Annotated in this window: 101 protein-coding genes, 1 tRNA gene and 4 pseudogenes (1 of these 106 only partly in view); 47 read left to right on the top strand and 59 right to left on the bottom strand. The window is 69.7% G+C overall.

The window, feature by feature from the left end; translation table 11 throughout:
* The 4 genes from ACFVT2_RS12295 to ACFVT2_RS12280 form a co-directional block, all read right to left on the bottom strand.
* A protein-coding gene (locus tag ACFVT2_RS12295) for a hypothetical protein (RefSeq protein ID WP_390015708.1) crosses the window boundary here: on the bottom strand, positions 1-276 show its 5' portion. 261 nt of this gene lie to the left of the window's left edge; the window shows 276 of its 537 coding nt (coding positions 1-276); it begins with the start codon at positions 274-276; its stop codon lies off the left edge, out of view.
* 88 nt (positions 277-364) lie between these two features.
* Complete coding sequence (locus ACFVT2_RS12290; protein ID WP_390015705.1) at positions 365-1,582, bottom strand: RCC1 domain-containing protein; 1,218 nt, start codon at positions 1,580-1,582, stop codon at positions 365-367.
* A gap of 110 nt (positions 1,583-1,692) precedes the next feature.
* Positions 1,693-2,907, bottom strand: a complete 1,215-nt coding sequence (locus ACFVT2_RS12285) for an RCC1 domain-containing protein (RefSeq protein ID WP_390015702.1) — start codon at positions 2,905-2,907, stop codon at positions 1,693-1,695.
* Positions 2,908-3,602: 695 nt separating this feature from the next.
* Positions 3,603-4,643 (bottom strand): ornithine cyclodeaminase family protein, encoded by a 1,041-nt coding sequence (locus ACFVT2_RS12280; RefSeq protein WP_390015699.1) that lies wholly within the window; start codon positions 4,641-4,643, stop codon positions 3,603-3,605.
* Between the two features lie 227 nt (positions 4,644-4,870).
* On the opposite strand from ACFVT2_RS12280, the gene ACFVT2_RS12275 reads away from it, so the two are divergent.
* Complete coding sequence (locus ACFVT2_RS12275; protein ID WP_390015696.1) at positions 4,871-5,446, top strand: TetR/AcrR family transcriptional regulator; 576 nt, start codon at positions 4,871-4,873, stop codon at positions 5,444-5,446.
* A gap of 556 nt (positions 5,447-6,002) precedes the next feature.
* Positions 6,003-7,643: a SulP family inorganic anion transporter gene (locus tag ACFVT2_RS12270; RefSeq protein WP_390015693.1), complete on the top strand. Its 1,641-nt coding sequence runs from the start codon at positions 6,003-6,005 to the stop codon at positions 7,641-7,643.
* A gap of 20 nt (positions 7,644-7,663) precedes the next feature.
* Here ACFVT2_RS12270 and ACFVT2_RS12265 read toward each other — a convergent pair whose 3' ends face one another.
* The 5 genes from ACFVT2_RS12265 to ACFVT2_RS12245 form a co-directional block, all read right to left on the bottom strand.
* The gene (locus ACFVT2_RS12265) at positions 7,664-8,308 is read right to left on the bottom strand and encodes a hypothetical protein (protein WP_390015691.1); all 645 of its coding nucleotides are present in this window, start codon (positions 8,306-8,308) and stop codon (positions 7,664-7,666) included.
* Between the two features lie 123 nt (positions 8,309-8,431).
* On the bottom strand, positions 8,432-9,346 hold the full coding sequence (gene bla, locus ACFVT2_RS12260; protein WP_390015688.1) for a class A beta-lactamase: 915 nt from the start codon (positions 9,344-9,346) through the stop codon (positions 8,432-8,434).
* Positions 9,347-9,529: 183 nt separating this feature from the next.
* Positions 9,530-9,670: a hypothetical protein gene (locus ACFVT2_RS12255; protein WP_390015685.1), complete on the bottom strand. Its 141-nt coding sequence runs from the start codon at positions 9,668-9,670 to the stop codon at positions 9,530-9,532.
* A 175-nt stretch (positions 9,671-9,845) separates the two neighbouring features.
* Complete coding sequence (locus ACFVT2_RS12250; RefSeq protein WP_390015683.1) at positions 9,846-10,067, bottom strand: hypothetical protein; 222 nt, start codon at positions 10,065-10,067, stop codon at positions 9,846-9,848.
* 144 nt (positions 10,068-10,211) lie between these two features.
* Complete coding sequence (locus tag ACFVT2_RS12245; protein ID WP_390016028.1) at positions 10,212-10,430, bottom strand: hypothetical protein; 219 nt, start codon at positions 10,428-10,430, stop codon at positions 10,212-10,214.
* A 233-nt stretch (positions 10,431-10,663) separates the two neighbouring features.
* Here ACFVT2_RS12245 and ACFVT2_RS12240 point away from each other — a divergent pair, with 233 nt between their 5' ends.
* A complete protein-coding gene (locus tag ACFVT2_RS12240) occupies positions 10,664-11,065 on the top strand; it encodes a DUF3592 domain-containing protein (protein WP_390015681.1) in 402 nt (133 codons plus the stop codon).
* Between the two features lie 170 nt (positions 11,066-11,235).
* Here the strand turns inward: ACFVT2_RS12240 and ACFVT2_RS12235 are convergent, their stop codons facing one another.
* The 4 genes and pseudogenes from ACFVT2_RS12235 to ACFVT2_RS12220 form a co-directional block, all read right to left on the bottom strand.
* The gene (locus ACFVT2_RS12235; RefSeq protein WP_390015678.1) at positions 11,236-11,901 is read right to left on the bottom strand and encodes a nitroreductase; all 666 of its coding nucleotides are present in this window, start codon (positions 11,899-11,901) and stop codon (positions 11,236-11,238) included.
* Positions 11,902-11,968: 67 nt separating this feature from the next.
* On the bottom strand, positions 11,969-12,697 hold the full coding sequence (locus ACFVT2_RS12230; protein ID WP_390015675.1) for an SDR family oxidoreductase: 729 nt from the start codon (positions 12,695-12,697) through the stop codon (positions 11,969-11,971).
* 142 nt (positions 12,698-12,839) lie between these two features.
* A pseudogene (locus ACFVT2_RS12225) lies at positions 12,840-13,064 on the bottom strand (nitroreductase family protein); the annotation flags it as partial.
* 587 nt (positions 13,065-13,651) lie between these two features.
* Positions 13,652-15,076 (bottom strand): serine hydrolase domain-containing protein, encoded by a 1,425-nt coding sequence (locus ACFVT2_RS12220; RefSeq protein WP_390015673.1) that lies wholly within the window; start codon positions 15,074-15,076, stop codon positions 13,652-13,654.
* 59 nt (positions 15,077-15,135) lie between these two features.
* Between ACFVT2_RS12220 and ACFVT2_RS12215 the strand changes: the two genes are divergently transcribed.
* From ACFVT2_RS12215 to ACFVT2_RS12200, 4 genes and pseudogenes are all read left to right on the top strand, one after another.
* Entirely contained in the window at positions 15,136-15,879 is a 744-nt protein-coding gene (locus tag ACFVT2_RS12215; protein ID WP_390015671.1) for a TetR/AcrR family transcriptional regulator, read from the top strand.
* Between the two features lie 165 nt (positions 15,880-16,044).
* A complete protein-coding gene (locus ACFVT2_RS12210) occupies positions 16,045-16,416 on the top strand; it encodes a VOC family protein (RefSeq protein WP_390015668.1) in 372 nt (123 codons plus the stop codon).
* 16 nt (positions 16,417-16,432) lie between these two features.
* A pseudogene (locus ACFVT2_RS12205) lies at positions 16,433-17,563 on the top strand (IS630 family transposase).
* Between the two features lie 45 nt (positions 17,564-17,608).
* Entirely contained in the window at positions 17,609-18,733 is a 1,125-nt protein-coding gene (locus tag ACFVT2_RS12200; protein WP_390015666.1) for an IS630 family transposase, read from the top strand.
* Between the two features lie 436 nt (positions 18,734-19,169).
* Here ACFVT2_RS12200 and ACFVT2_RS12195 read toward each other — a convergent pair whose 3' ends face one another.
* The 3 genes from ACFVT2_RS12195 to ACFVT2_RS12185 form a co-directional block, all read right to left on the bottom strand.
* Positions 19,170-19,955 (bottom strand): hypothetical protein, encoded by a 786-nt coding sequence (locus tag ACFVT2_RS12195; protein WP_390015663.1) that lies wholly within the window; start codon positions 19,953-19,955, stop codon positions 19,170-19,172.
* A 1,214-nt stretch (positions 19,956-21,169) separates the two neighbouring features.
* Entirely contained in the window at positions 21,170-21,760 is a 591-nt protein-coding gene (locus ACFVT2_RS12190; RefSeq protein ID WP_390015661.1) for an isochorismatase family protein, read from the bottom strand.
* Positions 21,761-21,879: 119 nt separating this feature from the next.
* Entirely contained in the window at positions 21,880-22,005 is a 126-nt protein-coding gene (locus ACFVT2_RS12185; RefSeq protein WP_390015658.1) for a hypothetical protein, read from the bottom strand.
* Between the two features lie 222 nt (positions 22,006-22,227).
* Here ACFVT2_RS12185 and ACFVT2_RS12180 point away from each other — a divergent pair, with 222 nt between their 5' ends.
* Complete coding sequence (locus ACFVT2_RS12180) at positions 22,228-22,785, top strand: alpha/beta hydrolase (protein WP_390015656.1); 558 nt, start codon at positions 22,228-22,230, stop codon at positions 22,783-22,785.
* Positions 22,786-24,668: 1,883 nt separating this feature from the next.
* The gene (locus ACFVT2_RS12175) at positions 24,669-25,592 is read left to right on the top strand and encodes a C1 family peptidase (protein WP_390015653.1); all 924 of its coding nucleotides are present in this window, start codon (positions 24,669-24,671) and stop codon (positions 25,590-25,592) included.
* A 742-nt stretch (positions 25,593-26,334) separates the two neighbouring features.
* Here the strand turns inward: ACFVT2_RS12175 and ACFVT2_RS12170 are convergent.
* The 4 genes from ACFVT2_RS12170 to ACFVT2_RS12155 all read right to left on the bottom strand — a co-directional run bounded on the left by ACFVT2_RS12170 (position 26,335) and on the right by ACFVT2_RS12155 (position 29,218).
* Positions 26,335-26,706 carry an SH3 domain-containing protein gene (locus tag ACFVT2_RS12170; RefSeq protein WP_390015651.1) on the bottom strand — a complete coding sequence of 124 codons (372 nt, stop codon included), beginning with the start codon at positions 26,704-26,706 and terminating at the stop codon, positions 26,335-26,337.
* Between the two features lie 527 nt (positions 26,707-27,233).
* Positions 27,234-27,632 carry a hypothetical protein gene (locus tag ACFVT2_RS12165; protein ID WP_390015649.1) on the bottom strand — a complete coding sequence of 133 codons (399 nt, stop codon included), beginning with the start codon at positions 27,630-27,632 and terminating at the stop codon, positions 27,234-27,236.
* A complete protein-coding gene (locus ACFVT2_RS12160; RefSeq protein ID WP_390015647.1) occupies positions 27,571-28,053 on the bottom strand; it encodes an LAETG motif-containing sortase-dependent surface protein in 483 nt (160 codons plus the stop codon). Before ACFVT2_RS12160 ends, ACFVT2_RS12165 begins: the two co-directional genes overlap by 62 nt.
* Before the next feature lie 127 nt (positions 28,054-28,180).
* Entirely contained in the window at positions 28,181-29,218 is a 1,038-nt protein-coding gene (locus tag ACFVT2_RS12155) for an SMP-30/gluconolactonase/LRE family protein (RefSeq protein ID WP_390015644.1), read from the bottom strand.
* Positions 29,219-29,383: 165 nt separating this feature from the next.
* Between ACFVT2_RS12155 and ACFVT2_RS12150 the strand changes: the two genes are divergently transcribed.
* Together ACFVT2_RS12150 and ACFVT2_RS12145 are read left to right on the top strand one after the other, a co-directional pair.
* A complete protein-coding gene (locus tag ACFVT2_RS12150) occupies positions 29,384-29,827 on the top strand; it encodes a MarR family winged helix-turn-helix transcriptional regulator (RefSeq protein WP_390015641.1) in 444 nt (147 codons plus the stop codon).
* Between the two features lie 286 nt (positions 29,828-30,113).
* Entirely contained in the window at positions 30,114-30,839 is a 726-nt protein-coding gene (locus tag ACFVT2_RS12145) for a DUF6333 family protein (protein ID WP_390015639.1), read from the top strand.
* A 169-nt stretch (positions 30,840-31,008) separates the two neighbouring features.
* Here ACFVT2_RS12145 and katG read toward each other — a convergent pair whose 3' ends face one another.
* On the bottom strand, positions 31,009-33,225 hold the full coding sequence (gene katG, locus ACFVT2_RS12140; protein WP_390015637.1) for a catalase/peroxidase HPI: 2,217 nt from the start codon (positions 33,223-33,225) through the stop codon (positions 31,009-31,011).
* Positions 33,226-33,840: 615 nt separating this feature from the next.
* Here katG and ACFVT2_RS12135 point away from each other — a divergent pair.
* A complete protein-coding gene (locus ACFVT2_RS12135; protein WP_390015634.1) occupies positions 33,841-34,251 on the top strand; it encodes a Fur family transcriptional regulator in 411 nt (136 codons plus the stop codon).
* Between the two features lie 150 nt (positions 34,252-34,401).
* Here ACFVT2_RS12135 and ACFVT2_RS12130 read toward each other — a convergent pair whose 3' ends face one another.
* Positions 34,402-35,349: a DUF2218 domain-containing protein gene (locus ACFVT2_RS12130; RefSeq protein WP_390015632.1), complete on the bottom strand. Its 948-nt coding sequence runs from the start codon at positions 35,347-35,349 to the stop codon at positions 34,402-34,404.
* Positions 35,350-35,463: 114 nt separating this feature from the next.
* Between ACFVT2_RS12130 and ACFVT2_RS12125 the strand changes: the two genes are divergently transcribed.
* The 3 genes from ACFVT2_RS12125 to ACFVT2_RS12115 all read left to right on the top strand — a co-directional run bounded on the left by ACFVT2_RS12125 (position 35,464) and on the right by ACFVT2_RS12115 (position 38,475).
* Positions 35,464-36,021, top strand: coding sequence for an ArsR/SmtB family transcription factor (locus ACFVT2_RS12125; protein ID WP_390015629.1), 558 nt, complete (start codon positions 35,464-35,466; stop codon positions 36,019-36,021).
* Positions 36,022-36,313: 292 nt separating this feature from the next.
* Positions 36,314-36,946 (top strand): TetR/AcrR family transcriptional regulator, encoded by a 633-nt coding sequence (locus tag ACFVT2_RS12120; RefSeq protein WP_390015626.1) that lies wholly within the window; start codon positions 36,314-36,316, stop codon positions 36,944-36,946.
* The gene (locus ACFVT2_RS12115; protein ID WP_390015624.1) at positions 36,943-38,475 is read left to right on the top strand and encodes an MFS transporter; all 1,533 of its coding nucleotides are present in this window, start codon (positions 36,943-36,945) and stop codon (positions 38,473-38,475) included. Before ACFVT2_RS12120 ends, ACFVT2_RS12115 begins: the two co-directional genes overlap by 4 nt.
* A gap of 45 nt (positions 38,476-38,520) precedes the next feature.
* On the opposite strand, the gene ACFVT2_RS12110 is transcribed toward ACFVT2_RS12115, so the two are convergent.
* From ACFVT2_RS12110 to ACFVT2_RS12100, 3 genes are all read right to left on the bottom strand, one after another.
* Positions 38,521-38,955: a hypothetical protein gene (locus tag ACFVT2_RS12110; protein WP_390015621.1), complete on the bottom strand. Its 435-nt coding sequence runs from the start codon at positions 38,953-38,955 to the stop codon at positions 38,521-38,523.
* Positions 38,956-39,014: 59 nt separating this feature from the next.
* Positions 39,015-39,848 (bottom strand): heavy metal-binding domain-containing protein, encoded by an 834-nt coding sequence (locus ACFVT2_RS12105; protein WP_390015618.1) that lies wholly within the window; start codon positions 39,846-39,848, stop codon positions 39,015-39,017.
* A 69-nt stretch (positions 39,849-39,917) separates the two neighbouring features.
* The gene (locus ACFVT2_RS12100; protein WP_390015616.1) at positions 39,918-40,856 is read right to left on the bottom strand and encodes a heavy metal-binding domain-containing protein; all 939 of its coding nucleotides are present in this window, start codon (positions 40,854-40,856) and stop codon (positions 39,918-39,920) included.
* Between the two features lie 283 nt (positions 40,857-41,139).
* Between ACFVT2_RS12100 and ACFVT2_RS12095 the strand changes: the two genes are divergently transcribed.
* Entirely contained in the window at positions 41,140-41,880 is a 741-nt protein-coding gene (locus ACFVT2_RS12095) for an SOS response-associated peptidase (RefSeq protein ID WP_390015613.1), read from the top strand.
* An 85-nt stretch (positions 41,881-41,965) separates the two neighbouring features.
* On the opposite strand, the gene ACFVT2_RS12090 is transcribed toward ACFVT2_RS12095, so the two are convergent.
* Entirely contained in the window at positions 41,966-43,138 is a 1,173-nt protein-coding gene (locus ACFVT2_RS12090) for an FAD-dependent oxidoreductase (protein ID WP_390015610.1), read from the bottom strand.
* A gap of 220 nt (positions 43,139-43,358) precedes the next feature.
* Complete coding sequence (locus ACFVT2_RS12085) at positions 43,359-44,246, bottom strand: LysR family transcriptional regulator (protein ID WP_390015608.1); 888 nt, start codon at positions 44,244-44,246, stop codon at positions 43,359-43,361.
* 132 nt (positions 44,247-44,378) lie between these two features.
* Here ACFVT2_RS12085 and ACFVT2_RS12080 point away from each other — a divergent pair, with 132 nt between their 5' ends.
* Entirely contained in the window at positions 44,379-44,780 is a 402-nt protein-coding gene (locus ACFVT2_RS12080) for a carboxymuconolactone decarboxylase family protein (RefSeq protein WP_390015605.1), read from the top strand.
* A 174-nt stretch (positions 44,781-44,954) separates the two neighbouring features.
* On the opposite strand, the gene ACFVT2_RS12075 is transcribed toward ACFVT2_RS12080, so the two are convergent.
* A complete protein-coding gene (locus ACFVT2_RS12075) occupies positions 44,955-45,725 on the bottom strand; it encodes a hypothetical protein (RefSeq protein WP_390015603.1) in 771 nt (256 codons plus the stop codon).
* A 1,080-nt stretch (positions 45,726-46,805) separates the two neighbouring features.
* On the opposite strand from ACFVT2_RS12075, the gene ACFVT2_RS12070 reads away from it, so the two are divergent.
* Both ACFVT2_RS12070 and ACFVT2_RS12065 read left to right on the top strand, forming a co-directional pair.
* Positions 46,806-47,795, top strand: coding sequence for a phosphatidylserine/phosphatidylglycerophosphate/cardiolipin synthase family protein (locus ACFVT2_RS12070; RefSeq protein WP_390015600.1), 990 nt, complete (start codon positions 46,806-46,808; stop codon positions 47,793-47,795).
* Positions 47,796-48,285: 490 nt separating this feature from the next.
* On the top strand, positions 48,286-49,428 hold the full coding sequence (locus ACFVT2_RS12065; protein WP_390015597.1) for a PP2C family protein-serine/threonine phosphatase: 1,143 nt from the start codon (positions 48,286-48,288) through the stop codon (positions 49,426-49,428).
* A gap of 23 nt (positions 49,429-49,451) precedes the next feature.
* Here ACFVT2_RS12065 and ACFVT2_RS12060 read toward each other — a convergent pair whose 3' ends face one another.
* On the bottom strand, positions 49,452-50,477 hold the full coding sequence (locus tag ACFVT2_RS12060) for a phosphotransferase (RefSeq protein WP_390015594.1): 1,026 nt from the start codon (positions 50,475-50,477) through the stop codon (positions 49,452-49,454).
* Positions 50,478-50,817: 340 nt separating this feature from the next.
* Here ACFVT2_RS12060 and ACFVT2_RS12055 point away from each other — a divergent pair, with 340 nt between their 5' ends.
* Positions 50,818-52,203, top strand: coding sequence for a M14 family zinc carboxypeptidase (locus tag ACFVT2_RS12055; RefSeq protein WP_390015591.1), 1,386 nt, complete (start codon positions 50,818-50,820; stop codon positions 52,201-52,203).
* Positions 52,204-52,666: 463 nt separating this feature from the next.
* Complete coding sequence (locus ACFVT2_RS12050; protein ID WP_390015588.1) at positions 52,667-53,536, top strand: serine protease; 870 nt, start codon at positions 52,667-52,669, stop codon at positions 53,534-53,536.
* Positions 53,537-53,716: 180 nt separating this feature from the next.
* Here ACFVT2_RS12050 and ACFVT2_RS12045 read toward each other — a convergent pair whose 3' ends face one another.
* Positions 53,717-54,355 carry a TetR/AcrR family transcriptional regulator gene (locus tag ACFVT2_RS12045; RefSeq protein WP_390015585.1) on the bottom strand — a complete coding sequence of 213 codons (639 nt, stop codon included), beginning with the start codon at positions 54,353-54,355 and terminating at the stop codon, positions 53,717-53,719.
* Positions 54,352-55,155, bottom strand: a complete 804-nt coding sequence (locus tag ACFVT2_RS12040; protein ID WP_390015582.1) for a HipA family kinase — start codon at positions 55,153-55,155, stop codon at positions 54,352-54,354. The genes ACFVT2_RS12045 and ACFVT2_RS12040 overlap by 4 nt, the downstream gene beginning before the upstream one ends.
* A 108-nt stretch (positions 55,156-55,263) precedes the next feature.
* Here ACFVT2_RS12040 and ACFVT2_RS12035 point away from each other — a divergent pair, with 108 nt between their 5' ends.
* Complete coding sequence (locus tag ACFVT2_RS12035) at positions 55,264-55,488, top strand: hypothetical protein (RefSeq protein WP_390015579.1); 225 nt, start codon at positions 55,264-55,266, stop codon at positions 55,486-55,488.
* 219 nt (positions 55,489-55,707) lie between these two features.
* Here the strand turns inward: ACFVT2_RS12035 and ACFVT2_RS12030 are convergent, their stop codons facing one another.
* Positions 55,708-56,331 (bottom strand): hypothetical protein, encoded by a 624-nt coding sequence (locus tag ACFVT2_RS12030; protein ID WP_390015576.1) that lies wholly within the window; start codon positions 56,329-56,331, stop codon positions 55,708-55,710.
* A 243-nt stretch (positions 56,332-56,574) separates the two neighbouring features.
* Between ACFVT2_RS12030 and ACFVT2_RS12025 the strand changes: the two are divergent.
* The 4 genes and pseudogenes from ACFVT2_RS12025 to ACFVT2_RS12010 form a co-directional block, all read left to right on the top strand.
* Positions 56,575-57,537, top strand: a pseudogene (locus tag ACFVT2_RS12025) (PLP-dependent cysteine synthase family protein); the annotation flags it as partial.
* A 71-nt stretch (positions 57,538-57,608) separates the two neighbouring features.
* Positions 57,609-58,148 (top strand): 2'-5' RNA ligase family protein, encoded by a 540-nt coding sequence (locus ACFVT2_RS12020; protein WP_390015573.1) that lies wholly within the window; start codon positions 57,609-57,611, stop codon positions 58,146-58,148.
* A gap of 358 nt (positions 58,149-58,506) precedes the next feature.
* Entirely contained in the window at positions 58,507-59,247 is a 741-nt protein-coding gene (locus ACFVT2_RS12015; RefSeq protein WP_390015570.1) for a class I SAM-dependent methyltransferase, read from the top strand.
* Positions 59,248-59,356: 109 nt separating this feature from the next.
* Positions 59,357-59,767 carry a hypothetical protein gene (locus tag ACFVT2_RS12010; RefSeq protein ID WP_390015567.1) on the top strand — a complete coding sequence of 137 codons (411 nt, stop codon included), beginning with the start codon at positions 59,357-59,359 and terminating at the stop codon, positions 59,765-59,767.
* 241 nt (positions 59,768-60,008) lie between these two features.
* Here ACFVT2_RS12010 and ACFVT2_RS12005 read toward each other — a convergent pair whose 3' ends face one another.
* Positions 60,009-60,185: a hypothetical protein gene (locus tag ACFVT2_RS12005; protein WP_390015564.1), complete on the bottom strand. Its 177-nt coding sequence runs from the start codon at positions 60,183-60,185 to the stop codon at positions 60,009-60,011.
* A gap of 31 nt (positions 60,186-60,216) precedes the next feature.
* Positions 60,217-60,462 carry a hypothetical protein gene (locus tag ACFVT2_RS12000; protein ID WP_390015561.1) on the bottom strand — a complete coding sequence of 82 codons (246 nt, stop codon included), beginning with the start codon at positions 60,460-60,462 and terminating at the stop codon, positions 60,217-60,219.
* 686 nt (positions 60,463-61,148) lie between these two features.
* Between ACFVT2_RS12000 and ACFVT2_RS11995 the strand changes: the two genes are divergently transcribed.
* From ACFVT2_RS11995 to ACFVT2_RS11985, 3 genes are all read left to right on the top strand, one after another.
* Complete coding sequence (locus ACFVT2_RS11995) at positions 61,149-63,731, top strand: ATP-dependent Clp protease ATP-binding subunit (RefSeq protein ID WP_390015558.1); 2,583 nt, start codon at positions 61,149-61,151, stop codon at positions 63,729-63,731.
* Between the two features lie 33 nt (positions 63,732-63,764).
* Positions 63,765-64,280: a DUF6328 family protein gene (locus tag ACFVT2_RS11990; protein WP_390016006.1), complete on the top strand. Its 516-nt coding sequence runs from the start codon at positions 63,765-63,767 to the stop codon at positions 64,278-64,280.
* A 123-nt stretch (positions 64,281-64,403) separates the two neighbouring features.
* Positions 64,404-64,640, top strand: coding sequence for a hypothetical protein (locus ACFVT2_RS11985; RefSeq protein WP_100601615.1), 237 nt, complete (start codon positions 64,404-64,406; stop codon positions 64,638-64,640).
* A 55-nt stretch (positions 64,641-64,695) separates the two neighbouring features.
* Here the strand turns inward: ACFVT2_RS11985 and ACFVT2_RS11980 are convergent, their stop codons facing one another.
* Positions 64,696-66,153, bottom strand: a complete 1,458-nt coding sequence (locus ACFVT2_RS11980; RefSeq protein WP_390015555.1) for a serine hydrolase domain-containing protein — start codon at positions 66,151-66,153, stop codon at positions 64,696-64,698.
* A gap of 170 nt (positions 66,154-66,323) precedes the next feature.
* Between ACFVT2_RS11980 and ACFVT2_RS11975 the strand changes: the two genes are divergently transcribed.
* On the top strand, positions 66,324-67,076 hold the full coding sequence (locus tag ACFVT2_RS11975) for a TetR/AcrR family transcriptional regulator (RefSeq protein ID WP_390015552.1): 753 nt from the start codon (positions 66,324-66,326) through the stop codon (positions 67,074-67,076).
* A gap of 69 nt (positions 67,077-67,145) precedes the next feature.
* Here ACFVT2_RS11975 and ACFVT2_RS11970 read toward each other — a convergent pair whose 3' ends face one another.
* From ACFVT2_RS11970 to ACFVT2_RS11960, 3 genes are all read right to left on the bottom strand, one after another.
* Positions 67,146-68,246: a hypothetical protein gene (locus tag ACFVT2_RS11970; protein WP_390015550.1), complete on the bottom strand. Its 1,101-nt coding sequence runs from the start codon at positions 68,244-68,246 to the stop codon at positions 67,146-67,148.
* A gap of 194 nt (positions 68,247-68,440) precedes the next feature.
* The gene (locus ACFVT2_RS11965) at positions 68,441-69,250 is read right to left on the bottom strand and encodes a VOC family protein (RefSeq protein WP_390015547.1); all 810 of its coding nucleotides are present in this window, start codon (positions 69,248-69,250) and stop codon (positions 68,441-68,443) included.
* Between the two features lie 10 nt (positions 69,251-69,260).
* On the bottom strand, positions 69,261-69,431 hold the full coding sequence (locus ACFVT2_RS11960) for a hydrophobic protein (protein ID WP_390015545.1): 171 nt from the start codon (positions 69,429-69,431) through the stop codon (positions 69,261-69,263).
* A gap of 281 nt (positions 69,432-69,712) precedes the next feature.
* On the opposite strand from ACFVT2_RS11960, the gene ACFVT2_RS11955 reads away from it, so the two are divergent.
* From ACFVT2_RS11955 to ACFVT2_RS11925, 7 genes are all read left to right on the top strand, one after another.
* A complete protein-coding gene (locus ACFVT2_RS11955; protein ID WP_390015542.1) occupies positions 69,713-69,889 on the top strand; it encodes a DUF6381 family protein in 177 nt (58 codons plus the stop codon).
* 237 nt (positions 69,890-70,126) lie between these two features.
* Complete coding sequence (locus tag ACFVT2_RS11950; RefSeq protein ID WP_390015539.1) at positions 70,127-71,104, top strand: hypothetical protein; 978 nt, start codon at positions 70,127-70,129, stop codon at positions 71,102-71,104.
* 139 nt (positions 71,105-71,243) lie between these two features.
* Positions 71,244-72,359 carry a hypothetical protein gene (locus ACFVT2_RS11945; protein WP_390015536.1) on the top strand — a complete coding sequence of 372 codons (1,116 nt, stop codon included), beginning with the start codon at positions 71,244-71,246 and terminating at the stop codon, positions 72,357-72,359.
* On the top strand, positions 72,340-75,624 hold the full coding sequence (locus tag ACFVT2_RS11940) for an ATP-binding protein (protein ID WP_390015533.1): 3,285 nt from the start codon (positions 72,340-72,342) through the stop codon (positions 75,622-75,624). The genes ACFVT2_RS11945 and ACFVT2_RS11940 overlap by 20 nt, the downstream gene beginning before the upstream one ends.
* Positions 75,621-76,769 carry a trypsin-like peptidase domain-containing protein gene (locus ACFVT2_RS11935; protein ID WP_390015531.1) on the top strand — a complete coding sequence of 383 codons (1,149 nt, stop codon included), beginning with the start codon at positions 75,621-75,623 and terminating at the stop codon, positions 76,767-76,769. The genes ACFVT2_RS11940 and ACFVT2_RS11935 overlap by 4 nt, the downstream gene beginning before the upstream one ends.
* Positions 76,770-76,821: 52 nt before the next feature.
* Positions 76,822-77,892 carry a trypsin-like serine peptidase gene (locus tag ACFVT2_RS11930; protein ID WP_390015528.1) on the top strand — a complete coding sequence of 357 codons (1,071 nt, stop codon included), beginning with the start codon at positions 76,822-76,824 and terminating at the stop codon, positions 77,890-77,892.
* A gap of 56 nt (positions 77,893-77,948) precedes the next feature.
* Complete coding sequence (locus tag ACFVT2_RS11925) at positions 77,949-78,914, top strand: hypothetical protein (protein WP_390015525.1); 966 nt, start codon at positions 77,949-77,951, stop codon at positions 78,912-78,914.
* Between the two features lie 41 nt (positions 78,915-78,955).
* Here the strand turns inward: ACFVT2_RS11925 and ACFVT2_RS11920 are convergent, their stop codons facing one another.
* From ACFVT2_RS11920 to ACFVT2_RS11910, 3 genes are read right to left on the bottom strand one after another with little or no spacing between them, the layout of a single operon-like run.
* Positions 78,956-79,990, bottom strand: coding sequence for an ABC transporter substrate-binding protein (locus ACFVT2_RS11920; protein ID WP_390015519.1), 1,035 nt, complete (start codon positions 79,988-79,990; stop codon positions 78,956-78,958).
* 52 nt (positions 79,991-80,042) lie between these two features.
* A complete protein-coding gene (locus ACFVT2_RS11915; RefSeq protein WP_390015516.1) occupies positions 80,043-80,918 on the bottom strand; it encodes an ABC transporter permease in 876 nt (291 codons plus the stop codon).
* Positions 80,908-81,723: an ABC transporter ATP-binding protein gene (locus ACFVT2_RS11910; RefSeq protein ID WP_390015513.1), complete on the bottom strand. Its 816-nt coding sequence runs from the start codon at positions 81,721-81,723 to the stop codon at positions 80,908-80,910. The genes ACFVT2_RS11915 and ACFVT2_RS11910 overlap by 11 nt, the downstream gene beginning before the upstream one ends.
* A gap of 242 nt (positions 81,724-81,965) precedes the next feature.
* On the opposite strand from ACFVT2_RS11910, the gene ACFVT2_RS11905 reads away from it, so the two are divergent.
* The gene (locus ACFVT2_RS11905; RefSeq protein WP_390015510.1) at positions 81,966-83,663 is read left to right on the top strand and encodes an ATP-binding protein; all 1,698 of its coding nucleotides are present in this window, start codon (positions 81,966-81,968) and stop codon (positions 83,661-83,663) included.
* Entirely contained in the window at positions 83,660-84,352 is a 693-nt protein-coding gene (locus ACFVT2_RS11900; RefSeq protein WP_390015507.1) for a response regulator, read from the top strand. Before ACFVT2_RS11905 ends, ACFVT2_RS11900 begins: the two co-directional genes overlap by 4 nt.
* A gap of 51 nt (positions 84,353-84,403) precedes the next feature.
* On the opposite strand, the gene ACFVT2_RS11895 is transcribed toward ACFVT2_RS11900, so the two are convergent.
* Positions 84,404-85,315, bottom strand: coding sequence for a LysR substrate-binding domain-containing protein (locus ACFVT2_RS11895; protein WP_390015504.1), 912 nt, complete (start codon positions 85,313-85,315; stop codon positions 84,404-84,406).
* Positions 85,316-85,472: 157 nt separating this feature from the next.
* Here ACFVT2_RS11895 and ACFVT2_RS11890 point away from each other — a divergent pair, with 157 nt between their 5' ends.
* The 3 genes from ACFVT2_RS11890 (at position 85,473) to ACFVT2_RS11880 (ending at position 88,765) form a co-directional block, all read left to right on the top strand.
* Positions 85,473-86,264 (top strand): alpha/beta fold hydrolase, encoded by a 792-nt coding sequence (locus ACFVT2_RS11890; RefSeq protein ID WP_390015501.1) that lies wholly within the window; start codon positions 85,473-85,475, stop codon positions 86,262-86,264.
* 89 nt (positions 86,265-86,353) lie between these two features.
* Entirely contained in the window at positions 86,354-87,223 is an 870-nt protein-coding gene (locus ACFVT2_RS11885) for an alpha/beta fold hydrolase (protein ID WP_390015498.1), read from the top strand.
* Between the two features lie 150 nt (positions 87,224-87,373).
* Complete coding sequence (locus ACFVT2_RS11880) at positions 87,374-88,765, top strand: pyridoxal phosphate-dependent decarboxylase family protein (RefSeq protein WP_390015495.1); 1,392 nt, start codon at positions 87,374-87,376, stop codon at positions 88,763-88,765.
* A 136-nt stretch (positions 88,766-88,901) separates the two neighbouring features.
* Here the strand turns inward: ACFVT2_RS11880 and ACFVT2_RS11875 are convergent, their stop codons facing one another.
* From ACFVT2_RS11875 to ACFVT2_RS11825, 11 genes and pseudogenes are all read right to left on the bottom strand, one after another.
* Positions 88,902-89,336 (bottom strand): MerR family transcriptional regulator, encoded by a 435-nt coding sequence (locus ACFVT2_RS11875; protein WP_390015492.1) that lies wholly within the window; start codon positions 89,334-89,336, stop codon positions 88,902-88,904.
* A gap of 24 nt (positions 89,337-89,360) precedes the next feature.
* On the bottom strand, positions 89,361-90,374 hold the full coding sequence (locus ACFVT2_RS11870; protein WP_390015490.1) for an MDR family NADP-dependent oxidoreductase: 1,014 nt from the start codon (positions 90,372-90,374) through the stop codon (positions 89,361-89,363).
* A gap of 249 nt (positions 90,375-90,623) precedes the next feature.
* Positions 90,624-90,902 carry a hypothetical protein gene (locus tag ACFVT2_RS11865; protein ID WP_390015487.1) on the bottom strand — a complete coding sequence of 93 codons (279 nt, stop codon included), beginning with the start codon at positions 90,900-90,902 and terminating at the stop codon, positions 90,624-90,626.
* 401 nt (positions 90,903-91,303) lie between these two features.
* A complete protein-coding gene (locus ACFVT2_RS11860) occupies positions 91,304-92,245 on the bottom strand; it encodes a serine hydrolase (protein WP_390016003.1) in 942 nt (313 codons plus the stop codon).
* Positions 92,246-92,808: 563 nt separating this feature from the next.
* Positions 92,809-93,258 carry a hypothetical protein gene (locus ACFVT2_RS11855; RefSeq protein WP_390015484.1) on the bottom strand — a complete coding sequence of 150 codons (450 nt, stop codon included), beginning with the start codon at positions 93,256-93,258 and terminating at the stop codon, positions 92,809-92,811.
* A 590-nt stretch (positions 93,259-93,848) separates the two neighbouring features.
* Positions 93,849-95,063, bottom strand: a complete 1,215-nt coding sequence (locus ACFVT2_RS11850; RefSeq protein ID WP_390015481.1) for an erythromycin esterase family protein — start codon at positions 95,061-95,063, stop codon at positions 93,849-93,851.
* 293 nt (positions 95,064-95,356) lie between these two features.
* Positions 95,357-96,427, bottom strand: coding sequence for a hypothetical protein (locus ACFVT2_RS11845; protein WP_390016025.1), 1,071 nt, complete (start codon positions 96,425-96,427; stop codon positions 95,357-95,359).
* 65 nt (positions 96,428-96,492) lie between these two features.
* Positions 96,493-96,888 (bottom strand): annotated as a pseudogene (locus tag ACFVT2_RS11840) (serine/threonine-protein kinase); the annotation flags it as partial.
* A gap of 452 nt (positions 96,889-97,340) precedes the next feature.
* Positions 97,341-97,577 carry a hypothetical protein gene (locus tag ACFVT2_RS11835; protein WP_390015478.1) on the bottom strand — a complete coding sequence of 79 codons (237 nt, stop codon included), beginning with the start codon at positions 97,575-97,577 and terminating at the stop codon, positions 97,341-97,343.
* 1,580 nt (positions 97,578-99,157) lie between these two features.
* Entirely contained in the window at positions 99,158-99,448 is a 291-nt protein-coding gene (locus ACFVT2_RS11830; RefSeq protein ID WP_390015475.1) for a transcriptional regulator, read from the bottom strand.
* Positions 99,445-99,915: a hypothetical protein gene (locus ACFVT2_RS11825; protein WP_390015472.1), complete on the bottom strand. Its 471-nt coding sequence runs from the start codon at positions 99,913-99,915 to the stop codon at positions 99,445-99,447. Before ACFVT2_RS11825 ends, ACFVT2_RS11830 begins: the two co-directional genes overlap by 4 nt.
* Before the next feature lie 715 nt (positions 99,916-100,630).
* Here ACFVT2_RS11825 and ACFVT2_RS11820 point away from each other — a divergent pair.
* Together ACFVT2_RS11820 and ACFVT2_RS11815 are read left to right on the top strand one after the other, a co-directional pair.
* Positions 100,631-101,530 carry a hypothetical protein gene (locus ACFVT2_RS11820; RefSeq protein WP_390015469.1) on the top strand — a complete coding sequence of 300 codons (900 nt, stop codon included), beginning with the start codon at positions 100,631-100,633 and terminating at the stop codon, positions 101,528-101,530.
* 357 nt (positions 101,531-101,887) lie between these two features.
* Positions 101,888-101,961, top strand: a tRNA-Met gene (locus ACFVT2_RS11815).
* 24 nt (positions 101,962-101,985) lie between these two features.
* Here the strand turns inward: ACFVT2_RS11815 and ACFVT2_RS11810 are convergent.
* The 3 genes from ACFVT2_RS11810 to ACFVT2_RS11800 form a co-directional block, all read right to left on the bottom strand.
* Positions 101,986-102,273 (bottom strand): class I tRNA ligase family protein, encoded by a 288-nt coding sequence (locus ACFVT2_RS11810; RefSeq protein ID WP_390015467.1) that lies wholly within the window; start codon positions 102,271-102,273, stop codon positions 101,986-101,988.
* Between the two features lie 257 nt (positions 102,274-102,530).
* Positions 102,531-102,968 (bottom strand): hypothetical protein, encoded by a 438-nt coding sequence (locus tag ACFVT2_RS11805; RefSeq protein WP_390015464.1) that lies wholly within the window; start codon positions 102,966-102,968, stop codon positions 102,531-102,533.
* Entirely contained in the window at positions 102,965-103,795 is an 831-nt protein-coding gene (locus ACFVT2_RS11800; protein WP_390015461.1) for an IS5 family transposase, read from the bottom strand. The genes ACFVT2_RS11805 and ACFVT2_RS11800 overlap by 4 nt, the downstream gene beginning before the upstream one ends.
* Positions 103,796-104,207: 412 nt before the next feature.
* Here ACFVT2_RS11800 and ACFVT2_RS11795 point away from each other — a divergent pair, with 412 nt between their 5' ends.
* Together ACFVT2_RS11795 and ACFVT2_RS11790 are read left to right on the top strand one after the other, a co-directional pair.
* Positions 104,208-105,638, top strand: a complete 1,431-nt coding sequence (locus tag ACFVT2_RS11795) for a family 2B encapsulin nanocompartment shell protein (protein WP_390015458.1) — start codon at positions 104,208-104,210, stop codon at positions 105,636-105,638.
* Positions 105,639-105,725: 87 nt separating this feature from the next.
* On the top strand, positions 105,726-106,907 hold the full coding sequence (locus tag ACFVT2_RS11790) for a family 2 encapsulin nanocompartment cargo protein terpene cyclase (RefSeq protein ID WP_390015455.1): 1,182 nt from the start codon (positions 105,726-105,728) through the stop codon (positions 106,905-106,907).
* A gap of 911 nt (positions 106,908-107,818) precedes the next feature.
* Here ACFVT2_RS11790 and ACFVT2_RS11785 read toward each other — a convergent pair.
* From ACFVT2_RS11785 to ACFVT2_RS11775, 3 genes are all read right to left on the bottom strand, one after another.
* Positions 107,819-108,655, bottom strand: a complete 837-nt coding sequence (locus tag ACFVT2_RS11785) for a hypothetical protein (RefSeq protein ID WP_390015452.1) — start codon at positions 108,653-108,655, stop codon at positions 107,819-107,821.
* A gap of 7 nt (positions 108,656-108,662) precedes the next feature.
* Positions 108,663-109,835 (bottom strand): cupin domain-containing protein, encoded by a 1,173-nt coding sequence (locus tag ACFVT2_RS11780; RefSeq protein WP_390015449.1) that lies wholly within the window; start codon positions 109,833-109,835, stop codon positions 108,663-108,665.
* A 350-nt stretch (positions 109,836-110,185) separates the two neighbouring features.
* Positions 110,186-110,551 carry a DUF6415 family natural product biosynthesis protein gene (locus ACFVT2_RS11775; protein WP_390015446.1) on the bottom strand — a complete coding sequence of 122 codons (366 nt, stop codon included), beginning with the start codon at positions 110,549-110,551 and terminating at the stop codon, positions 110,186-110,188.
* 373 nt (positions 110,552-110,924) lie between these two features.
* On the opposite strand from ACFVT2_RS11775, the gene ACFVT2_RS11770 reads away from it, so the two are divergent.
* Positions 110,925-111,299: a hypothetical protein gene (locus tag ACFVT2_RS11770; RefSeq protein WP_390015443.1), complete on the top strand. Its 375-nt coding sequence runs from the start codon at positions 110,925-110,927 to the stop codon at positions 111,297-111,299.
* Positions 111,300-111,726 lie beyond the last annotated feature (427 nt).

Here is a 111,726-nt window from a genome sequence, read left to right as displayed (position 1 = left end):
CTTGGAGATGTCCTCCTTTGCCGCCGCGGAGTCCTTCGACACCTGCTCCCGCCCGGAGTCGACCTGCTGCTCCTCCTGATCGCGCTTGTTCTCCTCCTGGCACTGCTTGTCGTTCTCGTCGCACGGAGGCTGGGGGGCGACCACGGCCGGCGCCGAGACGGTACGCGGCGCCGGGAGGGTGGCCGCGGTGGCGCCCGTCGCGCCGTAGAGGGTGGCGGCGCAGACGGCGGCGGTGAGGGCGAGGGCGGCGCGGGTTCGGGTGGTACGGAGGTTCATTGGCTGTCCCTTTCGAAGGGGGATCGGTGGAGAGGTGATGGGCACGACGGCGCGGGGAGCGGCAAGCGGCGCCGCCGTGCCCGGTTGCTCAGTACGCGAAGCTGAAGGAGGAGTTGCGGCCCACGGCCAGGTGGTTCACGCCGCTGTGCGCGGGCAGGACGGTGACCGGCTTGTCCGCTCGGTCCGTGGGCACGGTGTTGCCGTCGCCCAATTCGCCGCTGGCGTTCGAGCCCCAGCCGATGACGGATTGGTCGTCGCGGAGGGCGAGGGTGTGGTCGCGTCCGGGGGCCAGTTCTCGAACGCCGGTCAGCCCCTCGATGGCGACGGGGGTGGTGCGGTTGGTCTTGGTGCCGTCACCGAGCTGGCCGAGGTTGTTGCGGCCCCATGCTTTGACGCTGCCGTCCTCAAGGACCGCGAAGTTGCCATGGGCGCCGGCGTAGAGTTTCGCCACGCCTTCGAGGTGCTGCACGTCGACCGGCGAACTGCTGTTGGTAGTACTGTCATTGCCCAGTTCGCCGTGGACGTTGTAGCCCCAGGTCTTGACCTTGTGGTCGCCGGTGACAACGCTCGCGTGGAGCCCTCCCGCGGAGAGTGCGGTCACTCCCTGCACTCCGGCCACCTGCTGTGGGGTGTTGCGGTCGGTGGTGGTGCCGTTGCCCAGCTGACCGTGACTGTTGTTGCCCCACGTCCAGACAGTACCGTCCTGACGGAGCGCCAGACTGTAGTGGCAGCCGGCTGCGATGGCCTTGACCTTGTCCAGGCCCTGCACCGCGACCGGCCTGGCAACCCCGGTGCTCTTCGCGCTGTTCGTACCGTCGCCCAACTGTCCGAACTCGTTGTAACCCCAGGCCATCACCCGCCCGTTCTTCAGGGCCAGGGCATGGTTGCAGCCCACGGCGATCGACCGAATGCCGTCCAGTCCCGCGACGGCGGCGGGGAAGGAGCGGGCCGTGGTCGTTCCATTGCCGAGTTGGCCGTAGGTGTTGTTGCCCCAGGACTTGACCGTCCCGTTCTTCAGCAACGCCACGGCGAACGGGCCCGTGGTCGTGACTCCACCTGCCTCCAGCGACTTGACGTCCTCGCGCGCCAGTCCCTGGACGGATCCGGGTGTCTGTTGCGGCACGACGGAACCGTTGCCGAGTTCACCCGAGGCGTTCTGGCCCCAGCTGTAGACCCAGGGGTCGGGTGACGCGGTACCGGCCGCGGCCGGTACGGCCGTCCCGGCGATCGCGGCCAGCGCCGCGGCGGCGGTGACCACACCGCACACACCGCGCAGCCGGCGCCGGGTACGTCGGGCTTTCTGCATTCCCAGCATTCCCTGCATTCAGGCACGCCTTTCACAGGTGGTGGCGCAGAGACAGGCTCCAACGCCGTACGAGAGGGGGTGAGGTCCTGCGCACGTGGCAGGAGGAGAAGTCAGTACGCGTAGCTCGAATTGCCGGCCAGGGACGCGGCGACGTGGTGGAAGTCCCCATGGGTGGCGGTCACCGGCGCGTAGCGGGCGTGGGCGGTGCCGTCGCCGAGTTGGCCTTCACCGTTGGCGCCCCAGGCGACCACCCTGTCGTCCAGGATGGCGAGGTCGTGGCCACGCCCCGCGGCCAGGTCACGGGCCCCTTCGAGCGCATCGATCACGACGGGCGTGTTGCGGTTGGTGTGGCTCACACCGGTACTGTCGGACGGGTCCGACTCCAACAGCTGCCCGTCCTTGTTCTCCCCCCACCCGTAGACCGTGTCGTCGTTGCGGATCGCGAAACTGTGGTCCCCACCCGCGGTGATCTTGCGGATGTCCCGCAGCCACCGCGCCTTGACCGGTGCGTCGCTGCTTGCCTTGCCGGTCCCGTCGCCCAACTGCCCCTTGAGGTTGTCCCCCCAGGTCCAGACAGCACCGTCCTCCGTGCGCGCAAGCCCGTGGTGGCACCCGGCCGCGACCTCCGCGATGTGGTCCAGTCCCTTGACCTCCTGCGGAACGGACTCGGACTTCCGGTCACCGGTACCGAGTTGGCCGCGGGCGCCGTTGCCCCACGACCACACCGTGCCGTCCTCCATCAGCGCCAGGCTGAAGTCGCACCCCGCAGCCACCTGCCGCGCCATCGAGATGCTCGGCACCCGCACCGGGACCGTACTGTCGTCACCGGAACGGTTGTTGCCCAGCTGACCGACGCCGTTGTCACCCCAGGCCCAGACCCGGCCCTTGCTGATCGCCAGCGCGTGCGCACCGCCCGCCGCGACGTCGCTGACGTCCCGCAGCCCGGTCACCACGTCCGGGGTAGCCCGATCACTGCGGCTGCCGGTGCCCAACTGGCCTTCCGTACCGTGCCCCCAGGCACGGACGGTGCCGTTCTCCAACTGCGCCACGGCGAACGATTCACCACTCCCCGTTCCCCCCGCGGAGATCTTGCGCAGCTCACCGCGGTGCAGTCCCGTCACCGGGCCCGGCGACCAGCGGTCCCCGGTCCCCCCACTGCCCAACTGGCCCGCATCGCCCGCGCCCCAACTGAACACCTCCGGCCCGGGGGCAGCCTGCGCCACCCCGGCGGCCGCCGGCCCGGCCAGCGCCGCCAGCACCGCGGCGACCACCGGCGCCGCCTGCCTGGCACCCCACCGCCTGCGCGCCCCACTCGTCCCACTCATCGTCCTTCTCAACACCCGCTCCTCTCAAGAGAGTTAACTGCCACGGCAGGCCGTTGATCTACGCTGCCGGGCACGAACGGATCTTGCGATCAGACGACTCCAACTATGCGCACCCGCCCCTCCGACCACCCCATACGGTGGATCCGACACTCCAATGGGCTAACGCGCATATGAGTGAAGCCGGTCGAGCTGCTATGACGCGCTCACCGCAACGACATCCCTCCGAGGCGACACCTCGACCGTGAGGGACCGGAACGCCTCCGCTCATATCCCCTCTTCGGTAGGCGAGTTGGAGCACGCGAACGGTGGCACGGCTGGTCGGCCCGCCCTGCCGCCCGCGCCCTTTCACCGCGCCTGGGCGGCCCACGGCGTCCACAGGCGCGCGGCGCGCGCTGCGCGGCCATCGAGAGATCCGGCGCATCGGACAGCGGCACCCGCCCCAAGAACCCCGCTCCCACCCGCAACGGTGAACGCCACTCGATCCCACGGGAGTTGACGTCTCGGATGCGAGTCCAAGGCGGGCCGAGACCAGTCCGGCAAGACGGCCAAGACGATCAAGACGGCCAATGCTGTCCTGGACAACGAACCGCCAGCCCCGCCAGGCACGAAATAAACCAGCGGGATCTCACGAGCGGGCAGGCGCCAGCCAGGAACCAGCCAGCCTTGAAGTGGGTCGCCCCGCCGGGCGCGGACCCTCAGAACGTCTTGAGGTCCGCGATGCTGCGGACCGACGTCCCGATCTTGAGGGCCCGGGCCCGCTCGCATACGGCGACGGCAGCCGCGAGGTCCTGTGTGGCGGCCCCGATCGACTTGAACACGGTGACGTCATCGGCCCGCCGACGGCCCGGAACCTCCGCCCGCAACAGTTCGGTCAGGGTGGGGACGGCCGAGACCGCCTGCCCGTCGAGTTCGCGCCAGGCAAGGACGTCGCCCGATTCCGCGGCGACGGTGTCGGCCTGGACGTCGAAGACAACGGCGTCGGCCCGGGTGAAGATGGGGACGTCGAGCTCCCGGCGGGACGGCATCGTCGAACCGATCGACACGATGTGTTGCCCCGGTTCGATCCACTCACCGCGCAGCGCGACCGGGCCGCCGGCACCCGTGTTGGTCGCCGCGACCACCACGTCCGTCGCGGCGACCGCTGCCTGGGCGGTGTCGACCGGCACCACCTCGATGCCGAGCGCGGCACCCATCCGCTCGGCGAACGCCGCCCGCCGGGACGGCCGGGGACTGAACACCTTCGCCCGTTCGATCCTGCGCACGGCAGCCACGGCCGCCAGGTTGGTTTCGGCCTCGACGCCGGCCCCGATGACGCCGACGGTGGTGGCGTCCTCCCGGGCCAGGTGCCTGGTCGCCACCCCCGAGGTGGCTCCGGTACGCGCGGCCGTCAGGTAGGCGGCGTCGAGCATGCTCGCGACCACGCCGGTCTCGATGTCGCAGAGGACCACGAGATAGCGAACGCCCCGCTCGAACGAGCCGTGGAACATCTTGAGGCCGAGCACCCCGGCCCGGCTCATGATGGCCGGCATCACCCGGAAGAACGTGCCCTCGACCGCCAAGTTGGACCGCGGTGGTAGCGCCAACTGCGGCCCGGGAGCGTCGCCGAGCGCGGCCTCGATGGCGTCGACGATCGCTGCCATGTCGCAGGACCGGCGCACCTCGTCATCGCTCAGCAGCAGGGTTGTGCCTTCCGACGCCGCGCCACCACCGACGGTGGGGACTTGTTGCAGTTCCATGCTTCTCCTCAAAGGGCCCCAAGACCGGGGCGGAGAGGGCGACTTGCGTGCCGGCTCGCGCTCCGTCGTCGGATGGCCCCGGTAAAAGTACGGGTCTGGCTCTGGACACGTCGCGAGCGTAACAGAATTTGTGACCACTGGTCACAAATGCGAGCGCAACCGCTCCTCCCCCTCCGGGAAGCCCTCGCCGCCGGTCCTCGTATCGGTGGTCTCGTACAGTCCTGACCATGGATGATGCCGCGACAGGCCGAAACCGCCCGGGACGCCCCGCACAGCTCAGCCGCGACCGGATCGTCGACGCCGCACTCTCGACCGGGAACCTCGACACGCTGACGATGCGGGAGTTGGCCGCCCGCCTGGCGGTGTCCCACTCGGCCCTCTACCGCTGGGTCAAGAACCGCGAGCAACTCTTCGACCTGGTCAGCGAAGTCATGATCGAGCGCATCCTCCCCGCCGACGGCCCGCCCGGGGATCGCTGGCGGCCCTGGCTCGCGAACGTCGCCCGGGCCATGCACGATCAGTTCCTCGCCGTGCCCGGCTACGCCACCCGCACCTCACGACCGCACCGCCACAACTCCCACTCCTTCGGACGGCTACGGAACGAGGTCATCGCCGCCTTCACCAACGCCGGGGTCCACCCCGACCTGGCCGAACAGAGCTGGTACATCTTCATCACCTCGGTCGTCAGCTGGCTCGCCGCCCAGGAGAATCCACTCGACCTCGGCCACAGCGCGCCTCGCTTCGAGCTCTTCCTCGACGTTCTCCTCCGCGGCCTGCCCGCGCGGGAACCAGGCACCGCATGACGACCAGAATTCTCCATTCCCCGTTTCGCGCGTCACATGATATCGATGTGCTATTGAAAGGGCTTTCAGCGGGGCGACCGGACGACCGACAGTTCCCGCCCCGGGGTTAATTCCCGAACCCCATTTCCCACTTGTCCCGCCGTAACGCATATGCCAGCTTGAAGAACAGTCAGCCGCATGGAGACGAAGGCAACCATGCCGTACGGCCTGGACAGTTGACCCCACCGGTTGAGCGTTTTCACGCCACTTCCGCTTCGGGTGTTTCGCGTTTCGGCCAACCATGTCGGGGATTCCCTTTCCCGATATGAACGACCAGCGGCATCTTTCGGGAAAGGGTGGGAACCGCGGTGGAGCGTCGAAGAAACAGGGACGGAAAGGCGCCGGTGGACCGGTCGCGTTCGGGCGCCGGAGGCGGGGCGGCCCGGGGCGGCCGAGTCCGGTCGATCACCGCGGCAGGCATCCGATGAACCCCGGACGGGGTCGGCCGCCGCACCCGGTCCGGGTGGGCCGGCGACGGATCTCCCCGCTCCTGCCGACCAGGGCCGATGGTGCGGCGATGCGCCGGGCACCGCGCAAGGACATCTTCGCCGGGCTGACCGTCGCGGTGGCCGCCCTGCCGCTGTCCATCGGGTTCGGGATGGCGTCCGGGCTGGGTGCCCGCGCGGGACTGGTCACCGCCGCGGTGGCCGGGTGCCTGGCCGCCGTGTTCGGCGGCGCGCGCCTACAGATCACCGGACCGAGCGGTGTGCTGGCCGTGGTGCTCGCGCCGATCGCGCAGGCACACGGAGCGTCCGGTGTGCTCACCACCGGGCTGCTCACCGGGACGATGCTCCTCGGTCTCTCGCTGGTACGGGCCGGCCGGTACATGCGTTGTGTGCCCGCGCCGGTCGTGAAGGGCTTCATCCTCGGTGCGGCCGTCGTGATCATCGCGCAGCAGATTCCGCCGGCGTTGGGACGGCACGTTCCGCACGGGGAAGCCGTCGCGGCCAGCGCGGTGGGGGCGGTCAGCGGTTTCTGCGCCGATCCGGACTGGCCGGCCCTCTGCATCACCCTGGGGACCCTGGCGGTCAGTCTGCTCGGAGCCCGACTTCGGCCGGCCCTCCCCTACCCGCTCCTGGCCGTCACCGCGGCCACCGCCGTCGCCGCGGCGGCACACCTTCCGCTGGCCCGGATCGGCCACCTGCCCACCGGTCTGCCGACCCCGTCCCCGGGCTTCCTCGCTCCGGGCGAGATCCTCGCGCTGCTGCCCACAGCAGTCACGCTCACGGCTCTGATCGCGTTGGAATCCCTGATGACCGCGGCCGCGGCGGACGCACTGAGTGGCGGCGAACGCCACGACGGCCAGCGGGTGTTGTTCGGTCAGGGCCTGGCCAATCTGGCGGTTCCGTTCTTCGGCGGGGTGGCCGCCACCGGCACCGTGTGCCGCACCGCCATCAACGTACGGTCCGGGGCGGTGTCCCAACTGGCCGCACTGACGAACGCCGCCGTCGTGGCACTCGTCGTCCTGGTTGCTGCTCCGCTGGTGGCCGCGGTGCCACTGGCGGCGCTGGCCGGTGTCCTGATCGCCACGGCGACGCGCATGATCGACATCGCCGCGCTGCGTGCCCTCGGGCGGGTCGGGCGCGGCCAGGCCGCGATCGCCGCGCTCACCGGGGCGCTCACCCTGACCGTCGACCTGGTGACGGCGGTGCTCACCGGAACCGCCCTGGCGGCGGTCCTGGCGTTGCGTACGGTGACCGCGACCGCTCGCGTCGAGCAGGTGTGGGTGCCGGTCCAGGGAACCCCGGCCACCGGGACGGGACCGGTGCCGGTGGCCTCCCCGGAGAACCAGATCGTGGTGCACCGCTTCGCCGGCCCCCTGCTGTTCACCACCGCGGACCGGATGCTGCGGCCGGTGTTCCCGTCGCCGGGCCGGGCGGTGGTTCTCGACCTCGAACGGGTCACCGGTCTGGACACCACGGCGATCCTGACCCTGGCAGAGGTCATCGACCAGCATCTCCGGCGGGGCACCGTGGTCCACCTGTCCGGTGTCTCCGATCCGCACCGCGCCCACCTCGACGCCCTCGGTGTCCTGACCGCACTACCGCCGGGCGCCCTCTTCGCGACCGCCGCCGAGGCCGTCGCACACGCCCGGGCCCGCCTGCTTCCGGTCACGCCCACGCCCCAGGAGGAGCCCTCCTCCCCTCCGCAGATCTGAGGAACGTCCGGCCGACGCCCTCAGTGTCCGAAGGGCGGTTCGAAGCAACCGCTTTCCAGGTAGGGCCCATTGGTCCGCACCTGGTAGTTGGTCTTCTGCACGAATGCGGTGACACAGGCGTCCGGGTGGACGCGGAGGCCGATCCGGGTGCCTTCCGGTGTCACGTAGTGGTCGCCCTCGAAGCGGGATTCCATGCCCTGTACGGTGAGTTGCCCGCCGGTCCGCTCGCCCTTCGGCCCGGTCCGCTCTTCCTCGTAGCCGAGCCCGATGAGCGCGGCACGCACGCTCTTGGGGTCCCATTTCTTCTGTTGCCAGAGCCTCTTGAGGACCGGTTCGATGCGGGCGGCCTCGTGCTGTGCGTCCTTCTCGCTGGCGGGGGACATCTCTCCGGGGCGGCGGAAGGCGTTGTTGTCGCCGTAGTGCGGGGCGCCGTCGTGGGATCCCGGTTCTGCGTACGGGCTGGCGCCGGGCGGTGTGGGAGTGGTGGTGGGGCTGGCGGTGGAAGGGTGACCGTGGCTGGCGCCGGGGCCCGCCGTCGGGGTCGGCGCGCCGGCGGCAACGCGCTGCTGGCCGCAGGCTGTCAGGGCCAGGGCGGCGCTGAGGAGGAGGGCGCCGGTGGCCGCGCGTCTGTGTCTTCGTGCGCGAGGGACTGGGGAGTTGGGCATGTGCGTCACTCTCTCACGGTGCGGTTGCGCGGGTGCCGGGCACGGGCGGGCGGTGGCGGTTGCCTGGCCACCGGTGCTGCGCAGCAGCCGGCGGTGCACCGTCCGGCGAAGGGTGGGAGGAGGTCATTCGCCGGGGGCGAGGGTGCGCGCGAGGATGCGTGCCGCGTCCGCAATCAGTGCGTTGTCCACCGGGGCGTCCTTGGTGGTCTTCGACGACAGTACGGCCAGCACGATCGGCGTCTGCCTGGTGGTCCAGGCGACGCCGATGTCGTTGGCGGCGGCGTAGTCACCGGTGCCGGTCTTGTCGCCGATGATCCAGTTGTGCGGCAGTCCGGTGCGGAATCGTTCTCCGCTGGTGGTGTTGCCCCTGAGCCAGGTGACGAGTTGCTCGCGATCGGCGTCGGCCAGCGCCCGGCCCACCGTCAACCGCCCGTAGCTGGTGCCGATCGCCTCCGGTGTGGTGGTGTCGCGCAGGTCGCCGGGGACGGCGGAGTTGAGGTCGGTTTCCCAGCGGTCGAGTCGGCTGACCGGGTCGCCGATCGACCGGAAGAAGCGCGTGAGGCCGTCGGGGCCGCCGATCTGGCGCAGCAGGAGGTTGCCGGCCGCGTTGTCGCTGTACTGGATCGCGGCCGCGCAGAGGTCCCGCACCGCCATGCCGGTGTCCACGTGCTCCTTGGTCTTCGGGGAGTTCGGGAGGATGTCCGCCGGCGGATAGTGGATCACCTTGTCCAGCGGCGCGCAGCGTGCGTGGTCACGGAGGACCGCGGCGGCCGCGACCGTCTTGAAGGTCGAGCACATCGCGAACCGCTCCTGCGCGCGGTAGGCGACGACCTGCCCGGTGCGGACGTTGCGGGCGTAGACGCCCAGGCGTGCCGCGTACCGCTGCTCAAGATCATGCAACTCACGTGCCGTGCCACGTAGTTGACGCGTAGCGGTTGCCGATGCGGACGACGACGCGGCGGTGGCGAGTACGGCGGTGGATGCGGCGAGGCCGGCCTTGAGCAGGCCGCGTCGGGGCAGAGGGGTGGCACTGGTCATGCGCAGGGGTCTCCCGGTTCGTCCGTGGTGAGGTCCTCGAAACCTCGACCGCGCGAAGCTTCGACATGGGACAGCGAAGCAGCAGAGCTCCACCCATGTCCAAGAGTGAACATTGAATCCGCCATAACTTATTGATATAGGAAGTCGCCTCTCCGGCCTGCGAAAACACCGGATCATGCCGCCTTACGTCAGCACCAAATCAGCACGGTGCTGGGTCAGCGCCAGATCCATCACCTTCACGGCCCGACCCGTCGAGTCCGGAGTGAGGTGTCCGTACGTGTCCGCCGTCTCCTTGATGCTCTTGCGTCCGAGCCACCTGGACACGTCCAAAAGTGGCAGACCGTTGCTGAGTGCGGTCGTGGCGAACCAATGTCTTGTGTCCGCAGAGGCCGTGTGCAGATGAGACCGTGTGGTCATTGAGCAGCCATGCCGAGGACGCCGCATTCGTCACGTTGACCGACGTGCGTGTTGCATTCCAGCGACGTCTTTATGATGCAGATCACTGCTGTTGGTGGGTTGTTGAAGCGTCCTCGATCACGCGACGTTTCTTCCACGGTGATCCGCAGAGCCTGTTCAGCGCGGCCAGGCGACTTGGTCGATGCTTGCCGGGTGCGGCGACTTGGGAAGCCGGTTTGGACTTCATGGCCTCGTGAGCGAGACGGTGGTGGTCAGCCTGCCGCATCAGCTCCCGGTGACGCAGCTGGTGGATCTCGATGCCCATCCTCGTTCCTCCTCCTGCCGGGTGCTTCAGCCGGCCCGCTGATGCTGTGGCTTGCCCCAGGGACAAGGTCAACGAGCGGCTTTGGCTGCGAAGAGAGCGAGTCTCCGATGCCCGCAGGGCCACGATCCCGAGGATGTGCGGGTCTCAACTGCACGATCCAATGACCGTCGCCGACGAACGGCCGGAGGGGAGCCGGGTGACGAGGCTCGCGTCAGCGGCCGTCTGCCGAAGATGGACGATCTCCTCGTGTTGAGCGGCGAGCCGGGCCAGGGCCTGAGTGCGGAAGTCGGTGGGCTCGTCGATCGTCTGCTCCGACTGGGCAAGCCGTTCCTTGAGCTTGGCCGTGGCGATGCGCTTCGACAAGCGGGCTTACGTCTTTCACGGGACGGTCACTCTCGCCGCGATCAGACTGTGGCTCCGGTGATGACCTCGGCTTCAGGGAGCGGGGCGGCCCTTCGTGGCCCCCCGCCACGACCACGGAAGCCCGAGGGGCGGGTGTGCCCGCGCACCTTCGTGAACCATCGGGCTGCGTGCCGCGTCCTCCTGATGCGCGGCCCGTGCCGGGCGGGCGCTGTGCGAGGGAGAGCAGCGGACGGATGACGGGTGAAGCGATCGGTATCGGCCTGGCTGTATTGGTGGGCCTGGTCAGTCTGTGGGCCGGTGCGCGCGAGGCACGGCTGCAGATGCGGCTGAGCCGCTACGGGTTGCACGCCGAGGGGGTGGTGGTGGACCAGGAGCATGCGCCCGGGGACGATTGTTCGACGCCCGTCATCGAGTTCACCGACCGGCAAGGCCGGCCCGTCAGGTTCCGGCCCGTCGCGACGGGGCTGGGGCTGGGGGTGCCCCTCGGAGCCCATGTTCCGGTCGTCTATCTACCTGAAAGGCCGGAAAGCGCAAGGGTATTCACCCGGAAGCACCGTCTCTCTCTGATCGTCGGCCTGTCCGCCGGAGGCATGATCTTCCTCGGCGTCGCGGCTGGGGTCGTGCTCACGCGCTGAGCCTGTTCTCCCTCCTCGTTCTCGCTGACGGATCCACCGCCGGACCCGTCACGGGACCCGTCGGACACGCCCTAGCCAGCCGGCCTGCCCCGAGCAGGTGGGACATCCGCGGCGAAGCTCTTCTGTCCAGGCCGGCCGTGATCGTCACGCAGCCGCGGATCTACCCGGATCTATCCCCCGACGAACGTGACGGTCTCGTCGAGCGGCGCCCGGCCCGTACGGACGTAGCCCACCGCGCGGTCCTCGAAGCCGATCGACATGCCGCAGAAGAGGATGAGCTCGCCCGGGGGTGACAGGATCTCCGCGACAGTCCTGCGGTACACCGACCACGCCATCTGCGGGCAACTGTGCAGCCCTTCGGCGCGCAGCAGCAGCATGACCGTCTGCAGATACATGCCGACATCGGACCACTGAGGCCGGCCCATGTCACGGTCGATGTAGCAGAACAGGGCGGCGGGCGCACCGAAACAGTCCCAGTTCGCCGCAGCGGCCCGCTGGCGCGCCTCCCAGTCTTCGCGCTCGATACCGAGTGCGCTGTAGCGCTCATGGCCGAAGGCGGATCGGCGCTCGTGGTACGGAGACTTCAGTGCGGGCGGGTACATCTCGTACTCCCGCTCGTCCCAGGGGTCGCATGCGGCCACCCGCTCGCCGGCGCGCTTCTTGAGCTCGGCCAGCGGCCCACCGGTCACCACGTAGGAGCGCCACGGCTGGATGTTCGATCCGGACGGCGCCCAGGCCGCAGCCGACAGCGCCCGCTCCAGCACCCGTCGCGGGACGGGCCGGTCGGTGAACCCGCGCACCGCCCGTCGGCTCGTGACAGCCTCATAGACATCCACGATCAGCTACCTCCGTCGATCATCTACCGCTCTCAACTGCTCCATGGACACGCAGGAGGCGGGGATGTCAGGAGAGCCAGTCGGCGTAGTGGGTGGGGGAGAGGCGGGCGTTCTTGTCGGTGAGGACGTCGCCCTTGACGACGGCGAACATGCCGGCGGTGGGGTCGGTGACGACGGTACGGCTGTCGCCCTTGTGGGACAGGGTGATCCGGCCCAGCTCGTCCAGGGGGAAGACCTCGGGTCCCGCGATGTTGCGGATGCCGTTCAGCGGAGCCCCGGCGGCGACCTCCGCCACCGCGGCAGCCACGTCCTTGGAAGCGATGGGCTGGATGGGCGTGGCGGGCAGCCGGACGGTGTCGGCGTCGGCGGTCCAGGACAGGACTGCGTCCATGAAGTCCATGAACTGCGTGGCCCGCACGATCGAGTAGGGGATCGGCCCGGCCGCGAGGATCTTCTCCTGGAGCGCCTTGGCGCGGTAGTAGTCCAGCTCCGGCACCTGGTCCGTGCCGACGATCGAGAGGATGACGAAGTGGCCGACGCCGCCCTTGTGGGCCGCGGCCAGGAGGTTGTCCATCGAGGTCTGGAAGAAGGCGAGCGAGGCTTCGTCGAAGGTCGGGGAGTTGGTCAGGTTGACGACGGCGTCGGCTCCCGCCACCGCCTCGTCCAGCCCCTGGCCGCTGATGATGTCGACTCCGGTGGACTTCGAGTGCGGTACGGCCTCGTGTCCGGCGGTGTTCAGGTTCTTGACGACCTGCGAACCGATCAGTCCGGTACCGCCGATGACTGCGATCTTCATAACGCGCCTTTCATCGGGATTACTGCGCAATATGGCATATACAACGCTATGTGGGCGGGGCATGAAACGGCTCGCTGATCGGCCAAGTTCGTCGGTCGACCAATGAAGGGCGGCGTCAGAGTCCATCGACGAACGTGACCGTCTCGTCGAGCGGCGCCCTGCGCTCGTGGTACGGGGACTTCAGGTCGGGCGGGTACCGCCGGTACTCCGGCTCGTCCCAGGGGACGCCCGAGGCCAGGCGCTCGCCGGCGCGTTTCTTGAGTTCGGCCAGCGGGGCGCCGGTCAGCACGTAGGTGTGCCACGGCTGGATGTTCGATGCGGACGGCGCCCAGCCCGCGGCGGACAACACTCGTTCCAGCGTCCGCCGGTGACCGCATCGACCACCGTCACCGCGTCTGCTCGGGCACCGTCCGAGCGGCTCAGCCGCCGCGGGCGGCGGGTTGTCCGCGGGGCCAGCCGTGATCCGTAGCATCAGGCCATGAGCACCACCCGCCGTCGGCCTCTTGGCCACGGCCTCAGCAGCACGACGCCGCCGTCTCTCCCGTACCTGTGACGCGGCAGGTCCAGCGCCACGTGCGCGCCGCCGAGGCCGATGTCGAGGGGGGGCACCCCTGCGGCTTACCGCTGGCCTGTCCGTGTTCCGCGAACTCGGCGTCCCCGGGCCCCGCGCCATCAGTGAGCCGCCACCACAGCCGCACGGAACCGTGCTGGGCTGATCTGTTCAACCCGGCGTGGGGCCGTCATTCTGCGTGTCCTCCTACGTAATCGCCAATCGGAAGGGCGCGGCGGGACCTGGTCCCGCCGGGCTCCTCCGCGCCCTGCTCGTGCTGACCGACACCGAGGTTCAACGTTGACGGACGATCACCAGCAAAGGGTCACGCTTCCGGCTGGTACGAGCATCCCCGTCGCGACCCACGCCAGCCCCATGACCTGCGCATTCAGGATGGAACGATCTCATTCGCCGATGCTCTGGCCCGAGCAGTCGTTGATCGCCTGGTAAGCCAATGTCTGGAAGTCGTTCACCAGGTGCGGTGAATCCGGGGTGTCCATCGCCGTCTGGGTCAGCAGGATCAAGGTGAGGTCCTCGGCCGGGTCCATCTGCACCGACACGCCCAATCCGCCGTCCCAGCCGAACTGGCCGACACCGGCGAAGCCCAGTCGGCGGGTGCGTACGCCCATTCCGAAGCCGAAACCGCCGTGGTTCCCGAAAAGCTCGGGGAACTGGTCCTTCTCGATCTTCTGTTCCGGCGTCAGCTGGTCGGCGGTCATCAGCTCAACCGACTGCCGGGACAGGACACGCACTCCGTCCCCCATGCCCTTGTTGAGGAGCATCCGACAGAACGCACGGTAGTCGTCGGCGGTCGAGGCGAGGCCGCTGCCGCCGACTTCGAACGCTTGCGGCTTGCTGAACCGGCCGCCGGCCGCCTCGTCGTACACCGCGAGGTCAGCGGTCTCCGGGTCGTGGGCGTAACTGGTCGGCAGTCGGTGGATCTTCTCCTGCGGTACCCAGAATCCGGAGTCCGTCATCCCGAGCGGCGCGAAGACGCGCTCCTGCAGATACGACCCGAACGACTGTCCTGTAACCCTGGCGATGAGTATGCCGAGCACATCGGCCCCCGTGTTGTACAGCCACCGCTCTCCGGGCTGGTACATCAGGGGAAGCGCGCCGAGACGGCGCATCCATTCATCGGGCTCGCCGGACGGGAAGGCGCCGTCGCTATAGAGCCCCGACTCGCGCATCGCGACCTGGATGGGGTAAGTGTCCGGCGCTGCCACGACCGCTCCGAACCCGAACGTGAAGGTCAGCAGGTCCCGCACAGTGATCGCGCGGCGGGCCGGCACGGTATCGTCCAGCGGGCTGTCGATCCGCTTGAGCACCTGTCGGTCGGCGAGCTCGGGCAGCCAGGGGACGACCGGGTCGTCCAGGCGCAGTCGGCAGTCGTCCACGAGGGTCATGACGGCCGCCGCGGTGACCGGCTTGGTCGACGAGGCCATCCGGAAGATCGTGTCCCGGCGCATCAGCTCGGCGCCGCCCGTGTGCAGCGTTCCCATCGTCTCGACATGGGTCTGCCCGTGCCGGTCGACCAGGGCGACAAAGCCGGGGATCGCGCCGGAGTCCACAGGCCCGGCCAGGGTGTCGCGCAACCTGCGCAGACCGTCTCGAGTGAACGCCGAGCCCTCCAGGCTCAGTTCGCGGCGCACCGTCCTCGCGACCGCCCGGTCGGCCCGGCCGACGGCCCGTGTCACTTCCCGGTTCACGAGCTCGGATACCTCGCGGCTCAGGTTTTTCGACATGACGTCTCCCTCGTTGTGACGAACGGTGATGAACGATCCACAGCTTCTTCGAACATCGTACGGCGATCCGAACAGTGTTCGCAAGTACGTACGGCGTGCGGAGCGAGAGATATCCTGAGCCGCAGAAAGAGGAGGCCGCACGCATGCCGGTCGACAAGAAGCAGCCGATTCCGTCGGTGTGGACCCGCCCCCAACGCCGCAAGCGGGAACAGCCCGCGCTGAGCCCGGAGCAGATCGTCTCCGCGGCCGTCCGGCTGCTGGACGAGGAGGGGATCGACGCCCTGAGCATGCGCAACCTGGGCACCCGTCTGAACGCAGGCGCGGCCTCCCTGTACTCGCACGTGGCCAACAAGGACGAGCTCATCGAGATGGTCGTCGACGAGATCTACGGCGAGATCGAGGTCCCGGACGCCGGGGCACGGGCAGACTGGCGCAGCGCCGTCGGCGACTGCGCCCACAGCCTGCGGACAGCGATTCTGCGGCACCCCTGGATGGCCTCCGTCCTCGGCGGGGTGGGGATGTCGCACCTCGGGCCGAACATGATGCGGATCTCCGAGACGATGCTCGACGTGCTCCAGAAGGCGGGCTTCCCCGCGGACGAGGCCGATCACGCCGTGACCACCCTCACCGCGTACGTCATCGGCATGACCACCAGCGAGGCCGCCTGGCTGACGATGCTCGCCCGCAGCGGAAAGGACGAGCGGGAGTGGATGGAGCGCCTGTGGCCGGCTGCCGAGGAAGCCGCGCAGGACCACCCCCAACTTCGGGAGCAATACGCCTCGCTACGGGGAAAGGACCCGCGCGAGATGCGCGACGACAAGTTCGCGTACGGGCTTCAAAGGGTTCTCGACGGCCTGGCAGGCCGCATCGTCAGAATTAGCGAGTAACTGTCGCCCCGAGCCGGTCGCCGCATGAACGAGATCAACCAGACACCCGCATCCAGCCGCCGCGCGAGCCAGCCCGCTGTCCAGTACCGCACCAGGCAACGTTTGCCCCGTAGTTGGGGACATCGTTCATATCGTGGGTCTGTCGGCGTCTGCCAGAATCGGCGGATGCTGAGCATCGGAACGATCGTGATGGGGGCCGCGGATGTGCGGCGGGCTGCGGACTTCTGGGGTCGGGCACTGGGCTACGTCCCTCGGGATGGTGAGGTGAAGGACGACTGGGCGGTATTGGTGCCGGCCGACGGCTCCGGTGCTGCATTGGCACTCGACCTCAGTACGACGCCCGTGCAGGAAATCCCGAGAGTCCACCTGGATCTCTATGCCAGTGATGCCGCCGATCAAGAAGCCGAGGTAGCACGACTGATCTCCCTGGGCGCTGAACGCGTCGACTGGGACTTTTATCCGGACGGCGCCGACTTCGTCGTGCTCGCCGATCCCGAGGGCAACCGCTTCTGCGTCATCGACGCCAGTCACAGCTGACGGACACGGGGCTCGGATGGCGGAACGCGTGCAGGTGCGGGAGATCGACAGCGATGAAGGCCGGCGGCTGCTGCAGATCATCCGGCGGGGTACTGGGTCGGTGGTGACCTGGCGGCGGTCCCAGATGGTGCTGTCGTCCGCACAGGGCATGCCCGTGGCAAAGATCGCCGAAGTCACCTTCACCAGCGCCGACCAGGTCCGGGACGTGATCCACAACTTCAACGCCGACGGCTTCGAATCCCTCTGTCCGAAGTACAAGGGCGGAAGGCCGAAGACCTTCACGCTGCCCGAGCGTCGCGAGATCAAGAAGATCGCCAAGTCCAGGCCGGCTGAGCGCGGCCTGCCGTTTCGACCTGGAGCCTGACCAAGCTGGCGGACTTCCTGGTCGCCGAGGGGGTGGTCGACGACATCAGCCACGAGGGCCTGCGAATCCTGCTCCATGAGGAAGGCGTCTCGTTTCAGCGGCTGAAGACCTGGAAAGCCTCCCGCGATCCGGACTACGCAGCCAAGAAAGCACGCGTGGAACACCTGTACGCGATCGCCGATGACGAGGTCATCCCCGAGGGAGGCGAGCCGGAAGTGGTCTTCTGCCTGGACGAGTTCGGGCCGTTGAACCTCCAGCCGCATCCGGGCCGGCAGCGGGCCGAACGCGGCGGCAAGCACAAGAACCTCGACCGCGAGCCCAGACCCCGGAGACGGGCGACGTACACCCGCCCACACAGGGTGCGGCACCTGTTCGCCGCCTACGACCTGGCCCGGGACAAGCTCTACGGCCATATCAAGAAGACCAAGAACCGGTCGAAGTTCCTGGAGTCCTGCCGCTGCCTTCGCACCCTCTATCCACCGACAGTCCGCCTGGCGATCGTGTGCGACATACTCTCCGCACCTGACCACCAAGCGGTGCCGCCGTGTGGCGGACTGGGCTCAGGCCAACAACGTCGAGATCGCCTACACCCCGACCAACTCCTCGTGGCTGAACCACATCGAGGCCCAGTTCATGGCCCTGCGCTACTTCACCCTCGACGGCACCGACCATGCCAGCCACAAGGAGCAGGGCAGCATGATCCGCCGCTACATCATCTGGCGAAACCGTCACGCTGACGATCAGCGGCTACGAGCCGTGGTCGACAAGGCGAACGTCTCCTGATGCGGCACTAGTGTCCTGCGCCAGTAGTTGATCGTTAGTTGTTGTGTGACTTCTTCTTCTGCTGGTGCGTCAGTTCCTCGTCGGGGCCCGAAGCTGGAGCCGTTGCTGCTCTGTGATGAGGAGCGGGCGGTGTTGGAGCGGTGGACGCGCCGGGCGACGTCGGCTCAGGCGTTGGCTTTGCGGGCACGGATTGTGCTGGCGTGTGCGGGGCCGGAGGTGCCACCGATCGTCGCAGTCGCTCGGGATCTGCGGGTGACTGCGGACACGGTCCGTAAGTGGCGGCGGCGGTTCCTGGCCGACCGACTGGACGGCTTGACCGACGAGCCTCGGCCGGGGAGGCCGCCGACGGTCGATGTCGATCAGGTAGAGGCAGTCGTGGTCGCGACGTTGGAGGAAATCCCGAAGAACGCGACTCACTGGTCTCGGAAGTCGATGGCGGACCACAGTGGCCTGTCGAAGTCCACCATCGGCCGGATCTGGCGGAAGTTCCAGCTCAAGCCTCATCTCGCAGACACGTTCAAGCTGTCGACGGACCCGTTGTTCGTGGAGAAGATCTACGACGTCGTCGGCCTGTACTTCAATCCGCCCGAAGGCGCGGTCGTGCTCTCGGTGGACGAGAAGTCCCAGATCCAGGCGCTGGACCGGTCCCAGCCGGTTTTGCCGATGATGCCGGGCATGCCCGAGCGCCGGACCCACGACTACGTCCGCAACGGCCTGACCACCTTGTTTGCGGCCTTCGATGTTGCCACCGGCGAGGTCATCAGTGCCCTGCACCGCAGGCATCGGGCAGCGGAGTTCAAGAAGTTCCTGATCAGGATCGACAAGGAAGTGCCCGCGCACCTCCAGGTCCATCTGATCGTGGACAACTACGGCACCCACAAGACTCCCGCGATCAAGGCGTGGCTGGGTAAGCACCCGCGGTTTCAGCTGCACTTCACCCCGACCGGCTCCTCGTGGATCAACCAAGTGGAGCGGTGGTTCGGCTTCCTGGCCGACCAGATGATCCGCCGCGGCGCACACAAGAACGTGCAGGCCCTCGAAGCCGACATCCGCACATGGGTCAAGAACTGGAACGAGGACCCCAAGCCATTCATCTGGACCAAGACGGCCGAGGAGATCCTCGACTCCCTCGCCCGTTTCTGCCGACGAATCTCCGGCGCAGGACACTAGCAGCCCACGGCCATGTGCGGCTCAGTGTGCCGAGCCGAGACAGCTGTCACCTCGTCACGCTGACTGTGACCAAGATCGAGACCGGCGAAATCGCGGCACGAGTTGACCCGCACACAGTGAGAAGACATGGCAAGGGGAACACCGGCTGCGAGGAGGAGGCGCCCATGCCCGTTCCTTCCACGGCTTGTTGAGGAGGTCGTGGGGGAAGGGACCGCCGTGGCTTGTGTCGGACGACCTGTGGGGTTGGGTTAAGCCGTTGCTGCCAGTGCGGCAGCAACGGCTCCACAAGCTCCGTCACACATCGCTCAACGACCAGGCGTCACCATCGCCCTTCCCCTCCCAGGCATCGAGGAGTGACAACGGCCGCTCCCGATGCCGGGATCGGTGTGGTCGAGCAGGCGTGCCTCGGACCCCGTTCCCGGTTCCGCGGCGTCGGTCAGGAGCCGACGCAGACGATTCCCAGCAGGCATACGTTCGTCGGGGACGTCGGCTGGGCGGTCGGCGGTGTCGAAGCGGCCGGTGCGGGGCGCGTCGGAGAGGTACTGCCCGCGCCGGAGGACGCGGTGGCCGCGGGGGCGGTGGCCGCGGGCGCGGTGGGTGCCGGTGCTGCCGCGGCGGCATGGTCGACGTGCGGTCGCTCGGCTGGCGTGGGCGTGCTGTGCGACGTCGTGAGCGGCGCCGCGGCCGGGTGGGTCATGGCGTGGGAATCCGGATGCCGGAACGTCGTGGCAGAGGGAGGCGTCGCGGCGGTGTTCTGATCGCGGCCGGCCGTCGCAGGCGGGCGGGTGCCGGGGTGCTGTGCGGCCGGCGTGCCCGGATCCGCCCCCGGTGCGGAGGCGAGCGTCGTGGTTCCGGAAGCGGACCCGCGCTCCGGCTCCGGCGTCGTGGCCGCCTGGGTGTGGCCGGCGGAAGGCTTGTTCTGTAGCAGAGAGACGGTCAGGCCGCCGCCGACCAGGGCAACGGCGGTCGCGGCCGCGGCCCGGCGCCGGTGCTTCTTCCAACGTGCGAGCTGGCGCCGCCGGGCCGCTCGTCCCTGCCCGGTCGAGGCCGTGACGTCGGGGCCGCCGGACGAACCGGCCTCCGACGCGTCCGGCAGCTCGGCGCGCGATGCGCCGTCGGCGATGGGGGCGGCATTGGAGTAGTGAGCCCCCGAGCCCTGGTCGCGTCCAGGGGCCTCGGAGCCCGCTGCATGCCATGCGTCCCACGCTGCGGGGGCGGCCACCGCTGCGTGTCGGCGGTGGGTAGGCGGGGCTATGTCCGGGGCGTAATCGCCGCACCCGGGGCACACCAGTGCCCCGTTGAGAGTCCGACTGCACGACGAGCAGTAGTCCATCAGGGATCTTTCTGTGCTGACTGCGTCGCCAGGGGTGCCGACGACCTGACCAAAATTCGCACGCGGGATCGGGCGGCGAGTAACGCTAACGGCACACCACGGTCTCGACGCGTAGACCATCTGACACTCCCGTGATGCTTATGTGTTGATTCCATGGTGATGGGCGCCGCAGTCCGGACATGTCATGGCGAATGCCCGATGAACCACTGGAGACGCTGGACTCGGCAACGCGCCCGACGGCCCTGCCAACCACTCCCCAAGCGACCCTGGTCCCGCCCGCGAGCGGATCGCCGCTTCCCCGGAACGCGCCATCGACCGCGGCAAGACGATCCGAGACCGATCGCCTTGCCGCCGCTGATGCCCTCACCCGGTGCGCCTTCACCGGAAGCCTCGACTAGCGACCCCGCACGTGATCGCGTGCCCGATCTCACCGTCCGGCATACGGAAGGCGCGCTCCAGTCCCCAGTCGCCAGTCGCCGACCGAGCGCTTCAGCTGGCCGGTGCAGCTGGCTCGCCCCGCCCGCCAGGCAGCCGCGTTGCAAGAGGGAACCCCAAGCTCAGAGCGCAGGATCGATTCCCGTTCACCCGCTCCATGACGAAGGCCCTGGTCAGAGACCAGGGCCTTGTCTGTTGTCTGGACCTCTCGCGGGTCGGCGTGCCCTCCACGTGCCCTAACTTGCGGAAGTGACCTGACTGGGCGGGGGCGCTGACGGGCCACGCAGGACGCCCGGACATGGATGCGACTCGAATGGCGAGACCGCCGCAGCGAAGAAAGCCGGAAAGATCGCCCTCGCCCGCATCGCCGCAGCATTCGCCTGACACCCCGTCACAGCTGCCGTTCAGGCACCACAGGCAGAGCAGCACAGGAGCCAACCTGGCCGACGTCTCTCAGGAGGTGCCACAAGACCCGACCCGGGGCTGCCCGGCAGCTCAGCCTGACAACACTGGATAGCGAGCGAGAACGTGGGGCCGGAGTCCAGTCATGGTCGAGCAGCAGCCGACAGCGCTGACGACGAGCCACCAGGCGACTGTCAGCCACCTTCGGCAATGGCTCACACACCCACCAGGGGTCTGCCGGCCCCACCGCGAAAGTGGCAGTCGCTTCAGGCGAGGACGACCGGCTCGCCGCTCAGCGCCACACCCGCCTGGCGCAGCTCGCCGATCGCAGCGCTGGTGGTGTCGGCGGCGACCCCAGCGGTGTAGTCGAGCAAGACGCGTACCGCGAAGCCCGCTCGTGCGCCGTCCAGCGCGGTGGCCTTCACGCAGTGATCGGTGGCGATGCCGACGACATCGAGATCGCTGACGTCGCGGGCACGCAGCCAGTCGGCCAGTGACGTGCCGTCCTCGGTCGAGCCCTCGAAACCACTCTTCGAGGCGGAGTACGTCCCCTTGTAGAAGACCTCGTCGACGGCCCCGGAGGTGGCGGCCGACGCGAAGTTCCGGTGGAACTCGCTTCCCGCGCTGCCAACGACGCAGTGCTCGGGAAAGGAGTCCCGGAAGTCCGGGTGCTCGGAGAAATGGCCTCCCGGGTCGATATGGTGGTCGCGGGTGGCGACGATATACGCGTAACTACCGTCGGCGCGTCCAACCAGGTCGGCGATGGCGGCGGCCCTGTCCGCGCCGCCCTTCACCGGAACACTGCCGCCCTCGCAGAAGTCCTTCTGCACATCGACGACGATCAACGCACGGCGCACGGCGAATCCTTTCCAGTAGGCGAATCCCTTGCCCGTATGGTCGCCCTCTCCGGCAGTGGGCAGACACAGCACTCGCCAGTCGCTCACCCAACTGGCGCCGAGACGACACCTGATACTCGTCAGCCGAGCACACGCTGCGCGGCCGTCTCCATCAGCGAGGGGCGCTCACCGGTGCCATTGAGCTGCGAGGCATTGACGAACCACACACGCACGACCAGAACAACGCGACGCACGACGCTCAGCACAGCCCTATGCACATCCGCGCGACCTGGGGCGGAACAAGGGAAGGTGGAGATCGCGTCCAGGGCTTTCGGGTTCTCCAGGGCGAAGGGCCACGACTTGGTTCGCCACGGAGAGTTCCCATGCCGTGTGCTATCAAGCCGCGATTGCTTGTGTGCAACCGCAGCGGCTCGTGGGGCCCGGCGGGGATCTGCTTCTCACCTCGCGCTGGTGGGTAGGGCCTGGTCATGGTCCTTGACATCCGTCATAGCGGCGATCCGGAGCGGGTGGTCCTGATACTGCCGGGGCTCACCTACACGCCGGCGAGGCCGTTACTGCACTACCTCGCCCGTGCGTTGCACGCGCGTGGCTGGACAGTCCAGGAGCTGTGGTGGGATCCGCCGGACCAGGACGAGCAGCGTCAGGCATACGTCGAACACCGGGCCACGGCAGCGCTGGAGAAAGAGGGCGCACGACACGTCGTGGTTCTCGCCAAGTGCCTGGGAACCCGGTTTCTTCCCACGGCCGTCCGATTGGGCATCCCGGGCATCTGGCTGACGCCGATGCTTGACGTTCCCGAGGTTGCCCAAGCGGTCAAGGTGTCAACCACACCCGCCCTCATGGTCGGTGGGACCCGCGATCCGCACTGGGACGCGGCAGCGGCCCGCGGAGGCAAGGCCCGGGTGCTGGAGCTGCCCGGCGCTGATCACGGCCTCGAAACACCAGGCGACGTCCAAGGCTCCCTGCTCGCCTTGGCCACCATCATCCGCGCCGCCGAAGACTTCACCGCCGGCCTGGCACCCTGACGCGCCACGTGGACGTTGCGGTTGCACCTCTCAGCGCTCCGGCAGTGTCCCCTGCGCCGAACGCGGTCTTGCACGGGATGCGGCGTCGCCAGCGTGTTGTCCGCGGCGGTTCCGCAACCGCGTTCAGTTGGCAGCCGGCACGTTGGAGGGACGTATATGGGTGAAGCCTCATCTGACATGGCAGTCGCACGGCAGCCGGAAGGCACGGCGCTGACAGACGGCGAGGCGGCGCTGGCCGCGGAGCTGGACGAGACCAGGACCGATGCAACTACCCAGTAAACATAGGGGTGTTATTTGGTGGGGAAGGTGCGGAGGACCAAACACGGGGGCGTGGACGATCAGTTCGGCGCGGCAGTTGCCCGGGCCGGCGGCCAGGGCAACTGCCACGTATGCGGCGGCGTCCTGGGCGTCGGGCAGCCCGCGCTCGGGAACGCGGGCGCCGGTGCGGTGCAGGGCGTCGATCCGGTCCACAGCAACCGTGCCTGGCAGCCGCGTCCCACTCCGCCGCAGCCTCGCGTTGTGGCCAACGAGGCCACGCCCATGCATCGTCCTCCGCGCCACTGAACTCGTCGGCTGCTGCCACATGAGGCGCCCCCCTTGTGCCTCGTCGTCCGCGCGTGGACCGGCGCACTGCCGAGCACCGGCACTCGGCGCTGGTGCATGCGTCCACGACTGGCCGCCGGGACTGCCCGGGGGGGGCGGTTCCGCGATGAGAATCGTGTCCTGTTCGAGGGCGTACCGGACGTCGTGGCCGTCCGCGTCCGGGCTGGCCGATGGCGTCGACGTCGCTCGCGCCCAGCAGGCGGTACATCCCGGCGCGTTCGCTCCTGGTGTAAGTCAAGCGCCTGGAGCGGAACTTGGTGTCGAGCGCCCCATCGGCATCCTTCCTGCACCTTCCCAACCCCATGAATGAGAAAAGGGAAGGAAAAAGAAGGCAGCGCAGTCAGCTCCGGGCGCGCTGTCCAGCGGGCCGGTTCCGCCCCCCGATCCCGCCCGCTTCCGACGGCGGCGTCCCCCCTGCCCAACCGCACACCCCCAACCGCGTCTCCCCTGGTCACGGAAGCGAACCCACGGCCGGCACCACCCCGCACGCCGCCAGCACCACCCTGCCGACGGGCAGCGAACACCCCCTACCTCACCACCTCACACCAACACACTTGAAATCTTTGGGACATTCACGCCGTCCGTGCACCAACTGCCCGCCGCCGGAAGGCTTTCGACCATTGACACCCGATGCGTGAGCCGCATAACTTCCTGCCCCAATCGGCCTGCCGAACAGAAGTTCCACCGGCATCACCGCCGGACTCTCCAACATCGGCCGTCCGTCATTTCAGGCTCCTTCCCCCCACACCCATGGGAGCCGCCCAAGCACCACGACCGCCCCCGGCGGCCGTCGAGCACGGGCTGCTGCCATACGCAAGGAGACTCCGTTGCGGACCTCGCCTGGATCCCCACCGCGCAGCCCCGGCGCACCCACCGCCGCACACCGGCCCCTGGCCACGGTCACCCCTGGTGCCGTCCCGGGAACCTGCCGACCCGCGCGATAGCCACGCACCCCGGTCCACTACGCCGCAGCCGTGCTGCGTACCACCGACCGGATCACCTGCTGAACTGCCGCTCCCGACAAGGCCGTTGAGAAACTTCTCGATACCGCAGGTCAGCAGTTCCGGCGGGTCCGCCTCAGCCACCGCGGTGCGACACGCATCGCAACGGTTTCGTACGAACCCCGGCCTCCCCGGCTGCACACTCTGGCGCCCGGCACCACCGGATCCCAAGCGCGTCCAGCCTCCCCGCCCAGTCAAGCTCCGCCGGCCGGCCCCGGCCGGCGGCCCGTGACCCGCACCGGGTCACAGAAAGTCCGTCCCTGAGGAGACACCCCCCACATGACCCCCTCGCACAAGAAGAAGACGAACACGAAAACCCGCGCCGCCATCGCCATGGCCGCCGCCGGCGCCGTCGCCGCCCTGTCCGCCGGCATCGCCTCGGCCTCAGGCACGTTCGACCCCCATGCCGACGCACACCACCACTTCGCGCTCGGCGCCAAGCTGCCGTCCGGCGGCAAGGCGAGCGCACTCTCGACGCACACCTCGGTCGTCTCCCGTCTCGCGGCCCTCTCACCGCACGAGGGCGGCGCGCCCGAGGGCGTGCCGGACAGCGTGGACCTGAGCCAGTACGCGATCGCCCCGGGCAATCAAGGCAGAGTCGGCTCCTGCGTGTCATGGGCCATCGACTACTCCGGCTACAGCATCCAGGAGAAGCAGCAGGGCATCTCCGACGGCCCGCAGGCCCCCATGTACACCTACGCCCAGATAGCCAAGGGCAACGACCAGGGCAGCACCCCGGACGATACGTTCAGCATCGCGGAGTCGCAGGGAGTCGACTCGAAGTCGGACTACACCCAGGGCGACTTCGACTTCACCACCCAGCCGACCGACGCCGAGCGCCAGAATGCCGCGCACTGGAAGCTGTCGGGCCACACCCAACTGCACACCGGCAACCAGATCCAGGCCGACGTGAAGCAGGCCCTCGCCGACGGCGAACCGGTCGCCATCTCCCTCCCGGTTCACCAGAGCTTCCAGGACATCACCCAGCAGACGGCGGCCGACTACTCGTACCAGCCCGGCGGCGCCGAGGACCCGGTCCTGGGCGGCCACGAGATCACCATCGTCGGCTACACCAGCCAGGGCGTCCGCGTCGAGAACTCCTGGGGCGGCAACTGGGGCGACGGGGGCTACATCAACCTGTCGTGGGACTTCCTGTCCAGCCAGGTCCAGGAGGCCAACGCCATCGGCAAACTCGTCAAGTAGTCCAGGCAGTTCCAGGCCGACGCCCGTGTGGGCGTGACCGATCCCTCCCCTGCCTTTCCCAGGCATACGGGGCCCGCGGCGGTGTCGCGGGCCCCGTACTGCTTCCGCTGCCCCAGAAACCGTCACATCCGCCCCGCCACCGGCCTCACGGCCCGCACGGGCAGAAGCCCCACCGGAGCACTCCGGCGGGGCGCGCCTCCGACGGCAGCCCCGTCCGTCGTTTCAGCAGGTCAGCACTACGCGAGCGCTGCACCACCGGCAGACGAAGAAGGCGATGGGATGGGGCACTTGATCCATCGACACTGACGTCGCCCGATCCACCAACGGTCATCGGGACGGACTGGCCAGGCAACGACCGCTTCCTCCGCTACGGCTTCCAATGCGTCTGGGGACTCAGTCAGCACGCGTGACCGCCATTGCGGCAGGTCACCGGCCCGCCCGGTTTATCTCCTCCGGTACAACCGGCCATGGAGTCGGCCGAGTCAAGGCCCACCGCAGCGGCAGTCACTTGGTGTGCCTGCCACTGCGGTGGCTTCCGTCTCACCACTGCTCCGAGAGCACCGCACTCTCCAGGGGGACTCTGGGGAGTGACTGGGCTGTTGGGGAGCGTGTGGGGTGGATCGGCTGCCTAGCGCGGCAAGTACCCGAAAGACGCTGAGAGGCACGTCTGCGCAGGTCAGCTGCGTTCCGAGTCGGATCGTCGCAGGTCCAGGCCACTGCCTGGGTCACTACGTCACGAAGTTCAGCGGTGATGCCTGTGGCACCACCGGGGAATCGGCCCGATGTTGGCGATGTTGCGCGACCACGTATAGCGGCCATCGCGGAGCTTGTACCAGCGCGGATTGCCCCGGACGTTCCGGCCGTTCACCTTGCAGACAATGGTGACGACCCTGCCGTGACGAAGTTCGCCCACCACCTTGTAGTGGGTCGATGGACCAGTGCGCACCGGCGCACCGGTCCTGGCGACAACGCGGCCCTTGTAGGGACCATGGCTGGCCACGGTGGCCGAAGTCGGTCCTGCGGCGGCGGCCGTCCCGCTGCCGAGGACGCCACAGAGGAGCCCTGCGCTGGCCAGAACGGCGGCGCTCCGGCGGATCTGAGACAGGTACTTCATGACCTTCCTCCCGATCACAGATATGGCTGTTCGGTGCGAAATTCAGACTTCCCGAAACAGACCACCCAGACCAGAATCATTCGCCGAATTCATCATCACGACGGATGTAGCGAACAAATGACCTGCGCCGATCACGCCATACGGCACACCACGGTCATCCGGCAGGGCCAGCCGCCCTCCGGAGTCGCAACGGGCTTCCGGCTTCCTCTACTCCAGTACGTCGGGGGCGGGACGCGATGGTGCAGTTCAGCTCTGATCAACCTGAGCGATCGAGGCGTAGTACGCCGCGCATGTCGCGTCCAACGCGGTGGAGCCGGGCACGCCGGCGAGGTGGTGAACACGGGCCATGAGGATGAAGGCTAGCCATCCCTAAGTGCTAGGGCGGGTGCTTCGACGTGTCCTCCATGGTCTGTTGACGCCCGGTCGGCCAGGAGAGTGTGCCGCGGTGCCGCACGGGGCCGGCGGCTACTGTCCGCCGACCCCTCTTACCGTCTCCTACCGTCGACCCGTGCCGTCATGTCCCGCCGTCAGAAGACGAACGGTCCCGGGGACTGCGGCGACGTGGCGTTGCAGGTCGCGGTGATGCCCAGCACCACCACCTGAAGCGACGAGCCTGCCAGCTGGTCGCCCGATGCGACGGTGCCGGTGAGCGGCCCGGTGGAGACCGCGCTACCGGCCGGGATCGCCGGGTTGGAGCTGCCGCTGAACACTGTCGTGTCCGAGCCGTTCTTGGTCAGCGTGAGCTTCGACGTGACCGAGTTCGCCCCGAGGTCTATGGGCGACGTGATCGCCGACGTGGACACGCTGATGGTCGCGTCCGTGCCGTTCTGGGCGGCGGTGAGCGTGGCCGTACCGGAGCCGTAGCTACCGCAGTCGAACGAGAGGGTCGCGGTATCCGGTGTCACCGCGGCCGACGCCGGGGCCATCGCGAGGGTGCCCGCGAGGGCGATGCCGACGCCGAGTAACGAGCCGATGCCGAGCTTGCTGTGTCTCATGGGAGTCCGCCTTTGTGAGGGGATGCCAATTGAGGCACGCACCCCTGAAGAGAACAAGGCAGACACTCATGATTTTTGGCGTGTCTATGCCAAATGGCCGAAGGGGCCTGACCCCGGATCGGCGCCGGGCCAGGCACACAGGGCCTTGACTTGCGGCTCCCGTGCCACCGCCTGCGCCGGCAGTGGCCTTGCGTCGGCGCACGCTGATGATCGCGCCCGCGCCCGCCGCCATCGCCACGCCGCCCACCAGGGCGATCGTCGGCAGCGCGGACGACGAGCCGGTCTCGGCCAGATTGCCCTTTGCCGAGGTCTCCTTGACGCCACCCTGCGGCGCGGAACCGCGCAGCGGCATCGACTGACGGAGGTGCGGTCTGAGCGAGCCAGAGGGCCGCGCGGCAGGCAAGCGCCCTGGTCAGGACCCTGGCCGGGGCGCTTGTGGCTCATCGGCCCGCTTGCGCGAGTGGCGCGTCAGCCCTGCTTCAGATGCCGTCCACCTCGGCCACCGTGAACGGCTGCGGCGTCCCCTGGCCCATCGGGCCGCCCTTGTCGAACTGGGAGCGGACGACGAGCGTTCGGCCGCCGCTGTGGACCATCGTGGTGGGGATCTGGAGCGTCGGGTCGGTGATGCTGCGCTCCCTACGGGCGGACCCGCCGTCGTCGCCGACCTTCCACCGGCTGATGGTGTTGGTCATGTTGTGGACGACCCAGAGGGTGTTGCCCCGCATTTCGAGACCGTCACCGTGCAATACGTCTCCGCCGTGCAGGGTGACTCGGCGGACCGCGCCGGACGTCAGGTCGACGCGGTAGAGGGTGCCTGCGGTCATGTCGACGGTGAGCAGGTAGCGGCCGGAGGGGTCGGCCACGATTCCGTTGAGCGTGACGGTGCCGGCCGGGACCGAGGGGAGTACACGGGTCAGGTCGTAGGCCGCGGTCAGCTCGGCACGTCCGCCGTGCGCTGCGGCCCGTACCAGCTGCCCCGGCGTGACGCGGTACAAGACGCCCCGATAGCTGTCGGTCAGATACGCGCTGCCGTCCGGGGCGATCGCCAGGTCGTTGACGAACGACTTGGCGCCCCCCGTCACGTCGAAGCGGGCGATGAGCTTCCGGTCGTGCAGGTCGTAGACGGCGACGCCGGCGGTCGAGTCGATGACCCACAGCCGGCCGGCCCGGTCGACCTTCAAGCCGTTCGCGGTGGTACGCCCGTCGGTGCCGGACGGCAGGAAGATCCGGGCGGCGTGGTGCCCGGGCGTCGCCTGGTAGACGGCGCCGGTCGCGTACGAGCCGACGTAGATGTCGCCGGTGCGCGGGTCGGCGGCGATTCCTTCCGGGTAGACGCGATCGCCGGGCAGGTCGTACGCGGTAGAGACGCGGGCGCGGGGCTCGTGCCTGGTGGCGGTGCCCGTGGACGGTGGAGTGTCTGTGGGCCGGGCGCTCGCGGTGGCGGCCAGCGGCACGACGACGGCCGTCAGGGCCAGGGCGGCCGAAGCGAGAGCGCGGCGGGTGGTCGTTCGGGACATGGGTGGGTGCCTCCCCGTTCACGGCGCCTGCGGGTGTGCCCCTCAGGCGATCGAATGAGTACGAACTTAAGTTAGGACTCTAACGATCGTCAAGACACTAATCTTCGCGTGGATACTAATTGCCGGGTGAGGTCTTCCCTGCTATATGGCCGTTACGATGCGGGGATGACGTCCATGCCCGTGTCCGAGCGCCTCGGCTCCTCCATCAAGCGCGCCGAGCAGGCCCTGAACGGCGCCAAGCACGCGGCGCTGAAGCCGGCCGGCCTGACGGTCCCGCAGTACGCAGCCCTGCTGCACAGCTCCGAGCGACCCGGCATCTCGGCCGCCGCTCTGGCGCGGGCGTGCGGAGTGACACCACCCACGATGAACACGGTGCTGAAGAACCTCCAGGAGCGCGGCCTCATCGAACGCACCCCGCACGAATGGCACAAGAACATCCTGGAGATCCGACTCACCGACGAGGGCCACGCCGTCATGGAGAACGCCGACGCGCGGGCGGTGCGGGTGGAGCGGGCGCTGGCCGCCGAGTTCACCGACGAGGAAAGGGCGGCGTTGGTCGACCTGCTCGGCCGGTGCGCCGCCCTGCTGGATTCCGTGCGGCCTGCCTGAGTCACTCGAGTGACGTACCTGGGCTGCCGGCCATGGTCGGCAGCGCGGGGCCACTGCCCTCTGAGGTGGCGGGTGTTGAGGTAGCCGTCGGAGCCGTCGGGGTGCTCTTCGCCTGGTGCGGTGCAGCAGGCCAGGCAGCCTCGGACCTCAACTCTTCGTCGGGACAGGCATCGGGCCTCAACTCTTCTTCGGGACAGACATCGGGCCTCAACTCCTCTTCAGAACAGGCATATTGAGACTCGGCAGGCCGACGGTGTCTGTCAGTGCCCTGTCCTAGGCTCCCCCCATGAGCCCCCTGCCCTACGGCGAAGACCCAGTCCGCGTCACCCACCTGCGCCAGTCCGTCACCCAGATCACCCGCATACACCCGCCCGCTCCGGCCCGCTACGACTGGCGCACCATCACCCAGGCACCCGCCCACGACCCCGTACGCGCCCGGCAGGTCGTGAACGAACTGAGCACCGTCGCCGGCGTGGTGGAGGAGTTTGCTCCGATGCGCCGCGCAGACATCGGCCACCCGCGGCTCCTGGAAGACCTGGACTACGTGACCGTCGGCTGCTGGGGGACCGCGGTACAGATCACCGACCCCGCACTCGGTGAAGACGGCATCACGTCTTTCAACCTCGACATCGAGTTCGACGCACAGGTCAAGGACCATCCCGACGCACGCATCATCGGCGTCTGCGAGATGTCCTTCTCCGAGACCTACGCCAAGTACCTCGTCCATGTCCCCGGTGCACCCCGCGTCAGCGCGGACGGCTGGGACGACATGGACCTCACCGGAGACCCCACACGCACCCTCCGCGCCATCGGGATCACTCCTGGAGATCCCGCCACCTCGGACATCTCCCGCTACGACCTGGAGAACTTCATCTGGAGCGACTACGTGAACGCCCTCGCCTGCGGCCTCTACGTCCCCCTCGTCAACGAGAAGCTGACGGTGTCCGTCTTCAAGGTCACCCGCTCCGAGGACACCCAGGACGCCATCGAAGATGTCTGGCACCGCGACTGATCGGACCGGCCACGACAGCGGCGTGGCGGCGAGGCTCCGCCAACAATCACCGGCCGCTCCCGCCGCCGCCCCGCAATCCTCCGGGCCCAGGCACAGCCCTGACCAACGTCCCCAGAACTGGCAACGTCCAGGTCGGCCCGCATCGGCCGACCTGGACGTGACCGGGTGATCAGACGAGGTCGAACCGGTCGAGGTTCATCACCTTGTCCCACGCCCCGACGAAGTCGCGCACGAACTTCTCCTTCGCGTCGTCGCTCGCGTAGACCTCCGCGACGGCACGCAGCTCGGAGTTCGAGCCGAAGACCAGGTCAGCGCGGGTACCGGTCCACTTGACCGCACCGCTCGCGTCACGGCCCTCGAACTCGTCCTGCGCCGAGGACGTCGACTTCCACGTCGTGCCCAGGTCGAGCAGGTTGGCGAAGTAGTCGTTCGTCAGCGTGCCCGGGTTGTCGGTGAGGACCCCTTGCTTGGACTGCCCGTGGTTGGCGCCCAGGACGCGCAGACCGCCGACGAGGACGGTCATCTCGGGGGCGCTCAGCGTCAGCAGGTTCGCCTTGTCGAGCAGCAGGTACTCGGCCGGCAGGCGGTTGCCCTTGCCGACGTAGTTGCGGAAGCCGTCCGCGGCCGGCTCCAGCGCGTCGAACGACTCGACGTCCGTCTGGTCCTGGGCGGCGTCCACGCGGCCCGGCGTGAACGGCACCTCGACGTCGAAGCCGCCGTCCTTCGCCGCCTTCTCGACGGCCGCGCTGCCCGCGAGCACGATCAGGTCGGCCAGCGAGACCTGCTTGCCACCCGCGGAGTTGAAGGACCCCTGGATGCCTTCAAGCGTGCGCAGCACCTGCCCCAGCTCGTCCGGGTTGTTGACCTCCCAGTTGCGCTGCGGCTCCAGGCGGACGCGGGCGCCGTTGGCACCGCCGCGCTTGTCACTGCCGCGGAAGGAGGAGGCCGAGGCCCAGGCGGTCGAGACCAGCTGGGAGACCGTGAGGCCGGAGCCGAGGACCTGCTCCTTGAGGGAGGCGATGTCCGCGGCGTCGATCAGCTCACCGGTGCGCGCCGGCAGCGGGTCCTGCCACAGCAGCACCTCGGAGGGGACCTCCGGGCCCAAGTAGCGTACGACCGGGCCCATGTCACGGTGCGTCAGCTTGTACCAGGCACGGGCGAAGGCGTCCGCGAACTCCTCCGGGTTCTCGTAGAAGCGCCGGGAGATCGGCTCGTAGATCGGGTCGAAGCGCAGCGAGAGGTCGGTGGTGAGCATCGTCGGGAGGCGCTTCTTCGACGAGTCGTGCGCGTCGGGGATGATCGCCTCGGCGTCCTTGGCCACCCACTGGTTGGCGCCGGCCGGGCTCTGGGTCAGCTCGTACTCGTACTCGAAGAGGTGCTTGAAGAAGTCGTTGCCCCACTGGGTCGGGGTGCTGGTCCAGGTGACCTCCAGACCACTGGTGATCGCGTCGGCGCCCGCTCCGGTGCCGTACGAGCTCTGCCAGCCGAGGCCCATCTGCTCCATCGGGGCGCCCTCGGGGTCCGGGCCGACGTTGTCCGCCGGGCCGGCGCCGTGGGTCTTGCCGAAGGTGTGGCCACCGGCGATCAGGGCGACGGTCTCCTCGTCGTTCATCGCCATGCGGCGGAACGTCTCACGGATGTCGCGGGCCGCGGCGATCGGGTCCGGGTTGCCGTTGGGCCCCTCGGGGTTGACGTAGATGAGGCCCATCTGGACCGCGCCGAGCGGGTTCTCCAGCTCGCGGTCACCGGTGTAGCGCTCGTCGCCGAGCCAGGTGTTCTCGGGACCCCAGTAGACGTCCTCCTCCGGCTCCCACACGTCCGCACGGCCACCGGCGAAGCCGAAGGTCTTGAAGCCCATCGTCTCCAGCGCGACGTTGCCGGTGAGGACCATCAGGTCGGCCCAGGAGATGTTCTTGCCGTACTTCTTCTTGACCGGCCACAGCAGACGGCGGGCCTTGTCGAGGCTGGCGTTGTCCGGCCAGCTGTTGAGCGGCGCGAAGCGCTGCTGACCGGCACCGGCGCCACCGCGGCCGTCGCTGATCCGGTACGTACCGGCGCTGTGCCAGGCCATCCGGATCATGAGCGGGCCGTAGTTGCCGAAGTCTGCGGGCCACCAGTCCTGCGAAGTGGTCAGCACCTCGGCGATGTCCCGCTTCACGGCCGCGAGGTCCAGGCTCTTGAACGCGTCGGCGTAGTCGAACTCCGCACCGAGGGGGTTCGCCACCGCCGGGTTCTTGGCGAGGATCTTCAGGTTGAGCCGCTCCGGCCACCACTGGCGGTTTCCACCGCCCTGCGTCGGGTGCGCGGCGCGCCCGTGAGCGACCGGGCAGCCGCCTGCGCCCTCCGTCGTGGCGTCTACGGCCTGTGCGTCATTGATCTCAGACATGGGAACCCTTCCGGATGAGGCGGATCACCGTGCTCAGCAACCGCCGGCAGTGGAACAGTCGGGAACATTCGGGGCGCAGAGCCCAGTTGGACGACCTTGGTCTCGTCAACGGTCTCGTCGACCGGGAAACCGTTGTCGTCGGGTGCGGTCGGGCAGGGGCCGCGCCGACCGCGCGATCGACGCCGTCGCGGCCGGTTCGATGCCGGCCGGTTGGACGCCAGCCGGTTCGATGCGGCGGATGGGTCCGGCCGCGGCGAGCGGGTGGCGGGCCCCTACGAGGCTTGGTGGCAGACATGGCCTACGTGACCGCAACCCCGGAGGCGATCGCCTCGACGCCGAAGTGGTAACCGTCCAGGCGCCGGCGCCCCACGCGTGGACGATGCGCTCGGGCCGCCGAAGCTTGCCGGCTCGCGGTTGTGACTGTCCGCGACCGGCGCAACAGGATTCGGTGGTGAGCGGATCCCTCTGGTGAACCGTCACGTGCTTTTCCCTGCGATTGTCTCGTCCCTTGGCTACCACCGGAACCGATCCTACGATGGACCGGATCCAAGTCAATATGGCGACCAGATCCGTACGAATTCTTTCGCCAGACGTTGCAATGTGAGGCTGGTGACCATGAGTGACCTGCTGGAACGGCTTCGCCGACGCGGCTGGCGGATGACCGCCCAACGCCGGGTCGTCGCCGAGGTTCTCGACGGCGAGCACGTCCACCTCACCGCGGACGAGGTGCTCGCGCGTGCCGCCGCCCGGCTGCCGGAGATCGCCCGGGCGACCGTCTACAACACCCTCGGTGAGCTCGTCTCGCTCGGCGAGGTGATCGAGGTGACCACCGACGGCCGCGCCAAACGCTACGACCCGAACGCACACCGTCCGCACCATCACCTGGTGTGCTCGCGCTGCGGCGCCATTCGCGACGTCCGCCCCGGCGGGGACCCCCTGGCCGATCTGCCCGCCTCCGAGCGGTTCGGCTTCACCGTCTCCGGCGTCGAGGTGACCTACCGGGGCCTGTGCCCCGACTGCACCTGAGCCGGCCCGAGCCCCCTCACTTCCTCACTCCCCTGCTCCCCCATTGATCACCGGCGGCTCGTCATCGCATGGACGCGTCACCACCCGGGCGTGCGGTGGGGCACTCACACGTCGGTGCTCGCACGTCGGTGCTCGCACGTCGGTGGTCGTTCATCGTTTGCGCGCCAGCGTCACCCCGTCCCGCACCGGCAGCATCACCGACTCCACTCGCTCGTCGCCGACGATCAAGTCGTTCAGCCTGCGCATCGCGACATGGTGTTCCTCCTGGTAGGCGGGGTCGAAGACCCGACCGCCGAGGAAGACGTTGTCCAGCACGGCCAGGCCGCCCGGGCGCATCCGCTGGATGATCTCTTCGTAGTAGGCGGGGTAGTTCGCCTTGTCCGCATCGATGAAGGCGATGTCGATGACCGGCTCCTTCGGCAGAGCCCGCAGGGTGTCGATGGCCGGACCGAGCTTCAACTCGATCCGGTCGGCCAGACCGGCCCGTTCCCAGGCCGGGCGGCCGACCGAAGTCCACTCGTCGCTGACGTCGCAGGTGAGCAGCCGGCCGTCGTCGGCCAGGCCCCGTGCGATGCAGAGGGCCGAGTAGCCGGTGAAGGTGCCGACCTCCACGGCGAACCGGGCGTTCACCAGGCGGGTCAGCATCGTCAGTAGCGCCCCCTCGTCGTGCGAGACCTGCATCGTGGACGCGTTCCCGGTGGCTTCCCGCGTCGTGACGGCCAGTTCCTGGAGCACCTCGTCGGGCGGGGTGCAGTGGGCCAGTAGATAGTCGTCCGCCACCGGGTCGAGGACTGTCAGGTCCCCTCCCATCACAGGCTCGATCCAGTCGACACTCAGGTCCTCCTGGGTGGCGAAGCGTACGAGGTGGCGGGCGATCACGTCCTGGACGTGGGCCAGCGCATCGGTGTCTGCGGCGGTGGCGATCAGGCTCAGCCCGTCAGGCGTGGCACGGAGCACGCAGGTCCCGGTGCCGAGTCGGACGGTTCCCCGGCCGTCGCCGGTGAGCTGGGTGGTGGCCTTGTGGCCCAGGTGGGAGAGGAGTTGCTTGAGGTAGCGGCCAGGGCGGTCGGTGGCGACCAGGGCCGTCGATAGGGGCATGCGAGTCCTTCCAGACAAAGAAAGCGTCGAGAATCATCAACACTTGACTGCGGGGATTCTGCTGGCCATCCGAGTCGCTTGTCAAAGCGTCGAGGATTATGGACACTTGCGTGCATGTCAGATGCCCAGCCCGAGCCCCTGGTGCTCAGCTCGCCCGATCAGTTCAAGGCACTCGGGCATCCCGTCCGCCACCGCATGGTCAACGCACTGCGCCAGCGGCCGGCCACGCTGCGCCAGCTGTCCACGGCGCTGGGCTTGGCCAAGGGGACGATCGGCTACCACGTGCGGGTACTGCGTGAGGCCGGCCTCGTCCGCCTGTCGGAAACCCGGCACGTGCGCGGCGGCACGGAGCAGTACTTCGCGCTGGTGAGCCACGCCTTCACCTTCGACGAAGACGTCCAGGGCGGCCCCCAGTTCCTGATCAATGCCGCGCTCGGCGAGATGCTGCCCGCCCGCCCCGGCCAGGCGGAGCACACCGTGCTGCGCCATCTCTGGCTCTCCTCCGACGAGGCCCACGCACTGGCCGCCCGGCTGCGCGAACAGGCCGCCGAGCCGCACACGATCGACAGCTCCCGCGGCGAACCGTATGGCCTCCTGGTCAGCCTCTTCCCGGCAGACATCCCCACCCTGGGTCGCGATGCCGCCGCACCCGTACCCGACGAGGCCGGCTGACCGACCGCACGCTCCCCAGCCCCCTCGCGGACGCTCCGCGTTGTGGCGCGCCCTCGGCAGTGCGCAGCGCACCCGGGGCGGACGCCCCTTCCGCGGCTCCGGCCGGGCCGAGCCGTACGCGCGGGCGTGGGCGCGGGCGGTGACCAAGTAATGCACGCGACTCCTCGCTGGGGTGCGGCGACGAGCAACTCCACGACGCGCGCGATAAGCGCCGAACCGCCCACCCCCGCGCGGCAGACACTTCCCACCTCTCGCGATAGACACTGTCTACCCCTCGTGGTAGACAGTGTCTATGGAATCCGAATCCGACTCCCTACGCGAGCGCTTGGTCGACGTCGGCGTGGAACTGGTGACCGCCCAGGGGAGCGCCGCGCTCGGACTGCGGGAGATCGCCCGCAGGGCCGGCGTCTCGCACGGGGCGCCGCGCCGGTACTTTCCCACCCACCACTCGCTGCTCAGCGCCATCGCCCGACGCGGCTACGCCGAACTACAGGCCCGGTTCGACGCCGCCGTCCAAGGTCCGGCCACACCGCGCGAACGGCTGGCAGCCCTCGCGACGGCCTATGTGACCTTCGCCGTCGAGAACCGCGGCATGTTCGAGCTGATGTTCCGTCACGACCTGCTCGACAGTGCGGGGCAGGCAACAGACCAGCCTCAACTGCGGGAAACGACACTGCCGTTGTTCCGGGGGCTCGTCGCGTTGGTCGCCCGGCACCAGGCACACGATGCCGTCGACCGCGTCGGCGAAGGCAGTGAGCCTGCCGTGATCACCGCCGCGCTGTGGTCGAACGTGCACGGCATCGCCCAGCTGTGGACGTGGGGCAGCCTCCCGCTGATGCTGGACGCCCCACCAAGGGACCCGGACCGCCTCGCCGAGCTCGTCGGCGCGGCACTGGACGCGCACCTCGGGCCGGCCCCACGATGACCGCCCCCGCACGCCCCCGTCTCGCGCTGGCAGCCAGCGTCGCCGGGGCATGTGTCGTCGCGTTGGACGGCACCGTGCTGATGACTGCGCAACCCCGTCTGAAGCGCGAGTTGGCGGCGAGCATGACGCAGGTTCAGTGGGCCAGCACCGCCTACCTGGTTGCGGTCGCCGCACTCCTCGTCGTCGCCGGACGCCTGGGCGACCGCTACGGACACCAACGCACGCTCATCACCGGGTTACTGGGCTTCGCGGCGGCCTCGGCGGGCATTGCCGTCGCCCCCTCCATCGGATGGGTGATCGGCCTGCGCGCCCTCCAGGGCACCTTCGCCGCGCTGCTCCAGCCGGCCACGCTCGCGCTGCTGCGCATGACCTACCCGGCGGACCGGCTCGCCCGGCCGGTAGCCGTCCGTACCGCCGCCATCGGCCTCGCCTCGGCGCTCGGCCCGGTCCTCGGAGGGGCTCTCGTAGCGCAGTTGGGCTGGCGCTCGGTGTTCCTGGTGAACGTCCCCCTCGCGCTCGGCACCGTCGCGCTGTGCCGCGCGGCGCGCATCCCGCCCGTCACACGCCGAAGGGAGGAGGGGCAGTTGGACCTGACGGGTGCGGTGCTGCTCGCGCTGGCGCTCGCCGCGTTGGTCGCGACGCTCACCGAGGGCCCCTCCCGCGGTTGGACGGCCCCGTCCACCCTGCTGGGCTGCACCGCGACCGCGAGCGTCGCCGTCGCGGTGGTGCTCCACGAACGGCGCGCAGGCCATCCGATCGTGCCCCGCGCGGTGACCCGGTCCAGGACCGTGGTCGCCTCCACCACGGTGCTGCTGCTCACGGCGGCGGGAGTCTTCGGCACCCTGTTCGCGGCCACCTTCTACTTCCAGGGCCAACTGGGTCTCGATCCCCTCGCCAGCGGCCTCCGCGCGCTCCCGCTCACCGGGGCCATGCTCGTGGGTGCCCCTCTCGCGGGCGCCGCGTTGAGCCGCATCGGGGCGCGCCGCACCACCGTGGTCGGTGTGTTCCTGACAGCGCTCGGTATCGCCGTCCTCTCCGCCCTGAGTCCCTCCAGCGGGTGGGTGGGCCCGGTGGGCTTCACCTCCATCGGGGCCGGCTTCGCGGCCGTCATGGTCACCGCCACCAGTACCACCGTCGGCGACGCCCCCGCGCACTACGCCGGAGCCGTCGGTGGCCTCAAACAGACCGCCAACAACATCGGTTCCACGCTCGGCATCGCGATGGTCGCCGGCGTCGTGCCACCCGCAGTGGCTGCCGCTGGTACGCATCAGACGGACGCAGTGGCCGCCGTGGCCGCAGTGGGGATGCCCATGCTCATCATGGCTGCTCTCACGGGCGCGGCTCTCCTGCCCGCGCTCCTCCTGCCTTCCCCCCTGCCTTCCCCCCTGCCTGCCCTCTTGCCTTCGCAGCAGCCCGCGCCTGCGGGGGCGGGCGAGCCACCGGTGAAGCCCGCCTGGACACGGCATTCCCCCGGGGCCGCTCACGCTGGTGCCCGCGACGCACCGCAGCCGGGAAAGCATGAACGTTGAGGGCCGGACACCGCGTTGCAGGCCCGACCGAACGAGTGCCTGGGGTCAGCCGCCGAGGAGCAGCCTCTCCAACGCTGCCCGGGCCCGGGCGTCGGACTCGGCGCGGGCGGCGATGGCCTCCGCCAGCTCCCGCACCCACTCGTCCAGGGCCACCGGGCGCCGGGACAGGATCACACCCCGCACCTCCTTGCAGACTTCGCCGCTCGGCCGGCCGCCGGAGAGGTTGAGCACCAGCCGCTGCTCGCCCAGCGAGACGTCCAGCCGGGCCACCCTGCCTTCCCGGCCGGCCAGCCGGTCGGCCATGCCGCGCTTGCGCTCGACCGCCACCGATCCCGGCGGCAGCGCGTCCGCCAGCGTCCCGGTGAGCACCTGGGCGTACACCTCAAGATCGGCGGCGTCCCGGCGCAGTGCGGCGGCGAGGAGTTCGACGGAGGCGGGATCGTCGCCGGGCTCGGACGGCACGGGGTGGTGGGAGGACATCGGCGTGGCGGCCTTTCGTTGCGGTCCGGGGGCATCAGAGGTGCGTGCTTGAGCGTGCTTCAGCCGTCCAGGCTCAGCACCATCGTCGGACGCTCGATGACATGGTCGTCGCGCAGCGGCCGCACGGCCGTGCCGATGGCGAAGAACTCCGTGGTGTGCCCGCCCCAGCGGTGGTTGTGCGAGTTGAGCTGGACGCCGACGATGCCCTCTGCGTGCAGTTCCTCCGCCTCCCGCTGCATCCGCTCCATGGCCAGCTCCCGCGCGTCGTACAGGGCCTGGGTGAACGGTTCGATCTCCACGTTCTTGCCGATGTTGGAGAACATCGAACCGATCTTCTGGTGGGCGATGTGGTAGACGCAGGTGCCCATCACCATGCCCAGCGGGGCGTACCCGGCACGGACCAGGGTCCAGAAGTCCTGTCCGCTCAGGTCCGAGGTGAACGGCGCTCCCTTGGCGTTGCGCCAGCTGCCGTTGCCGCCGGGCGCGGGCGCGTCGGCCTTGACCGCGGTGCCGATGGCGATGAACTCGGCGATGTCGCTGCCGAACTCCCGTGCCTCGACCGAGAGCCGTACGCCCACGATGCCGTCCGCACCGAGCTGCGCCGCCTCGGCCTCCATCCGCGTCATGGCCAGCTCCCGGGCGTGGTACATGGCCTGGCTCAACGTGGTGAGCTCTTGGTTCTTCCCCCAGCGGCCCAGCTGGATGCCCACGTGGTAGATGGAACTGCCCAGTACGAGGCCGAGAGGGCGGAACCCCGCCTCGCGCACGAGCAGGAACTCGTTGACCGACAGGTCACTGGTGAAGAGCGACCCCGGCTTGCCCGGCTGGAGATCGGCCAGCCGCCGCATGGCATCGGCCGGTACGCCCTGGGCTGTCGGGTCGGTGGCGGTCATGAGCGGTTCCCCTCGTGGAAGTGCCTGGTGATGACGGACGGGCGGTGATGGGCTGCATGCAGCGGTACGTCACGTGGAACGCGCACGGCGCCGGTTGGGATCCAACGACATCATGGTCAGCGTGCGCGGCGGCTCCTGGCGCACGGTGAACCCGGCCACCGCGGTGCCGACCAAGGTGGCCTCGGCGACATGGTCCTTCTGGTCGGAGTCGTTGTTGCCGCTGCGCGCTCTGACGCAGCTCTCCTCCCATATCCGCAGCCGACTGTCGCCCAGCACCACGCCGTCCGCTCCGGTGTGCCACGCCTGCTCGCCGATCCGTTCGCGAGCGTCATGGCGGGTCGCCGCGACCAGATTGCTCCAGCCGGTGACCTCCTGATTGCCGGCCCCGATCCAGTTCTGCCGCCGTGTCGTCCAGTCATCGTGGCGGGTGCCGATGGCGAGCCCCACCAGAAGCTCGACCGGCACCCAGCCCGCGGCGATCAGCTTGGCGAAACCCTGACCGTCCAGATGCGTGGTGAACGGACGCTTCGGCCGCACCTCCCCCTGGGCCCGTACGGCGGTGCCTATCACCTGGAATTCGAAGCAGTTCGGAGAGGACGGGAACGGCGCCATGGTGAGGTCGGCGGCGACCACGCCGTCGCCGCCCAGTACGGTGCACTCCGCCGTCATCCGCGCGAGCGCCGCATGCCGGGCCGCCAGCAGCACATCGACCAGCGACTTGGAGGCGGCGCCCTGTCCGGAGACGGCGACCGGTGCGGGCTCCGCGCCGCGCCCGGACCAACGGGCGGACCGGTAGCCGCAGTCGTAGTAGCGCCGGGAGATCCCGCTGCCGGCCACGTGGTACACGGCCGTGCCCAGGACCTGCCCGACCGGTTCGAAGCCCACGGATCTGATCGCGGCGAACTCGCCCGTCGACAGTGCCGAGGACCAGGTGCCCCGCCGCCGTGCCTCGGCCGTACGCGCCGCCGCCACCGGCGGCAGCCCTCCTGCGATCCACTCCCCGCTCATGGACACCCACCCCACTCCGTTCCCCCGGGACGAGCCCCGTTCCTCCCGGGACGGGCCCTGTCAAAACGAGTCTAGGGCGCGGGTCTGACAGCAGGGGGTGGGGGGAGGGAAGAACTCCCCCCAGGCCGCCGTAAGCAGCCGGCGGACCGGGCACCGGCCGCCGGCCGACCCTGCACCTGCGGCGATTGCCTTTACGAAGTCCTCGGCGGTCGACGTTCCCCACGTTGCCCTACGGGCGAAGAGTCGTCCGCGCCAAACGCCTTGTGCATGGCAAGGTGAGGCCATGTGCGGTCGATTCGTTGCCACCCGCAACCCACAGGACCTGACCGGCCTCTTCCACATCACCCAGTGGGATCCGGCGGACATCATCGCTCCGAGTTGGAACGTGGCGCCGACCGATGAAGTGTGGACCGTGCTGGAGCGCCTGGATCGCGATACGGGGGCTGTGGAGCGGCAGTTGCGGGCGCTGCGGTGGGGGTTGGTGCCGTCCTGGGCGAAGAGCCTGAGCGTCGGCTCGAAGATGATCAATGCACGGGTGGAGACGGTGCACGAGAAGCCGGCCTACCGCCGCGCATTCGCCAAGCGGCGCTGTGTGCTGCCGGCGGACGGCTTCTACGAGTGGCAGGCCATCCCGGCCCACGAGGGGGCGAAGCCTCGGAAGCAGCCGTACTTCATCAGCCCCGAGGACGGGCAGGTGATGGCGCTGGCGGGCCTGTACGAGTTCTGGCGCGACCCCGGCGTGGCGTCGGACGACGATCCTGCGGCGTGGTGGGCGACCTGCACCATCATCACCACCGAGGCCACCGACGCCGCCGGCCGCATCCACCCCCGTATGCCCCTGGCCATCGCGCCGGACCACTACGACGCCTGGCTGGACCCCGCGCACCACGACAGCGACGAACTCCGGGCCCTGCTGACCACTCCCGCGAACGGGAACCTCAACACCCGGGCCGTCGGCGCCGCGGTCAACAACGTCCGCAACAACGGCCCTCACCTGCTCGACCCACCCCTCCCCGCGGGCTGACAGCCTCGCCGAGTGACGACGCCGCCATCCCGCACGGCGCCACCACCGGCCTCATCGGGCCGACCGGCCCGTCGCCCGGGCACCCTCAGTCCGCGCTGCCGGACACGGTGCGCAGATCGATGTCCCATGCCAGTTGAGGGACCAGGGTGTCGTCACCGGGGCGCTGGGGGGAGGGTCCCCGGCCGGTGCGCGGCGGGGTGCGGGTGCCGCGGGAGATCTGCCCGCTGACGGTGGTGTTGTGCTCCACGCGTGGGCGGCGGTGCGCCTCGTAGAGAGAGAATGCGCTGTCCAGGTCGGGCGTGTCCCGCAGGGACTTGGCGAGGATGACGGCGTCCTCCAACGCCATCGAGGCGCCCTGGCCCGTCGCTGGGGATGCCGCGTGTGCGGCGTCACCGATGATCAGCGTCCGGCCGGAGCGCCAGGGGGTGCCGGCCGGTAGTTCGGTGGCGTTGGTGGCCATGATGTCGTCGGTGGAGGCCGCGACGATGTCCGCCGCGGGGGTGGCGTCCTTGCCCAGCAACTGGACGAGTTGCTCGCGCCAGCGGGAGGGCGTGGGGTGCGCGAACTCGTCGGCGGAGATGACCCGACCGCTGACGCGGGCGAACCAGTAGGTCTCCCGGTCCGGCGAAAGGGCGTAGCCGAAGGCGGCGGTGCTGCCCCGCACCATGGTGATGTGGCCCGTGTCCTCCGCCACCGGGGTGCTGCGTGTGTAGCCGTAGAAGACGCACTGTCCCGCGTAGACGGGCTCGGTGCCGGGGGCGATCGATCGCCGGATGGTCGAGTTCAGGCCGTCCGCGCCGATGAGTAGATCGCCGGTCGCGACGCTGCCGTCGGCGAAACGCGCGGTCACCTGATCCGGGCCGTCCTCAACGGACACCAACCGCGTTCCGTGCGTGAACCTGATGCCCCGGCGGATCGCCTCGGCCTGCAACGCGGCGTTCAACTCGCCCCGGCGCAGGCACCGGTACCGCAGGAGTACGTCGTCGGCCTCTCCCAGCGGCACGTGCGCCGCCTCGTTGCCCTGGTCGTCGAGGACCCGCATCGAGCGCAACGGGAAGCCGATCGCGGTGACCGCATCCGAGGCGTCGAGCTGCGCCAAGGCGCGCATACCGTTGCTCGCCAAGGTCAGGAACGCCCCGATGTCCTCGGCCGTGTCGGGGTGCGCCTCGTGCACGGTGACGTCGAATCCTGCCTTGTGCAGGGCCATCGCGGTCGCCGTACCGGCGATCCCGCCGCCAATGACCACTATGCGTGTCACGTTCCACTCCACTCTTCCGGGCAGATCCCCTCAGGCGTTCAGGTCAATGATGGCCCTTGGCCGACTGGGACTGCCCCGGTGCGTGGGGCGAGGGCCGGTCCGTCCGCCGCGAAGTCGACGAAGGTCACTGAAAGGTCACTGAACTGCGGCACGTGACGTACTTCCGGGACATACTCCGGGGTCGTGTTCCGGGGTCGTGTTCCGGCTGAGCGACTACGTGTCACGTACTGCCCAGAGCGTCGGTGAGGACGCTGCGGAGCCGCTCGATGAGCGGGTTGGTGTCGTCGGCCCGCCAGACCAGGTGCAGGGTGGTCGAGGTATCGGCCAGTGGCCGGGGGGTCACGCCGACGCGGCGCAGTGCACGGTGCGAGTCGGCGAGCACCGCGGCGCCGAACTTGGCCGCGACCAGGGCCAGGAGGGTCTGCACGCTGCGTCCCTCTGCGCTGATCCGCGGCACGATGCCGGCGCCGTGGCAGAGCGCGATGATCTCGTCGTAGGACCGGGGCGATACCTCCCGGGGCCAGATGACCAGGGGGATCTGGCCCAGTGCCGCGAGCGGGGCGGGTTCGGAGGGGTAGGCCAGCGGATGGCCGGCGGGTAGGAACAGGGTGAGCGGTTCACGCCACCAGACCTGGGTGGACAGCCGGGCATCGCGCATCGGGAGGCGTTGGACCGCGAGGTCGAAACGGCCCTCCAGCACACCGGTCGACATCTCGGCGTCGTTGAAACTCTCCTCCAGTTGGAGGTCCACGCGGGGAAGCTCACGCCGCACCCGGCTCAGCGCGCCACCGAGCGGCCCGTTGATGCCCGAACCGGCGAAGGTCACGGTCAGTCGTCCGGTCATCCCCTGCGCGGCCAGCCGCACATCGTTCAGCGCGGCCTCCGCCTCGGCGAGCACGGTGACCGCACGCCGCACCAGCACCTGTCCGGCCTGCGTCGGCGTCAGCCCGCGTCCTTCTCTGATGAACAGCTTGACGCCCAACTGCCGTTCCATTTCGCGCAGTTGGCGGCTGAGTGTGGGCTGCGTCAGATGCAGCCGTCGCGCCGCGCCGCTGATGCTGCCCTCTTCCGCGATCGCGACCACATAGCCGAGTAGCCGTAGCTCCATCCATACCTCCCAGGCATGGGAAGTATAGCCAGTAATGCCCACAGAGCAGATTCGGACGGCTTTCAGGCCAGGCTGGAGACATCGCACCGGCCGACCGGAGCGACGACGACCACCTGGCCCTGAGGAGAATCCATGAACCGCGAAGAGCGCTACGCGTACGGCATGAAGGTGCTGGAGCAGGTTGACGGCGAAGCGGGACAACGCATCGTCGACTCACTCGCAGACACTTCGCCGGAGTTGGGCCACCAGGTGGTGGCGTGGGCATTCGGCGACATGTACTCCCGGCCCGAACTTGCCCCTCGTGAACGGCAGTTGGTCACCTTGGGGGTCCTCTCCGCCCTCGGGGGCTGCGAAATCGAGCTTGACGTTCACATCAACGCGGCACTCAACGTTGGCCTCACCCCTACCGAGATCACCGAGGCCCTGCTGCACTCTGCCGTCTACTGCGGTATGCCACGGTCGATCAACGCCACGCTCGTCGCCAAGAAGGTCTTCGCCGAGCGCGGCCTGCTCCCCCTCACCAACCTCGGCTGACCCTCCCGACGTCGGCGTCGACCAGCTGGACGCGGAGAGTGCCGCCGGGCGGACGCCTGCGGCACTCCGCTCGACACGGCAACCGTCCGAGGAACCCTCCCGGGGCGTGGACCAGGGAGCGATCCACGGGTTTACCGGGTTTCCGGGTCTACCGGGTTTACCGGGCTTCCGGGTCTAGTTGTCGACGTACTTGCGCAACACGGCCTGGTAGTCGGCGAATTCCGGCTCGGTGTGGAGCTTGTCGGTGCCCCTCTTGAGGTAGACCATCCCCGGGCAGTTGGGCTTCCCGGAGCCGCGCAACTGCTCGCTGCCGACCTGCTTGCCCGTCCTGGCCTCGTACACGGTGACGTCGTACACGCCGCGGTACAGCTTGATGGTGTCCGTGGTGAACTTGCAGTCGGTCAGGAACTCGCCCTCGTCGGGAGAGTCCAGGCAGGCGATGAGCTGGACCCGGTGCGGGTCAAGGGTGTTTCCGCTCCAGTAGTCCGCCGTGCCGGAGGTCGGGAAGACCTGGCGGGAGGAGCCGGACTCGCTGATGCTGAACATCGCGATCGGATGCGGGCCCGCGCCGGTGTGGTCGGCCGCCTGCGGGAAGTACTTGCGGGCGATGCCGGCGCCGCAGCCGGTCTCGAAGTCGGAGACGCGACTGAGCGCCTTGTCGTTGGCCTTCGGCTGGAACATCACCCAGTAGACGCCGTAGCCGACCGCCATCACCATGACCAGCGCGGTCGCCCGCCGGAGCAGCGTCCGCTGCCTGCGCTGTTGCGGCGGCAGGTGCTGCGCGCCGCCGGCCTTGCCCCGGCTCGCCACGGCGTACCCGAGGTAGATGACCGGGGCGGCCGCCACCACGGCGAACAGGACGCCCACGAACGGATTGCCGCCCTTGAAGGCGATCACCGAGAAGATCACGGCGATGCCGATGAGCAGGACCATCAGCTTGGCCATGAACACACCTTTCCTTGGGGACCCGTAGCGAGCCCAAACTAGCGACGACGAGCGCGTTCGCCTCGACGTTTCGGCATCAAGGTCGTGACAGGTACGCAACGACTCTGCGCCTCCTGCTGCGCCTGACGGCCGGCCCGGACCGAGCCCGGCCGAGCCAAAGCCCGGCCCGGACCAGGTCGCGTGCCTTACTGCCGCCCGCCATCTGCCATTTGCGGTCTGCGGTCTGCGGTCTGCGGTCTGCTTCCGACCACCTACCGCCTACCGCCTGCTGCCTACCGCCGCTGAGCGGTCAGCTCAGCGCGCCTGTCGTCCGCCTGTGGGATCTGACGCCGAAGAGTTCGGCTGCGCCTCGACCGACGCTTGCGCGGCGGCCTCTTCTCGGGCGGCCCGCCGCCTGCGTGCGGCCACGCTCAGGGCACCCACCAGGGCAATAAGCCCGGCGGTTATGGCCCCAGAAACCAGCTTGTGCAACAGATCGTCCATCGGGGCCCCGTTCACTCATTACGTGCGCGCACCCATGGATACGCGTCGAGGACGCGGATGCGCGACTGGTTGTTGGATGTGGTTTCCCAAGCCTCGTGGGAGGCGCTGAAATGCCGATGAAGTCTCGGTGAAGCGCGAACGGGGAGGCTCCGCCGGCGTGGACGGGGACCCATCCCGACGGCTTCGGCTTGCGGTGCTCGGGACGACGGCTTCGACGGCGAGCAGGCGACAGAACCAGAAACCGTTTCGGGGAGGGCCATTGACACTGGCGCCCACCTCGACGCCGTACGCCACGACCGCGCTCAAGGGACTTGGTGCATTCCGTTCTGCGGCGATCGGCCTCGTCGGCAAACGATCGTGGACCGCCCCTGGATTGGCGATAGGCCGGACCCTCGCACCAAGCACTATCACCGAGGTCAAGCGATCTTTAACTGTCCGGATTTTTGTGTGAGTTGATTGGCATTCGAGTGGAGTGACGCTTTGCACAACGCTGCCCTTCTGTTCACTCAACTGGGCTTCAGCGCGCTTCGGGGCTGTGTCTTACTGGGGTGCGCTACGCGCGTTGCGTGGTTCCCCCACTACGTCAGGAGAGTCCCGGTGAGCCCCACCCGCCGTCTCGTACCCGCCCTGGCCGCAGGCGCCTTGGCCGTCGTAGGTGCCCTCGTTCCCGCCACCGCCCACGCCAAAAGCACCCTCTCCCTGGTGATCCTTCCGGACCAGAAGGAAGGCGCGATCTACGACTTCGTCAATTCCGCGAAGAAGTCGGTCGACGTGACGATCTATGAGTTGCGCGACACCACCCTCGTCAACGCCCTGGTGAAGAAGCAAAAGGCGGGCGTGAAGGTCCGTGTGGTCTTCGACTCCCAGCACTCCGCCATCGACGGCGCCGCCTACAAGGCGCTGTCCGCGGCCGGCGCCGGGGTGACGTACTCCTCCTCGGCGTACGTGTACACCCACCAGAAGACCATCACCGTCGACGGCACCACGTCGTACATCAGCACCGGAAACTTCGACACGAAATACTATTCGACCTCGCGTGACTACGGCGTCTTCGACTCCGACAAAGCCGATGTCACGGCAATCGAGAAGGTCTTCAACGCCGACTACGCGAAGACCTCCGTCACCCCGTCCGACGGCACCGACCTGGTCTGGTCGCCCACCGACTCGCAAAGCCATCTGCTGGCCCTGGTCAAGGGGGCTAAGCACACCCTCGATATCCAGCAGGAGGAGTTCGGTGACTCCGCGCTGGTGAATGCGGTCGTCGCGGACGCCAAGCGCGGCGTCACCGTGCGCGTCGTCGCGGAGAACCAGTCCTCGAAGTACAGCAAGCAGCTGAAGAAAGTCACCGCTGCCGGCGGCAAGGTGACCACCTACACAAGCTCCACGGGCTTCTACATCCACGCCAAAGCGATCGTCGCCGACTACGGTACGTCCGCCGCGAAGGTGTTCGCCGGCTCGGAGAACTTCTCCGACAACTCCCTCAACCACAACCGCGAACTCGGCCTCATCGTCGGCGATTCCGCGGTCATCAATGGCATCGAAAAGGCATTCAACGCCGACTTCCAGAAGAGCTCCGGCACAGCCTGACGCATGCCCCCTTGCCGGCCGCGTGCCCCTCCCCGGCCGGCAGGGGCAGGCACTCCCGCATGCGGCCGCCGCCTGACGATGGCGTTGTCGTGACGATGACGATGACGTCGTCGTGCGGGAGGGCGGCCGGGACCGTACTGCCTCCGTCACGGAGATCGGGCCGTGCCGCACCCGCCGCCATCCCGCAATGACCATTGCGGCACTGCCCCGCACGGACGACCCCACTCCACTCCACTTCACTTCACATCACCGAGATCGTCTACGACCGGCATGCCGATCCTGGTCGGTTCACCCACGCCACGGTCCGCGCCTCCTCCCCCACTCTCCCTCTCTCCCCCTCTCCCCTCTCCCCTCTCCTCCGCTACCGCACGTACCCATACGGTGATGCCGCACGTACCCCCACGCTCGTTCCACGACTGGCAGCCACCATCCGGCCCGAGGATGCTTGAGGTGTGGGAGAGCGCGACAGAGCGGGAGCGGGAGCGGGGACGTGAGGGCGCCGAGCGCGGCGCGCGGCACCCTCGGACGCTGGTGTCTGCGCCACCTTCAGCTGCTCCCCGTCGTCCTGCTCGTCGGGGGTGCCCTCGTCGACTACTTCACTCCTCCGCATGTGAGTGCGGAAGCCTTCTACACGGCCGCGCCGATGACGGCTGCCGCCCTGCTGTCACTGCGTGCGACCGTCCTGGCGGGCATCGGAGCCTGTGTCACCGATATCGCGCTGCTCACGCACTTCGGCCTAATAGGGGATTCCGGTGGGTGGAGCGAGCTGGCTGCGGTCGTAACCGTCTCGGCCCTTGCCGTCGTCGTCAATCGCCTCATGCACTACAGCTACCTGCGGTTGCAGTCTGCCCGCAGAATCGCCCTCGCCGCCCAGCGCGCCGTACTGCCGCAGCCACCGGCCTCGATCGGGCCGCTCAGGATCGCGGTGCGCTACCAGGCAGCTGTGAAGGACGCACAGATCGGTGGCGACTTGTACAGCGCGCAGGACACTCCGTACGGCGTGCGCTGCCTGGTGGGCGATGTACGGGGCAAGGGCCTGGACGCGGTCAAGGTGGTGGCCGTGGCCATGGGGGCGTTCCGGGAGGCCGCCGAGGAGGAACCCACGCTCGTCGGGGTCGCAGCCAGGCTGGAGCGGGCACTGCTGCGGGAGCGGGCGCGGCGGTCGGGGCCCGAGCGTACCGAGGGTTTCGTGACCAGCGTTCTCGTCGAGATCCCGCCCTGCGACGATGAACTGCGGCTGCTCAACCGAGGCCACCCGGCGCCGCTGCTGCTGCACGCCGGCCAGGTGCACAGCGCGGAACCGTCCGAGCCGGCCCTTCCCCTGGGACTGGCGGAGCTCGGCGCCGACCAGGACCGGACCGACACGGTGCCCTTCCCTTCAGGGGCCACTCTCCTGCTGTACACCGATGGTTTGAACGAGGCGCGGAACCGTGCCGGGGACTTCTACGACCCCGTAGCCGGGCTGACCGGGGTCGAGTTTTCCGAACCGGATGCGCTGCTCGACGTCCTTCTCACCGAGGTGAACCGCCACACCGCTGGCCGCATCACCGATGACCTGGCGCTGCTCGCGGTCACCCGCACACCGGCCGCACCGCGGGACGGGGCTCACGGGTTCGCACGGCATCAACGGTGACCGCCGCGTTGTGAAGGGCTCCCCTAACGCCGTTGTAGGGGCAGCGGTTGAAGGGTGGGCCACCGGGTGAGCATGCTCTGCCGGATGGCCGCGGCGAGTTGCCCCAGGCCCTTGAGGCCACTGCCGTCGGTCATCTGGCTGATGGTTCCGAGACGGTGGACGAGTCGCTGCCGGGCCGTTGCCGTGCCCCACTTCCAGTCCCGGTTCGGGATCTTGGCCAAGTGGTCGGCGGTTCCGCGGTGGGCCCGCTGGACCAGCGCGTCGCCTCGTAGCAGCCAGCCGACGCAAGCATCGGTGAGGTCGCCTTGGACCTCCGTGCCCGTCGCGTTGCGCCACGTCGCGCGGTAGGCGGTCTCTGCTGCGTGCAGCACGGGCTGGGCCAGCGCGGTGACGCACCAGCAGGTCGGGAAGCCGATGCGCAGGTAGGCGAGCTCCATGAGCCCGTTGCCCAGCGCGGCCTGTTCGAAGTCGATGAAGCGAACACCACTGCGGGTGTGCATGTCGTTGCCGGGGCATGGGTCTCCGTGCAGTAGGGCATGGCCCGGTGCGCTGAGCAGGCGGTTCACGAGGTCGTCCAGCTCGGTTCGTACTCCGGACGGCACCACGACGCCGACCGTCCTGGCGAGCCCGAGGAAGGAGTCGATGTCGTCTTGGCTCGGGCCGGACCAGACGGGGAGCATGCCTGCATCGTCGGCGCTGGTGGCCGCGTGGAGTCGGGCCAGCGCCGAGGCGTAGTCGACCACCCAGTCCTCGCGGGGCCGCTGGTGGTCCAGGTGCTCAAGGACCAGGACCCGTTCGCCCGGATCGGTGCCGAGGAGAGTCGGTGCCACGGGCGGGTCGATCCGGGATGCGAGCTTCAGCGCGGCCACCTCGCGTGCGTACCTTTCGGCGGCCTCGGGCCCGTCGATGAGCTGCTTGACCACTACTGGTCCGCCGGACAGCTCGGCCCGCCATACCCGTGACCGCGGACTGCTGGCCAGTCGGCGACTCCGGCGAGGTGCGCCGAGCTCGGCCCGCAGCTCCTCCCCAAACGGCAGTCTTGACCACATGTCTTCATTCCTCCAGGTGTGTGAACACTGTTGACGGTGAGGCGAGTTGGACGCGAGGGGGCTCTCACGGCGGCTGGATGCGGGTGTCTTGTTGACCTCGTTCATGCGGATCCCCACATCCCGCATCCCCCCATCCCCCCACCTCGCATCGCCCGCCGCCCGCCGCCCGCCGCCCGCCGCCCGCCGCCCGCCGAACTCCCTTCCAGATCCGCCGACTTCGACCCCGAGGATGTTGTCCGGGAACCCCCCTTCTCGACAGGGCATGTGCAGGGCATCATGCCTCCGATTGGCCCAATCCCCACCCCCCACGGAAGGCCATGTCATGCCCCGGAAAGCCCTCGTGACCACGGCTGCGGCAGCGATGGTCCTGGCGCTCACGGCCCTGTCCCCGATGTCCCCGTCCGCCCTCGCCCGGGCGCCGCAGAGAACCGACGCGTCCGGCCGGCACACCGTGGTCGTCTACCGCGTCCCCACACACGACGGGCGGGACGCGCAGAAGCTGATCTCCTCCGGCTACGACCTGATCGAGCGGCGCCAGGGCGACGACCTGTTCGTCATGGGCGACCTGTCGACGGCGGCCGGGCTACGCCGGCTCGGCTTCGCCCCCATAGCCGTCGAGACGACGCAGAAGCCGCTCGCCCACCAGCCGCGCACGGCCCGCTCGACCGGCGGCGTCGACGACACCTACGACGGCGGCTACCACACCGTCGACGCGCACTACGCCCACCTCGACCAAGTCGCCGCCCAGCACCCGGACATGGCCAAGGTAGTCACCTACGGGCAGTCCTGGCTCAAACAGAAGGGACGCGGCGGCCACGATCTCAAGGCCGTCTGCATCACCAAGATGAAGCAGGGCGACTGCCAGCTCGACCCCAACTCCACCAAGCCGCGCTTCTTCCTGATGAGCCAGATCCACGCACGGGAGCTCACCACGGGAGAGGTCTCCTGGCGCTGGATCGACGCCCTGACCAGCGGCTACGGCAAGGACCCGGACATCACCGCGCTGATGGACTCCACCGAGATGTGGGTCGTCCCGATCACCAACCCGGACGGCGTCGACATCGTCGCCCAGGGCGGCGACAACCCCATCCTCCAGCGCAAGAACGCCGATGACTCCCAAGGCGGCGGTTGCGGCGTGGACGGCCAGACCGGCGTGGACCTCAACCGCAACGCGGGCACCCACTGGGGCGGCGCGGGCACCTCCACCGAGCCGTGCAGCGAGATCTACCTCGGCCCCGCCGCCGACTCCGAACCGGAGAACACCGCGCTGGAGGGCCTGTTCCGCCAGTTGTACCCGGCTGTGCGCACGGGCACCGGCGACAGCGACCCGGCGCCGGCCACCGCCAAGGGCCTGATGATCAGCCTGCACAGCGATGCGAGCATGGTCCTGCTGCCCTGGGAGGCCGACCACACCATCCACACCGGCAACGACGCGGCGCTGCGCTCCCTCGCCGGGCAGCTCGGCAAACTCACCGGCTACCAGTCCGGGCAGGCCGGCGAAATCCTCTACGACGCGTCCGGGGGCACCGACGACTGGACGTACGACAAGCTGGGACTGGCCAGTCTCACCATCGAAATCGGTGACAGCGACGGCCGCAACTGCTCCGGTTTCACCCCGGCGTTCTCGTGCCAGGACAGCTACTTCTGGCCGAAGTTGAAGCCCGCGCTCATCTACGCGGCGAAGCAGGCCACGGCGCCGTATCGGACCGCGGCCCAGGGGCGCTGAGGCGCCCGCACCGGTTCGGGGAGCGCGATGTCACCGGCGCTGTGTGCCGTGCGCGCGCTCCTTGCCGGGCCGTGCCTTGACAGTCGATCCAGACTGGCGGCCCCGCATCATGGGACGGTCGAATCCGCGGGTGGGCGGAGCGCCCGTCACGCGAAACCGGGGCGACATCGAGCTGTCCGACCCCGCTTGCCCTCTCCCCCTCTCGCCCCCTGCGCGCACAGCCATCCGTATCGCCCCGTATGCCGCGCAAGGAAGGTAACCTGACGGGTATTCAATTCGCGCCCGCCGAAGTCCGGCACGGAAGCGGTCGGCCCGTCGCGACCTTCGCATCGTTTTCTCATCGTTCTCCGAAGTTCATTGCCGTGGGGCGCACTCCGGCACACAATGCGCATGACAAATCCGGAGCGGCGGAAGGGAACTGACGCCGCGCAACTCCGGACACAGAGCTGAGAGGACCCCCCACATGTATCGACCTCTCGTCGGCACCCTGGCCACCGCCGTACTGGGAGCCGCCGCCTTGGTGACCGCCGCCACCCCGGCGGGTGCCACCCCGGCGCACCACAAGCCGAAGCCCCCGCAGACCAAGGCCGTCGACTTCGCCGGCACGGTCGCGCTGGACGACTGCTCCGGATCGATCGTCAAGATGCCCACCTCGCAGCCGAACGACCCGGCGCTGGTGATGACCAACGGTCACTGCCTGGAGAGCGGGATGCCGTCCGCGGGCCAGGTGATAGTCGACCAGCCTTCCACTCGCGGCTTCACCGTCCTGGACAAGTCCGCCGGCGACCTGGGCACGATCCAGGCCACCAAGGTCGTCTACTCGACGATGACCGACACCGATGTAACGCTGTACCAGACCGGCTCGACCTACGCGGACATCGAGCAGAAGTACGGCATCAAGCCACTGGAGCTGTCCACCGACCACCCCACCAAGGGCGCCGGGATCAGCGTGGTCTCCGGCTACTGGAAGAAGACCTACACCTGCAGCGTCGACGGGTTCGCGCCCACCCTCAAGGAGGGCGACTGGACCTGGAAGGACTCGGTCCGCTACACCCCGGAGTGCAAGGTGATCGGCGGCACCTCCGGGTCGCCGGTGATCGACAACGCCACCGGCAAGATCACTGCCATCAACAACACCATCAACGAGAACGGCGAGCGCTGCACCCTCAACAACCCGTGCGAGGTGGACGAGAACGGCAACGTCACCGTCCACAACGGCATCGGCTACGCGCAGGAGACCTACACCATCCCCAAGTGCTTCGGCACCGGCAACAAGCTCGACCTGACCGCCGCGGGCTGCACCCTGCCCAAGCCGTCGGGCGTCCGCCACTGACCGCAAGCCGCAAGCCACTGGCCATAAGCCGCTGACCGAACACTGTTGTCCGGACACCGTTGTCCGGACACCGCTGACGCGCCCGTCCAGTAGCGCCTCCAGCCTCAGCCGGGGGCGCTACTAGCGAGTGAGCGCGATGCCACGGTCGTTGTGCCTGTCGTCAGTGGCGTACCGGCGGTGTCAGCCTTCGCGGGTGGCGTAGCCGAGTGCTCGTTCGCCCAGCGTCTCCTCGACGACGTCGAGGAGTTCCAGGAGGGCGTCGGCGATCGTGGCGGGTTTCTCGCCCGCCACGATGCGCCGGCCGATCTCGCTGTAGACCAGCGAGTGGAACCAGCCGATCTGGCTGGCGACCACGCGCGGTGTCTGGTCGTCGGGCGCGGCTCCGGCTTCCTCGGCCAGGACCGTGGCGAGGGCGTCGGTCATCTGCCGGCCGAGGTCCTCCAGGCGGGCGGTGAGTGTGGGGGCGGCCCGCATCATCTCGAATACGGGGCCGAAGCCCGCGGTCAGGCCCACCTTCCGGTCACGGCGCCGCAGTTCGTCCCGCAGCCGGCCGAGCACCGCCCGCGCCGCGGACTCGCCGGGCTGCCGGGCGCGCACGATGTCGGCGAGCCGCTGCGGGGACGCCTCGTCCGGCGGCAGGACGAGGTCTTCCTTGGCCTCGAAGTAGTTGTAGAGGGTGTTGACCGAGACGTCCGCCGCCGCCGCGACCTCGACGATGGTGACGTTGTCGAAGCCCCGCGCCACGAACAGGCGGAGGGCCGCCTCGGAGATACGCTGCCGCGTCTGCCGCTTCTTCCGTTCCCGCAGACCTTCACTCACGGCATGCCCTTGGGGAGCCATCGGGCGGACACCCGTGCGCGGGAGGCGAGGTGGGTCACGTAGGCGTCGCGGACGTCGTCCGGGGTGCCGAACCCCGGCTCGTCGGCCAGCCATGCGTCAGGTACGGCGGCGACGACCCGGCGCAACAGCTCCGGGGTCACCTGGTGTGCCAACTCGGCGTCTGCCGCTGCCATGTCGAGTCCGGGTGAGCCGAGCGCGTGCGACCGGAAGTCGTACGCCTTGCCGACCGCGTCCGCCGCGCTCTCCCACCGGTGGTGGAACACCAGCGACGCGCCGTGGTCGATGAGCCACAGACGGGGTTCCTGGTGGCCTGAGGTCGGCCACGTCATGAGATTCGAGCTGTGCACCGTACGGTCCACATTCGCCGTGAACGCGTCCAGCCAGAGGATCCTGGCGGACTCCACCGGGTCCACCGGGTCGACGTCCGGCACACCCGGCGTGAAGTCGGCGGCTCCCGGCAGGTAGTCCATGCCGAGGTTGAGTCCCGTGCTGGCGTGCAGCAGGTCCTGCACCTCCTCGTGCGGTTCCTCGGCGGCGACCGCTGGATCGAAGTTCACCAGTACCAACTCCGGTACGCGCAGCCCGAGATGACGTGCCAGCTCGCCCACGACGACCTCGGCGACGAGCGCCTTGCGCCCCTGTGCCGAGCCGGTGAACTTGACCACGTACGTCCCCAGGTCGTCGGCCTCGACGACGCCCGGGACGGAGCCGCCGCCCCGCAGCGGGGTCACATACCGGACGGCCGTCACCGTGCGCAGCCCGTCCGAGGGTGCCTCCATACGATCCTGCCTCTGCCCCGGTGGCTCGCGCCGACCTCTCCTAAAAGTGAAATGCATTGCAAATATACAACGCGCTATAGTTTTTTCGAGCTTCCACGGGAGGGGACTATGACGATGACAGCGGACGGGCACGATGCCGCGGTGAGACGAGCCAACGCGGCTCTGGAGACGTACACGCTCTCGGGCGACGGCTGGCGCCGCAGTCCCGGCGAGACCCTGCAGCACGTCCTCGCCGACCTGCTGCACTGGTGTGACGACACCCAGCGCGACTTCGACGCGGCCCTGGAGCACGCACGCGCCCGCCATGCCGGAAAGAACTCGCCGTTCAAATAGGCGCGGACCGTCCTGTCAAACAGGCGCGGACCGTCCTGCGACCACGGCCCAACGGCTCGGATACGGGCGCATTCGCAGAGCGCCACCATCGGAGGCGTCGCGCCACCCGGCACGGCGGCCCGGCCCTGCCCGGCCCGGGAGATCGCAAGCCCGCGCGCCCGGTGGGGCGAAGGGCCCACCGGGCGTGCATGGTGCTGGGGTACGGGGGGGTGCGGGGGCTTACGGGTGGTACTTCTCCTCGACGGTCTCGGCGGCACCGGACTTACGGTCCATGGTGACGCGGACGGTCACGCTGCTGGTCTTCGCGGCCTTCTCCAGCTGGTCCACGGTGCACTTCGAGGTGCCGTAGCCATCGTGGCCGATCGTCACGCTGCCGTCGTCGACGGAGCAGATCGCGGCCGCGCCGAGAATCCGCGTGGCGTTGGCGACGAAGAACGCCTCCTCCATGCCGCCGCCCTGGGGCTTGACGATCAGCTTGCCGGGCGCGAGGTACTTCAGCGTGCCGACGATCGTGCGGTGGTTACCCGCGTGCGCGACGCCGCCCCCGCCGGAGGCCGACTTGCCGCCGGTGCTGCCGCCGGTCCCGGAACCTCCGCCGGTGCCCGCACCCCGGGCAGTGGACGGCGCCGTGGCGGACTTGCCGCCGTTCTGGCCCTGCGCACCGGAGTCGTTCGAGGCAGAGCTGCTCGTGGGCTGGGTCGAGGGCGAGGAGCCGGCGGCGGCCGCTGCCCCTGAGCCCTGCCCGCAGGCGGTGACCCCCAGGCCCAGTGCCGCGACGGTGACGAGGGCGGCGGCGATGCGGCGGCCGGCGCGGCCGCGGAGGCGGTTGGTGGTGGTGTTCATCGGGTCTCCCGTTGCTCTGTTCGCTCGTCTCACTCCCGGACAACAATCAGCTTCGAGGGTCGGGTTGGCGTCCTACTAACGGACGACTAATGCCATGCATCGGCGCACCGACGCACCGCAACGCGCTCACCGCCGACGGGATCTGAGGTGCGGGGACGATCGCAACGCGCTCCCGCGGGGGTGATTGCCGCGCGCTCCGGGGAGCCTGCTCGCGGTCTTGGGCCTTTCCGGCAGACTGCTGCGATGGACGTCTACGAATCCCTTGTCGACGTGGTCGGCAACACCCCGCTGGTACGGCTCAACCGGATCACCGCGGGCCTTTCCGTGCCGGTCTACGCGAAGTTGGAGTACGTCAACCCGGGCGGCAGCGTCAAGGACCGCATCGCACTGTCCATGGTGCGGGCCGCCGAGGACGCCGGGCTGCTGCGGCCGGGCGGCACCATCGTGGAGACCACCTCGGGCAACACCGGGGTGGGCCTGGCCATGGTGGCGGCGCAGCGCGGCTACCGCTGTGTGTTCGCCCTGCCGGAGAAGAGCAGCGCCGAGAAGGTGGCGGTGCTGCGCGCCTACGGTGCCGAGGTGGTGGTCTGCCCCGGCGACGTACCCCGTGAGCACCCCGACCACCCCCGGTCGACGGCGGAGCGGATCGCCCGGACCACTACCGGCGCATGGCTGGCCGACCAGTACAACAATCCCGCCAACCCGCGTGCGCACCACGGCAGTACCGGCCCGGAACTCTGGCGGCAGACCGAGGGCCGGATCACGCATCTGGTGGCGGGCGTCGGCACCGGCGGCACGATCAGCGGCACCGGCGGCTACCTCAAGGAGGTCAGCGGCGGCCGGGTCCGGGTGATCGGCGCCGACCCGGAGGCTTCCGTCTACTCGGGCGGGCCCGGCACTGCGTACGCGGTGGAGAGCATCGGCCTGTTCCGTCATCCCGAGACGGTGGACAACTCCTGGCCGGAGTCGTTCCACACCGACGTGGTGGACCGGTTCGAGCGGATCAACGACCGCGACTCGCTGCTGACCGCCCGCCGACTGGCCTGCGAGGAGGGGCTGTTGGTGGGCGCGTCGGCGGGGACCGCGGTGGCCGCGGCACTCCGGGTCGCCGCCGGGCTCGGTCCGGACGACCTGGTGGTCGTGGTGATTCCGGACTCCGGCCGCAACTACCTGAGCAAGGTGTACGACGACGAGTGGCTGCGCGATCAAATCGGCGACGACCTCCCGGCCAGCGGGACGTAACAGGCCGGACCCCCGCGATGGCAGCATGCCGTGTCATGGCAGACGACAGCACGAATGGGTTTCAGGCGGGCCGGACGGGACTCATCGTCAGGATCCCGGAGGCGGAGTCGGCCGTCCGCGCATGGCGTGAACGGTTCGATCCGTCAGCCCGAGCAGGGGTTCCCGCACATGTCACGGTGCTTTTCCCGTTCCTCGACGAGAACCGGATAGATGCACGTGTCCGCTCGACTCTCGCTGACATGCTCAGCCGGCATCATGCCTTTGACCTGCGGTTTGAGAGCTGTGGGCGGTTTCCGGGGGTGCTGTATCTCGCTCCTGGGCCAGACACGCAGTTGCGGCGGCTCACCGAGGTGATCGCTGACCGATGGCCCGAAGCTCCTCCCTATGGCGGCCAGTTCACCGAGATCGTGCCCCACCTGACCGTCGCCGACGGTCAGGACGATGCAGTTCTGGACGAGATCGAGGCCGATCTGCTCAGCAAACTCCCCTTCACGTCCCGGGCCACGTCAGTTGACCTCATGGTGCATGACGGCACGAAGTGGCAAGAGCGGGCATCGTTCGCACTCCTTGAGTGAACGGGCCGAGAGTTCGCCTGATTCGCCCCAACAGGCAGCAGGCAGCAGGCAGCAGGCAGCAGGCAGCGCGGAGACGCCAGTCAGTCGACTTCGGCTTCGGCCTGCTCGGCGCGGGCCTAAGCCCGTCCGCCAGGCGGAGCATGAGGGGACGGCCGATGGCCGCACCGAGGTTGGCCGTCATCCGTTCGGCCCGGACGCCCGCTCGTACACCAGCCCGGGACGCCGTCCGCATCTTTGTGGCTTCTGACAGTACGACGGTGCGCCGGGGTGCGGAGAGACTGCCCGCCAGAGGCTGCGGCGTGCCCGGTTGCGGGGGCCGAGGCCGAGGAGATGACGAAGCACAGGGGAGGACAGCACGGTGAGCGTGCAGCAGTATGACGAGATCGGTGAGGCGTTCGAGGGGTTCAAGTCCCTGCCGCTGGCGCACTACGCGGAGGTGCCCGGCTTCCTGGCCATGGTCGGGGACGTGCGCGGCAAGTCGGTCCTGGACCTGGCCTCCGGCACCGGCTTCTACAGCAGGGAGTTCAAGCGGCGCGGCGCCACGGAGGTGCTCGGAGTCGATATCTCCGGCGAAATGGTCGCTGTGGCGCGGGAGTTGGAGGAACGCAGTCCGCTGGGTGTGCGCTACGAGGTGGGTGACGTGGCCGAACTGCGGCCCCTCGGACGGCACTTCGACATCGCCACGGCGGTGCAACTGCTCAACTACGCGGAGGACGTCGCCTCCATGGAGCGGATGTGCCGCAACGTGCACGGGAGCCTGGCGCCCGGCGCCGAGTTCTTCGTGCTCGCCCAGACACCCGACTACCGCTTCGACGGGCCGTCCATGGACAAGTACGGCTTCCTCAGCGAGCCGACCGGCGAGGAGGCAGAGACCGGACCGCGAGTGCGGATCACGGCGCTGCTCGACCCGCCGATCGGTTTCGTCACCACTCTCCCGCGCCGCGAGGTCTACGAAGAGTGTCTGCGGGCGGCCGGATTCGGCGAGGTCACTTGGGTCCCCCTGGAGGTGTCCGACGCCGGCGTGCGCAAGCTCGGTACGGACTTCTGGGCGGACTTCCTCGCCAACCCCCCGCTGGAGATGCTGCGCTGCCGCGCCTGACGACCGAACGGACGTCCCATAGGTTGGTCCGATGAGGGGTGGACTACGGAGTGGGTGGCCGGGGGGACCGCGTGAGCGGTGGCGGGCGCTTCCGCGGTGGGCACGATGGGTGCTCGCGGCGTATGTGCTCGGGTTCTCCGAAGGGGCCTGCGTACATTTCCTGGACCTTGCGCGCGGTGGGATCCACGTCTACGCGGCGTTCGCCACGTTGCCGTTGCAGGTGTTCTTCGTCGGCTTGGCGGTGTTCGATCCGCTGACCGCCGTACTGGTGGGACTGGTGCGCCCGGAAGGGATCCGACTGGCGGCCGCCGTGATGACCCTGGACGTCCTCGCCAACTGGATCGTCAACTGGCCGCAGTTGCTCGCGGATCCGACCTGGTTGTTGCGCCCGGTGGGGGTGCTCCCCCTCACCCTCTTCGGCCTGTTCGTGGTGGCGACCGCGGTTCCGCTACTCCGGGCTGCTGACAGACAGCGAAACAGGGAGATGCGGAGATGCGGCGATAGGGGGATGCGGAGATAGGGGGACGAGGGTGCTGGGCGGGGTGCAGGCCGCTGCGTCGGTGCGGGCCCGGGCGGTGCGGTGACCATTCCGGCGGTGTTGCGTTGGTCTTGGAAGCCAGTTGGTCCCGGAGACCAGTGGGTGAGGTCGGGGGCGTACGTCGCCGTGGTTGGGCCCGTCGTGCGTCCCCGACAGGCGTCGGGGTGGTCGGCGTGCCCCTCGTGTCCGCGGATGCGCTCGGCCTCCGCGGACACCCGGCCCCTCAGATCTCAGTGGTCGCCTGGGCCCGTAGGCCGCCCGCGATCCGCTGCCACTTCGCGAAGACCTCCAGCAGTTCGTCGACCGGCGCCCGATCCAGCTCCGCGTCGAATCGCCGGGCGAGGGACGGGCTGGCGAGCGCCTCACGAATACGCTCAATGGTCCATGGCACGGTGCTCATACCTTCCTCCCGTTCCGGGATTGTGAAGCTGTCAAAGATAGCGGGCCGCGCGGGCCCTTGAATGCCCTTCCGCCCGTAGCAACCCGAAGAGGCGAATGGCCGGGCGAGCGGGGGCGCGGATGGTGTTGGCGGCGCAGCCTTCCAGGCCCAGGCGGGTGCCGACGGCCCTCCGGGCCTCGACGCGTCGGTGCAGCGGCTCTTCGACGCGGAGGCCGAGCGTGCGGTAGGTCCAGCCGGCCGGTGCGGGGTCGGCCGGCAGCCACTCACCGCCGGTCATGGGGGGGCGGCTGGCGCTGTGGGAGGTGGACGACGACGTAGCGGGAGCCCCTCCCGCAAGCCCAGGCCCAGCCGCACGCACAGGCCCAGGCGCAAGCACCGGACCAGCCGCAGGCCCAGGCCCAGCCCCAGGCACAGGCACAGGCACAGGCACAGGCCGTAGCGGTCGTGACGGCGGGCAGGGCGGGCAGGGCGGTCGGGGGCCGACCGGTGGAATTCCGGCAGGAAGTCCTGGAGCAGGCGTGGCCCGCCTCCGGCCGGGAGGTTCTGCTCCTCCGCCAGCCGCTTCCCTCCGGTGCCGTGCCGATGACGGTTACCCGTCGGTGGGCCGCTGTGGTGGGCGCTGGTGCACGGCCGTGCAGCGCTCGGGTGACGGTGGCGCTGGGAGCAAGCCAAGTCGGCGGGGGCCGGGATCGCCATTCGGGGGAAGTCATTCGAGGGGCGGGCGCGGGGGCTCGTGCGGGGGTGGCGTAGTGGGGTGGCTTGTGCGGGGCGGGCTGCGTGGTCGGCCGTCGAGGGTGGGCGGGGACGTGCCGGAGGTGCGAACGGTCCCGGTGGCATTGATCCTGAAGCAGAGGAGTCGCACGTCGCGGCGACGACGCACCGGGCGACGGCACAGGGAATGAGCACTGCGTACCTGACGAGGCAGCGTGTCGCGGCACCGTCGTGACAGCGGAACGGACGCACATGAGCAACGGATTCACGGGTCCGGAGGGTGATGGCCCGGACTCGTTCGGTGACTTTCTCGCGCGGTTCTTCGGGCGTTCGACGCAGTCGCCCGGCGAGGAGGGGGGCACCTCGATGCCGCGGCAGGCCGATATCGCGCGGCTGATGAGCGGGCCGGCCCGGGACCTGGTGACCTCCGCCGCCGCGTACGCCGCCGAACACGGCAGTCCCGAGCTGGGCACCGAGCACCTGTTGCGGGCGGCGCTCAGCTCCGAGCCGACCCGGAGCCTGATGCGGCAGTCGGGGGCCGATCCTGATGCGCTGGCGGCCGAGATCGACCGCAATGCCGGTTCGGGGCCGTTGCAGAAGAGCGTCGCGGTGACCCCGGCGGTCAAGCGGGCGCTGCTGGGGGCGCACGAGCTGGCGCGGGGCACGGGGGCTTCGTACATCGGGCCGGAGCACGTGCTCGAAGCGCTGGCCTCGAATCCGGATTCGGCGGCGGGGCGGATTCTGCACCTCGCGCACTTCGATCCGCAGGCGGCGGCGGGCGGGCACAGTGGGGTGGGCGCGCACCAGCCGTCGGGGTCGAGCGCCGAGCACGGTGCCGTACCGCATCACGAGACGCCCACGTTGGACAAGTACAGCCGGGATCTGACGGACCTGGCCCGGGCGGGTCGGATCGATCCGGTCATCGGGCGGGAGGAGCAGATCGAGCAGACCATCGAGGTGTTGTCGCGGCGGGGGAAGAACAATCCGGTGCTGGTCGGCGACGCGGGCGTGGGGAAGACCGCGATCGTGGAGGGGCTGGCGCAGCGGCTGGCCGACGGGGACGTTCCCGAGACGTTGGCCGGGCGGCGGATCGTGTCGCTGGACCTGAGCGCGGTGGTGGCCGGGACCCGTTACCGCGGTGACTTCGAGGAGCGGATGAACAACATCATCGAGGAGGTCCGGGCGCACTCCGACTCGCTGATCGTCTTCATCGACGAGTTGCACACCGTGGTGGGGGCCGGTGGCGGCACCGGGGACGGTGGTGCGCTGGAGGCCAGCAACATGCTCAAGCCGGCGCTGGCGCGCGGGGAGTTGCACGTCATCGGGGCCAGCACGCTGGAGGAGTACCGGCGGTACATCGAGAAGGACGCCGCGCTGGCCCGGCGCTTCCAGCCGATCCTGGTGCCCGAACCGACCGTGCCCGACACGGTGCAGATCCTGCGCGGGCTCCAGGACCGTTACGAGGCGCACCATCAGGTGCGGTATGCGAACGAGGCGGTGCTGGCGGCGGTGGAGCTGTCGGACCGGTACATCACCGACCGGTTCCTGCCGGACAAGGCGATCGACCTGCTCGACCAGGCGGGTGCCCGGGTCCGGTTGCGGTCGGCGACCAAGACGCCCAGCGTGCGCGATCTGGAGCGCGAGGTGGAGCAGTTGGTCCGGGACAAGGACCAGGCGGTCGCCTCGGAGCAGTACGAGCGGGCGACCGAGCTGCGGGACCGGATCACCGCGCTCACCGAGCAGATCAGGACCGTTCAGGATTCGCAGGGCGAGCGGCCGGTGGGCGGCGACGGGCGGATCGTGGAGGTCACCGCCGAGGACGTCGCGGAGATCGTGTCGCGGCAGACCGGGGTGCCGGTGAGCAGTCTGACGGAGGAGGAGAAGGACCGGCTGTTGGGGTTGGAGGGACGGCTGCAAACGCGGGTGATCGGGCAACAGGACGCGGTGACGGCGGTGTCGGAGGCGGTGCTGCGGTCGCGGGCCGGCCTGGCCGATCCGGACCGGCCGATCGGCAGCTTCCTCTTCCTCGGCCCGACCGGGGTGGGCAAGACCGAGCTCGCGCGGGCGCTGGCCGAGGCGCTGTTCGGCAGCGAGGACCGGATGGTGCGGCTCGACATGAGTGAGTATCAGGAGCGGCACACGGTCAGCCGGTTGATCGGTGCGCCGCCCGGATACGTCGGTCATGAGGACGCGGGCCAGCTCACCGAGGCGGTCCGCCACCACCCGTACTCCCTGCTGTTGCTGGACGAGGTGGAGAAGGCGCATCCGGACGTCTTCAACATGTTGCTTCAGGTGCTCGACGACGGGCATCTGACGGACTCTCAGGGCCGCACGGTGGACTTCAAGAACACCGTGATCGTGATGACCAGCAACCTCGGCTCGGAGGCGCTGAGCGGCGGCCGCGGGGTGCTCGGCTTCGGGCCGGCGGAGGCGGGCGTGGACGACGGTGCCCGGGAACGGGCGCTGGGTGCCCTGCGCGGGCACTTCCGGCCCGAATTCCTCAACCGGCTCGACGAGATCATCGTCTTCCGCCAGCTGACCGACGAGCAGCTGCACCGGATCACCGGCCTGCTCCTGGAGGGCACCCGTCGCCGGTTGCACGCCCAGGACATCTCCGTCGACTTCTCCCCGGCCGCCGTGGACTGGCTCACCCGCCGCGGGCACCAGCCCGAGTACGGGGCCCGACCGCTGCGCCGGACCATCCAGCGCGAGATCGACAACCGGCTGTCGCGGATGTTGCTCGACGGGGCGCTGTCGTCCGGGGACCGGGTGCAGGTGGACGTCACGGACGACGAGCTGGCGTTCCGGGCCGGCCCGGTGGAGCGGACGAAGTGAGCGGCGCGGCCGCGGGGACCTGGAGGAGTTGAACTGAACGGTCAGCGGGATGACGGGAGCGAGTCGGAGCTGATCTGGCCGCGTGGCCGCAACGAGACCGAGGAGCAGCGTGCCGACCGTCGGTGGAACGAGCTCCTCCAGGAGGTGCGGGTCATTCAGACCGGCGTGCAGATCCTGTTCGGCTTCCTGCTCACCGTCGTCTTCACCCAGCGGTTCGCCACTCTGAGCACGGCGGACCGGACCCTCTACGTGGTCACCCTGCTGTTGGGGGCCTCCACGACCGGTGCGCTGGTGGGGACGGTGACCTTCCACCGGCTGGTGTCCGGGCACCGGCTCAAGCCGCAGACCGTGCTGTGGGCGTCGCGACTGGCGCTGGTCGGGGTGGTACTGCTGCTGGGCACGGTGGCGTCGGCACTGCTGCTCATCCTGCGGCTGGCGCTGAACGGGAGCGCCGCGCCATGGGTGGTGACGGGTCTGGTGCTGTGGTTCGTGGTGTGTTGGTTCGTGCTGCCCGCGTGGGTGCTGCGCCACTACGCATCGTCGGAGTGAGTGCCCTGCGGGCCGGCGGGGGCGGTGCGACGATGGAGGAGGGGTGTGGGGCGCGCCGGTGGGCCGGCGGGCGGCTGTGCGGGCCCGGCGCCTTCCACGGAGCCGCGGAATGGAGGCATCACCATGACGGTCTGCGAGGTCTGCGGGAACGACTACGCGCGGGGCTTCGAAGTGCACATCGACAGCGAGGTTCATGCCTTCGACTGTGTGGAGTGCGCCGCGCACCTGCTCGCGCCGACCTGCGAGAACTGCCAGTGCCGGATCCTCGGGCACGGGCTGGAGGCGGGCGGCCGCTCCTTCTGCTGCGCGCACTGCGCGCGGATCCGGGGGGTCAGCGAGCTGGCCGACAGCGTGGCGTGAGGATGCGGGGGTCCGGGCGACTGCCGCCCGGACCCCCGCCGTCCTTCCTGGCCGGTTACGAGGACTTGGCCGTGGCCCGCACTCCGAAGTGGACGTACCGGCTGCCGTCCGCAAGGGCGTAGAAGACCACCGGAATCCAGCCGTCGGCGGCGTTGCGGCGGGCGGCGAAGACGGTCTTCGTCGGGGTGTCCGAGACCGGGACGAGGTTCCAGTGGAGCGGGTCGAAGGTGCCCGCCAGGCCGTCGGCGCCTTCGTAGGTCAGCCGGAGCACGCCTTCGCCTTCGGGGCGGTCGGTGACGGTCATGAGGAAGCCTTCGCGGCGGTAGCCGCCGGTGAACGGCCGCGGGTCGACGGACACTTGCTCCTGGGACGGTCCGAACTCCGGCATGGTGACCCCGGCGAGTTCGGCGGTGAGCTCGCGACAGAGCGTCTCGAAGACCTTGGGCGCGGCGGCCCCGCCATTGGTCAGCAGCGCGATCGCCAGGCCCTTCTCCGGGAGGGCCCGCAGGTAGGCGAGCTGCCCGAAAGTGCTGCCGTCGTGGCCGAACCCGCGGACACCGTCCCACTCGAACAGGCCCCAGCCCAGGCCCCAGTGGGCGCCGAGGAACCACTTGTCGGGCATCTCGACCTCGGGCGCCAGCATGGCCTCGACGGCCTCGGCCGAGAGCACCCGGGTGCCGTCCGGTGCGGTGCCGCCGTCGACGAACAGCCGGGCGAAGCCGGCCACGTCGGCCGCGGTGGCGCTGATCCCCCCGTACGGGCCGGCCGAGCGGGGCATCATGTCCCACTGCGGGGTCGGCACCGGGTCCTCGCCCGGTTCGCCCATGTGTCCCATGGCGGCGCGGAACCGCAGCACTTCCTCGGGCAGGGTCATGGTGTGCGTCAGCCCGAGGGGCTTGTAGATCATGTCCTTCAGGGCTTCGTCCCAGGTGGTGCCGGTGATCACCTCGACGATGCGGCCGAGGACGTTGTAGCCGGTGCTGGAGTAGGACATCGTGGCGCCGGGCGGGTTGGTCATTCCCACGGTCCGGGCGCTTGCCACGTAGCGGGCGAGGCAGTCGTCGCCCCGACCGGTGTCCTTGACGTGGTCGCCCTGGATGCCGCTGGTGTGGTTGAGCAGTTGCCGGACGGTGATCGTGCGGGTGGCCTCCGCATCGGCGACGGCGAACTCCGGCAGGATGTCGATGACGCGTGCGTCCAGGTCCAGCTTGCCGGCGTCGGCCAGGAGCATCACCAGGGCGGCGGTGTAGCCCTTGCTGACCGAGCCGATCTGGAAGACCGAGTCCGTGGTCGTCGCCACGCCGGTCTCGCGGTGCAGGATCCCGCCGGCCAGTTCGTGGATCTTCCCGTCGACGAGGACCGCGAGGGTGGCGCCGGGGACGCGGTGGCGACTCAGCAGGGCGTCGAGGCGCGCCTGCCACCGGGCGCCGTCGAACGCGGTCGCGTTCTCCTTCGACTCGGTGACCTCGCGGTCCGTGCGCTCGACCGTTTCGCGGCTCAGGTTCTTCGACATGGCTTCTCCCCCACTGTGGCGTCGGTGTGACGGCGATGCGGCGACGACGGTCCGTCGTTGTCGAACGCCGCTCGTTCTGTCGAACACTGTACGGTGAGCGAACACCGTTCGCAAGTACGCACGACGTACGGGGAACGGGCTACCCTGATGCCCGAAGAGAGGAGCCGGTCATGGCGGCCAGCAAGGCCAGCAACAAGCAGCCCATCCCGTCGGTGTGGACGCGCCCGGAGCGGCGGAAGCGCGACCAGCCCGCGCTGAGCCGGAGCCAGATCGTGGCGGAGGCCGTCCGACTGCTCGACGAGGAGGGGATCGGTGCCCTGAGCCTGCGACGACTGGGGACGCGGCTGAACGCCGGGGCCACCTCGTTCTACTCGCACGTCGCCAACAAGGACGAGCTGATCGAACTGGTCGTGGACGAGGTCTACGGCGAGATCGTGGTGCCGACGGCGGGCGCCCCCACCGACTGGCGGGCCGACACCGCCCGGTGCGCGCAGAGCCTGCGGGCCACCATCCTGAAGCACCCGTGGATGGCCTCGGTCCTCGGCGAGGTGGGCATGTCCCACCTCGGGCCGAACCTGATGCGGGCCTCCGAGGGGATGCTGAGCCTCTTCAAGGCCGCCGGACTGCCCTCGGACGAGGCCGACCTGGCGGTCTCCACCCTCACCGCGTACGTCATCGGGATGAGCATCAGCGAGGCGTCCTGGCTGACCACGCTCGCCCGCAGCGGCCAGAGCGAGCGGGAATGGGTGGCGAACCTGTGGCCGTCCGCCGAGGAGGCCGCCGCGGACCACCCCGAGCTGCGCGAGCTGTACGCGGGGCAACGCGACCAGGACCCGCGCGCGATCCGCGACAAGAAGTTCGCCTACGGACTGGAGCGCGTGCTGGACGGTCTGGCGAGCGCGGTCGGGAACCGGGCCGAGTAGCCGGGCGACCGGTCCGGGCGCGGATGCGGCGGCCGCCCCCAAGGGACGGCCGCCGCATCCGCGCGCCGCTCACGCACCGGCCGTCGCGGGGCTCACCCGGCGCGGCCGCAGCAGCAGCGCGGCACCGGCCAGACCGGCACTCAGGATCGCGAGCCCGACCGCCAGCAGCTCCGGCCACATCGAGGCGCCGCCGAGGCTGCTGCGCAGCTGGACCAGGACGCCGGCCCGGGACAGCGCGTGCAGGACGATCACGGTGACCGCGGCCGCGGCGCTCGCGGTCCAGACGGCGGCCGTATCGCGCATCGCCAGGCAGCCGGCCAGCAGCAGGTAGACCACGGCGATGGCCATCGAGAGGGCGTCCGACGCACCGCCCTGGGTCTCCGCGGCCCCCACCGGCAGGTGGCTCAGCCCGCACAGGGCCAGCGTCGCCGCGGCCGGCCAGCGCAGTACGGACCGCAGGACACCGCCGACCGCGTGCACGGGCGGTGCGGGCGCCCCGGCCGTCTGCCAGCCGCCGCCCTGCGGCGCGTTGACGCCCGGCCAGGGGGCACGCTGGGGTCGCGGCGGGGCGTCCCAGTGGGTGGCGTCCCGCATCGCCGGCTCACCGGGAGCGGCCGGCCCGTGGGCGGCATAGCCGTGGTCGGGCCCCGGGTAGCCGTAGGGGTCGGCGTACGGATCGGCGTAGGGGTCGCTGAGCGAGGGCAGGGACGTGGTGGCCATGCCGGCGGTGTCGGCGTGGCCGTCGGGGAAGTCGTCGCCGTCTGACGGTTCCGCGGTCGGGACGTGGCCGTCCTGGGCCCGGTCGAACAGCTTGATCAGCTGGGCGACCTCGTCGACGGATCTGCCCACGGCCGCGGCCCGCAGCGCCTCGTAGCTCGCCTCCGCGGTGTGCGGGGCCTCGCCGAGCAGGGCGAGCAGCGGCCCGACCTCGCTCACGGGGCGGGTCATCGCCGCCACCCGCAGCGCTTCGTCGCCGGGGTTGGGGTCGTCTCCGCTGCGCTTGAGCAGCTCCACGAGAGCGGCGACTTCCTCTACGGGTCGCGTGGTGGCCGCCGTCCACACGAGGGTGCGGAACGAGACGTTCTCCTGGCTGGTGGGCGGAACGTATGCGCCGTGTTCCGTCGGGGACAGATCGGCTTGGCCCCCACGAGGAGCTGGTTCAGGTGACATGTAGCTACTCCACTGAACTAGGTGGGAGCGTCCGCACCGGAGGTGCCGGCGCTCATCGGGCGTTGTGCATGCTGGTTGTGCCTGCTGTGGTTCAGCCAACGTCCCTCTTGGCCGCGGGCGCCAATGCTGGCGGGCCATCCGGTGGAGACACGCCGCTGGCCAGGGAAACGACCGGGCGTGTCGGCGGGGCGGAATCAGCTCCGGGGGGAGCCCTGCGCGGTGGAGACGGTGAAGAGACCGCCCTGGGGGTCGCGGATCACGGCCTCGCAGCCGCCGCCGTCCACCATCGGGGTCACCGGTAGCGTCAGACCGCCCGCGGCCACGGCGGCCGCGGTGACCTTCTCGATGTCGTGCACGGGGAAGTACACGTGCCAGCGGGGGCGGACGTGCGGGTCCGGGGCGGCTTCGACGGCGCCACCGCGCAGCGCGGCCACGGTGTGCCCGCCGTCGTCGCGCACCACCACCTCGTCGTGCTCGTAGGTGATGTCGCAGCCGCCGGGCCGGTCGGGGGCCCAGCCGAAGACCTCCCCGTAGAAGATCGCCGACTCGAAGGCGTCGCGGGTGCGCAGCTCCAGGCACATGGGTGCTCCGCCCTGCCCGACGGCCCAGGAGAGCGTCTGGCCCTCCCAGAGGCCGAACACCGCACCGTCCCGGTCGGCGGCGAGCGCGGCGCGGCCCTTCCCCACTTCGAGCGGGCCGACGGCGACCGTGGCGCCGCGCTCGCGAATCCGGGCGGCGGTCTCGTTCGCGCTCTCCACGGCGAAGTACGGGGTCCAGGCGATGGGGACGTGCCACTGGGGGGTCAGCGCGCCGATCCCGGCGACCGGCTGGCCCTCGGCCAGGGCGATGGCGAACTCGGCCTCCAGGGTGCCGGGGCGGAAGCGCCAGCCGAGGACCCGCCCGTAGAAGTCCTGCGCGCCCTTCGGGTCGTGCGTCATCAGGCTCACCCAGCACGGGGCGCCGCCGATGGCCGCGGTGGTGTTGCGGGCTTTGGTGGCAGGCATCGGACTGCGCCTACCGGGGATGGCGGCGACCCCGGGTGCCGCGCGGGCCCGACGAGTGGCGGAGGAAGCCGATCAGCGCGACGGCCACCAGGGCGAGGACGACGAGCCAGAGCAGTTTCATGGCGAAAGTGGCACCCGCGAAAAGCAGCACGAGGAGCAGGACGAGGAGCAGAGGGGCCATCGGGACCCACCTCCGGACGGGCTGGTTCCGTACCTGGCCACCATTATGCGCTTCCGTGGTCGACCCCTCTCAGGGCCGGACCCCGCCCGGTCCGGTCTCCGTAACCGGCCGGACGGCGCAGCGTGACGCTTCGAGGTGCCGACGGCAGCGGGCCCTGCTTGGCTGGTAACAGCGGTTGGCTGGTAGCAGCGGCTTCCCGGGCGGGCGCCGGCCACGACGCACCTCCGGGAACGCCGGGTATCGGCACGCCGGGTACCGGCACGGGACGAGAAGGAACGGTCATGGGATCGGAAGAGACACGCGAACGCCTTCAGCACATGCGGGAGAAGGCCCGGGAGCTGGCCGAGGCCGCGGAGCACACCAGCGATCCCCGGGAACGGCAGCGGCTCCAGGAGAAGTCCCGCCGGCTCCAGAGCCGGAGCGAACAGGAGAGCGGGGACATCTACCCCTCGGAGTGATCCCCCGCCCGGTGCGGGTCCTCGGCCGGCGGGGCGCGGGCGTCGAGCCGGTACGGGACGAGCACTCCCGTAAGCCACTCGAACCGCCGGGCTCCCGGACGACTGGCCGCGCCGCCGGCCGCGCGCCGGACGCCCGGCTGTTGGAGTGGCTTACGGACGGGTGCCGGTGCGCCACCCGCGCCACCGGGAAGCCACCGGGAAGGAGGTGCGGCGGAGGAACGGCGGCAGGAGGCGGAAATGCACCGCAGGCGGCCCACCGTGGTCTACGTGCACGGCAACGGGAACAAGGTCCGTTCGGGATTGCTCAAGTCGCAGTGGGACCAGGCGCTTTTCGGCCGGGATATGGCGGACACGTCCCGCATGGCCTACTGGGCCGCGTTGCAGTACGCGCACCCGCTGCCGGATTTCCAGGTGGACGCGCTGGACGGCGGGCCGGTGATCGAGGGGGAATCGGCGGCCGCGGCGGCGTCCGGGATGTTCGACCCACCGGAGGAGTTCGTGGCGCGGACCGTCGGCGAAGCCTGGCGGGAAACCGGCGCCCCGGGGCTGGAGGGCCGGACCCCGGAGGGCCCGCACGATGTGGCGGTCGAGGGCGCGCTGGTCGGCTGGCTGCGGGAGATGACCTATCTCGCGGAGACGCTGGGCGAGGCGGAGACCGGCGGTGGCACCGCGCGGACCGGGGACGGCGGCGCGCTGCCGTTGGAGGTGCTGCCGCTGCCCCGGCCGCTGCGGACGGCGGCGTTCCGGGAGCTGGTTCGGCGTACTTTCAAGGATGTCCACGCGTACTTCTTCGGCGGCAGGGGACCGGCGATCCGGCAGGTGGTCGAGGAGGCGCTGCCGCCGCCGGCGGACGGGCCGCTGGTGGTCATCGGCCACAGTCTGGGGTCGGTGGCCGCCTACGAGGTGCTGCGGGAGCACGAGCGGGAGGTGGAGTTGCTGGTCACGGTGGGGTCGCCGTTGGCGATCACCGAGGTGCAGGACCAGCTGGCGCGGCCGCCCGCGGTGCCGGACGGGGTGCGGGCCTGGCGCAACGTGTCGGACCTGCGGGACCTGGTGGCGCTCGGGCACACCCTGCGGCCGGAGTACACCCCGTCGGAGCTGATCACCGATGCGCTGGTCACCAACAACAGCGAGAACCACCACGGGATCAGCCAGTACCTGGCGCAGTCGGCGGTCCGGGAACCGGTCGACCGCACCTTCGGCCAGCTTGCCTGAACGGGGACTTCCCACTCCGTGCCACGCCTTGCACCGGGGTAGACCGGGTGTAAGCATGACAAACAGGAGGACGGACAGGGAGTCAGGGAGCGGCCCGACGTACTCTCCCGCGGGCCGGCCGGGTAGGTGCGGCATGCCGTTGAGCGAGACGGAATGGGAACTCGTCACGATGTGGCTGGAGAGATATCTCCTCAACACCGTCGACCCGCACACCCAACTCGTCCAGTACGGGTTCTCCGAGGAGTTCATCGGCGCCCTCCCCCTCACCCACGTCAGCGGGGACAACGCCAGGACGTTGGTGTACGCCTCGCGCCGGACCATCCAGCGACAGGTGAAGCTCGTCGAGGTGGTCAGCACCATCGATGAGTTGGTCGTCCGCCCGGAGATCCGACGGGCGCGGGAGTTCCTGAGCCGCTTGCGCGAGGACGCCCGGGTCCACGCCACTCAGGACACCTTCCGCACCTGTGTCCTCAAGGGCGGTACGGAGGCGTTCATCGACCGCGAGGACCTGCGGGAGACCCTGCGCCGCTTCCTCGCCGACCCGGAGAAGTCGGTGCTGCTGGTGGACGGCGAACCGGACAGCGGACGGTCGTACACCTACCACTTCCTGCGCCACGTCGGGCAGCACAACGGGTTCCGCCCGGCCCGGGTCACCCTGTCGCGCACCTCCACCGCCCGGCAGGTGCTCGCGCGGCTGGCGGAGTTCGTCACCGATGCGCACACCGGGGCCCAGCCGTTCGACCCCACCGCGCTCAACGATCCGTTACCGTCGCTCAGCGACGCGGTGCACTGGGTGGTCGGTCGGGCCACCGCCGCCGACGAGCGCTACTGGCTGGTCCTCGACGAGTGCGACAAGCTCGATCCGCACTCCGATGTCTGGGACTTCATCGGCCAGTTGGCGCTGGCCATCTACGAACACGCCGCCATCCGCGGCGACCAGGCACCCCGCCTGGTGCTGCTCGGCTACGGCCGGGCGATGCGCCAACTCCCCTACGACCTGCGGGGCAGCCTGTGCTGGGACACCGCCCGGATCATCGAACCGCAGGACCTGCGCAGCTTCTTCGACCAACTCTTCCGCGAGGCGCCGCCCGCCCGCCTCGACGACGCCGACCCCGCGGAGATCTCCGGACTCGTCGAGGAGGCGGTGACGGAGGTGCTGTACGCCGCGCATGCCCGGGACGACGACGGCGAGAGCTATATGCGCAGGCTCTGCACGGCGACGGAGAAGGCCATCCATGTCTTCCGCTCCCTCTGACCCCGACCGCCTCGCCCGCTCCCGACTGCGGGAGGAGTTCGGCGCCCGACTGCGGCGGGAACTACGGCCGGAGGAGCCGACCCCGGAGGCCGTCCCGGACGCCCGCCGGGCCTACCGGGAGGCGGCCTGCCTGCTCGCCTCGTTCGACCCGCGGCGGCTGCGGCTGCCCGGTGAGGACCGCCCGACCGGCGGCGCGGTGCTGGCGCTGCTCGACGACTGCACCACCCTGGGCGTCCGGGACCACGCCAGGTGGGCGCTGAAGCCCGAGGCCAGGGAGACCGCGCTGCGCGGCATGTCCGGGCCGGCGGCCGCCCGGCACGCCCTGGAGGCCAACCGCGAACAGTTCCCCGCCGCACCCGGTGGCCCGGAAGCCCTCTGCCTGGCCTACCTCCAGGGCAACCTGCCGCCGACGGCCGACCGCCCGGCCCACTGGTCCGCCGACGAACTGGCCGACACCCTCCAGGCGGTGCTGTGGCTCTCCCGGATCCCCGGCGTCAGCGGCCTGCCCGACCCCGCCGAGCTCCAGGCGGCACTGGAACGGGCCCGGCTGCTGGCGCCGCTCCGGCGTCTGGTGGCGTCGCCGTTCCAGGGCCGTTCCGAGGAACTCCGCCAACTGCGCGCCTATATCGCCTCTATGGACGCGTCCGGAGCCGACGAAGGGACGGCACCGGCCGACCGGCCGACCGGCGCGGACGCCCGGGCGGCCTTCGTACCGCCGCTGGTCATCCACGGGCCGGGCGGTATGGGCAAGAGCACGCTGCTGGCCAAGTTCCTGCTGGACGACGTGGCCGGGTCGGCCGGCGGGCCCCCGTGCGGCGGGCCGGCCGCGTTCCCGTTCGCGTACATCGACTTCGAGCGGCCCACCCTCTCCATCCAGGAGCCGGTCACCCTGATCGCCGAGGCGGCGCGCCAACTCGGCGTGCAGTACCCGTCGTTCCGTGCCGAACTGGACGCGTTGGCGGACGAGTGCCAGCAGGCGGCCGCCACCCAGCGCGAGGAGCAGGAGCGGTGCACCCAGCTGCATCAGCTGGCCACCACCCGGGTGCTGGGCCGCAGTTCGTCGCAGGAGTTCCAACTGCTGGCCACCGAGCGGGAGACCGGGCTGGTCCGGCGGGTGGCCGACGTCCTGGTCCGCGCGGTGGCCGCGGCCGGTCAGCACGATCCGCCGTTCGTCCTGGCCGTCGACTCCTTCGAGGCGGCGCAGTACCGCGGGTCCCCGGTTCTCGGCCGGATGTGGGCGATCTGCACCTCGCTCCAGGGCGGCTATCCGCGGTTCCGGATGCTCGTCTCCGGCCGGGCGCCGGTCGGGCACCCCTCTCGTACCGTGGCGTTGGGCGAGATCGAGCTGCGGGAGCTGGAACGGCCGGCCGCGGTCGCCCTGCTGCGCTCCCTGGGCGTCGACGATCCCGATGTGGCGGCGGCGTTGGCCGAGCGGGTCGGCGGGCATCCGCTCAGCCTGCGGCTGGCCGCCCGGGCCGCCACGCTCGCCGGCGGCGCGTCCGAGCGGACCGGCGACCTGATCCGCAGCCTGCCCGAGCGCCGCCAGGAGGTCTTCCACCGCGTCGACCAGATGCTGGTCCAGGGCATCCTCTACGACCGGATCCTCAGCCACATCGCCAACGAGGACGTGCGGCGGCTCGCGTATCCGGGGCTGGCGCTGCGGGTGATCACCCCCGAGATCATCCGGGAGGTGCTGGCCGGGCCGTGCGGACTACGGGTGGCGACCGAGGAGGATGCGCACCGGCTGTTCGCCGAGCTGAGCCGGCTGGACATGGTCGAGCCGACCGGACCGGCGGCGGTGCGCTACCGCGGCGACGTCCGCGCCATCATGCTGCGGTTGCCCGGCGGGGACCGCACCGAGGTGATGCGCGGGGTCGAGCGACGGGCGGTGGCGCACTATGCGGCGCGGGACGGGGTGGAGGCGCGCGCCGAGGAGATCTACCACCGGCTGCGGTTGGACGAGGATCCGCGGTCGGTGGAGGAGCGTTGGCTGCCCGGCGTGGAACGGTTCCTGGCCGGGGCGCAGCAGGACATGTCGCCCCGGGCCGCGGGGCTGCTGACCGCCCGGCTCGGCGGTGGGGCGCCCGAGCGGGTGGCCGCGGGCGCCGACCAGGAGGACTGGGAGCGGATCGCGGCCCGCGAGGCGGAGGACTTGTTGGCGCAGGGGTTCGCGGACGCGGCGCTGACCCGGCTGGGGCAGCGGCGGCCGTGGACGCCGTGCAGCCCGCTGCACTCCCTGATGGCGGACGCCCTCAACCGGCTCGGGCGGCACGAGGAGGCCCGGCGGACGGTGGCGGACGCCGTCGGGAAGGCGGAGCGGGCGGGGTGTGCCGAGCGGCGGCTGGAGTTGCTGCTGCTCGCCGCGCGGCTGGCCGAGGAGGCCGGTGATCTGGCGGACGCGGACCGTCAGTTGCGGGTGGCGGAGGACGTCGCGGTCGGCCTCGGGCAGGACCTCGAAGCGATGGGCGCCCGGCTGGCGCGGGCCCGACTGCCGGCCGCCACCGGCGACACCGCCCGCTCCGGCGTCCAAGCCGGCCACCAACTTGCCACGCAGCTAAGGGAGTTGCCCGACCGGGTGTTGGCCGATCAGCCGGCGCTGGTCCGTGCGGTCGCCTCACAGATCTACGGTCAGGACCCCGGGGCGCTCACCCACGCCCTGGACGTCGTGGGCCTGCCGACGGACGACGGGACGCTGGACACGCTGGGTGCCGCGATGTGCCGGGCGACCCGCCGGCAGCCGGCGCTGCTGGGGTCGGTGATGGGGATCCTGGACGAGGCCGCGGGGCCGTCGGGGCCGCCCCCGTGGGCCGAACCGGCGGCGCCGAGTCCCGCGCCTCCGGGCCCGGCGACGCCAGGGCCGGCGGCACCAGGCTCGGCGACTCCGCGTACAGCGGCTCCGAGTCCAGCGGCTTCCGGCCCGCCGGCAGGTCCGGCCGCACCGAGCCCGGTGCCTCCGGGCCCGCCGCCGCCTCGGCCGGACCTCGGGGCAGGGGCAGGCGCGCGGGCAGGTGCCCCGGAACCGGCCTCCCACCCCACCGGCATCGCCGGCATCCTGCGCCTGGCGCGCGACCGCGGCACCCTCAACGCGCTCGCCCGCCGGCTGCTGGCCGTCCCCGACCACAGCGGTGAGCTGGTGTCCGGGGTGGCCGCGGCGATGGGCGTGGGGACGCACGGCCGGACGACACCGCAGGGGGCCGCGGCAGCACGGGCCGAGTGCCACCGGACGGACGAAGGGAGCGGCCCGGCCGGGCCTGATCACCGATGACCTGCTACCTCTCCCAGGACGAGATCCTCCACCTGCGGGACGCCGCGCTGGAGAGCGGACTGACCGACCCCACCGTGCGCCCGCTGCTGCTCGACGGCATCATGCCCAAGTACCGCGGCACGTTGCCGATGCTGGCCGCGCCGATGCGTCAACTCCACTCCGACCTGGCCCAGATGAACCAGGTGGAACGCCTGGTGGACGGTTCGGTCCCGCTGGAGATCTGGCTGCGCAACGCGGTGGCGCAGACCACCGAGGCCGAGCCGCTGAAGGTCTTCCAGCGCGCCCTGGACGAGGTGGCCCGGCACGCCGGCGGCGAACCCGACGTCCTGGCCGACCGCCCCGCCCCCGAGCTCAAGGAACAGATCGTCCACCGCGACGACACCGTCCCCATCGGCTTCCTGCGCGGCGGTGAGCTGGCCGGCACCGCGGTCGCCCGGCTCAAGGTGCCGCCGTACGAGGACGGCGCCCCGCTCCAGCCGAACGGCTTCCCGCACGCCGGCACCGGCTGGCTGATCGCCCCCACCCTCCTGATGACCAACCACCACGTGGTCAACGCCCGTACCGGGACCGGCGCCGAACGGCCCCTGGCGGCCCCCGAGGACCTACGGCTCCAGGCCCGGCACACCCGCGCCCGGTTCGGGTACGACAGCGAGTCCGGCGACCCCGACGACACCGGCGTGGAGGAGGCCGAGGTCGCCGAACTCGCCGCGGCGGACGAGGAGTTGGACTACGCGGTGCTGCGGCTGTCCGCGCCGCCCGACCGCCCGGTGCTGAAGCTGGCCCGGCGGCCGCTGAGGGTCGCCGACGGCGACTACGTGGCGGTCAACATCATCCAGCACCCCGGCGGCCAACCCAAGCGGGTGGCCCTGCGCAACAACCTGGTCTACGAGGCGGACGAGCACGACGTCCGCTATTTCACCGACACCCGTGGCGGCTCCTCCGGCTCCCCGGTCCTCACCGACGACTGGCGGGTGGTGGCGCTGCACCGGGGGACCCGGCGGGTGGAGGACGTGATGTTCCAGGGGCGGACGACCGCGTTCGTCAACGTCGGCACCCAGATGACCAGCGTGCTGCATCACCTGGAGACCCATGCCCCGGACGTCCACGCCGAGATCACCGCGGCGCAGGGCGGCGGCGGGGGCTGAGCCGGCCGACGGGCCGCCGCACGGCCCCGCCGACCCGACCGAGGAGGACGAGATGGACAAGCGGAGCCGATCACCGGTGGCGACCGGGCCCGAGCGGGTCTTCTCCGATCTGCGCGCGGTGGCGGCGCGGGTGCGGGACCAACTGTCCTGGGAGGAGCCCGAATCCGCCGTGGAACTGCCCGCGGAGGAGCTGCCGGCCGGGCAGATCTCGCAGTACGCCCGGCAGGAGCGCACCCGGGTGCTGTCGGCCGGCGTCAGCGGCCTGGAGAAGCTCGCCGAGGGACGGGCCGACGACATCAACGACGACGAGTCCTTCGGGATGGAGGCGATCGTCCTGCTCGAAGGGCGGCCGGCCATCCTCGTCCGGCACCAGGACTTCGCGCCGCAGCAGGGCGACTGGGCGCTGCTGGACGCCCACCGGGCGGCGATCCGGGAGTCCCTGGCCCGGGTCGGCCGGGTGGAGGTCTCCGGGCACCTCAGCCTGGACTGGCTGGGGACGGGGTTCCTGGTCGGGCCGGAGACGGTGATGACCAATCGTCATGTGGCGGTGGAGTTCGCCCGGACCGCGGGCGAGGACTGGGTCTTCCAACAGGGGCTGGGCGCCACCCTCGACCTGGGCGAGGAGTACGGATCCGGTCCGGAGCCCGCCGACGGCGGACCGTCGTACGAGGTCACCGAGGTCCTGGGGATCCACGAGGACGTCGATCTGGCCCTGCTGCGGATCGCCCCGTACCTCGGCGGCAGTGCGCTGCCCGCTCCCCTGGCGATCGCGGCGGACGCGCCCCCGGACCTGCCGGGGCACCCGGTGTACTGCGTCGGCTATCCGGCCTGGGACGGGCGCCGCAACGAACCGGAGTCCATGCGCCGGATCTTCATGGACGTCTACAACGTCAAGCGGCTCCAGCCGGGGACGACCACCGGCCTGGAACCGGAGGGGAACGTGATGCGCCACGACTGTTCCACCTTGGGCGGCAACAGCGGCTCACCGGTCATCGACCTCACCGACCACCGCGTCCTCGGCCTGCACTTCGGCGGCCGTTACGGACTGGGCAACTACGCCGTACCGCTGTGGCAGTTGGTGGAGGACCCGCTGCTGGTACGGGGAGAGGTCAACTTCGTATGAGCGTCCGGCGGGAAGACGCGGACGGGGGAACGGGGACGGACGGGGTGCCAGGTGGCGTGCGGCTCCGCCGGCGGGCCCTGCTCAAGGCGGCGCCGGCCGTCCTGTGGGGCGTCGCGGGGTGTGCGGGCGGGGGTTCCGCGGGGGCGCCGTCGTCGGCGCGGCCGCGTACGACGACGACGGGGCCGGTGTCCCGGTTGCCGGAGGTCGGTGTGTGGCGGCCGAGCCCGGGGGACGTGCGGCCGGAGGTGAAGGTGCGGGCCGTGGAGCTGGTCCGGGCAATCGGGGCGTGGCCGGCCGGGGAGCGGGGCGCGGCGCGGGCGCGGGTCGGGGCGCTGGGACTGGCACCGTCGCTGGTCGACCAGGCGGGGCCGCTGCGGCCCGCGGGTACGGAGGCGGTGCTGGAGGTGGTGGACGCCCAGTACGGGGGGATCCTGGCGGACGCGGCGAGCGTGCTGGTGGTGTGCCGGCAGTGGGTGCGGCGGGCCGACGGGGCGGTGGTGGCGGGCGGAACGACGGTGGACGTCCGGCTGCGCCGGGCCCGGCCGCGGTGGGTGGTGACGGCGCTGCATCCGGCGGCGCCCGGTGCGCCGTCGGCGGCGCCGGGCGAGGCGGCGCGGCGGGTGCTGGCGGCGGGGCCGGCGATCGAGTTGCCGCCGGCGGCCGCGGCGGACGTGCGCAGCGGTGCGGTGCACACCAGCGTGCTGGAGGCGCTGCTGGAGCTGGCGCGGAAGCACCGGCTGGGGGTGAGCGTGGTGCGGTCCGGGCATCCGTTGAAGGTGTTCGGGACCGACCGGCCCAGCGACCATCCGCGGGGGCGGGCGGTCGACGTGTGGCGGATCGACGGGCGTGCGGTGGTCGATCCGGCGACGCCGCGGCGGCTCGTCGAATCGTTGATGCGTGCGGCGGCGGCAGCCGGGTCGTACAACGTCGGTGGGCCGTACCTGCTGTCGGGCGGGGCGGCCGGCCAGTTCTTCTCGGACGACACCCACCGGGACCACGTGCACATGGGCTTCGGCACCTGATCCCGGCGGGGTTCACGCCGGCGAGACTTCCTGACGCACCGTCACTTCTTGACGAACTCGGTGGTGTAGGTCTTCTTCAGGTCGATGGTGGCGTTCTTGAGGGTGGGGTTGAACGCCTTGAGGACGCGTTCGACGGTGGCGGGGCCGTCGGCCGGCATCACCCCGTCCTTGGTGAACATCGGCAGGGTGTCCTTGATGGATTGGACGTAGAGCTCCTTGCCGCCCTGCGCGTAGTCCGCGGGCATCTTCTCCGCGATCTGCTCGGGGGTGTGGGTGGACATCCACTTCAGGGTCTTGACGAAGGCGTTGGCGAGCTTCTGGACGGTGTCCTTGTGACTGTTCACCCAGTCGGTGTTCATGTAGAGGCTGGAGGACGGGTAGGGGCCGCCCAGCGCCTGCTGCGAGCCTTCGGGGGTGCGCATGTCGACGAGCACCTTGCCGATCTTCTTGTTGACGACCTGGGCGACGGTCGGGTCGGTCGTCATCCCGCCCTGGATGGAGCCCTGTTCCAGCGCGGAGAGGAAGGTCTGGCCGGCGCCGACCGCGACCGGGGTGAACTCGTTGACCTGGACGCCGTTCTTGACCGCCAGGTACTTGGTGAGGAAGTCGGTGGACGAGCCCAGCCCGGTGACGCCCAGCTTCTTGCCCTTGAAGTCCTTCGCCGAGGTCAGCTCGGACGCGGCCTTGTTGGAGACCACCTCCACCTCGCCGGGCGCGTGGGCGAGCTGCACCACCGATTCGACCTGCTTGTTCTTGGCCTGGAGGTCGAGGGTGTGGTCGTAGAAGCCGACGACGCCCTGGACGTCACCGGAGACCAGGGAGGTGGTGGCCTGGACGCCGGCGGGTTCGGTGAGCAGGGTGACGTCGAGGCCCTCGGCCTTGAAGTAGCCGAGCTGCTGGGTGAGTCGGGCCGGCAGGTAGATGACCTTGTCCAGGCCGCCCACCATGATCTGGAGCTTGCCGTCCTTGGCGTCCGCGGACGAGCCGCCCGTGGAACCGCCGCCGCAGGCGGTGAGGCCGGTCAGGGCGAGCGCGGTGGCGGCGACCGCGGCCGAGATCTTGAGTGGGGTACGCATGGTCACGTCCTTGTGAGGTGAGGCGGTGCGGGTGGGGTGGGCGGCAGCGGGGTCAGCGGTCGGCGCCGCTGTCGGCCGGCTTCCAGCGGAAGAGCCGCCGTTCGAGGAAGGCCAGCAGTCCTTCGGCGAGCAGGGCGACGACGGCGAGGATCACCATGGCGGCGTAGACACCGGCGGCGTTGAAGGTGCCCTGGGAGGCCGAGACCAGCAGGCCCAGGCCCTTGGTCGCGCCGATGTACTCGCCGACGATGGCGCCGATCAGGGCGAAGCCGAAGCTGACGTGCAGGCTGGTGAAGATCCAGGACGTGGCGGAGGGGATGACGACCTGGAGGGTGACCTGGCGGTTGCTGGCGCCGAGGATCCGGGAGTTGGCCACCAGGTTGCGGTCGACCTCGCGGGCGCCCTGGAAGGCGTTGAAGAACACCGGGAAGAAGACCAGGACGACGGCGGAGGCCACCTTGGAGGCCGGTCCGAGGCCGAACCAGATGAGGAAGATCGGGGCCAGCACGATCCGCGGCAGCGCGTTGAGGACCTTGATGTACGGGCCGAGGACATCGGCCAGGAAGCGGACCCGGCCGAGCGCGATGCCCAGGACGACACCGCCGATGACGCCGATGACCCAACCGAGCAGCGCCTCGTAGAGCGTGTACCAGACCTGCTCCCACAGGGTGCCCTGCGGGGTGCCGTTGAGCGCCCACTGGGTGATCTGGTCCCAGATCTTCGACGGCATCGAGAAGTTGAACGGGTCGATGACGGCGGCCCGGGCCAGCCCCTCCCACAGGGCGAGCAGACCGACCAGGAGCGCGGCCCGGCTCCCGTAGACGAGGAGCTTGTGGTTGCGGGCGGCGCGGGCGCGGGCCTGGCTGCGCTCCCCCGTGGGGCCGGCCTTGGTGGTGGCGGCCGGTGCGGTGACGGTCTCAGGCGACATGGGCGGCACCCCTTTCGCGGGTGATCCGGACCTCTTCGCCGAGCGAGGACCAGATCTCCCGGTAGATCTCCAGGAACCGCGGCTCCAGCCGCACCGACTCGACCCGGCGGGGGCGCGGCAGGTCGATGGCGAAGACCTCCTTGACGGTGGCCGGGCCGGCGGTCATGACGACGACCTTGTCGGCGAGGGCGATCGACTCCTCCAGGTCGTGGGTGACGAAGACGACGGAGGCGCCGGTGCCGGACCACAGGTCGAGGAGTTCGTCGGACATCAGGGCCCGGGTCTGCACGTCGAGCGCGGAGAACGGCTCGTCCATCAGCAGGATCTCGGGGTCGTTGACGAAGGTCGCGGCGAGTGCGACGCGCTTGCGCTGGCCGCCGGAGAGTTGGTGCGGGTAGCGGTCCTCGAAGGCGGCGAGGCCGACCCGGGCGAGCCATTCGCGGGCCCGCTCCTTGGCCTCGGACTTGGGGACGCCGCGGAAGCGGGGGCCGGCCATGACGTTGGAGAGCACGGTGCGCCAGGGGAAGACGGCGTCCTGCTGGAAGACGAAGCCGACCTTGTCGCCGATGCCGCGGACCGGCTCGCCGGCCACCAGCACCTCGCCCTCGGTGGGCTCCTCCAGGCCGCTGACCAGGGTCAGGGTGGTGGACTTACCGCATCCGGTGGGCCCGACCACGGCGACGAACTCACCGCGGCCGACGGTCAGGTCCAGGTCCCGGACGGCGGTGTGCAGTCCGCCCGAGGGGGTGCGGAATGTTTTGCTCGCCCCCCGTAGCTCGATGGCGGGGCTCGTGTGGCTGTTCATGGACCGGGAGGCTAGGAGTGAGCCGGGCCACAGCGGCAGCCTTGTGGGCGCAAGCCGTCTTTCTGCGCGCAAACCCTGTTGTGCCCATTTTGCTCACGCTAGAACAACAAAAGTTCGACGGGGGCTGGGCAGCCGGGCCTCGGCGGCTTACGTTGCGTTAACACCAGATCAACAGGCAGCATCACAAACAGGCAGTGCCGGTTCCGCATCGTGCGCAGGGCCGCCGAGACAAGGGGGACCGCATGCGGATCCACTGGCCCCGTCGCGTCTTCGCGCAGGTCCTCACCGCCCAGCTGGCCATCACCACCGGCGTGATGGTGCTGGCCACCGGACTGTTCCTGGCCCCGCTCAGCCACGCCCTGGACGACCAGGCGATGCGCCGGGCCCTGGCCATCGCCGAGACCGCGGCCGCCGACCCGGACCTGGCCCGCAACGTGGAGGCCACCACACCGGCCCCGCGCGGCCCGGTGCAGACCACCGCGGAGCGCATCCGGCGGGCGACCGGCGCGCTGTACATCGTCGTGATGGACACCCGCGGGGTCCGCTGGTCGCACACCAACATCGCCGAGATCGGCCACCACGTCTCCACCGACCCCAGCCGGACCCTGGCCGGCCAGGAGGTCCGCCAGATCGACACCGGCACCCTGGGCCGGTCGGCCCGCGCGAAGGTGCCGCTGCGCGACGACACCGGCGAGATCATCGGCGCGGTCTCGGTCGGCATCGCCTACGACAGCGTGCACGGGCTGCTGCTGAGCGCCATCCCGGGGCTGCTGCGGTACGCGGGCGCGGCGCTGGCGGCCGGGGTACTGGCCGCGGTGGTGGTCGCCCGGAGCCTGCGCCGCCGTACGCACGGCGTCGCCACCGCGGACATCTCGGCGCTGCTGGACGAGCGGGAGGCGATGCTGCACGGCATCCGGGAGGGGGTGGTGGCCTTCGACCGGCGGGGCCGGATCCGGCTGGTCAACGACGAGGCAGGGCGGCTACTGGGCCTCGACGCCGGCGCCGCGGGCCGGGACCTCGACGAAGTGCTGCCACCGGGCCGCACCACCGACGTACTGGCCGGCCGGGTGGCCGGCAGCGACCTGCTGGCGATCAGCGGCGGCCGGGTGCTGGTGGCCAATCGCGTCCCGACCCGGGACGGCGGCGCGGTGGTGACCCTGCGGGACCGCACCGAACTGGAGCTGCTGGGCCGGGAGTTGGACAGCACCCAGGGCCTGCTGGACGCGCTGCGCGCCCAGGACCACGAGCACGCCAACCAGCTGCACACGGTGCGCGGGCTGCTCGAACTGGGCCGGTACGACATGGCGGTGGAGTTCGTCGCCGAGGTGGCCAGCGCCCACCGGGCGTCCGCGGAGCAGATCGCCGAGCGGGTGCACGACCCGCTGCTGTCCGCACTGCTGGTCGGCAAGGCGGCGATCGCCGCCGAGCGCGGCGTCTCCCTGCGGGTGTCGCCCGTCACGCTGCTGCCGGACGCGGTGGTGGACCCGCGCGACCTGGTCACCGTCCTGGGCAACCTCATCGACAACGCGCTGGACGCCACCGCCGAGCGCCGCGGCGTCGAACCGTTCGTCGAGGTCGAGCTGCGCGCCGAGGGCACCACGGCGGTCGTCCGGGTCAGCGACACCGGGCCCGGTGTGCCGCCCGAGATGCGCGAGCGGATCTTCGCCGAGGGGTGGTCCACCAAGCGCGCCACCGTCGCGTCCCGGGGCCGGGGCATCGGCCTGGCGCTGGTGCGCCGACTCTCCGAGCGCTACGGCGGGATGGCCCGGGTCACCGCCCGTGCGGGCGGCGGCGCGGTCTTCACCGTCGTCCTGCCCGAAGCGCTGGCCCCCGAGCGCCTGGCTCGCCCCCACCCCTTGTCCGCCCTCCACCCCCAGCAGACGGCGCTCCGCGCCGGCCCTCCCTCTCGTCAGCTCACGGCCACAGGAGAGTCACCGTGATCGATGTCCTTGTCGTGGACGACGACTTCCGCGTCGCGGAGATCAATGCCGCGTACGTGTCCCAGGTGCCCGGCTTCCGGGTCGTCGGCCGCGCCCACACCGCGGCCCACGCGCTGGCCACGTTGGAGCGCCACCACGTCGACCTGGTGCTGCTCGACCACTACCTGCCGGACGAGACGGGCCTGACCCTGGTGCGGCGGCTGCGCCAGATGGGCCACCACTCCGACGTGATCATGGTGACCGCGGCCCGGGACGTGGCCACGGTGCAGGCCGCGATGCGGTACGGCGCCCTGCAATACCTCGTCAAGCCGTTCGGCTTCTCGGGGCTGCGGGCCAAACTGGAGGGCTACGCCGCGCTCCGCCGCACCGTCGAGGGCGTCGGCGGTCGGGGTGAGGCCGGCCAGGAGCAGGTGGACCGGATCTTCGCCGCGCTCCGCACCCCGGACACCCCGCACTCCGGACTGCCCAAGGGCCACTCCGCGGCGACCGTCGACCTGATCCGCCGCATCCTGGACGAGGCCGGGCTGCCGCTCTCCGCCCACGAGGTCGCCGAGCGCGCCGGAGTCAGCCGCTCCACCGCCCAGCGCTACCTCAAGCACCTCGAACGCACCGGCCACATCCGCCTCACCCTGAAGTACGGCGACACCGGGCGTCCGGAACACCGGTACGCCTGGGCGCGGGCGAGTTAGGGCCTGTCCGGTGGGTCAGGGCCCGGGCGGGCCCACGGCCGCCGGGCGTCGTCAGCGGCTCGCACCGGCTGCGTCGTCGCGGTCGGCGGCCGCGTAGCCGGCTTCGATCAGGGCGCGCAGACCGGCCCGCGGCGGGCCGGACCGCACCGCGAGGTAGGCCCGCATGGTGGGCGTCGGCTCGCACAGGGGGCGGAACACCACGCCGGGGACCGGGAGTTGGTCGGCGTGCGGGGCGTAGAAGACCGTCCAGGACGGTCTGCCGTAGCCGATGGCGGCGAGGGTGTCCTGGGCGTTGGTGAACTCCGGTCCCGGGAGGGGCTCGTAGCCGGCCTCCCGGCAGGAGCGCATGACCAGGTCGTGGAGTGCGGGGTTCCGAGCGGGCGGGGAGAGTCGCAGCGGCAGCTCGGCGAGCCGGGCCAGCTCGACGGTCTCCCGCGCGGCGAGTTCGTGGCGCGCGGGCAGCGCCACCATCAGCGCGTCCTGCCACAGCGGCAGGAACTCCAGGTCGGGGTCGGTCCGTTCGCCGCGCAGCAGGGTGGCGTCCAGATCGCCGGTGCGCACCTTCGCGAGCCGTTCCTCGGTGCTGCCGGTGACGAGTTCCAGTGGGGCGTGGCCGGCGAGCCGGGCGAACGCGGCGAGCAGGGCGTCCAGCCGTGCGCCCAGTCCGGAGCTGGTGCCGAGCCGGACCGTCGCGGCCTGTTCGGAACGCAGTTCGTCGATGGCCTCCCGGGCGCGGGCCTGGAGGGCGAGCATCTCCCTGGCGTAGGGGAGGAGTCGGTCGCCGGCCTCGGTGAGGCGGACGACGCGGGTGGAGCGGGCGAACAGTTCCGTGCCCAGTTCGCGTTCGAGCCGGCGCAGCTGCTGGCTGACCGCGGACTGCACGATGTGCAGCCGCTCGGCGGCCCGGCCGAAGTGCAGTTCCTCCGCCACGGTGAGGAAGTAGCGCAGCTGTCGGAGCTCCATGGTCCGTGGTCCCCCTGTTCGCCATGACCGGCATTGATCACTGTTCGCGATCAGTGTAGGCGCGGATCGCTCATTGGTCAGCGGACGTGATCGCGGTTGGCTTGGCACATCACGAACCACGGGCCCTCCCGGACCCCCGAGGCGAGAAGAGGCCGCCATGCCCCACCTGGACGTCAACGACACCACCCTCTACTACGAGGACGAGGGCAGCGGCCCCGCGCTGCTGTTCCTGCACGGCTGGGGCACCAGTGCCCGGACCTGGGGCGCGCAGCTGCCCGACTTCACCCGGGACCACCGGGTGGTCACGGTCGACTGGCGGGGCTGCGGGCGGTCGGCCCGCCCCGTCCGCGGCAACACCACCGCCGGAGTGGTCAACGACCTGGTGGCCCTGATCGGCGCGCTGCGGCTGGACCGACCGGTGATCGTCGGCTCGTCGGTCGGCGCGACCTTCGCCACCGAACTGGGCGTCCGCCGCCCCGAGTTGATCAGCGGCGTGATCGCCGTGGACGGGCCGGCGTACTGGCCGTCCACCGGGATGCCGATGACGGAGCTGAGGGAAGGTCTGCGCCTGGACCGGGCCGGCACGCTCGCCGACTGGGTACCCGGATGGTACGCACCCGGCACCTCCCCCGCCCTCATCGACTGGACGGTCCGACAGATCCTCGACTCCGGCGTCCACATCGACCAGCACTTCGTCGCCGCCAGCAGCTACGACCCGCGGCCGATCCTGCCCGCGCTCCAGGTGCCGATCCACTACATCCACGGCGAACTCGACACCTCCATCCCCCTTCAAGTGGCCCGGACCTGCGCCGCCCTCACGCCCGGCGCCGAACTCACCGTCGTCACCGGCGCCGGCCACATGCCCCACCAGGAAGACCCCGACCAGTTCAACACCGCACTGCGCGCCGCACTCGCCCGGATGGCACCGGCCAGCCACACCTCCGCCTGAACACCCGCCCCACCCCGCGCCTGCCCAGGCCCCCGCACGGACGGCCCGGGCAGGCGGTCCGCACAACCCACCCATGAAGGAGACCTCCCATGCCCGTCACACGGGTACCCCTCAGCGCCGGCGCGGCCAGCGTCGAGTACGACCGCACCGGTACCGGCCCGGGACTGGTACTGGTGCACGGCACCGGCGCCACCCGCGAGCAGTGGCTCCCGCTGACCGAAGCCGTCGCCGACCGCTTCACGGTGGTCGCGCCGGACTACTCGGGCTCCGGCGGCACCACCGACCACGGCGGCCCGCTCACCCTGGCGGACCTCGCCGACGAGGTGCTGGCCGCCGCCGACCACGCCGGGCTGGACCGCTTCCACCTGGTCGGCCACTCGCTCGGCGCCGCGATCGCCACCCACCTCGCCGCGCACCGGCCCGAGCGGATCCACTCGCTGGTCCTGCACGCCGGGTGGGCGCACACGGACACCCGGATGCGGGCCGAATTCGCCTACTGGCTCGACCTGTTGCAGACCGACGCCGCACAGGGCACCGCGCACTTCGCCCGGATGCTGCCGCTGGCGGCGTTCGGCCCCCGCTACTGGGAGCACACCGACACCGCGGCCAACGAGGAACTGGTGCGAGGGCTGGCCACGACCCTGGCGCCCGGCATCGCCCGGCAGACCGAGGTGGACCTGTCGGTGGACCTGCGCCCGCTGCTCGGCCGGGTCACGGCGCCGACGCTGGTACTGGCCAGCGCCCACGACCGGATCATCGGCGCCGATCAGCAGCAGGCGCTGCTGGCCGGGATCCCCGACAGCCGCTATCAGGAGATCGACGCCGGACACGGGGCGCCGGCCGAGGACCCGGCCGGATTCGCGGCCCTGATCGCCGGGTTCCTCGACGAGCGCCGCACCGCGGAGGAATCCCGTGCGGCGGACGCCCCGGCCGAGTCGACGGTCGCGGCGCGGGCGTAGGCCCCCGCGCCGGAGTGTGGAGACCTACACCCGGTCCGCTCCCCCGCCCCCGATTTCGGTCCACTTTCCCCGCATTGGACCATGAAGCGGAGGCGCGCTCCCCGCTAGCGTCGGCCACGAACGGTCCCGAACCGACGAACGGAGCGCATCGTGCACCCCCCTCTCGCCGCCGACCTCGCCGCGCTGCCCGACCTGTTGGAGGCCACCCGGCAGCAGGCCGCGGCCCTCCTCGACGGGCTCGCCGAGGCGCCGGTCGTCCCCGCCCGGCCGACCCCGGCACCACAGCCGCTGCCCGAGCGGGGCACCGGACTCCGGGACGCACTGGAGGACTTCCGGGCACGCTGGCAACCCGGGCTGTCGGCGAGCGCCGGCCCGCGCTACCTCGGCTTCGTCACCGGCGGCGTGACCCCGGCGGCCCTCGCGGGCGACTGGCTGACCGCCACCGCGGACCAGAACTCCATGTCGTCCCTGGACGCCACCGGAGCGCACCTGGAACGGGAGACGGTGGACTGGCTGCGCGCGCTCTTCGGGCTGTCCGACGCCCAGGAGGGCGCGCTGGTCAGCGGCGCCACCATGTCCAACACGGTCGGCCTGGCGATCGCCCGCGAATGGCTCGGGGAGCGGCGTGGCGTCTCCCCGGCCGAGGACGGGGTGGCCGCGCTCGGCCCGGTGCGGGTGCTCTCCGGCGCCCCGCACTCCAGCGTGGCCAAGGGGCTGTCGATGCTCGGCCTCGGCCGGTCCGCGCTGGTCACCGTCCCCACCCTCCCCGGTCGGGAGGCGGTGGACCCGGCCGCGCTGGAACGCGCCCTCCAAGAGGCCGACGGCCCCTGCGTCATCGTCGCCAACGCCGGCACCGTCAACACCGTCGACTTCGACGACCTGCCCGCCCTCGCCGCGCTCCGCGACCGCTACGGCTGCTGGTTGCACGTCGACGCCGCGTTCGGCGCCTTCGCCGCGCTCTCCCCGCACCACGCCCACCTGGCCGACGGTCTCGACCTGGCCGACTCGCTCTGCATCGATCTGCACAAGTGGCTGAACGTCCCGTACGACAGCGCGGTCCAGTTCACCCGGCGCCGTGACCTCCAGGCCCGGGTCTTCCAGAACGCCGCCGCCTATCTGGGCCCGCTGGGCGACACCCCCGATCTCGTCCATCTGACCCCGGAGAACTCCCGCCGACTGCGCGCCCTCCCCGCCTGGTTCACGCTGCGCGCTTACGGGCGCGAGGGCCACCGCGACATCGTGGAACGCTGCGCGGACGGCGCCCGCACCCTGGGCGAGGCGGTCGCCTCCCTCGACGGCCTGCGGCTGCTCGCCCCGGTCCGCCTGAACGTCGTCTGCTTCACCCTCACCGACTCCCCCAGCGCCGTACGCCTCGCCGACCTGGCCGACGCCCTGGCCGACGAGGTGTTCCTGACCCCCACCGTGCATGCGGGAGTGCCCGCCCTCCGCGCCGCGTTCAGCAACTGGCGGACCACCGCCGAGGACGTCCGACGAATCGTCACGGCCCTGGAGTCCGCGGTCCGGAAACTGCCCGCACCGTGACGGAACCCCGGGTCGGACGGCGGGCACGAGCCGACCTCGGGCGTCACTCGGCGCCGCCCGGCACACCGACACGATCCCTCGGGACAGGTCCCAGGGCCTGTGCGGAGTTTGGATCACTGGATCGGTTGCTCCCGGCTCAGGCGGGCGTCGGTTCCGGTGTCAGGTCTGCCGGCGGGGCGTGGAAGAAGTCGCCGAATCGGTGTGCGAGTGCGGTGGTCAACCGGTCTCGGGCCCGGGTCAACTGCTCGATGCGCTGGTTGAGTTCGGCCACTCGCTGGATGGTGACTTCGGCGACCGGGCAGTGGCCCGTCCCGCCTTCACCGGTCGTTGCGGAGGTCCTGCCCCCGGACGGTGACGTGATGTCGAGTACGTGGACGAAGGCCCGTACGTCACCGATCGTCAGGCCCGCGTCCAGCAACTCACGAATGGCACGCAACCGCTCGATGTCATGCTGTCCGTAGTCGCGATGACCCGACGGCGTACGCCGCGCTGTGAGCAATCCCCGCTGCTCGTAGTAGCGCAGCGCCCGCGGGGTGAGGCCCGAGGCCGCCGCCGCATCACCGATACGCATCGTTGTTCCTCCTCGGGCCCGGGTTCAGAGCTCTACCAGCACTGCTCCCACATGACGTCCTTCGATCAACTCACACAACGCCCGCGGTGCCTGATCAATGCCCGGCAGTCGGGTGCGCGGGAAGGTGAGGGTGCCGTCGTGCAGCCCACGGCTGAACTCCCGGAACCACTCGGGGACCGCGTCCAGGTGATCGCTGCCAGACATGCCGCGCAAGTTGATGCCCCGCAAGATGAGGGCGCCGGTGTCGATCTCGACCGGTGCGCTCAGGTTGCCCGACATCTGTCCGGACAGCGTGCCGACGAGAGCGACGCGGGCGCCGCGGCGGGCGACGGCCAGCGCGGCCAGCAGTTGTTCCCCGCCGACGTTGTCGAAGACCGCGTCGATGCCGGTAGGGGCCGCCTCGCGCAGTTGGTCTTCGATCGGGCCCGCATCGCGGGTGACGACGGCGTCGTAGCCGAGTTCCTCGACCAAGTACTGGCCCTTGCGGCGGAAGCTGGTACTGCCGATGACCCTCGTCGCGCCCCGCAGGCGGGCGAACTGCCCAGCCAGGGAGCCGACTCCACCGGCCGCAGCGGTGACGAACACCGTGTCCCCGGCCCGTACCTCGGCTCCCCGCACGATCCCCAGCCACGCGGTCAGCCCCTGTGACAAATACGCAGCGGCATCCGGCAGCGCCTCGGGGTCGATGCGCTGCGCGTCTGCCGCATCGATGAGTGCGTACTCACGCCAGCCACCGTTGTGGGTGATGAGGTCGCCGGGTTTGAGGTCGGTGCCCGGCGCGGCGACCACCACGCCGATGGCCGGTCCTGCCAGGACCTCGCCCGGCTCGTAGGGCGGCATGGGCAGATTGGTGTCGCCGCGCACAAGGGTGTCCATTACCGCAGCGACGCTCATCAGCTGGTTCCGCACGAGCACCTCACCAGGGACCGCCTCGGGCACCGGGACCTCGGCAATGCGGAAGTGGCCGGTGCGGAGGGGGCCTTGCGGACGGGCGGCCAGGCGCACCTCCCGATGGGTGGCAGGAACAGCAGTGGTCATCGAAACTCCTCGACGAAAGGGCGGGCAAAACCCGCAAGGCGCGGCCGCCCCCTACGGGGTCGACGCACAACATCCCGACGACGCTAAAACTTGACGCATACGTCAAATGCAAGCTCCCACCCGGCCCTGGCAGGGGCTGAAGCGGGGTGCCGAGTCGGTTTGCTGCGAGGTAGCTCTCGGGAGTCTTGTCGTAGACGCTCATGCTCCCTCCCTTTTTCAGCCCGCCCCGGAGGCGGAGCAAGTTGGTGCTTAGCGTGACGTTGCCCCGGTCACCAGCTCATCGAGGCCGAACTGTTCAGGCGGGAGCGGAACATCATCCAGCGTCGGGGCGGGGCGCCGGCACAGGACATGCAGACCGCGAGCTTCCACCGTGCTGGCGAGGTGTCCGCCGCAGCCCTTGCAGTCGGCCGACGGCCGCTCGTTCGCCCCGGCCGGCGTGATCGCGTCCTCGTCCGGCTGGTTGGCGGCCAGCGGGACAAGGAACGCTGGGCGGATCAGGGCGGCGAGCCGGCGGGCGCGGAACGGCATGGGGCTCCCCGCGGCAGGTGATGTGACATCACCTGACGGCTACCCAGCACCGAGTAGTGGGGGTGGCAAACCGGCGGTAGGGATCCCGTCACGGCTCGAAAGCGGCGCGTCCCCGATCGGACAGATGACGCAGTCGAGTTCGCGGCCGCAGGCCCGAATCTGTCCGCGGAGGGTGTCGGCGACTACTTCGTGGTCCCAGCTCGCCGGCACGGTCTCGATGACCCCTTCGATGATTTCGGCGCGGTCGTCCTTGAGATGCTGCATGGCGTACTGGACTGGCTCCGGGTTGGCGCTGTTGCCAGCGCCAACCCGGGGGGCCAGGGCATACGTTTCCGCTTCCCGCTATGGGCTGGCGGGCCCGTCGCACCACTCGGTCTCTGACAAGAGCCGTGGCAGGTGGATTACCGACCGCTCGCAGGGACGAGCGAACCGTCGGAGGCGGCAGGCAGGGCCTGGCTGCGAAGCGTCCGGCCTGTGATGACGCGGGTTCCGTTGATGTCCGCGTGAATCTTGCGGGCGAGGCTCTCGATCACCTCTACGCCGGCCTGCATGCTCGCACGGCCCGAGGTCAGGACCACGATCCCGTAGTCATGGCCTCCCCCCGTGAAGGCGCCCACACTGTGTACCCGCCAGCTACCACCGGTGCGCTGAAGCCAGCCGTTCTTCACCTGGACCGTCGCCTCGCTCGGCGCGCCGGCCGGTACCCCCCAGCGCTGACTGGGGATGACCTGGTGCAACAGGCTCAACGCGTAGGCCCGGGAGCCGTCGACGAGGATGGAGTTCGCGGCGGTGAAGAGCTCTATCAGGGTGAGCTGGTCGGTGGCGTCGATCTGGGTCAGACCCCAGTAGCCGTCCGGATCGGGGACGGTGCGCTGCATGCCTGCAAGGCGCAGGAACTCCTTGATGCGGTTGAGGCCGAGCTGTTTCCACAACGTGGTGGTGGCGTCGTTGTCGGACGTCGTGATCATTTTCGCGGCGAGGGTGCGCTCGGTCTCCGTCAGCGCACGGTGCTCGTCCTGGGCCTGGCGCAGCAGGGCGCCCAGCACGATGACTTTGACGACGCTGGCTGAGTCGTGCTGTCGGTCGGCGTCGTAAGTGCAACGGGTCTTGGTGACACGGTCGTACAAGGCGATCGAGGTGTCCCCCTTCGCTTCCGGGGAAGCGACCACGGCCCTTATGTCATGGGCGAGTTGGTCGGCGAGGCCAGACTTGGCAGAGGTGCATACGACCTGAGGGCCCGTCCGACCGTCGGCCGAGACCGACACTGCGCTCGCCGGGGCGGCGGCCACTACGGTCGAAGATATGGCCGCGGTGAGAGCTGTTACTGCCGACGCGCGCCGCAACCCGCGGGCACGGGTGCGTATTCGGTAGAGCAAGAGTGAGGTTCCTTTCGATTCATGCTCGTGGGGCCCTGCCAGTCATTGGTCAGGGCCCCACGCAGTACGGGTAGTTCATGTGTCCAACACGCCTCGCCCTTTGGGGCGTTGGATGCTGCTTCGGTTTCGCGTCCGGATGTTCTCCGATCCAGCGTCCGGGGACATCCGCCGTTATGTGAGCCGTCCGTGCAGTTCGGGGCACCGGGTATCGGATGTCAGCAACGCACACAGTGAGCTGACCGGTGTCTGCGTCGTAGCGGATCGCGGTGACGTGCCTGGCCAGCTCCGGGGTGCTGCCCGCTCACCGCTCACCGCTCAGCCTCGGCTGCGGACACCACTGCGCCAGCCGTCAGCAGCAGCTCGGCCACCACCCCGATGTGCATCCCAACGTCGCCGTGTGGCGGCGGTAGCGGTCGGTCGGCGGTGAGGTGGCCGGGTGCGGACCGGGGCGCCCGTCCTCTCCTCGGACGGGCGCCCCAACTCCTGCAAACTACCGCGCAATGCGCCCGGGTTCGGGCCCGGGCGCCGGGTCAGCGTACGTGGACGGTCCTGGTCTGCGTGGTGATGTCCGCGCGCGGGTGGCCGCCGCGCGGGCCGTCGACGCCGTAGAGCACCCCGCGGAACTGGAGCACGCCCCGATGACCGGCCTTGACCCTCACATCGACCTTGGCGTCGCTGGTGTCCACGGCCACGACGCGGCCGCACTTGACGGTGTGCCACGCACCATGCGTCCCGACCCGCTCCTGCGCGCAGAACTTCGCGTACCGCAGCGCGTCACTGCCCCCCTGCCCCTTGACGTGGACGCTCTGGCCGACCTTCACGGTGCCCGGCGAGACACTGACAGTGGCACTCCCCTTGGCGAACGCCGGCGTCACCGCCAACACGGCCGCAGCCACCCCCACGACACCCACCGCGGCGAACCTCGCCCCCCGCCGCCCGAACATCCCGCTCGCCGCGCGCCCGTCTCCACGATCCGTCATCGCTGCCCTCCCGTTGCTGCGTTCTCTCGTCTCACTCCCGGACGACAATCAGCTTCAACGGTCAGGTTGGCGTTGCACTAACGGACGGCTAATGCGGTGCAGCGGCGCACGGCAGCGCGCTTGCCGCCGCCCGGTCCGGTTCCGCCTCGGGCGTACCGTTGACCGTCGCCACCAGGGAGTGGTACCTGGTCAGCAGCTTCAGGCCGCTCGCCTTGGGCCGCCACTGCGCCGCCTTCGCTCGGCGATGTCCCGGGCCTGCGGCGAATCCGCGGACATGCCCGGCCTGTTGGGGTGCTCGTGCCTCCAGGAGAAGCTTCCGATGCCAACTCGATGCCGCCGAACGCACCCTGGAGCGGCTGGAGATCACCCGCGCGACCGTGCTGAAGCTGGCCGCCGAGGGCGGCACCCTTATCCCAGAGCCACTGCCGCCCGGGTACCGCTGCTTCCAGGCATACCGACAGGAAAAGGGCGAGGTGTGGAACCTGCGCATGCAGGTTCCACACCTTCTGCCGACCTTGGCGATCCAGCTCCCGTGTCTACACGCGACCCGATCAGTCATCGTGGATGTCAGGCTGGTATCAGGGGGCCACTCACGGCAGCCATCGCACTGGAGACACCCTGCGAATGTGGATGAGTACGTCAAAGGCATCGGCGAGGGAAGCGACCGCGATGTGCTCGGCGGCGTCGCGGGACGGATCGTAGACGCCGCTGATCACGCGGGCCTTCGCCGGTCCGTCCCATCGGCGGCGTACGGCGGCGCGGCGCAGATCCAGCCAGTGGGCGGGCAGATCCACCTCGCCGAGCTTCGCGTCGATCAAATCTCCGGCCGGCTCCGGGACCGTGACGACACGGAGGTCTCCATGATGGAAACCGATCGCCACGGAGACGTACTGCGTTCCGTAACGCTTGCGCAGAAGGCTGCCGATGCTGGGCTGCGGACCATGTTGGGGAGCCAGCCCGCTGGTCACCGCGGCCGCCGAAGTGTGGGCGATCCCGTCCCAGTAGACCACCCGCAGGCCGGTCCGGCTCTGATAGTCGCTGATGGCGTCCGCCCACACTGCGGCGTCGCCCGCATAGTTGCCTCGCCCGGCGACGCTGTTTTCATGGAAGTCCACGATCAGACGCATCCGCGCCAGGACGCCGTTGTCGCGGTCGGCATCGGGCAATGACCGGATCAGCGCGAGTGCGTCGCGGGCATGGTCGGCGAACGGGCGTCCCGGGTGCATTCCCCGGGCGCGCTGCACGTGCTCCTCGGTCTGGTGAGCGGTCCGGATCAGATCCAGGTGGGACGTCGCCTCCCCCAGCCGTTCCGGGGCCGACGCACGGACGTGATCCAGGACGGCGTCGTAGTCCTCGGGCTGCGCCTGCACGGGTTTCACGCCGAAGATCCGTACGGGGTCGTTCGGGTGCTCCTGGTTGAACGCCCGGATCCACTCCAATGCCGCGACCATCTCGGCGGTGCGCCAGGGACGCCAGGCGCCGTCGAGCGCGGATTCGGCCGAAGCCTCACCGGCGCGCACGTACCTGTCGAGGCCGGCGGCGACGCCGGCACTGTCCTGCACGGCCAGCGCCCGGAACCCGTGGTGCTGGACCAGCCTGCGGAAGAGGCGGTCCCGCAGGCCGAAGGTCTCCCGGGAGAATCGCGTGGACTCTCCGATGCCGACGATCGTCGTCGCGACGGCGAGCTTCTCGGCCAGCTCATCGAGCGTGGCGTCGGACAGCAGGCCGAGGTCGGGGTTCTGCGGATCGGACAACCCCATATCTGAAGGGGAGGTGCCGCGAGGAGCGGCGGTGTCGTTTTTCATGCCCCCAGGCTCCTACCTAAAGTTCGGTTGAGGTCAAGGAGGTCAGCCCTACTAATGTCCAACTGACGTCCAACTGACCTCCACGCAGGCTGACTCAACTGCTGAGGAGCCAACTGGAGAGCTCGTCATGACCAAGCACCGACTCGGCACAAGGGGGAAGACGGCCCACATAACGCCCTCTCAGAACTGCTCATTTCTGGGAGCACGAAGCGCGTTGTCCTTAGCTCAGAGTCGTCACGAGACCGGACCGTCGTCGATCTGACGCTCATTCGCCTCAGACTTCAGCATCGCTCCTACCGTGCCCGGTATCGGGAGAGAGCGTCCTGCAGCGCGGTCCGTTGCTCATGCGTCATCGGCCCCAAAGCACAGACCGGGGTCGCCTTCGGGGCGAACGAGAAGCGGGGTGGCTGCGGGGAGGGCCATCCCGCCGGCGGCAGCGGGGGCAGGGCCGGCGAGAACTCCAGGAAGAGCACTGTGAACTGGTACGGTGCCGAATTCTGGAACGCTGTGATGGTTACGTTCTTGATCCGGTCCCAGGTGAACTCACGGCGTCCGGAAGCGCCGTTGGTCACGATGCAGTTCGGGCCGACATGCAAAGTCCAGCCCGGTATCACCTCGGGTACGTGCGCGACCTTCTTCTTTCTGCCAGCCGACACAGCGGAGACGAGGGCACCCATGGTGAGCAGGGTCCCGAACAGGATCCCGCACATGCCCAGGGTCACGGTCCGGGAGATCTCGTCATGGCTCCCGTTGGGGCCCTGGAACACCGCTATCGCAGCGGCGATTGACAGGACCGCCACCACCGCCATGGCCACCGCCCCTCCCACATCACTCCGCGAGGGGGATGTTGGGAGCTTCTCGGTGTAGCTGTCCAGGGGCTCTTTGCCCGTCCAGGCTGCCTCGAATGGGCCGCCGGTTGCGGGCGGTTGAGGCATCGTGGTGGGCTGTTGCGGCTGGGGAGTAGTCGCGGCGGTCAGATGCCGGGTGCGTGATGGTGGCGGTTGTCCCGGCGTAGTCGGCCGGCCCGATGCCTCGTGGTGCCGAAGCCGCGTGTGACTCAGAGCGGCCAGGACACGGGTCGCGGCGACGTCGTGCGCGGCCCGCATGGCGGTAGCGAGCCGGGCGAGGAGCACAGCGCGGGACTCCACTTGCGGGGGGATGCGGCTCGGTCCGACGGTTGCGGGGACATCGGTGTGGTCGAGTCGTCGTAGCGCCTGGGCGAGGACGGCCGCGTTCGGGAACCGCTTGTCGGGGTCTTTGTGCAGCAGGGTGAGCACGAGGTCGTCCCAGGCGGGTGGAATGCCTGTAGAGACCGAGCTGGGGGCGGGCGGGTCCTGGGTGAGGTGCGCCGACAGATAGCCCACGGCGCCTGGAAGGGCAGTTGGCCTGTAATCAGCCCAAAGAGGAGGCAACCGAGCGCGTACAGATCGCTGCGAGGCTCCGGGAAGCCGCGCGCTTGTTCGGGGGCCATGTATGGGGGCGTGCCCACGATGAAGCCGGTCTGAGTCAAGCGGTCCGTGGTTGCGTAGGGGTCGGCTGCCCGCGCGACGCCGAAATCGAGGACTTTCACGGCGTTGGAAGGCGTGATGAGGATGTTGGACGGCTTGATGTCTCGGTGCATGATTCCGGCGTGGTGCGCGTCGGCCAGTGCGTCGCAGATCTGCGCGCCCCAGTGAGCCGCGTCCGGCAAGGTGACGGCGCCTCGGCGTAGCACTGCGTCGAGGCCCTCGCCCCGGACCAGCTCCATCACCAGGAACGGGGCCAGCTTGTCCCCGGTGTCGGTCTCACCGAGGTCGTGGATGGTCACGATGTTGTGGTGTTGCAATCGGGCGGTGATCCGTGCCTCGCGCAGGAACCTGGCGCGTGCCTCGGTGCCATGGCTTCCGCCGCCGGCGAGCAGCGAGCAGCGAGATCACCTTGACCACGACGCGTCGGCCCAGCGACTCGTCCTGCGCCTCCCAGACTTGCCCCATGCCGCCCTCGCCGATTTGCCGCACCAACCGGTAACGGCCTCCCAGAAGTTGGTCTCGCACTGCCGCCTCCCCCGTTTCGATCGATTCCGCCTCCCCCTGGGCGAACCGGCGCCCCGGGATCATGCCGCGACCGCGGCACACCCGGTACGCAGAAACCTGTCGAACGGCAGAGACTTCGCCAAGAAGGCCACCTGCGGTTCCTCGTCCAAAGCGCGGTTCCGGATGCCCAGATGACACCCGCGGGCGACATGGTGTACCTGGTCCCCGTCCATGACCCTCATGATGCCGCCCAGCCCCTCCCGCTTCAGGCGGCCGTGCCGAAACCGGCCACAGCCAGGTCCTGGTCGCACAGCGGGGTGAAGTCGACGTCGAGCTTCCTCACCCGCCGCGCGGCCGCATCGAACAGTAGCCCGCCGTCGGAGGCGTTTCGCTCCAGCACGCGTATCGCCTTGACCACCGGCGGGATCGCCACCCAGGACACCTCGCGCAGGTGGTCGGCGGAGTGGTGGTTACCGTCCTCGTCGGCGGCGTTCTTGAACACCCGCCCGTAGATCAGGTGGCGGCCGCCGTCAGTTTCGGGGCAGCACCCACCCGGTCTCCAATCCCAGCACTACTGGCGGAGGGGTTGTATCCCGGCCGTGCACTATTCCTGGCTACTCACCCGGCTGGCGTGGCTCCAAGGCAAGCGCCTTGAGCGTTCCTCTGGTCGTAACGATCATGTCTCCAGCGCCAAGATCTCGGAGGGCACTGATCCTGTGTGCGTGGGGTGCTCTCTCCATGATCTGTCCGTCCGGTCGCAGGCGGAAGAGTGCGCCTTCGCTAGCCACGGCGAACCCGTCATCCACGCGAATCACACCGCTCACCAGCGGCTGTCCGACATCCACCCGCCACAGTGTCGATCCGGTGTTGGGATCTGCGGCGAGGTAGCCCGCGCGCGACTCCCGCAACCACACAACGCCGCCGACGAACTCTGCATCCTCAGCAACCAAGTCAACGTCATGGCGGATGAGCTCACCGACAGCGACTGATGGCTGAAGGCGCATCAAGGACCGTGGGCCCAGGCGCGCGAGACAGTGATCAGGGCCGAGGGCAGTGAACACCGGGCGAAGCTCACCGTCAGCCAATGGCTCGCAGACGCGGCGATCGGCGCCAGATTGCCGCAAGCGTCACAAACACCGACGTCGAGTTGGCGGACTGCGGCTGCCGCCAGCGGAACGCACGATCCGGCTATCCACAGGATGCTCTCCCGTGGCGAGTACCTACCTCGTCTACGGCCAGACCTGGCGGCGGCGCTCGGTCACCGTCCAGGGGCCGGCTGGCTTCGGCGGACGTCGACGCAGTCGTCGCCCTGGTCGAGCAGGGCTCATACGGTGCGGGTCCGGTGAAGCCGAAGCCTCCGGTGGCGAGGATCGTTGCTTGTCCGCTCTGGACCGGGGCGTTCCCGCGCTCATGCCGAGCGGTATTCCCTGGCCGAGCCGCTACGGGAGAGTCTTGTTGGCACCTGCGGCGAGTTGTCATGCTTGTTGGCGCTGACCGCGAGCCGCGCCCCAGGGCCTGACACGAGATAGTTGGCGGATGGTGGCCCGCCCACGAGTCACCGCCGTTCTGGGGTCTCCTTATGCGAAGCCAACGACCTCATCCCGGCGCCAGCGGCTACTCCCTCATCCCAGCGGACTCCGGCTTCGAAGCCCTCGACCTGACCAGCGGCTGAACCGGGAGTGCGGCGGCCGAGCTCAAGACGTCGGACCACCGCACTCCGCGATTGCACACGGCCCGTGGCGTCCTCTCAGCTGACGGGTGTGTGCCTCGCAGCCGGCGCCGAGTGTCCCTCAGATCATCCTGCCCGGCTGGCGGGCCGCCGCACGAGTACTTCTGGCGTCGGGCTTGCGACTCCCCCGGAACCTGGCCACCCTCACCCGCTGGCCACATCCGTACGCCGCAGCGCGATCAGATCGCGGTCGTCATCGTCGAGGAAGGAGAACCGCTCCAGCTCCGGGCGCGTGGGCACCTCGGTGAACGTCCCATGTGCCTTGGCCTGCTCATCAGCCAGAACTCCACCGGCCAACTGGGACTTCGAGGAGGGCGAGTGGGGGAGCTGGGGTCGCGACGGGCCAGCGCGGATCAGCGCTCGGCTTCCGCCTGCTTGACGATGCGGCGGAGCTCGCCGATGTGTCCGGCGAGGGCCTTCCGGCCGGTCGGGGTGAGCGCGAGCCAGGCGCGCCGGCGGACCTTCGTGACCGAGGCGTACTGCGCCTCCTGGAGGACCTTGACGTGCTTGCTCAGCACCGAGTCGCTGACCCCCAGCGCCTCGCGGACGACGGAGAACTCCATGGCGTCGACGGCGGCGAGCATGCTGCAGATCTGCAACCGGTTCGGTGCGTGGATCACCTCGTCGAAGGCCGCGCCGGTCATCGCCCGGCCCGGATGTCGCGTCCGGCAACCACGTCGACGCGGAACCCCACGGCCGCGGTGAGCACGCCGATCACGCCGCCGGTCACGGCGATGGCCCACGGCACGCCGGCACCCCACTCCAGGTACATGCCGGCGGCGGCCAGCAGGACGAAGGCCAGGACGTACCCGCCGAAGATCCTCATGGCGCCGAGCGTGGCGGTGAACCGCTGAAAGGAGACGCCGGTCGCACGCCGGACCGCGTAGTCGAGGCCAAGCACCACGACGACGAACGCAGGGACCGCCCAGGATGCCTCCCGCAGGCTCATGGAGCTGAAGACGAGCGCCACCGCGGCACCCAGGCCCACGTGGTACCACCACGGGGCCGCGATGTGGGTGGCCGCACGGGCCCGGAAGGCGGCGACGGAGTCCAGGGCGGAGCGGGCCGAATCTGGCGTCAGCCGACCGGAGTTGTCCGATGTTCTTTCCATGATGGCAAGCATTGCAGGATACTTGCCATCATGGCAAGTATCCTGGTCGCAAGCCTCGCTGCCACTTACCGTCGGCTACCCATGGCCAGCGGCGCATGGGATGGAGGCAGAGGGCTGCGGCAGGGGCATTGCGCCGTCCTCAGGCGCCCCGTCCAATCTACGGTCGGCGAGCTGGGCACTGACACATAGGAAATGACACGGCGCGTGAGATAGGACGCACCGGCCACGCCGTGAGACAACCAGAGAAACCCCAGGCCACGGCATCAGCAAATCTACAACGACGTTTCCCCGGCTGGTGCATTGTGGTCGCTTCAGCGGGCGGCCGACGCCTGAGTGAGCTCGGTGTCCGCCGCGCTGGAGGAGAACGTCGTTCTCGAGCATGTCGGTCGTGGGGTGCAGCGGGCCGAGGATGTGACGCGCGGCGAGCTCGGGCGGCCGGTCTGTCGATGGCATGGCTCCGGCCGGCTCGGTCCGGGCGGACGCCACGGCCCACGGGTAGCCGCAGAGCAGCTGCCCCGGGCGGGTCGCGGCGGTTGCCAGGCGCCTGAAATCGGCTACCCGGGACGGGAGGGCCGCCCTCCGGCTCCGCGGCGGTACGGTGTCTGTCCGCCGCGGGAGTGACGACCGGGACCGAGGGGGGTGAACTGTCTGTGGACGCGGCGCAGTTGGGTGTACCTCACGATGGGGGTGAGGTCCGGTCACGGCAGGGGGATGGATGAGCGACGGACAGACCGGGAACATCGAGAACCAGGTGAACGGAGGGCAGCAGGGAGCCGTCGTACAAGCGGGGACGATCAGCGGCGGGGTCCACCTCCATCTGCCGGGTGACGGCCTCGCGGACGCCGAGAGCCCGCTCATCGTCACCGTGGACCGCTCGGGCAGGTACGACCCCTACGACGAGCAGACGGTCCTGGTGGATACGAACCCGCCCGAGGTGATGGTCCGTGAGGGCTCCTTCCGGGTCACCGTGGAGGGCAGCCTGACCGGGCGGGCGGTGATTCTGCGAGGGATGCGCCCGGTGGTCCTGTCCCGTCATCCCGCCCGCCGGGCATGTCATGGCCTCATTACAGTCCCCACCTTCCGCAGGGTGGCGCCGCGGCATTTCAGCACCGACCTCAACGAGGCCACGCCCCAGTTGCGGGCCGAGGATGCGGATTTCCCCTTCTCGGTGAGCGCCACCGATGTCGAGGAGTTCATCCTCACGCCCGCTGCCGGCGGCGACGAGATCCTGTGGCACCTCGAGATCGACTGGCTGTGCGCCGGACGCCACGGCACCACGATCGTTGACGACCACGGGCAGCCCTTCGCGCTCTACCCACGCTCCGGCCCCCGCCTCGGCTGCAACTACGACCACGCTCGAGACTGCCCAGCCCCGCGGCTTGCCCTGGAGTCCACTCGGGGCACCGTGCTCGTCGACTGTTCCAAGGGATCGCCCCACGGGCAGATCAAGCCCGACAACGGCGGCGCGATCCTGAACTTCACCTGCCCCAACGAACGCAGGGCGGAGGAATATCACCGGGGCCAGGCCGTCAACTACACAGTGGAGTTGATCCACGGTGACCCTCAGCACCCTTGGGGAGTGTTTCTGGTGGCCACCAACGTCCAACCCGCCTGAAGCCCCCAAGAAGGTGTGAGATCCGCACCAAGTCCCCTCCCACGTCGAGCGATACATGCCTGACGCTCGCAATGCCGATCGTTGATCAGTTTGCCACTGCCGACCCGGCAGCGACCGACACCCAATTCTGTAGGCCAGCGGCGGTCGCGATGACGGTCGCCCCAGCATCACCGTGCCGTCGAGTGGAGCGGGGCCGGCTCTTCGGTCCCCGCCTCAAGCCGGTCCGCCTCCGCCAGCTGCAGTCTGGTCAAGGTCGGTTGATGGAGTGTGCTCGCCGGCCGGCGCTTTCTCCTGGTCACACCGACCTGACGTCGATTCGGTTGGTCCGACTCAGTGCCGTACAGTTCATCGTGCCGTCGCGGGGTGGAGCAGCTCGGTAGCTCGCTGGGCTCATAACCCAGAGGTCGCAGGTTCAAATCCTGTCCCCGCTACTCAGATGTGAAGGCCCGGTGGATTCACCGGGCCTTCACTGCGTGTGGGCCCAAGCGGATCTGGGCGCGCATGCGGGCGAAGCGGGCCAGAGTGTCACTGATGCTGTATACCTCGGCGTGCCCTATGTGGAGATCGCCGGAGGGATACGGGAACATACTGACGACGGCGGTGCGATTCTCGTCCTTCGAGCTTGCCGGTGTGAGCTCCTCCGCCTGGAAGAGTCGCTCTTCCCGCCACAGCTGAAGCCACGTGCCGATACCGGCTTGGGAGGTGTAGATCCCCCGGGCGGTGGTTCCTTGCTCGTCAGCCATCTATTCCAGTCCTTGTTGCTGAAAGCGATGATTGGGTCCGGCCTTGATGTGGCGGTTTCGGTCGGCACCCGGACCTGCTCTGGCCCCTTGTCTCACTCACGAGCGCGCCCGATGCTCGCCGCCACCGCCACCGAGCTGCAGGAGAGGGAGTTCACGGCCAGGCCGGGTTCGCCGACTCAGAGGTCGTTATGAGGCTCGATGCCCGTTACGGGATTGGCGTTGGGCAAGGCTTGCTGCTCGTGGGGTTCGGCGCGGGGTTACGGGCGGGGCTGGGTGAACAGGCCGGGTTCGATTCCGGTGAGGATCCCGCGGCTGACCAGGCGCTTGAGCTTGGAGCGGATGCCTTCGGTGTGCTTGGGCAGGAGAGGCAGGTCGAGGGCCAGGCATAGGTCGCGGGCTCGCAGTGGCCTGTCCTCGTCGGCGAGGACGGTCATGATCTGCTGATAGGCGGGGTGCTCCGGCAGCTCGGGGACCGGTGAACTGCCCCTGGCCTGCCCGGTATCGGGGTCGTCGGCGAGGGCGAGGACCGTCTTGCGGGTGATCCGCAGGTGTTCGAGGTGCTCGTCGAGTTCACCGAGCCGCGCGGTGAGCTCTTCGATCTGCGCCCGCACCAGCTCGGCCTGGTCGGTCACGGCCTGCTCGCGGGCGTCGATCCGTTCCAGGAGCGGCTTCGCCGTGTCGCTGCTACTGGTCATGCGTCCCGCCAGGTGAGGGCGGTGGTGCCGGTCAGCCGACGCGTCATCACGTCGGTCATCGCCCAGTACACGCGGGACTCCGAACTCCTGGGGCGGTGGTCGTATTCGCGGACCAGGCGCCGGTACATCATCAAGATCCCGTAGGCGCGCTCCACTACCCACCGCTTGGCCTGCGGGATGAAACCCTTGTGGGCCGGGTTGCGCTCGACGACCTCGACGTCGATGCCCAAGCGGGCTTCGTGCTCGACGACCGCGGCCTTGAAGCCCTGGTCCACCAGCGCCTTCTTGACCGTGTCGGTCTGCTCGACGACCTTGTTCAGCAGGGTGATCCCGATCGCGTTCTCGTGGGCCGAACCGGCAGTGACCGCCGCCGCGATCACCAGTCCCAGCACGTCAACAGCCAGCCCCAGCTTGCGGCCCGGCACCTTCTTCGCCGCATCCTTCCCCGTCGTGGCGGCCGGCACCCCAGCGGCCGCGTGCTTGCTCTGCGTGTCCAGCACGACGAGGCTGGGGTCGGCTAATCGGCGCCGCTGTTCGCGCGTGTACCAGCGCAGCAGGTCGTGGACCTGCTGGTCGGTGCCGCCGTCGCGCCAGGCGGCGAAGTAGTAGTAGGCCGCCCCCTTCGGGGGCAGGTCGTGGGGCAGGAAGTCCCATTGGCAGCCGGTGCGGTTCTGGTACAGGATCACATTCACGATCTCCCGCATCTCGTAGGCGCCCTGGTGGCCGGTGGCCGAGGGGTGCGCGGCCTTCCACGCGGTGATCACCGGCTCGATCAATGCCCAGCGTTCGTCGGACAAGTCGCTCGGGTACGGCTTGCGTTCACTCACCCCGCCACCCCAGCACGCCCAAGCCCGCCGACCGGCATGAACACCTCAAAGTCGCTCGTCCGAGCGATACCAAGGCGAGCGCCGGGCCTCATGACACCCACTCATGCTTTTGGGTGTTAATGACTGTGCAGGGACGCTCCGTCCGCATGCCGGAGCACAGCTGCTTGTCGAGGCTTCCCGTATGCCGCTGAACTGCAGGATTCGCCAGGACTGAAGGGGCGCGCCGGGCCTTCGGGGCCGACGTGGGCCACCCGAATCCCCGCACCCCGTACGAATGCTGAGCGCTACATAGCATTTACGGAAAGCAATAACCTCCGGTGCCGGTTCACGTTGCGTAGTGGGTTCCGAGCGGTCGGCCGGCCCGTTCATGAGATTCCTTCACCCCGCATGCGCACTGACGGAGAGGATGAGGATGACGACCACAGCACCCCCGCAGCTTCCGGAGCAGCCCGCGCAGACGGCCGGGCAGAAGCAGCTCAGTCTGGGTATCGCAGCCGCCCGGAATCTGGCGACCACCACGAAGTCCGTGCCCCAGATGCAGGCGATCACCTCCCGGTGGCTGCTGCGGACACTGCCCTGGGTGGAAGTAAAGGGTGGCGCGTACCGGGTCAACCGCCGTGTGGCGTATGAAATCGGTGACGGCCGGGTGACCTTCATGCAGGAGGGAGCCACGGTCAGGGTGGTCCCGGCAGAGCTGAGTGAACTGCCGTTGGTGCGCGGATTCGACGATGCCCAGGTGCTGCAGGCGCTGGCCGACCGGTTCGAACAGCGGGAGTACGAGCCGGGCCAGGTGATCGTCGAGGAGGGGCGGGCGGCCGACCACGTCTACCTGATCGCGCACGGCAAGGTAGAGAAGGTCGCCAACGGAAAGTACGGCGAAGAGGCACGACTGGGCGTGGTGGCCAACGGCGGATTCTTCGGCGGGCAGGCAGTGTCCGAGGAACCGGGCGAGTGGGGGTTCACAGCGCGCACGGTGACTGCGTGCACAGTGCTGGCACTGCCCCGGGCCGCGTACCAGGAAGTGGCAGGGCAGAACGGGCATCTGAGCTCCCATGTCCGGCAGCGCCAGGCCGAGATGGCACTGCCGCAGAACAAGCGCGGGGAGGCCGAGATCGCGCTCGTCTCCGGACACTCAGGTGAGCCGTTGCTGCCGAGCACCTTTGTGGATTACGAGCTCGCACCGCGCGAGTACGAGCTGAGCGTGGCGCAGACGATCCTGCGGGTGCACACCCGGGTCGCCGACCTCTACAACGACCCGATGGACCAGATCGACCAGCAGCTTCGGCTGACCATCGAGGCACTGCGTGAGCGCCAGGAGTTCGAGCTGGTCAACAACCGTGAGTTCGGGCTGCTGCACAACGCCGACTACAGCCAGCGCATCTCCACCCACTCCGGCCCTCCCACCCCGGACGACATGGACGAGCTGCTCAGCATGCGGCGTCAGACCAAGGCGTTCTTCGCACACCCCCGCGCCATCGCCGCCCTCGGTCGCGAGTGCAGCAAGCGGGGAATCGGCCTCGACCATGTCGAGGCCGAAGAAGGTCACCGTATCCCCGCCTGGAGGGGAGTGCCGCTCTTCCCCTGCAGCAAGCTCCAGATCTCGGACGAGGGAACCTGCTCGATCCTCGCGATGCGACTGGGAGAGGACCACGAGGGCGTGGTCGGCCTGCGTCAGACCGGCATCCCCGACGAGTACGAGCCCGGCCTGAACGTACGGTTCATGGGAATCAACGACCAGGCCGTCATCTCCTACCTGGTCAGCACCTACTACTCAGCTGCCGTTCTCGTCCCCGACGCACTGGGTGTCCTGGAGAACGTCGAGATCTACCGCACGTCGTCCTGACACCGGACGGCATCTCGCGCCGCTGTTCACGGCACTTGAGCAACACTTTGAGAACGGAGACGAGAACCGGTGTCACTGCTGTCCCGAATGACCGCGCGTGCAGCCGACCACGACATGGCGCGGCTCGTAGCCACGCTGCTCTCCCACCACCAGAGCGTCCGCACCGCTGCCCCGCGCGCGCTGCCCGACACCGGACGGCGCTCAACACCGCACCCGGCGCTGACGGGACCGACCGGGCTGGGCACCTCCGCCGCTCGCATCGCGGCCGGCAGACCAGCCCAAGACACCTCCAATACAGAGTCGACCTGTGCGTCCGATGCCGACGTCCCGGAGCTGTACTGTCCCCCACCGGTCCGCGACGACCCGGCACTCGGCGAACACGTCAACGACCGCCTTGTGGAGTGGGCCGAGGAAATCGGGCTCTACGCCGGGCAAATCGACCACATCCGCGCGGTGAACGTCGGACGCATGATGATGCTGGCCCACCCCGACAGCGACGACCCGGACCGGCTACTGATCGCGGCGAAATGCGCCTTGGCGGAGTGGGCAACGGACGACTACTACTGCGACGACGGGGCCGTGCCGGAACCCCTAGGTGCGCGCCTCGGGATCGCCTACACAGCCTTCGACCCCGCCCATCCCCCAGTCCGCTATCTGCCCGAACAGGAGAAGGTCCTTTGCGACGACCCCGTCCGGGTCGCCCTCCGCTCCGCCTTCGAGCACCTGGCCCGGGTCGCGGACGGGCCCCAGGTGGCGCGGCTGCGCCAAGAGGTCGCCGCCCTGTTCGTGGCCTATGCCCACGAGGGCACCTGGCGCGTCCAGGAGCGTATGCCGACCGTCTGGGAGTACCTGGCGCACCGGCAGTTCAACAGTTTCCTCCCCTGCCTGGCACTGATCGACGTCGTGGGGGGTTACCGGCTCTCCGCAGCCGAGTACGACGATCCGCGAGTGCGACGTGTCGTGACGATGGCGGGCAACGCCAGCACGCTCGTCAACGACCTGTACTCGATGGGCAAGGAAGACCACGACCAAGGCGTGGAGTTCAACCTGCCCGTCGTGATCGCCGCGCACGAGCAGTGTTCCCGACCTGAGGCAGTCAAACAGAGTGTGGAGATCCACGACGAGCTGGTGCGCACCTTCGAGGCGGAAGCTGCGGCCCTGTCCCTCACCGGCTCTCCCGAGCTGCGCCGCTTCCTCGCGGGGGTGTGGTCTTGGCTCGGCGGCAACCGCGAGTGGCACAGCGGCAGTGCCCGCTACAACGGCACCTGACCTCACCACCGTAGCCGACGCCGACTCGGCGACATGCGCGCCGCGCTTTGTGGCTCCTCCTGCAGCCGGAACCGCACGCCGACCAGGTCTCCCGCCTGGCCGAGGCTGCCCCGCAGTACAGGCCAATTAAGCTGCCGAGCGACGAGCCGAGGTCGCCATGGCGGCCGTTCACGAGGCCGTGACCGACCAGGCCGAGCTGGTGCGGGCGCAGATCGAAGAGCTCACCGCGCGGCTCGGTGAACTCGACGAGCACCTCGAACACCTGCGGATCACCCGCAAGACGGTCCTCGCCCTCGCCGACGACCCCGATAGACGAGGACAGGCCACTGCGAGCCCGCGACCTATGCCTGGCCCTCGACCTGCCTCTCCTGCCCAAGCACACCGAAGGCATCCGCTCCAAGCTCAAGCGCCTGGTCAGCCGCGGGATCCTCACCGAAATCGAACCCGGCCTGTTCACCCAGCCCCGCCCGTAACCCCGCGCCGACCCCCACGAGCAGCAAGCCTTGCCCAACGCCAATCCCGTAACGGGCATCGAGCCTCATAACGACCTCTGAGGCATGTAGCGGGGCGTTGGGCCTTGCCCCTATACCTCGCGGGCGCGACAATCTGCGCCAACTTGCCGCAGGCGTCACAAACAGCGACGTCGAGTTGGTGGACCGTGGCTGCCGCCGAAGGAACGCATGATCTGGGTACCCGCAGACTGCTCTCCCGTGGCGAGTACCTATCTCATCGGCTGCCGGGCCAGACGGCGGCACTCGGCCGCCCTCCAGGGGCTGGCGCAGGGCGGGCCCCACTCGCTGGGGCCCCTGGGGTTCAGGACCTCCCGGCGGGGCCTGCAGGGCCAGCCGTCACCCATTCGGCCTACCTAGATCCTCTTCAGGTACGCACGCTGGGGGAGTTGAGATCTACCGTCAGTTCACCAACGCCGAGAGCTGATCGACATGCCGCCGCACCGAGTCGGCGAGATCGGCATAGAACGGCACCCGGGACGCTGCCTGGAGAATCTCGGTGCAGGCGGCAAGTTCACCGACCAACCCCGCGGGGGTGCCCAGGACGTGCGCGAACTCCTTGGCCACGTGCTCGGCCAGCTCCGGTACGTGCAGGGAGTGCAGGTACAGGTTCGCGGCGTCGTAGCCGACGGGGGCGCTGCCCCAGCCCTCCCAGTCCAGGAGGGTCAGCGTCGGCCCGGTGAGGTTGGCCCAGTGCAGGTCACCGTGGACCGTGGTCCAGGTGATCTCGCTGGGGGTGATGCCGGTGAATTCCGGGACGCGGCGGCGGATGTACTGCTCACGCACCGCTACCCGGCCGGTGTCGACAGGCGCGAGACAATCGAGGGCCTTGTGGAGGTCGTGCCACCAGGCATCCGGCAACTCCACGCTCTTACTTATGACCGGGCTTGGGCAGACGGGTGGGGCGGTGATGAGTTCGTAGAGCTCGGCCCGGTAGTCCCAGCCGTCGGCGGACCAGTCGGCCAGGTCGATCAGTCGCGGTCGGGGTACAGCGGGCGGCACGGCCGCCTCTGCTTCCTTGGGGCCTTCCCACAGTTTCCCGCCGGCCTTGCCTTCGCCTTCGCTGACCAGCCGCAGCCAAGCGGGGCCATCCGGGGCCGTCACGGCCCCGGACAGTGTCCGTCCGGCATACCCCCACACCTCACCGCCCGCGGCGCCGACCAGGCCCAAAAGGGTGTGGGCGTGGCCGCGGGCGGTGAGCATGCGGTCCCTGACATCGGGCTCAGGGGCAGTGAACATCGGGTTGCTACCTTCTGCTGCTGACGGCGGCGATGTCAGCCGCGACCAATTCGGTGATCACAGCGGCGACTTGGTCGACGGTGAGCGACGAGGCTATCGCCAACTCACCCAGCGGTATGGTCCGTCCCTCAACCAGGTACTTGACCACCGTCAGAACCGGGGCAGCGAACGTCCACTGCTGGCCACCCCCGCTCAACACCGGTAGTCCCTGGTCGTCGACCTCGTACCACGCACCCGATGCGGTCAGACGCACGTGCAGGGTTTCATCAGCGGGGATCCCATCGACGAACGGCAGGGACGGCATCGGCCGCCCTACGTCCATCGTTCCTCGCGCGGAGAGGAACTCCTCGATCACCCCCTCATGCAAGCCGGCGGTGAACTCCTTGAGCAGAACCCCTAGATGGGCTACCTGCTCTTCGCGGGAGGCGAGGTGGGGGAGGTTGGCGCGGACGGTTGTCGAGGCGCGCAGCTGGCCTGTCAGCCAGGTCAGCAGGTCGGCGCCGGTGGTAGGTGTCAGGCCGCAGGTCAGGTGCAGGGAGCGGCCTTCGGTGGCGGCAACCGCGTGCCACCACCCGCGCGGCAGATACAGCATGTCGCCAGCGCGCAGGACCACCTCGGCGACCGGGGCGCCATCGGGTGGCTCGGGTGCTTCGACGTCGACCCGGAGCGGGTCGATGCGGGTGGGCTCGTGAATCTTCCACCGCTTGGCGCCTTCGAGTTGGAAGACCACCACATCGTGGTCGTCGAAGTGGAGGCCGAACCCCTCCTTCGAGGTCCACGAGGCGTAGAGGTTGACCTGCACATCGGTCCGGAACTGCCGTTCGAGGGCTTCAGCGAGCTGCTCGACGCCTTGATGGAGGCCGTCGACGCCGTCCAGGACAAGGGAGGCACCCCCGTGCAATTGGCGGTGGAGGTTGCCGGGCTCGATGCGGTGCCAGACGGTGTGCCGCTTGGTGACCACCGGGTGGGTGTAGGCGTGTTGGGGAACCTGGGTGCCGTTGTGGAACAACCGCAGCCGCGGGGGCTGAAGGCGGTGCCGTGCGGTGATCTCGTTGAGGTCGTCCCAGGTGAACAGATCGGTGAAGTGGCCGACTTGGTGCCAGAGGCGGTAGGTGCGGCCGAACGCCTCGGCGGGGAAGTCCCCGCCGAGGCACTCGACCGCCGCGGTAATGGCGGTCATTTCTTGGGGCTCCGATCAGTCGTTGCCGTCGCCCTTGCCGGTGCCGCCGCCGTCGCTCAGGCGGTCCTGGCTGCGGGCGACCTTCACCGCGCGCTTCGCCACAATCAGGTTGTCCATCTCTGAACTCCTTCTCTCTCTTCTGGTTCTCCCACCGAGGTTTCGGCGGGAAGCTGCGGGGCGCCTACGACGCCGGGCCGGTGTCGGGGCTGCGGCCGAGGCGGCGAGGGCTTGGTTGCCGTCGTGCTGGACGGTCATCACCGCCAGAAGGGTCAGGCCGGCGGTGGTACCCAGCAGCCACAGCCGCTCCAGCCACACGTCCAGCCGCGGGTCTCCGCCGCGGTGACGGCCCTTCACTGGCCCCCGCCCGCCATGTCGCGGTACAGCTGCCGCTGGAAAAACAGCAGGCACCGGGCGAGGGCCTGGAGGCGGTGCGTTGCCGAGACCAGGCCGTCTCCGGGGCCGGCCCGGAGCTGGAACTCAGCCCCGGAGATCGCCTGGCGCCAGACGCCGTCTTGCGGACGGTATTCGTTGACGTGCTCTTTAGCCTGCTCGACGAACGGGGTGAGGTGCCCCTTGAGGGTGTCGATCAGCCGGAGGACTTCGTCATATGGCGGGAGCGTGGTCCGAGAACGCAGAGCGGCGGCGATGTCGGCCTGGAACTGATCACTGCTGGCGCCCACGGTGGACGCGGGCGGTGCGGTGGGGGTGGTTGCCATGGTGCGACTCCTCGAAGACGGGGGTGGTCAACCGCCGCCGCCTGGGGCGAGGAGAGGCCGGCCGTGCGCGGCCCCTGGCGGCTTGAGAAGAGTCAACCGCCGCCAGGAGGGGCAGATCCGCAAGCGACTTGCGAGGTAGCAAATCGCTTGCGGGTCAATCCAGTTGCTCGCCTTCGAAGCCGCACGGAGCTACTGAGATCGGCTCTTTGGGGTGCACCAGGCGTGGAAGCAGGGCGGAGTGGTGGTGCTTGCCTCGTGCAGGCCGATACCGGCAGCACTTGGCTGACGGCGCCTCTGGCCAGACATTGGATTTGACAGTGATTGTCCTCGTCTTGCCCGGACAAGAAGCATCGGCTTTACAGGAGCCCCGTCCATGGATACAGCTGCGTTGTACCGAATTTTCTCCGTAACAGATCAGGGCGCCGTCGATGGCTTGACTGCCTGGGCGGCGCAAGGAGACAGTGCATTACTGTCTTGGATTGGCGATAACCCGCCGCCCGATGGGCCTTTTTCCATTCATGGAAACTTCCTCTGGAAGCTCAACCCCCTGGGAACCAAGTACACCATCGAGCTGGCAACCAGCGGCTTCCTTGAAGTGCCGGGGGACAGTACAGTGGAAAATACGCCTCTGCAGGTCAATCCGAACGGCGCCCAAGGCAAATACGGACAGTGGAGCTTTCAACTCACAACAAACTTTCCGAACGTATTGAAATCTACACCAACGGAAAAGCTGACGGCTTTGTCGTGACAGCTGACGGGGATGCAACCCAGGGGGCTGGGCAAGCTCCCCTTGCGAGCGCGCTTGACCGGCACCTTGATGCGCTGCAGTACTGGAGCCTGGAACGGGTCACCGAAGGACCCTTCAGGGTCACTTATGCCCCGGACGGTCGCATCCTGGATGGGCGGGATGAATTTCTGCAATTGTCCAATGATAGCGGAAAGGCATCCCAGCGATGGTGGCTGGTACCCCTGCCTCAGGATGGCCCCCAGGATAGGCCAAGGATGATCGTCAACACTGAAGCACCGCGCCGGGCTATCAAGGTTACCGGCCCGGCAGTCGGCCCCCAATTCGGAGTGGGGCTAGGCAGTGTCTGATGGCTCTTTGACGAGATCACGGAGCCAGATCACGATGGCTGCGGTGGTCAGGGTGCCGTGGAAGATGTAGTCGCGTTTGT

The organism is Streptomyces sp. NPDC058000 (genome assembly GCF_042886435.1).
Lineage (GTDB): Bacteria > Actinomycetota > Actinomycetes > Streptomycetales > Streptomycetaceae > Streptomyces.
This window is presented reverse-complemented; position numbering and strand designations above follow the sequence as displayed.

What these genes read in the sequence shown, in the direction of transcription:
- ACFVT2_RS11875 (WP_390015492.1), bottom strand. Translation starts at nt 89,336, where the DNA reads ATGCGTATCGGTGATGCGGCGGCGGCCTCGGGCCTCACCCCGCGGGCG.
- ACFVT2_RS11855 (WP_390015484.1), bottom strand. Translation starts at nt 93,258, where the DNA reads ATGACGGATCGTGGAGACGGGCGCGCGGCGAGCGGGATGTTCGGGCGG.
- ACFVT2_RS12075 (WP_390015603.1), bottom strand. Translation starts at nt 45,725, where the DNA reads ATGGCCAAGCTGATGGTCCTGCTCATCGGCATCGCCGTGATCTTCTCG.
- ACFVT2_RS12100 (WP_390015616.1), bottom strand. Translation starts at nt 40,856, where the DNA reads ATGAGCGGGGAGTGGATCGCAGGAGGGCTGCCGCCGGTGGCGGCGGCG.
- ACFVT2_RS12270 (WP_390015693.1), top strand. Translation starts at nt 6,003, where the DNA reads ATGCGCCGGGCACCGCGCAAGGACATCTTCGCCGGGCTGACCGTCGCG.
- ACFVT2_RS12250 (WP_390015683.1), bottom strand. Translation starts at nt 10,067, where the DNA reads ATGGGCATCGAGATCCACCAGCTGCGTCACCGGGAGCTGATGCGGCAG.
- ACFVT2_RS11920 (WP_390015519.1), bottom strand. Translation starts at nt 79,990, where the DNA reads ATGCGTACCCCACTCAAGATCTCGGCCGCGGTCGCCGCCACCGCGCTC.
- ACFVT2_RS11775 (WP_390015446.1), bottom strand. Translation starts at nt 110,551, where the DNA reads ATGGCAACCACCCCCACCGCACCGCCCGCGTCCACCGTGGGCGCCAGC.
- ACFVT2_RS11825 (WP_390015472.1), bottom strand. Translation starts at nt 99,915, where the DNA reads ATGGAAAGAACATCGGACAACTCCGGTCGGCTGACGCCAGATTCGGCC.
- ACFVT2_RS12290 (WP_390015705.1), bottom strand. Translation starts at nt 1,582, where the DNA reads ATGCAGAAAGCCCGACGTACCCGGCGCCGGCTGCGCGGTGTGTGCGGT.
- ACFVT2_RS12230 (WP_390015675.1), bottom strand. Translation starts at nt 12,697, where the DNA reads ATGAAGATCGCAGTCATCGGCGGTACCGGACTGATCGGTTCGCAGGTC.
- ACFVT2_RS12150 (WP_390015641.1), top strand. Translation starts at nt 29,384, where the DNA reads ATGACGTCCATGCCCGTGTCCGAGCGCCTCGGCTCCTCCATCAAGCGC.
- ACFVT2_RS12135 (WP_390015634.1), top strand. Translation starts at nt 33,841, where the DNA reads ATGAGTGACCTGCTGGAACGGCTTCGCCGACGCGGCTGGCGGATGACC.
- ACFVT2_RS12160 (WP_390015647.1), bottom strand. Translation starts at nt 28,053, where the DNA reads ATGCCGCTGCGCGGTTCCGCGCCGCAGGGTGGCGTCAAGGAGACCTCG.
- ACFVT2_RS11780 (WP_390015449.1), bottom strand. Translation starts at nt 109,835, where the DNA reads ATGACCGCCATTACCGCGGCGGTCGAGTGCCTCGGCGGGGACTTCCCC.
- ACFVT2_RS12165 (WP_390015649.1), bottom strand. Translation starts at nt 27,632, where the DNA reads ATGGCCCCGGCGTCGGCCGCGGTGACACCGGATACCGCGACCCTCTCG.
- ACFVT2_RS11790 (WP_390015455.1), top strand. Translation starts at nt 105,726, where the DNA reads ATGACCGCGCGTGCAGCCGACCACGACATGGCGCGGCTCGTAGCCACG.
- ACFVT2_RS12275 (WP_390015696.1), top strand. Translation starts at nt 4,871, where the DNA reads ATGGATGATGCCGCGACAGGCCGAAACCGCCCGGGACGCCCCGCACAG.
- ACFVT2_RS12120 (WP_390015626.1), top strand. Translation starts at nt 36,314, where the DNA reads ATGGAATCCGAATCCGACTCCCTACGCGAGCGCTTGGTCGACGTCGGC.
- ACFVT2_RS12000 (WP_390015561.1), bottom strand. Translation starts at nt 60,462, where the DNA reads ATGACCGGCGGTGAGTGGCTGCCGGCCGACCCCGCACCGGCCGGCTGG.
- ACFVT2_RS12145 (WP_390015639.1), top strand. Translation starts at nt 30,114, where the DNA reads ATGAGCCCCCTGCCCTACGGCGAAGACCCAGTCCGCGTCACCCACCTG.
- ACFVT2_RS11905 (WP_390015510.1), top strand. Translation starts at nt 81,966, where the DNA reads ATGCGGATCCACTGGCCCCGTCGCGTCTTCGCGCAGGTCCTCACCGCC.
- ACFVT2_RS12060 (WP_390015594.1), bottom strand. Translation starts at nt 50,477, where the DNA reads ATGTGGTCAAGACTGCCGTTTGGGGAGGAGCTGCGGGCCGAGCTCGGC.
- ACFVT2_RS11985 (WP_100601615.1), top strand. Translation starts at nt 64,404, where the DNA reads ATGACGGTCTGCGAGGTCTGCGGGAACGACTACGCGCGGGGCTTCGAA.
- ACFVT2_RS11975 (WP_390015552.1), top strand. Translation starts at nt 66,324, where the DNA reads ATGGCGGCCAGCAAGGCCAGCAACAAGCAGCCCATCCCGTCGGTGTGG.
- ACFVT2_RS12095 (WP_390015613.1), top strand. Translation starts at nt 41,140, where the DNA reads ATGTGCGGTCGATTCGTTGCCACCCGCAACCCACAGGACCTGACCGGC.
- ACFVT2_RS11885 (WP_390015498.1), top strand. Translation starts at nt 86,354, where the DNA reads ATGCCCGTCACACGGGTACCCCTCAGCGCCGGCGCGGCCAGCGTCGAG.
- ACFVT2_RS12030 (WP_390015576.1), bottom strand. Translation starts at nt 56,331, where the DNA reads ATGAACACCACCACCAACCGCCTCCGCGGCCGCGCCGGCCGCCGCATC.
- ACFVT2_RS11850 (WP_390015481.1), bottom strand. Translation starts at nt 95,063, where the DNA reads ATGAAAAACGACACCGCCGCTCCTCGCGGCACCTCCCCTTCAGATATG.
- ACFVT2_RS11890 (WP_390015501.1), top strand. Translation starts at nt 85,473, where the DNA reads ATGCCCCACCTGGACGTCAACGACACCACCCTCTACTACGAGGACGAG.
- ACFVT2_RS12240 (WP_390015681.1), top strand. Translation starts at nt 10,664, where the DNA reads ATGACGGGTGAAGCGATCGGTATCGGCCTGGCTGTATTGGTGGGCCTG.
- ACFVT2_RS12005 (WP_390015564.1), bottom strand. Translation starts at nt 60,185, where the DNA reads ATGAGCACCGTGCCATGGACCATTGAGCGTATTCGTGAGGCGCTCGCC.
- ACFVT2_RS11970 (WP_390015550.1), bottom strand. Translation starts at nt 68,246, where the DNA reads ATGTCACCTGAACCAGCTCCTCGTGGGGGCCAAGCCGATCTGTCCCCG.
- ACFVT2_RS11935 (WP_390015531.1), top strand. Translation starts at nt 75,621, where the DNA reads ATGACCTGCTACCTCTCCCAGGACGAGATCCTCCACCTGCGGGACGCC.
- ACFVT2_RS12155 (WP_390015644.1), bottom strand. Translation starts at nt 29,218, where the DNA reads ATGTCCCGAACGACCACCCGCCGCGCTCTCGCTTCGGCCGCCCTGGCC.
- ACFVT2_RS12175 (WP_390015653.1), top strand. Translation starts at nt 24,669, where the DNA reads ATGACCCCCTCGCACAAGAAGAAGACGAACACGAAAACCCGCGCCGCC.
- ACFVT2_RS12215 (WP_390015671.1), top strand. Translation starts at nt 15,136, where the DNA reads ATGCCGGTCGACAAGAAGCAGCCGATTCCGTCGGTGTGGACCCGCCCC.
- ACFVT2_RS11930 (WP_390015528.1), top strand. Translation starts at nt 76,822, where the DNA reads ATGGACAAGCGGAGCCGATCACCGGTGGCGACCGGGCCCGAGCGGGTC.
- ACFVT2_RS12180 (WP_390015656.1), top strand. Translation starts at nt 22,228, where the DNA reads ATGGTCCTTGACATCCGTCATAGCGGCGATCCGGAGCGGGTGGTCCTG.
- ACFVT2_RS11910 (WP_390015513.1), bottom strand. Translation starts at nt 81,723, where the DNA reads ATGAACAGCCACACGAGCCCCGCCATCGAGCTACGGGGGGCGAGCAAA.
- ACFVT2_RS12050 (WP_390015588.1), top strand. Translation starts at nt 52,667, where the DNA reads ATGTATCGACCTCTCGTCGGCACCCTGGCCACCGCCGTACTGGGAGCC.
- ACFVT2_RS12285 (WP_390015702.1), bottom strand. Translation starts at nt 2,907, where the DNA reads ATGAGTGGGACGAGTGGGGCGCGCAGGCGGTGGGGTGCCAGGCAGGCG.
- ACFVT2_RS12110 (WP_390015621.1), bottom strand. Translation starts at nt 38,955, where the DNA reads ATGTCCTCCCACCACCCCGTGCCGTCCGAGCCCGGCGACGATCCCGCC.
- ACFVT2_RS12020 (WP_390015573.1), top strand. Translation starts at nt 57,609, where the DNA reads ATGGCAGACGACAGCACGAATGGGTTTCAGGCGGGCCGGACGGGACTC.
- ACFVT2_RS11995 (WP_390015558.1), top strand. Translation starts at nt 61,149, where the DNA reads ATGAGCAACGGATTCACGGGTCCGGAGGGTGATGGCCCGGACTCGTTC.
- ACFVT2_RS11795 (WP_390015458.1), top strand. Translation starts at nt 104,208, where the DNA reads ATGACGACCACAGCACCCCCGCAGCTTCCGGAGCAGCCCGCGCAGACG.
- ACFVT2_RS12085 (WP_390015608.1), bottom strand. Translation starts at nt 44,246, where the DNA reads ATGGAGCTACGGCTACTCGGCTATGTGGTCGCGATCGCGGAAGAGGGC.
- ACFVT2_RS11955 (WP_390015542.1), top strand. Translation starts at nt 69,713, where the DNA reads ATGGGATCGGAAGAGACACGCGAACGCCTTCAGCACATGCGGGAGAAG.
- ACFVT2_RS12265 (WP_390015691.1), bottom strand. Translation starts at nt 8,308, where the DNA reads ATGCCCAACTCCCCAGTCCCTCGCGCACGAAGACACAGACGCGCGGCC.
- ACFVT2_RS11830 (WP_390015475.1), bottom strand. Translation starts at nt 99,448, where the DNA reads ATGACCGGCGCGGCCTTCGACGAGGTGATCCACGCACCGAACCGGTTG.
- ACFVT2_RS12115 (WP_390015624.1), top strand. Translation starts at nt 36,943, where the DNA reads ATGACCGCCCCCGCACGCCCCCGTCTCGCGCTGGCAGCCAGCGTCGCC.
- ACFVT2_RS12035 (WP_390015579.1), top strand. Translation starts at nt 55,264, where the DNA reads ATGACGATGACAGCGGACGGGCACGATGCCGCGGTGAGACGAGCCAAC.
- ACFVT2_RS12210 (WP_390015668.1), top strand. Translation starts at nt 16,045, where the DNA reads ATGCTGAGCATCGGAACGATCGTGATGGGGGCCGCGGATGTGCGGCGG.
- bla (WP_390015688.1), bottom strand. Translation starts at nt 9,346, where the DNA reads ATGACCAGTGCCACCCCTCTGCCCCGACGCGGCCTGCTCAAGGCCGGC.
- ACFVT2_RS11805 (WP_390015464.1), bottom strand. Translation starts at nt 102,968, where the DNA reads ATGACCAGTAGCAGCGACACGGCGAAGCCGCTCCTGGAACGGATCGAC.
- ACFVT2_RS11895 (WP_390015504.1), bottom strand. Translation starts at nt 85,315, where the DNA reads ATGGAGCTCCGACAGCTGCGCTACTTCCTCACCGTGGCGGAGGAACTG.
- ACFVT2_RS12105 (WP_390015618.1), bottom strand. Translation starts at nt 39,848, where the DNA reads ATGACCGCCACCGACCCGACAGCCCAGGGCGTACCGGCCGATGCCATG.
- ACFVT2_RS11965 (WP_390015547.1), bottom strand. Translation starts at nt 69,250, where the DNA reads ATGCCTGCCACCAAAGCCCGCAACACCACCGCGGCCATCGGCGGCGCC.
- ACFVT2_RS11980 (WP_390015555.1), bottom strand. Translation starts at nt 66,153, where the DNA reads ATGTCGAAGAACCTGAGCCGCGAAACGGTCGAGCGCACGGACCGCGAG.
- ACFVT2_RS12125 (WP_390015629.1), top strand. Translation starts at nt 35,464, where the DNA reads ATGTCAGATGCCCAGCCCGAGCCCCTGGTGCTCAGCTCGCCCGATCAG.
- katG (WP_390015637.1), bottom strand. Translation starts at nt 33,225, where the DNA reads ATGTCTGAGATCAATGACGCACAGGCCGTAGACGCCACGACGGAGGGC.
- ACFVT2_RS12040 (WP_390015582.1), bottom strand. Translation starts at nt 55,155, where the DNA reads ATGGAGGCACCCTCGGACGGGCTGCGCACGGTGACGGCCGTCCGGTAT.
- ACFVT2_RS11870 (WP_390015490.1), bottom strand. Translation starts at nt 90,374, where the DNA reads ATGACCACTGCTGTTCCTGCCACCCATCGGGAGGTGCGCCTGGCCGCC.
- ACFVT2_RS11940 (WP_390015533.1), top strand. Translation starts at nt 72,340, where the DNA reads ATGTCTTCCGCTCCCTCTGACCCCGACCGCCTCGCCCGCTCCCGACTG.
- ACFVT2_RS12080 (WP_390015605.1), top strand. Translation starts at nt 44,379, where the DNA reads ATGAACCGCGAAGAGCGCTACGCGTACGGCATGAAGGTGCTGGAGCAG.
- ACFVT2_RS11915 (WP_390015516.1), bottom strand. Translation starts at nt 80,918, where the DNA reads ATGTCGCCTGAGACCGTCACCGCACCGGCCGCCACCACCAAGGCCGGC.
- ACFVT2_RS11950 (WP_390015539.1), top strand. Translation starts at nt 70,127, where the DNA reads ATGCACCGCAGGCGGCCCACCGTGGTCTACGTGCACGGCAACGGGAAC.
- ACFVT2_RS11785 (WP_390015452.1), bottom strand. Translation starts at nt 108,655, where the DNA reads ATGTTCACTGCCCCTGAGCCCGATGTCAGGGACCGCATGCTCACCGCC.
- ACFVT2_RS11960 (WP_390015545.1), bottom strand. Translation starts at nt 69,431, where the DNA reads ATGGCCCCTCTGCTCCTCGTCCTGCTCCTCGTGCTGCTTTTCGCGGGT.
- ACFVT2_RS11865 (WP_390015487.1), bottom strand. Translation starts at nt 90,902, where the DNA reads ATGCCGTTCCGCGCCCGCCGGCTCGCCGCCCTGATCCGCCCAGCGTTC.
- ACFVT2_RS11810 (WP_390015467.1), bottom strand. Translation starts at nt 102,273, where the DNA reads ATGGCTGACGAGCAAGGAACCACCGCCCGGGGGATCTACACCTCCCAA.
- ACFVT2_RS11770 (WP_390015443.1), top strand. Translation starts at nt 110,925, where the DNA reads ATGGATACAGCTGCGTTGTACCGAATTTTCTCCGTAACAGATCAGGGC.
- ACFVT2_RS12130 (WP_390015632.1), bottom strand. Translation starts at nt 35,349, where the DNA reads ATGCCCCTATCGACGGCCCTGGTCGCCACCGACCGCCCTGGCCGCTAC.
- ACFVT2_RS11820 (WP_390015469.1), top strand. Translation starts at nt 100,631, where the DNA reads ATGAGCGACGGACAGACCGGGAACATCGAGAACCAGGTGAACGGAGGG.
- ACFVT2_RS12280 (WP_390015699.1), bottom strand. Translation starts at nt 4,643, where the DNA reads ATGGAACTGCAACAAGTCCCCACCGTCGGTGGTGGCGCGGCGTCGGAA.
- ACFVT2_RS12170 (WP_390015651.1), bottom strand. Translation starts at nt 26,706, where the DNA reads ATGAAGTACCTGTCTCAGATCCGCCGGAGCGCCGCCGTTCTGGCCAGC.